Annotated in this window: 103 protein-coding genes and 2 pseudogenes (2 of these 105 cut by a window edge); 50 read left to right on the forward strand and 55 right to left on the reverse strand. The window is 65.0% G+C overall.

Going from position 1 to position 113788, the window contains the following annotated elements; translation table 11 throughout:
- Both NLM15_RS42105 and NLM15_RS42110 read right to left on the reverse strand, forming a co-directional pair.
- Positions 1-303: the beginning of an SGNH/GDSL hydrolase family protein gene (locus tag NLM15_RS42105; RefSeq protein WP_254123873.1), read on the reverse strand. 477 nt of this gene lie to the left of the window's left edge; 303 of the gene's 780 nt are visible here — the first part of the coding sequence; it begins with the start codon at positions 301-303; its stop codon lies off the left edge, out of view.
- On the reverse strand, positions 303-1568 hold the full coding sequence (locus NLM15_RS42110) for an OpgC domain-containing protein (protein WP_254123874.1): 1266 nt from the start codon (positions 1566-1568) through the stop codon (positions 303-305). The genes NLM15_RS42105 and NLM15_RS42110 overlap by 1 nt, the downstream gene beginning before the upstream one ends.
- Before the next feature lie 180 nt (positions 1569-1748).
- Here NLM15_RS42110 and apaG point away from each other — a divergent pair, with 180 nt between their 5' ends.
- Positions 1749-2141 (forward strand): Co2+/Mg2+ efflux protein ApaG, encoded by a 393-nt coding sequence (gene apaG / locus NLM15_RS42115; protein WP_254124716.1) that lies wholly within the window; start codon positions 1749-1751, stop codon positions 2139-2141.
- A gap of 274 nt (positions 2142-2415) precedes the next feature.
- On the opposite strand, the gene NLM15_RS42120 is transcribed toward apaG, so the two are convergent.
- The 3 genes from NLM15_RS42120 to NLM15_RS42130 all read right to left on the reverse strand — a co-directional run bounded on the left by NLM15_RS42120 (position 2416) and on the right by NLM15_RS42130 (position 5827).
- Positions 2416-3423 carry an Hsp33 family molecular chaperone gene (locus NLM15_RS42120; RefSeq protein WP_254123875.1) on the reverse strand — a complete coding sequence of 336 codons (1008 nt, stop codon included), beginning with the start codon at positions 3421-3423 and terminating at the stop codon, positions 2416-2418.
- Positions 3424-3701: 278 nt separating this feature from the next.
- Positions 3702-4625 carry an ornithine carbamoyltransferase gene (gene argF / locus NLM15_RS42125; RefSeq protein ID WP_254123876.1) on the reverse strand — a complete coding sequence of 308 codons (924 nt, stop codon included), beginning with the start codon at positions 4623-4625 and terminating at the stop codon, positions 3702-3704.
- The gene (locus tag NLM15_RS42130) at positions 4625-5827 is read right to left on the reverse strand and encodes an aspartate aminotransferase family protein (protein WP_254123877.1); all 1203 of its coding nucleotides are present in this window, start codon (positions 5825-5827) and stop codon (positions 4625-4627) included. The genes argF and NLM15_RS42130 overlap by 1 nt, the downstream gene beginning before the upstream one ends.
- 455 nt (positions 5828-6282) lie before the next feature.
- Here NLM15_RS42130 and NLM15_RS42135 point away from each other — a divergent pair, with 455 nt between their 5' ends.
- A complete protein-coding gene (locus NLM15_RS42135; RefSeq protein ID WP_014491301.1) occupies positions 6283-6795 on the forward strand; it encodes a GcrA family cell cycle regulator in 513 nt (170 codons plus the stop codon).
- Positions 6796-7025: 230 nt separating this feature from the next.
- On the opposite strand, the gene phoB is transcribed toward NLM15_RS42135, so the two are convergent.
- From phoB to NLM15_RS42185, 10 genes are all read right to left on the reverse strand, one after another.
- On the reverse strand, positions 7026-7733 hold the full coding sequence (phoB, locus tag NLM15_RS42140; RefSeq protein WP_014491300.1) for a phosphate regulon transcriptional regulator PhoB: 708 nt from the start codon (positions 7731-7733) through the stop codon (positions 7026-7028).
- Positions 7734-7747: 14 nt separating this feature from the next.
- Positions 7748-8464, reverse strand: a complete 717-nt coding sequence (phoU, locus tag NLM15_RS42145) for a phosphate signaling complex protein PhoU (RefSeq protein ID WP_254123878.1) — start codon at positions 8462-8464, stop codon at positions 7748-7750.
- A gap of 11 nt (positions 8465-8475) precedes the next feature.
- Positions 8476-9297, reverse strand: a complete 822-nt coding sequence (gene pstB / locus NLM15_RS42150) for a phosphate ABC transporter ATP-binding protein PstB (protein WP_254123879.1) — start codon at positions 9295-9297, stop codon at positions 8476-8478.
- Positions 9294-10139: a phosphate ABC transporter permease PstA gene (gene pstA, locus NLM15_RS42155; RefSeq protein ID WP_254123880.1), complete on the reverse strand. Its 846-nt coding sequence runs from the start codon at positions 10137-10139 to the stop codon at positions 9294-9296. The genes pstB and pstA overlap by 4 nt, the downstream gene beginning before the upstream one ends.
- Position 10140: 1 nt before the next feature.
- A complete protein-coding gene (gene pstC, locus NLM15_RS42160) occupies positions 10141-11130 on the reverse strand; it encodes a phosphate ABC transporter permease subunit PstC (RefSeq protein WP_254124718.1) in 990 nt (329 codons plus the stop codon).
- A gap of 142 nt (positions 11131-11272) precedes the next feature.
- Entirely contained in the window at positions 11273-12286 is a 1014-nt protein-coding gene (gene pstS / locus NLM15_RS42165; protein ID WP_254123881.1) for a phosphate ABC transporter substrate-binding protein PstS, read from the reverse strand.
- A gap of 144 nt (positions 12287-12430) precedes the next feature.
- Positions 12431-13729 (reverse strand): ATP-binding protein, encoded by a 1299-nt coding sequence (locus tag NLM15_RS42170; RefSeq protein ID WP_254123882.1) that lies wholly within the window; start codon positions 13727-13729, stop codon positions 12431-12433.
- Positions 13730-13761: 32 nt separating this feature from the next.
- Positions 13762-14817 (reverse strand): UPF0104 family protein, encoded by a 1056-nt coding sequence (locus tag NLM15_RS42175; protein WP_254123883.1) that lies wholly within the window; start codon positions 14815-14817, stop codon positions 13762-13764.
- A 451-nt stretch (positions 14818-15268) separates the two neighbouring features.
- On the reverse strand, positions 15269-15571 hold the full coding sequence (locus tag NLM15_RS42180) for a hypothetical protein (protein ID WP_254123884.1): 303 nt from the start codon (positions 15569-15571) through the stop codon (positions 15269-15271).
- A 2-nt stretch (positions 15572-15573) separates the two neighbouring features.
- On the reverse strand, positions 15574-16968 hold the full coding sequence (locus NLM15_RS42185) for an OmpA family protein (RefSeq protein ID WP_254123885.1): 1395 nt from the start codon (positions 16966-16968) through the stop codon (positions 15574-15576).
- Positions 16969-17132: 164 nt separating this feature from the next.
- Here NLM15_RS42185 and NLM15_RS42190 point away from each other — a divergent pair, with 164 nt between their 5' ends.
- Together NLM15_RS42190 and NLM15_RS42195 are read left to right on the forward strand one after the other, a co-directional pair.
- The gene (locus tag NLM15_RS42190) at positions 17133-18191 is read left to right on the forward strand and encodes a polysaccharide deacetylase family protein (RefSeq protein ID WP_254123886.1); all 1059 of its coding nucleotides are present in this window, start codon (positions 17133-17135) and stop codon (positions 18189-18191) included.
- Between the two features lie 183 nt (positions 18192-18374).
- Positions 18375-19187, forward strand: a complete 813-nt coding sequence (locus NLM15_RS42195) for an SDR family oxidoreductase (protein ID WP_254123887.1) — start codon at positions 18375-18377, stop codon at positions 19185-19187.
- 68 nt (positions 19188-19255) lie between these two features.
- On the opposite strand, the gene boxB is transcribed toward NLM15_RS42195, so the two are convergent.
- From boxB to NLM15_RS42220, 5 genes are all read right to left on the reverse strand, one after another.
- On the reverse strand, positions 19256-20707 hold the full coding sequence (boxB, locus tag NLM15_RS42200; protein ID WP_212488995.1) for a benzoyl-CoA 2,3-epoxidase subunit BoxB: 1452 nt from the start codon (positions 20705-20707) through the stop codon (positions 19256-19258).
- A gap of 101 nt (positions 20708-20808) precedes the next feature.
- Positions 20809-22497 carry a 2,3-epoxybenzoyl-CoA dihydrolase gene (gene boxC / locus NLM15_RS42205; RefSeq protein WP_254123888.1) on the reverse strand — a complete coding sequence of 563 codons (1689 nt, stop codon included), beginning with the start codon at positions 22495-22497 and terminating at the stop codon, positions 20809-20811.
- Positions 22498-22616: 119 nt separating this feature from the next.
- Entirely contained in the window at positions 22617-23141 is a 525-nt protein-coding gene (locus NLM15_RS42210) for a DUF309 domain-containing protein (RefSeq protein WP_254123889.1), read from the reverse strand.
- A gap of 18 nt (positions 23142-23159) precedes the next feature.
- Entirely contained in the window at positions 23160-23978 is an 819-nt protein-coding gene (locus NLM15_RS42215; protein WP_254123890.1) for an alpha/beta fold hydrolase, read from the reverse strand.
- Between the two features lie 127 nt (positions 23979-24105).
- Entirely contained in the window at positions 24106-25647 is a 1542-nt protein-coding gene (locus NLM15_RS42220; RefSeq protein WP_254123891.1) for a benzoate-CoA ligase family protein, read from the reverse strand.
- A 138-nt stretch (positions 25648-25785) separates the two neighbouring features.
- Here NLM15_RS42220 and NLM15_RS42225 point away from each other — a divergent pair, with 138 nt between their 5' ends.
- Positions 25786-26694 carry a helix-turn-helix transcriptional regulator gene (locus tag NLM15_RS42225; RefSeq protein WP_254123892.1) on the forward strand — a complete coding sequence of 303 codons (909 nt, stop codon included), beginning with the start codon at positions 25786-25788 and terminating at the stop codon, positions 26692-26694.
- A gap of 2 nt (positions 26695-26696) precedes the next feature.
- Positions 26697-27092 carry a group II truncated hemoglobin gene (locus NLM15_RS42230; RefSeq protein WP_254123893.1) on the forward strand — a complete coding sequence of 132 codons (396 nt, stop codon included), beginning with the start codon at positions 26697-26699 and terminating at the stop codon, positions 27090-27092.
- Here NLM15_RS42230 and NLM15_RS42235 read toward each other — a convergent pair.
- The gene (locus NLM15_RS42235) at positions 27089-27868 is read right to left on the reverse strand and encodes a B12-binding domain-containing protein (RefSeq protein ID WP_254123894.1); all 780 of its coding nucleotides are present in this window, start codon (positions 27866-27868) and stop codon (positions 27089-27091) included. The genes NLM15_RS42230 and NLM15_RS42235 overlap by 4 nt on opposite strands.
- A gap of 163 nt (positions 27869-28031) precedes the next feature.
- Here NLM15_RS42235 and NLM15_RS42240 point away from each other — a divergent pair, with 163 nt between their 5' ends.
- Both NLM15_RS42240 and NLM15_RS42245 read left to right on the forward strand, forming a co-directional pair.
- Positions 28032-28712 (forward strand): transglutaminase family protein, encoded by a 681-nt coding sequence (locus NLM15_RS42240; protein ID WP_254123895.1) that lies wholly within the window; start codon positions 28032-28034, stop codon positions 28710-28712.
- A gap of 133 nt (positions 28713-28845) precedes the next feature.
- Positions 28846-29058, forward strand: a pseudogene (locus NLM15_RS42245) (globin); the annotation flags it as partial.
- Between the two features lie 52 nt (positions 29059-29110).
- Here the strand turns inward: NLM15_RS42245 and NLM15_RS42250 are convergent.
- The 4 genes from NLM15_RS42250 to NLM15_RS42265 form a co-directional block, all read right to left on the reverse strand.
- Positions 29111-29443 (reverse strand): PRC-barrel domain-containing protein, encoded by a 333-nt coding sequence (locus NLM15_RS42250; protein ID WP_254123896.1) that lies wholly within the window; start codon positions 29441-29443, stop codon positions 29111-29113.
- 128 nt (positions 29444-29571) lie between these two features.
- Complete coding sequence (locus NLM15_RS42255) at positions 29572-29832, reverse strand: hypothetical protein (RefSeq protein WP_254123897.1); 261 nt, start codon at positions 29830-29832, stop codon at positions 29572-29574.
- Entirely contained in the window at positions 29783-31519 is a 1737-nt protein-coding gene (gene ybaL / locus NLM15_RS42260; protein ID WP_254123898.1) for a YbaL family putative K(+) efflux transporter, read from the reverse strand. The genes NLM15_RS42255 and ybaL overlap by 50 nt, the downstream gene beginning before the upstream one ends.
- Positions 31520-31580: 61 nt before the next feature.
- Positions 31581-32366, reverse strand: coding sequence for an IclR family transcriptional regulator C-terminal domain-containing protein (locus NLM15_RS42265; protein ID WP_254123899.1), 786 nt, complete (start codon positions 32364-32366; stop codon positions 31581-31583).
- Positions 32367-32688: 322 nt separating this feature from the next.
- Between NLM15_RS42265 and NLM15_RS42270 the strand changes: the two genes are divergently transcribed.
- Together NLM15_RS42270 and NLM15_RS42275 are read left to right on the forward strand one after the other, a co-directional pair.
- Positions 32689-34047, forward strand: a complete 1359-nt coding sequence (locus tag NLM15_RS42270; protein WP_254124720.1) for an aromatic ring-hydroxylating dioxygenase subunit alpha — start codon at positions 32689-32691, stop codon at positions 34045-34047.
- Positions 34048-34175: 128 nt separating this feature from the next.
- The gene (locus NLM15_RS42275; protein WP_254123900.1) at positions 34176-35612 is read left to right on the forward strand and encodes a glutamine synthetase family protein; all 1437 of its coding nucleotides are present in this window, start codon (positions 34176-34178) and stop codon (positions 35610-35612) included.
- 311 nt (positions 35613-35923) lie between these two features.
- Here the strand turns inward: NLM15_RS42275 and NLM15_RS42280 are convergent, their stop codons facing one another.
- The 9 genes from NLM15_RS42280 to NLM15_RS42320 form a co-directional block, all read right to left on the reverse strand.
- The gene (locus NLM15_RS42280) at positions 35924-38236 is read right to left on the reverse strand and encodes a TonB-dependent siderophore receptor (RefSeq protein ID WP_254123901.1); all 2313 of its coding nucleotides are present in this window, start codon (positions 38234-38236) and stop codon (positions 35924-35926) included.
- A 182-nt stretch (positions 38237-38418) separates the two neighbouring features.
- Entirely contained in the window at positions 38419-39303 is an 885-nt protein-coding gene (locus NLM15_RS42285) for an AraC family transcriptional regulator (protein WP_254123902.1), read from the reverse strand.
- A 154-nt stretch (positions 39304-39457) separates the two neighbouring features.
- Positions 39458-40171 carry an ABC transporter ATP-binding protein gene (locus tag NLM15_RS42290; RefSeq protein WP_254123903.1) on the reverse strand — a complete coding sequence of 238 codons (714 nt, stop codon included), beginning with the start codon at positions 40169-40171 and terminating at the stop codon, positions 39458-39460.
- Positions 40164-40931, reverse strand: coding sequence for an ABC transporter ATP-binding protein (locus NLM15_RS42295; protein WP_254123904.1), 768 nt, complete (start codon positions 40929-40931; stop codon positions 40164-40166). The genes NLM15_RS42290 and NLM15_RS42295 overlap by 8 nt, the downstream gene beginning before the upstream one ends.
- A complete protein-coding gene (locus tag NLM15_RS42300) occupies positions 40924-41868 on the reverse strand; it encodes a branched-chain amino acid ABC transporter permease (RefSeq protein WP_254123905.1) in 945 nt (314 codons plus the stop codon). Before NLM15_RS42300 ends, NLM15_RS42295 begins: the two co-directional genes overlap by 8 nt.
- Entirely contained in the window at positions 41865-42782 is a 918-nt protein-coding gene (locus NLM15_RS42305; protein ID WP_254123906.1) for a branched-chain amino acid ABC transporter permease, read from the reverse strand. The genes NLM15_RS42300 and NLM15_RS42305 overlap by 4 nt, the downstream gene beginning before the upstream one ends.
- Positions 42783-43081: 299 nt before the next feature.
- Entirely contained in the window at positions 43082-43300 is a 219-nt protein-coding gene (locus tag NLM15_RS42310; protein WP_254123907.1) for a hypothetical protein, read from the reverse strand.
- Between the two features lies 1 nt (position 43301).
- Complete coding sequence (locus NLM15_RS42315) at positions 43302-43958, reverse strand: acyl-homoserine-lactone synthase (RefSeq protein WP_254123908.1); 657 nt, start codon at positions 43956-43958, stop codon at positions 43302-43304.
- Positions 43959-44041: 83 nt separating this feature from the next.
- Positions 44042-44770, reverse strand: a complete 729-nt coding sequence (locus NLM15_RS42320; protein WP_254123909.1) for a LuxR family transcriptional regulator — start codon at positions 44768-44770, stop codon at positions 44042-44044.
- Between the two features lie 167 nt (positions 44771-44937).
- On the opposite strand from NLM15_RS42320, the gene NLM15_RS42325 reads away from it, so the two are divergent.
- The 10 genes from NLM15_RS42325 to NLM15_RS42370 all read left to right on the forward strand — a co-directional run bounded on the left by NLM15_RS42325 (position 44938) and on the right by NLM15_RS42370 (position 54971).
- Complete coding sequence (locus NLM15_RS42325) at positions 44938-45114, forward strand: hypothetical protein (protein WP_254123910.1); 177 nt, start codon at positions 44938-44940, stop codon at positions 45112-45114.
- 244 nt (positions 45115-45358) lie between these two features.
- Positions 45359-46297: a LysR family transcriptional regulator gene (locus NLM15_RS42330; RefSeq protein ID WP_254123911.1), complete on the forward strand. Its 939-nt coding sequence runs from the start codon at positions 45359-45361 to the stop codon at positions 46295-46297.
- A 144-nt stretch (positions 46298-46441) separates the two neighbouring features.
- Positions 46442-47320, forward strand: a complete 879-nt coding sequence (locus NLM15_RS42335; RefSeq protein ID WP_254123912.1) for a shikimate dehydrogenase — start codon at positions 46442-46444, stop codon at positions 47318-47320.
- 57 nt (positions 47321-47377) lie between these two features.
- Positions 47378-48508 (forward strand): ABC transporter substrate-binding protein, encoded by a 1131-nt coding sequence (locus NLM15_RS42340; RefSeq protein ID WP_254123913.1) that lies wholly within the window; start codon positions 47378-47380, stop codon positions 48506-48508.
- 181 nt (positions 48509-48689) lie between these two features.
- Positions 48690-49565 (forward strand): branched-chain amino acid ABC transporter permease, encoded by an 876-nt coding sequence (locus NLM15_RS42345; RefSeq protein WP_254123914.1) that lies wholly within the window; start codon positions 48690-48692, stop codon positions 49563-49565.
- Complete coding sequence (locus NLM15_RS42350; protein WP_254123915.1) at positions 49562-50560, forward strand: branched-chain amino acid ABC transporter permease; 999 nt, start codon at positions 49562-49564, stop codon at positions 50558-50560. Before NLM15_RS42345 ends, NLM15_RS42350 begins: the two co-directional genes overlap by 4 nt.
- The gene (locus NLM15_RS42355) at positions 50557-51300 is read left to right on the forward strand and encodes an ABC transporter ATP-binding protein (RefSeq protein WP_254123916.1); all 744 of its coding nucleotides are present in this window, start codon (positions 50557-50559) and stop codon (positions 51298-51300) included. Before NLM15_RS42350 ends, NLM15_RS42355 begins: the two co-directional genes overlap by 4 nt.
- A 10-nt stretch (positions 51301-51310) precedes the next feature.
- Positions 51311-52048, forward strand: a complete 738-nt coding sequence (locus NLM15_RS42360) for an ABC transporter ATP-binding protein (protein WP_254123917.1) — start codon at positions 51311-51313, stop codon at positions 52046-52048.
- The gene (locus NLM15_RS42365) at positions 52045-53103 is read left to right on the forward strand and encodes a Gfo/Idh/MocA family protein (protein ID WP_254123918.1); all 1059 of its coding nucleotides are present in this window, start codon (positions 52045-52047) and stop codon (positions 53101-53103) included. Before NLM15_RS42360 ends, NLM15_RS42365 begins: the two co-directional genes overlap by 4 nt.
- Positions 53100-54971, forward strand: a complete 1872-nt coding sequence (locus NLM15_RS42370; RefSeq protein ID WP_254123919.1) for a bifunctional sugar phosphate isomerase/epimerase/4-hydroxyphenylpyruvate dioxygenase family protein — start codon at positions 53100-53102, stop codon at positions 54969-54971. Before NLM15_RS42365 ends, NLM15_RS42370 begins: the two co-directional genes overlap by 4 nt.
- Positions 54972-55165: 194 nt before the next feature.
- Here NLM15_RS42370 and NLM15_RS42375 read toward each other — a convergent pair whose 3' ends face one another.
- The gene (locus NLM15_RS42375; RefSeq protein WP_254123920.1) at positions 55166-56338 is read right to left on the reverse strand and encodes an ABC transporter substrate-binding protein; all 1173 of its coding nucleotides are present in this window, start codon (positions 56336-56338) and stop codon (positions 55166-55168) included.
- A 311-nt stretch (positions 56339-56649) separates the two neighbouring features.
- Between NLM15_RS42375 and NLM15_RS42380 the strand changes: the two genes are divergently transcribed.
- Complete coding sequence (locus NLM15_RS42380; protein WP_254123921.1) at positions 56650-57912, forward strand: NAD(P)/FAD-dependent oxidoreductase; 1263 nt, start codon at positions 56650-56652, stop codon at positions 57910-57912.
- Between the two features lie 202 nt (positions 57913-58114).
- On the opposite strand, the gene NLM15_RS42385 is transcribed toward NLM15_RS42380, so the two are convergent.
- The 3 genes from NLM15_RS42385 to NLM15_RS42395 are packed head-to-tail and all read right to left on the reverse strand — an operon-like array spanning position 58115 to position 60940.
- Positions 58115-59326, reverse strand: coding sequence for an ABC transporter substrate-binding protein (locus tag NLM15_RS42385; protein WP_254123922.1), 1212 nt, complete (start codon positions 59324-59326; stop codon positions 58115-58117).
- 58 nt (positions 59327-59384) lie between these two features.
- Complete coding sequence (locus tag NLM15_RS42390; protein ID WP_254123923.1) at positions 59385-59708, reverse strand: 2Fe-2S iron-sulfur cluster-binding protein; 324 nt, start codon at positions 59706-59708, stop codon at positions 59385-59387.
- An 11-nt stretch (positions 59709-59719) separates the two neighbouring features.
- The gene (locus NLM15_RS42395) at positions 59720-60940 is read right to left on the reverse strand and encodes a cytochrome P450 (RefSeq protein ID WP_254123924.1); all 1221 of its coding nucleotides are present in this window, start codon (positions 60938-60940) and stop codon (positions 59720-59722) included.
- Positions 60941-61023: 83 nt separating this feature from the next.
- On the opposite strand from NLM15_RS42395, the gene NLM15_RS42400 reads away from it, so the two are divergent.
- Positions 61024-61527, forward strand: coding sequence for a MarR family winged helix-turn-helix transcriptional regulator (locus NLM15_RS42400; RefSeq protein ID WP_254123925.1), 504 nt, complete (start codon positions 61024-61026; stop codon positions 61525-61527).
- Positions 61528-61863: 336 nt separating this feature from the next.
- Here the strand turns inward: NLM15_RS42400 and NLM15_RS42405 are convergent, their stop codons facing one another.
- Positions 61864-63714 carry a feruloyl-CoA synthase gene (locus tag NLM15_RS42405; protein WP_254123926.1) on the reverse strand — a complete coding sequence of 617 codons (1851 nt, stop codon included), beginning with the start codon at positions 63712-63714 and terminating at the stop codon, positions 61864-61866.
- Positions 63715-63862: 148 nt separating this feature from the next.
- On the opposite strand from NLM15_RS42405, the gene NLM15_RS42410 reads away from it, so the two are divergent.
- Both NLM15_RS42410 and atzF read left to right on the forward strand, forming a co-directional pair.
- Positions 63863-64369, forward strand: coding sequence for a MarR family transcriptional regulator (locus NLM15_RS42410; RefSeq protein WP_254123927.1), 507 nt, complete (start codon positions 63863-63865; stop codon positions 64367-64369).
- A 193-nt stretch (positions 64370-64562) separates the two neighbouring features.
- Positions 64563-66371 (forward strand): allophanate hydrolase, encoded by a 1809-nt coding sequence (gene atzF, locus NLM15_RS42415; protein WP_254123928.1) that lies wholly within the window; start codon positions 64563-64565, stop codon positions 66369-66371.
- Between the two features lie 111 nt (positions 66372-66482).
- On the opposite strand, the gene NLM15_RS42420 is transcribed toward atzF, so the two are convergent.
- The 10 genes from NLM15_RS42420 to ugpB all read right to left on the reverse strand — a co-directional run bounded on the left by NLM15_RS42420 (position 66483) and on the right by ugpB (position 77624).
- Positions 66483-67205 (reverse strand): GntR family transcriptional regulator, encoded by a 723-nt coding sequence (locus NLM15_RS42420; RefSeq protein ID WP_254123929.1) that lies wholly within the window; start codon positions 67203-67205, stop codon positions 66483-66485.
- A gap of 4 nt (positions 67206-67209) precedes the next feature.
- Positions 67210-67602, reverse strand: coding sequence for an oxalurate catabolism protein HpxZ (gene hpxZ / locus NLM15_RS42425; RefSeq protein ID WP_254123930.1), 393 nt, complete (start codon positions 67600-67602; stop codon positions 67210-67212).
- 1 nt (position 67603) lies between these two features.
- Positions 67604-68998 carry an AtzE family amidohydrolase gene (locus NLM15_RS42430; protein ID WP_254123931.1) on the reverse strand — a complete coding sequence of 465 codons (1395 nt, stop codon included), beginning with the start codon at positions 68996-68998 and terminating at the stop codon, positions 67604-67606.
- Positions 68999-69005: 7 nt separating this feature from the next.
- Positions 69006-69185: a DUF4089 domain-containing protein gene (locus tag NLM15_RS42435; RefSeq protein ID WP_254123932.1), complete on the reverse strand. Its 180-nt coding sequence runs from the start codon at positions 69183-69185 to the stop codon at positions 69006-69008.
- An 18-nt stretch (positions 69186-69203) separates the two neighbouring features.
- Positions 69204-70952 (reverse strand): ABC transporter ATP-binding protein, encoded by a 1749-nt coding sequence (locus tag NLM15_RS42440; protein ID WP_254123933.1) that lies wholly within the window; start codon positions 70950-70952, stop codon positions 69204-69206.
- A 170-nt stretch (positions 70953-71122) separates the two neighbouring features.
- On the reverse strand, positions 71123-72022 hold the full coding sequence (locus tag NLM15_RS42445; protein WP_254123934.1) for an ABC transporter permease: 900 nt from the start codon (positions 72020-72022) through the stop codon (positions 71123-71125).
- 9 nt (positions 72023-72031) lie between these two features.
- A complete protein-coding gene (locus tag NLM15_RS42450; RefSeq protein ID WP_254123935.1) occupies positions 72032-73045 on the reverse strand; it encodes an ABC transporter permease in 1014 nt (337 codons plus the stop codon).
- A gap of 248 nt (positions 73046-73293) precedes the next feature.
- The gene (locus tag NLM15_RS42455; protein WP_254123936.1) at positions 73294-74916 is read right to left on the reverse strand and encodes an ABC transporter substrate-binding protein; all 1623 of its coding nucleotides are present in this window, start codon (positions 74914-74916) and stop codon (positions 73294-73296) included.
- A 248-nt stretch (positions 74917-75164) separates the two neighbouring features.
- Positions 75165-76112 carry an aminoglycoside phosphotransferase family protein gene (locus NLM15_RS42460; protein WP_375166921.1) on the reverse strand — a complete coding sequence of 316 codons (948 nt, stop codon included), beginning with the start codon at positions 76110-76112 and terminating at the stop codon, positions 75165-75167.
- Between the two features lie 186 nt (positions 76113-76298).
- Positions 76299-77624, reverse strand: coding sequence for a sn-glycerol-3-phosphate ABC transporter substrate-binding protein UgpB (gene ugpB / locus NLM15_RS42465; protein ID WP_254123937.1), 1326 nt, complete (start codon positions 77622-77624; stop codon positions 76299-76301).
- 201 nt (positions 77625-77825) lie between these two features.
- Here ugpB and NLM15_RS42470 point away from each other — a divergent pair, with 201 nt between their 5' ends.
- The 10 genes from NLM15_RS42470 (at position 77826) to NLM15_RS42515 (ending at position 89231) form a co-directional block, all read left to right on the forward strand.
- Positions 77826-78821 carry a TRAP transporter substrate-binding protein gene (locus NLM15_RS42470; protein ID WP_254123938.1) on the forward strand — a complete coding sequence of 332 codons (996 nt, stop codon included), beginning with the start codon at positions 77826-77828 and terminating at the stop codon, positions 78819-78821.
- An 83-nt stretch (positions 78822-78904) separates the two neighbouring features.
- Positions 78905-80905, forward strand: coding sequence for an ATP-binding protein (locus NLM15_RS42475; protein WP_254124724.1), 2001 nt, complete (start codon positions 78905-78907; stop codon positions 80903-80905).
- Complete coding sequence (locus NLM15_RS42480) at positions 80875-82620, forward strand: DUF3369 domain-containing protein (RefSeq protein ID WP_254123939.1); 1746 nt, start codon at positions 80875-80877, stop codon at positions 82618-82620. Before NLM15_RS42475 ends, NLM15_RS42480 begins: the two co-directional genes overlap by 31 nt.
- Positions 82621-82643: 23 nt before the next feature.
- Entirely contained in the window at positions 82644-83378 is a 735-nt protein-coding gene (locus tag NLM15_RS42485; RefSeq protein ID WP_254123940.1) for a response regulator, read from the forward strand.
- 329 nt (positions 83379-83707) lie between these two features.
- Positions 83708-84319 carry a sigma-70 family RNA polymerase sigma factor gene (locus tag NLM15_RS42490; protein WP_212487708.1) on the forward strand — a complete coding sequence of 204 codons (612 nt, stop codon included), beginning with the start codon at positions 83708-83710 and terminating at the stop codon, positions 84317-84319.
- A gap of 501 nt (positions 84320-84820) precedes the next feature.
- The gene (locus NLM15_RS42495; protein WP_254123941.1) at positions 84821-85519 is read left to right on the forward strand and encodes a cytochrome c biogenesis CcdA family protein; all 699 of its coding nucleotides are present in this window, start codon (positions 84821-84823) and stop codon (positions 85517-85519) included.
- A gap of 32 nt (positions 85520-85551) precedes the next feature.
- Complete coding sequence (locus NLM15_RS42500; protein WP_254123942.1) at positions 85552-86115, forward strand: thioredoxin family protein; 564 nt, start codon at positions 85552-85554, stop codon at positions 86113-86115.
- 78 nt (positions 86116-86193) lie between these two features.
- Positions 86194-87168 (forward strand): hypothetical protein, encoded by a 975-nt coding sequence (locus NLM15_RS42505; RefSeq protein WP_254123943.1) that lies wholly within the window; start codon positions 86194-86196, stop codon positions 87166-87168.
- Between the two features lie 345 nt (positions 87169-87513).
- Entirely contained in the window at positions 87514-88107 is a 594-nt protein-coding gene (locus NLM15_RS42510) for a L,D-transpeptidase (protein WP_254123944.1), read from the forward strand.
- A gap of 86 nt (positions 88108-88193) precedes the next feature.
- Entirely contained in the window at positions 88194-89231 is a 1038-nt protein-coding gene (locus tag NLM15_RS42515) for an amino acid ABC transporter substrate-binding protein (protein WP_254124726.1), read from the forward strand.
- A gap of 240 nt (positions 89232-89471) precedes the next feature.
- Here the strand turns inward: NLM15_RS42515 and NLM15_RS42520 are convergent, their stop codons facing one another.
- The gene (locus NLM15_RS42520) at positions 89472-90611 is read right to left on the reverse strand and encodes an acyl-CoA dehydrogenase family protein (protein WP_254123945.1); all 1140 of its coding nucleotides are present in this window, start codon (positions 90609-90611) and stop codon (positions 89472-89474) included.
- Positions 90612-90755: 144 nt separating this feature from the next.
- The gene (locus tag NLM15_RS42525; protein ID WP_254123946.1) at positions 90756-91955 is read right to left on the reverse strand and encodes an acyl-CoA dehydrogenase family protein; all 1200 of its coding nucleotides are present in this window, start codon (positions 91953-91955) and stop codon (positions 90756-90758) included.
- Positions 91956-92093: 138 nt separating this feature from the next.
- Here NLM15_RS42525 and NLM15_RS42530 point away from each other — a divergent pair, with 138 nt between their 5' ends.
- A complete protein-coding gene (locus NLM15_RS42530; protein ID WP_254123947.1) occupies positions 92094-92639 on the forward strand; it encodes a carboxymuconolactone decarboxylase family protein in 546 nt (181 codons plus the stop codon).
- Positions 92640-92729: 90 nt separating this feature from the next.
- Positions 92730-93224: a VOC family protein gene (locus tag NLM15_RS42535; protein WP_254123948.1), complete on the forward strand. Its 495-nt coding sequence runs from the start codon at positions 92730-92732 to the stop codon at positions 93222-93224.
- Positions 93225-93315: 91 nt separating this feature from the next.
- Here the strand turns inward: NLM15_RS42535 and NLM15_RS42540 are convergent, their stop codons facing one another.
- Both NLM15_RS42540 and NLM15_RS42545 read right to left on the reverse strand, forming a co-directional pair.
- Positions 93316-94554 carry an MFS transporter gene (locus NLM15_RS42540; protein WP_254123949.1) on the reverse strand — a complete coding sequence of 413 codons (1239 nt, stop codon included), beginning with the start codon at positions 94552-94554 and terminating at the stop codon, positions 93316-93318.
- A 195-nt stretch (positions 94555-94749) separates the two neighbouring features.
- A complete protein-coding gene (locus NLM15_RS42545; RefSeq protein ID WP_254123950.1) occupies positions 94750-95997 on the reverse strand; it encodes an MFS transporter in 1248 nt (415 codons plus the stop codon).
- Between the two features lie 196 nt (positions 95998-96193).
- Between NLM15_RS42545 and NLM15_RS42550 the strand changes: the two are divergent.
- Positions 96194-98274, forward strand: a pseudogene (locus tag NLM15_RS42550) (prolyl oligopeptidase family protein).
- 175 nt (positions 98275-98449) lie between these two features.
- On the opposite strand, the gene NLM15_RS42555 reads toward NLM15_RS42550, so the two are convergent.
- Positions 98450-99124 carry a DUF938 domain-containing protein gene (locus NLM15_RS42555; protein WP_254123951.1) on the reverse strand — a complete coding sequence of 225 codons (675 nt, stop codon included), beginning with the start codon at positions 99122-99124 and terminating at the stop codon, positions 98450-98452.
- 259 nt (positions 99125-99383) lie between these two features.
- Between NLM15_RS42555 and soxX the strand changes: the two genes are divergently transcribed.
- From soxX to NLM15_RS42610, 11 genes are all read left to right on the forward strand, one after another.
- The gene (soxX, locus tag NLM15_RS42560; protein WP_254123952.1) at positions 99384-99740 is read left to right on the forward strand and encodes a sulfur oxidation c-type cytochrome SoxX; all 357 of its coding nucleotides are present in this window, start codon (positions 99384-99386) and stop codon (positions 99738-99740) included.
- Between the two features lie 37 nt (positions 99741-99777).
- The gene (soxY, locus tag NLM15_RS42565) at positions 99778-100269 is read left to right on the forward strand and encodes a thiosulfate oxidation carrier protein SoxY (protein ID WP_254123953.1); all 492 of its coding nucleotides are present in this window, start codon (positions 99778-99780) and stop codon (positions 100267-100269) included.
- A gap of 13 nt (positions 100270-100282) precedes the next feature.
- Complete coding sequence (gene soxZ / locus NLM15_RS42570) at positions 100283-100594, forward strand: thiosulfate oxidation carrier complex protein SoxZ (RefSeq protein WP_254123954.1); 312 nt, start codon at positions 100283-100285, stop codon at positions 100592-100594.
- A complete protein-coding gene (soxA, locus tag NLM15_RS42575; RefSeq protein ID WP_254123955.1) occupies positions 100594-101457 on the forward strand; it encodes a sulfur oxidation c-type cytochrome SoxA in 864 nt (287 codons plus the stop codon). Before soxZ ends, soxA begins: the two co-directional genes overlap by 1 nt.
- Complete coding sequence (locus NLM15_RS42580; RefSeq protein ID WP_254123956.1) at positions 101454-101759, forward strand: hypothetical protein; 306 nt, start codon at positions 101454-101456, stop codon at positions 101757-101759. Before soxA ends, NLM15_RS42580 begins: the two co-directional genes overlap by 4 nt.
- A 55-nt stretch (positions 101760-101814) precedes the next feature.
- On the forward strand, positions 101815-103566 hold the full coding sequence (soxB, locus tag NLM15_RS42585) for a thiosulfohydrolase SoxB (RefSeq protein WP_254123957.1): 1752 nt from the start codon (positions 101815-101817) through the stop codon (positions 103564-103566).
- Complete coding sequence (locus tag NLM15_RS42590; protein WP_254123958.1) at positions 103563-104021, forward strand: hypothetical protein; 459 nt, start codon at positions 103563-103565, stop codon at positions 104019-104021. The genes soxB and NLM15_RS42590 overlap by 4 nt, the downstream gene beginning before the upstream one ends.
- Before the next feature lie 284 nt (positions 104022-104305).
- The gene (locus NLM15_RS42595; protein ID WP_254123959.1) at positions 104306-105343 is read left to right on the forward strand and encodes an MBL fold metallo-hydrolase; all 1038 of its coding nucleotides are present in this window, start codon (positions 104306-104308) and stop codon (positions 105341-105343) included.
- Between the two features lie 80 nt (positions 105344-105423).
- Positions 105424-105594, forward strand: coding sequence for a hypothetical protein (locus NLM15_RS42600; RefSeq protein WP_254123960.1), 171 nt, complete (start codon positions 105424-105426; stop codon positions 105592-105594).
- Between the two features lie 255 nt (positions 105595-105849).
- Positions 105850-107058, forward strand: a complete 1209-nt coding sequence (locus tag NLM15_RS42605) for an MFS transporter (RefSeq protein ID WP_254124728.1) — start codon at positions 105850-105852, stop codon at positions 107056-107058.
- A 195-nt stretch (positions 107059-107253) separates the two neighbouring features.
- A complete protein-coding gene (locus NLM15_RS42610) occupies positions 107254-108972 on the forward strand; it encodes an amidohydrolase family protein (protein ID WP_254123961.1) in 1719 nt (572 codons plus the stop codon).
- A gap of 230 nt (positions 108973-109202) precedes the next feature.
- Here the strand turns inward: NLM15_RS42610 and NLM15_RS42615 are convergent, their stop codons facing one another.
- The gene (locus tag NLM15_RS42615) at positions 109203-110540 is read right to left on the reverse strand and encodes an MFS transporter (RefSeq protein WP_254123962.1); all 1338 of its coding nucleotides are present in this window, start codon (positions 110538-110540) and stop codon (positions 109203-109205) included.
- 146 nt (positions 110541-110686) lie between these two features.
- On the opposite strand from NLM15_RS42615, the gene NLM15_RS42620 reads away from it, so the two are divergent.
- Together NLM15_RS42620 and NLM15_RS42625 are read left to right on the forward strand one after the other, a co-directional pair.
- A complete protein-coding gene (locus NLM15_RS42620; RefSeq protein ID WP_254123963.1) occupies positions 110687-111340 on the forward strand; it encodes an ABC transporter ATP-binding protein in 654 nt (217 codons plus the stop codon).
- On the forward strand, positions 111337-113788 hold the 5' portion of the coding sequence (locus NLM15_RS42625; protein WP_254123964.1) for an ABC transporter permease. 11 nt of this gene lie beyond the right edge of the window; only the first 2452 of its 2463 coding nucleotides appear in the window; the start codon lies at positions 111337-111339; its stop codon lies off the right edge, out of view. The genes NLM15_RS42620 and NLM15_RS42625 overlap by 4 nt, the downstream gene beginning before the upstream one ends.

Below are 113788 nucleotides of genomic sequence, written 5' to 3' on the forward strand. Positions count from 1 at the left end.
CACTGCCTCCGACGGCAACAGCCTGTCCTTCAAGATGGCCTGCATGCGCGCCGGATAGGAGCTGTCCTCGGAGGCCGGAATCGTGGTCGAGCGGCTGCCGATGACCAGGATTTCGAGCGGTTTGCCGGATTTGATGGCATCCGCGACCCTGGGAAGCTGGCTTTCCGTGGTGAGCAGATAGGACGGCAATTCGCAGGCCGGGGGCGCGGCCGGAGCAGTCGACGCAGCATCGCCCGCGCGCGCCAGGGGCGCGGCGAGGTTACCGCACAGCAGGACCAGGCTCAGGAGAACCTTCGCCTTCATCAGCCCCCTCCCGCCAGATCGGCGTTGCCGACGGCGTTTTTGGTTTTCGCACCGCTCTTGTCAGCCACGCGTTTGTACCATGAAATCACCCACGCCACGCCCCACATGATCAGGATTCCGGAGAGACTAATCAGCGCATGCACGCCTGCGCCGCCGGAGACCTCGGCCAGGATGAAATGGCCGGCGAAGGCCAGGAAGACGCCGAGACAAAAGATCTCCAGGGAATGCTGGCCGCAGAGGATCAGCGGCCGCAGCCAGGGCGATTTCAGGCCCGGCCAGTCCCGCGGCAGGAAGCGAACGGTGAGCGCGGCGAGCGCCAGGAAATGCGTGAAGCGCAGGACGTCGAGATCGGCCTTGTCGATCGGATACATCCACTGCTCGAGCCGCTTCGGCATGAAGTGGGAGAGCTGCGGCACATACCAGGTCAGCGTCACGTAAAACGCCGCGACCAGATAGGCGATCGCTATCCACATCGTTACGCGTGACACCAGGATGCGCGACATGCGTCGCGCACCTCCGAGCGCACACCATGCGCCGAACACGAAGAGCAATTGCCAGGCGAAGGGATTGAACGCCCAGAAGCCGTTCGGATAGGCCGACAGATAGAGGTCGTATTCCCAGGTCACCGCGTAGAGCACGACCGAGAGGCCGAGCGTCACGTCGGGCCGCCATTTCATCAGCCACAGGATCAAGGGCAGCGCCAGCATCAGCACGATATAGAGCGGCAGCACGTCCATGTTGACCGGACGAAAGCGCAGCAGCAGCGCCTGCACGATCGTGACGTCGGGCTGCTTGAGGAAATCCATGATGCCCATCTCTTCGGTGTAGAGCGGGTTCTCGAACCTGGTCGCGACGTAGGAGATTTCGGCGAGGAAGATCGTGAACAGGAAGACATGGGCGACATAGATCTGCCAGACCCGCCGCAGGATGCGCGCGGTGGCGACGACGAAGCCGTTTTCCAGCATGGCACGACCGTAGACGAACGCCGCGGTGTAGCCGGAGATGAAGATGAAGATCTCGGTGGCGTCGCTGAAGCCGTAATTGCGGATCGTGAACCAGGTCAAAAGGCTCGCCGGCAGATGGTCGACGAAGATCAGCCACAGCGCGAGCCCGCGGAACAGGTCGAGCCGGAGCTCGCGTTCGCCGATGGCGGGCAGCGTGATGGCCGGCGCGGTGGCGCGCGGCTTCGCCCCCGCAGACTTGGCGTCCACAGGTTGGGCGGTTCCCGCGATCGTCGATCCCGTCACTTGGTCGGCAATGGTCATCGGGGCCCGAAACCCTTCCGCAATTCGCGACGTGTCAAGGAGTGTACAGGTCCGGACGTTATCTCGCAAAGCGGCCGGATCACATTGGGTCTACTTCCTCGGCAATTCTGGCGGCACGATGTCGCCAAAACTGCTTGCGGGCGTTTGGTTCCCGGCCAGGTTTTCGTTATGATGGCGGCCATGTACCGCGCCGTGACCCGCCAGATCGAAGTGACCGTCGAGCCGAACTTTGTTCCGGAGCAGTCGTCGGCTGACCGCTCCCGCTATTTCTGGTCCTACACCATCGTCATCACCAATTCCGGCGACGAAACCGTGCAGCTGAAGACGCGGCACTGGATCATCACCGACGCCACCGGCCGCCAGCAGGAGGTCAGGGGCGAGGGCGTGGTCGGCGAGCAGCCGACCCTGGCTCCCGGGGAGCGCTTCGAATACACCTCCGGCGTGCCGCTCGCGACCGCCTCGGGCTTCATGACCGGCCGCTACCTGATGGTCAGCGAAAGCGGCGAACGCTTCGAGATCGACGTGCCGACGTTCTCGCTGGATAGCCCGGACAACAAGCGGGTGTTGAACTAGCGCGGGCTGGTGGGCACGCATCGCTTTGCCCACCCTACGATGTCCGAGTTCTTGGCGAGCAGCTTCCCCAACCTCGTCTTGCGAGCGCAGCGAAGCAATCCGGACTGCCACCGCGGAAAGACTCTGGATTGCTTCGCTGCGCTCGCAATGACGGAGGATGTGCTGCCCGTCAATGCACGGTCTCGTAGCCCGGATGAGCGTAGCGAAATCCGGGATCTTTGCGAGTGGGATCCCGGGTATCGCTGCGCTCACCCGGGCTACGGCACCGCGGCTGTTACGCGCCTTCCACGCCGGCTTCATCCGGCGTGAACTGGTACACCGACGAGCAGAACTCGCAGGTCACGACGACCTTGTCGTCCTTGACCATCGCGGCGCGGTCGTCGGGCGAAAAACTCTTCAGCATCGACGCGACCGCATCGCGCGAGCAGGAGCACTGCGCTTTCAGGACCAGCGGATTGAACACGCGCACGCCACGCTCGTGGAACAGACGGAACAGCAGTCGCTCGCCGGAGAGCTCGGGGTCGATCAGCTCGACGTCCTCGACGGTCTCGATCAGCGAACGCGCCTCGACCCAGGCGTCGTCCTCGGCGACAGCATGCGCCTCGACGCCTTCGGGCGCATCGCCGTGATGCAAATCGGCCTGCCGCGCGCGCTCAGGCGCCTTCGGCAGGAACTGCATCAGCATGCCGCCGGCGCGCCAGCGATGCTTGCCGCCGTCGCTCGAACGCCACTCCTCGCCGACAGCGAGACGCACGCGCGTCGGGATCTGCTCGGAGCGCAGGAAATATTCGTGGGCGGCATCTTCCAGGCTGCCGCCATCGAGCGCGACCAGACCCTGGTAGCGGCTCATGTCGGGACCCTGGTCGATGGTCATGGCGAGATGACCGTTACCGAGCAGCGTGCCGGAATCCTTTGTCTCGCCGAGGCGCTCGGCGTCGTAGCGCGCATAGGCGCGCAGACGATCCGGCGCCATGTAATCGACGACCAGGAACGACACCGGACCGTCGGTCTGGGCCTGGAGGATGAAGCGGCCCTCGAATTTCAGCGCCGAGCCGAGCAGCGTCGTCAGCACGATGGCCTCGCCGAGCAGCTTGCCGACCGGCGCAGGGTAATCGTGCTTGGTCAGGATCTCGTCGAGCGCGGGACCGAGCCGCACCAGGCGCCCGCGCACGTCCAGCGCGTCGACCTCGTAGGGCAGCACAGCGTCATCGATGGGAACCGCTGATGGTGCGCGAACCGGGCCTTCGAGCCCGGTATTCATGTCAGGGGATTGGGAAACCATGGCGCTCTATCTGGGGTCGGAGGGCGGGAAATGGAAGGGGCCGCTGGGTGGTGTGTTCCGATGCAGGTTGAACCGTACCAGGCCGCCTCAAATTCAGTGTCGTTCCGGACAAGCGTAGCGAAGCGGAGCGCCGATCCGGGATCCATAACCACAGGCTACAGTTTGGCGAAGACTGTTAGCCTCGGCCAGCCTGCCACAAGAGAGCTTCCGCGGTATGGGTCCCTGCGTTCGCAGGGACGACAGCTCTATGTGAGGTCGGCAGCCGGCCTCCGACGAACCTACTTCACCGCGTCGAAACACCAGGCCAGAATGCCCTTCTGTGCGTGCAGGCGGTTTTCGGCCTCGTCGAACACGACCGATTGCGGGCCGTCGATCACCTCGTCGGTGACCTCCTCACCGCGATGGGCGGGCAGGCAGTGCATGAACAGCGCATCGGGCTTGGCCAGCGACATCAGCTTGGCATTGACCTGATAGGGCTTGAGCACGTTGTGACGGTGCTCGCCTTCCTTGTCGCCCATCGACACCCAGGTGTCGGTGACGACGCAGTCGGCGCCATGCACGGCGGCCTCGGGATCGGTGCCGAGCACGATCGACGCCCCGGTCGCCTTGATGAAGTCGCGCATCACCTTCTTCGGTGCGAGCTCGGGCGGCGTTGCGACGTTGAGCTTGAACTTGAAGCGCTCGGCCGCATGGGCCCAGGACGCCAGCACATTGTTGTCGTCGCCGGTCCAGGCCACCGTCCGGCCCTCGATCGGGCCGCGATGTTCCTCATAGGTCATGAGGTCGGCCATCACCTGGCAAGGGTGCGAACGGCGCGTCAGGCCGTTGATGACCGGCACGGTGGCGTTTGCCGCAAGCTCCAGCAAGGCCTCGTGATTGAGGATGCGGATCATGATGGCGTCGACATAGCGCGACAGCACGCGCGCGGTGTCGGCAATGGTCTCGCCGCGGCCCAGCTGCATCTCGGCGCCGGTGAGCATGATGGGCTCGCCGCCGAGCTGGCGCATCGCGACGTCGAACGACACGCGCGTGCGGGTCGAGGGGCGCTCGAAGATCATCGCCAGCGTCTTGCCTTCGAGCGGCTTCACGGGCTGCTGCGCCTTCTGCTTCGCCTTCATCGCGGAGGATGCGGCGAGCATGCGCTTGAGCTCCGACAGCGGCAGCTCGTTGATATCGAGGAAGTGCTTGGGGGAGTTACTCATCAGCTTGCCGCCCGCTTGGTGCCCGCAAGCGCAGTGCAGGCGCGTTCGAGCCGCCCGACGCTGTCCTCGATCTCGGCTTCGCTGACGATCAGGGGCGGCAGGAAACGCACGACATTGTCGCCGGCACCGACCGTGAGCAGTTTCTGGTCGCGCAGCGCCGCGACGAGATCGCCGGAGGGCACCACGGCCTTGATGCCGATCAGGAGGCCTTCGCCGCGCACTTCGCTGACGACGTCGGGATGACGGTCGATCACGGAGGCGAGCTTCTGCTTGAGCAGCAGCGACATCTTCTGCACGTGATCGAAGAAGCCGGGCTTGAGCATGACGTCGAGCACGGCGTTCGCAGCCGAGATCGCCAGCGGGTTGCCGCCGAAGGTTGAGCCGTGCGAGCCGGGCCCCATGCCGGAAGCCGCATCCGCAGTCGCCAGCACCGCGCCGATCGGGAAGCCGCCGCCGAGCGCCTTCGCCAGCGACATGACGTCAGGCGTGACGCCGGTGCGCCTGTGCGCAAAGAGATCGCCGGTGCGGCCCATGCCGGTCTGCACCTCGTCGAACGCGAGCAGCAGGCCCTTCTCGTCGCAGAGCTGGCGCAGCGCCTTGAGGAAGGAGGGGGTCGCCGAACGCACGCCGCCCTCGCCCTGGATCGGCTCGATCAGGATGCCGGCGGTCTGCGGACCAATCGCCTTCTTCACGGCCTCGATGTCACCGTGCGGGATCTGGTCGAAACCGTCCATCGGCGGACCAAAACCTTCGAGATATTTTGCAGACCCCGTCGCAGCCAGCGTTGCCAGCGTGCGGCCGTGGAAGGCGCCCTCGAAGGTGATGATGCGATAACGTTCCGGATGCCCCTTGGAGAAGTGATGATGGCGGACCAGCTTGATCACACCCTCCAGCGCTTCAGCGCCGGAATTGCAGAAGAACACGAAGTCCGCGAAGCTTTCGTTGCACAGACGCGCCGCAAGCTTCTCGCCATCCGGGCTCTGGAACAGGTTCGACATGTGCCAGAGCTTGGCGGCCTGCTCCTGCAACGCCTTGACCAACGCAGGATGCGCGTGGCCGAGCGCATTCACCGCCACGCCCGAGGTGAAATCGAGATAACGCTCGCCGTTGGTCGCGATCAGCCAGCAGCCTTCGCCGCGCTCGAAACCGAGGTCGGACCTGGCGAAAACGGGGAGCAAATGCGGCGCTGCGCTGTTAGTCATGACGATCACTTGATTGTTGCGGACGGTGTGAGCGTGCATTGCGCAACGCACCATTGACCGGCCCGGAAAACGAAACGTGCCGCCTTTTAAGGGCGGCACGCAGGACCATCTTATGCCTGGTGAAACGGGTGTCAATGCCGCCTGGAAAGCCTCGCGAAATGCTGAATCCGTAGTCTTGCGGTGGTGATTTTGCGTATTTTCGCGACGGAACATGTGGAAGCGAGTCGGCGGACTCTTGCGCGTGAGTCACGCCATATTGTAGCGTTTGGCTTGTCAGATACGACATCTCGTGCAGCAGTTCTGATCCTCTAAGTCCTCATGTACCGGCGTAAGCGTTCGGGCGCATCTGGCGCGCCCGGCGAGCCTTAAGGGATTCTGACGGCACGGGTTTTTCGAAGCTTAGGCATTCGCTGTGCGGCCCCAGGATGGCAGGCGCCGGCGGAGGAAAGGGTGCAATGACGGTTTTGACCTGGTCAGATGATCGCGTCGAGCAGCTGAAAAAGCTCTGGGAGGCCGGACTTTCGGCCAGCCAGATCGCCGCTGAGCTCGGCAACGTGACCCGCAACGCGGTGATCGGCAAGGTGCACCGGCTCGGCCTGTCCGGCCGCGCAAAGAGCCCCTCGTCCGCAGCGCCCCGGCCGCGCAAGGCGCGTCCCGCGCAGCACATGATGCGGGTGACCCGGCCGATCGCGCGCGGCAACACCGCGCTGGCGCAGGCCTTCGAGGTCGAGGTCGAGGCCGAACCGGTCACCTACGACAACGTGGTGCCGATGAGCCAGCGGCTGTCGCTGCTGGAGCTGAACGAGGCGACCTGCCACTGGCCGGTCGGCGATCCCTCGAGCCCGGATTTCTTCTTCTGCGGCGGCAAGGCGCTCTCCGGCCTGCCCTACTGCGCCCAGCACTCGCGCGTGGCGTATCAGCCCGCAGCGGATCGCCGGCGCGCGCCGGCGAAGCCGGGTCCACGCTGAGGTCATCAGCGCGCGGCCAGTGGTCGCGCTAAGACGGTTCAACAAATCGGATGTCGTCCCTGCGAAAGCAGGGACCCATAATCCCAAGGCGCACTTATCCCGCGGGATGGTCACTCCGAGTCTTCGCCAAACCACTCTTTGTGGTTATGGGTCCCTGCTTTCGCAGGGACGACACCGGAGAATGCGGCGGCAGCCCGCTGGATCAGTCTGCCAACGTCACGCCGCAAACCCTACGCCTGCTCTGCCTTCGCAAAGCGATCATCGAGCGCGTAGCCGGCGCCGCGGACGGTGCGGATCGGGTCCTGCTCGCGGCCGAGATTGAGCAGCTTGCGCAAGCGGCCGATATGTACGTCCACGGTACGCTCGTCGATATAGATGTCGCGGCCCCAGACGCTGTCGAGCAGTTGCTCGCGCGAGAACACCCGGCCCGGATGCTCCAGGAAGAACTCCAGCAGGCGATATTCGGTCGGACCAAGATCGATCGGCCGGCCCGAGCGCGCCACGCGGCGCTTGTCGCGGTCGAGTTCGATGTCGCCATAGGCGAGCACGGTTGCGAGCCGCTCCGGGCTTGCGCGCCGCAGCAGGCCCTTCACGCGCGCCAGCAGCTCGGGCACCGAGAACGGCTTGACGATGTAGTCGTCGGCGCCGGTCGCAAGTCCGCGCACCCGCTCGCTCTCCTCGCCGCGCGCGGTGAGCATGATGATCGGGAGCTGCTTGGTCTCCGGGCGGGTACGAAGCCGCCGGCACAGCTCGATGCCGGACAGTCCCGGCAGCATCCAGTCGAGCACGATCAAATCGGGGATGTGCTCCTTGAGACGGGTGTCGGCGTCGTCGCCGCGCATCACCGTCTCGACGTCATAGCCGTCGCCTTCGAGATTGTAGCGAAGCAGCTCGGTGAGAGCTTCCTCGTCCTCAACCACCATAATGCGTGCGCCCATCGGGTCGTCGCTCCTTAAGTATTCGGAACCGTCGTGGCGAAGGTCGTCATGTCGCCCTTCGGCCGCTTGTCGGTGATCGCCTGTCCCTCGATCATGTAGAACACGGTCTCGGCGATGTTGGTGGCGTGGTCGCCGATGCGCTCGATGTTCTTGGCGCAGAACATCAAATGGATGCAGAACGAGATGTTGCGCGGATCCTCCATCATGTAGGTGAGGAGTTCGCGGAACAGCGATGTGCAGATGGCGTCGACTTCCTCGTCGCCCTTCCACACCGCCATCGCCGCCGGCAGGTCGTGCGCGGCATAGGCGTCCAGCACCGACTTGACCTGCTGCTGCACGAGGTCGGTCATGTGCTCGAGGCCGCGGAACAGCTTGAGCGGATGGAAATCGGTCTCCAGCGCCGCGACGCGCTTGCCCATGTTCTTGGCGAGGTCGCCGATGCGCTCGAGATCGGTCGCGACGCGCATGGCACCGACGATCTCGCGCAAATCGACAGCCATCGGCTGGCGGCGCGCGATGGTGAGCACGGCGCGCTCCTCGATCTTCTTCTGGAGTGCGTCGAGATCGGCATCGATGGCGACGACGCGTTGACCGAGCGCGACGTCGCGGCGGATCAGCGCGTCGACGGAATCGACGATCATGCGCTCGGCGATCCCGCCCATCTCCGCGACCAGGCGGGTGAGTTCCTGGAGGTCGGTATCGAAGGCCTTTGCGGTATGTTCAGAACCCATGTCCCGTCTCCTCAGCCGAACCGGCCGGTGATGTAATCCTGCGTGCGCCGGTCGGTCGGCGACGTGAAGATCTTGCTGGTGTCGTCGAACTCGATCAGCTCGCCGAGATACATGAAGGCGGTCTTGTCGGAGACGCGCGCCGCCTGCTGCATGTTGTGGGTGACGATCGCGATCGTGTAGTTCTCGGACAGCTCCTGGATCAGCTCCTCGACCTTGGCGGTCGAGATCGGGTCGAGCGCCGAGCAGGGCTCGTCGAACAGGATGACCTCGGGCCGCACCGCGACCGTGCGGGCGATGCAGAGGCGCTGCTGCTGGCCGCCGGAGAGCGACAGGCCGGAGGCGTTGAGCTTGTCCTTGACCTCGTTCCACAGCGCGCCGCCACGCAGCGCCTTCTCGACGCGGTCGTCCATCTCGGACTTCGAGATCTTCTCGTAGAGACGGATGCCGAACGCGATGTTCTCGTAGATCGTCATCGGGAACGGCGTCGGCTTCTGGAACACCATGCCGACGCGGGCGCGCAGCAGGTTGAGGTCGAGCTTGGGGTCGAGGATGTTGGTCTGGTCGAGCATGAGCTGGCCGGTGACGCGCTGGCCCGGATAGAGGTCGTACATCCGGTTGAAGATGCGCAGCAGGGTCGACTTGCCGCAACCCGACGGGCCGATGAACGCCGTGACGCGGTTGGTGCCGAGCGCCAGGTTAATGTTCTTCAGCGCGTGGTGCTCACCATAGTAGAAGTTGAGGTTGCGAACCGTCACCTTGGCGGGCGCCTCGGGCAGCGGCTGCGAGCCGTGCTGAACGGCGGGCGTACTGACGGAAACAGACATTTCGCTCATTTTGCAGTCCTCTCGGCGCTAAGGAGGCGCGCGCCAATGTTCAGGGCAAGCACGGTCAACGTGATCAGCAAGGCGCCGCTCCAGGCGAGCTGCTTCCAGTAGGCGTAGGGGCTCTGCACGAAGTTGTTGATGGTAACCGGCAGGTTCGCCATCGTCTTGTTCAGGCCGAGGCTGAAGAACTGGTTCGACAGCGCGGTGAAGAGCAGCGGCGCGGTCTCGCCGGCGACGCGGGCGGTAGCCAGCATCACGCCGGTGATGAGGCCGGAGCGGGCGGCACGATAAGCGATGCGCTTGATCACCAGCGAGCGCGGCAGGCCGAGCGCGGACGCCGCCTCGCGCAGCGCGTTCGGCACCAGCAGCAGCATGTCCTCGGTCGTGCGCAGCACCACCGGAATGACGATGACGGCGAGCGCAAGGCTGCCGGCGATCGCCGAGAAGCCGCGCATCGGCACCACCACCGCACCGTAGATGAACAGGCCGATGATGATCGAGGGCGCCGAAAGCAGGATGTCGTTGATGAAACGGATCACCGAGGTCAGCTTGTCGTTGCGGCCGTACTCGGCGAGATAGGTACCGGCGAACAAGCCGAGCGGCGCACCGATGCCGACACCGAGCACGGTCATGATCAGCGAGCCGACGATCGCGTTGCGCAAGCCGCCTTCAGTCGAACCCGGAGGCGGAGTGTCCGCAACGAAGATCTCGAGGTTCAAACCCGCAAGGCCGTTGTAGAGCAGCGTGACCAGGATCAGCGCGAGCCAGGTGACGCCAAAGGCGGCGGCGCCGAAGCAGAGCCCGCGGATCACGATGTCCTTGCGGCGGCGGCGTGAATAGATCGGGTTCATGTTACTTCCCCGCTTTCTGGTCCAGCCGCATCAGCATCAGCCGGGCAGCCGCGAGTACGAAGAACGTCAGCACGAACAGCAGGAGACCGAGCAGGATCAGGCCGGACTGGTGCAGGCCGTCGCTTTCGGCGAATTCGGACGCGATCGCCGCCGAGATCGTGGTGCCCGGCGCGAAGATCGACGACGAGATGCGGAACGAGTTGCCGATGATGAAGGTCACCGCCATCGTCTCGCCGAGCGCGCGACCCAGGGCCAGCATGACGCCGCCGATGACGCCGACGCGGGTGTAGGGGATCACCACGCTGCGGACGACTTCCCAGGTGGTGCAGCCGACGCCATAGGCGGCCTCCTTGAGGACCGGAGGCACCGTCTTGAACACGTCGACCGAGATCGAGGTGATGAAGGGCAGCACCATGATGGCGAGGATCAGCGAGGCGTTGAACAGGCTGAGATAGGACGGCGGACCTGCGAAGATCGCCCCCAGCACGGGGACGCCGTCGAAGATCCTGATCATGAAGGGTTGGAACGTGTTGGCCAGGAACGGGCCCAGCACGAAGAAGCCCCACATGCCGTAGATGATCGAAGGAATGCCGGCGAGCAGTTCGATCGCCATGCCGATCGGGCGGCGCGCCCATTGCGGGCAGAGCTCGGTGAGGAAGATGGCGATGCCAAGACCCACGGGAATGGCAATCAGCATCGCGATGAAGGAGGTCACGAGCGTGCCGTAGATCGGTCCGAGCGCGCCGAGAACCGGTGGATCGGCCGACGGCGCCCAGCGCTGCGTCCACAGGAAGGAGATGCCGAATTCCTTCATCGCCGGGAAGGCGCCGACGATCAGCGAAAGGATGATGCCGCCGAGGATCAGGAGCACCGAGATCGCGGAGAGCCGCGTGATCCAGTAGAAGGTGACGTCGCCGAGCTTGAACGCGCTCAAGGCCTTGGCGCGGTCATACGGTCCGGCGTCGTCGATTACATCGCTCTGAACGGCCATCTCTGCCACGCCGATCCCCTGTGCCCGTTTATATACGCTTGTTGTTGGTCTCGTTGTTGGTCTTGCGCTCCGGATGCGGCGCGATGCCGATCCGGAGCGGACGTCTTTTGAGATCCCGGCGCCGTGTCCGGGACAAGGGCGCTTAGCTCTTGATCTCGGCAGCCCAGGTCTTCTCGATCAGGGTCACGACGCCCTCGGGCATCGGGATGTAGTCGAGCTCTTCAGCCGCCTTGCCGCCGTTCTTGAAGGCCCAGCGGAAGAACTTGATGGCTTCCTGCGAGGCCGCCTTGTCGGTGGCTGCCTTGTGCATGAGGATGAACGTCGCCGCGGTGATCGGCCAGGACTTCTCGCCGGGCTGGTCGGTCAGGATGACATAGTAGCCCGGAGCCTTGGCCCAATCGGCGTTGGAAGCGGCCGCCTGGAAGGCTTCGACCGTCGGCTGCACCGGCTTGCCGGCCTTGTTGACGAGGCCGGTGTAGGTCAGCTTGTTCTGCTTGGCATAGGCGTACTCGACGTAGCCGATCGAGTTCTTGGTCTGGCTGATGTTGCCCGACACGCCTTCGTTGCCCTTGGCGCCGACGCCGACCGGCCACTCGACCGCCGTACCCTCACCGACCTTGCTCTTCCAGTCCGCGCTGGCCTTGGCGAGGTAGTTGGTGAAGTTGAAGGTGGTGCCCGAGCCGTCCGAGCGGCGGACCACGGTGATCGCTTCCGACGGCAGCTTCACGTTCGGGTTGAGCTTCTTGATCGCGGCGTCGTCCCACTTGGTGATCTTGCCCAGATAGATGCTGGCGAGGGTCTCGCCGTCGAACACCATCTCACCGGGCTTCACGCCCTCGATGTTGACGACGGGAACGATGGCGCCCATCACCATCGGCCACTGGACGAGACCGTCCTTCTCGAGCTGCTCGGCCTTGAGCGGAGCGTCGCTGGCGCCGAAGGTCACGGTCTTGGCCTGGATCTGCTTGATGCCGCCGCCCGAACCGATCGACTGGTAGTTCAGACCGTTGCCGGTCTCCTTCTTGTAGGCGTCAGCCCATTTCGAATAGATCGGGAACGGGAACGTCGCGCCTGCACCCGTGATGTCGGCAGCAAAGGCCGCCGTCGTCGATGCGGCGACCAAGCCAGCAGCGACGATGGTTTTGATGAAATTCATGCTGGTCTCCATACAGGGGAGCGAAGCGCCATCCGCGCCCGATCGCGCTCCCCGTGCCGCCCCTTTAGGATCGGTCGGCTGTGCTTTTACGAAGGTTTCGTGACAGCTGGATGACACATCCAAGCGATTGAAATCGCTTGAGTATTAGCTCGAAGCCGGGGCCTTCGCCTGGGGAAAACAGGCGGTAAAAGTGGCGCCCTGCCTGGGCACGCTTTCGATTAAAAGCCGGCCGCGATGGCGGTTAAGAATATGTTTCACCAGCGATAATCCGAGTCCGGTTCCGCCTTGCGAGCGGCTGTCGCCGACGTCCACCCGGTAGAACCGCTCGGTCAGGCGCGGCAGGTGCTCGGGCGCGATGCCGGGCCCGAAATCGCGGACCATGACCCGGATTTCTTGAGTTCCGTCAGAGGCCGCCGGGTTTGTCAGCGACACGATGACACGTCCGCCCGAGGCCCCGTATTTGAGCGCGTTCTCGATCAGGTTCTCGAACAGTCGAAGCAGCTCCTCGCGGTCACCCGCGATCATGACCGGCGCGTCCGGCAGATTGGTCTCGACCTCGACCTGGCGCTCCCGCGCCAGCGGCTCGAGCCCGTCGGCGACCTGGAAGATGATCGGCAGCAGGTCGACCAGGGTGTCGGGCCGGACATGGGCCGACAGTTCGACCCGCGACAGCGAGAGCAGATCGTCGATCAGGCGCGCCATCCGGGTCGCCTGGTTGTGCATGATGCCCAGGAAGCGCTCGCGGGCCTTGGGATCGTCCTTGGCCTGGCCCTGGAGCGTGTCGATGAAGCCCGACAGCGCGGCGAGCGGCGTGCGCAGCTCGTGGCTGGCATTGGCGACGAAGTCGGCGCGCATCTCCTCGACCCGGCGCAGCGGCGTCTGGTCGTGGAAGGTCATCAGCATGCATTTGTCGGCGCCGCCGAAGGTTGTCGGCACCGGCACCGGCGTGATGATCAGTTCCATCCAGCGATCGACCGGGACATGGTCGAGATAGGTCGCGCGCCGCGGTTCGGTGGTCGCGATCGATTCACGCAGCGCGGTGATGATCTCCGGCGAGCGCAGCGCGAACTGGGCGAGCTCGTTCTTGCGCAGCGCCGGCGCCAGCTGGGCGGCGGCGGCATTGAGATGGATGACACGCCCGGCGCGGTCGAGCAGCACCGCCGGATCCGGCATGCCGGCGACGACCGCGGCCACCGCCGCGCTCTCGACCGGATTGACGCGGCGGGTATCGTCGCGCGAGGCGGCGTTGTCGTGCAGCCGCCAGGGGATCAGCGCCGCGGCCGCGATGCAGAGGAACACCGCCGCCGCCCGCATCACCGACAATTCGCCGAGCGAGACCACCACCGACAGCGCCAGCGCCGCCGCGATCAGGATGACGGTCGAGTGCCGCAGCCGGTCGGACCAGGGCTGCGCGGAGGGAGAAGATGGGGCGTCGATCGCCATCGGGGCGTGCTTCTCCTAAGGGGGTGCGCCGGTCAGGCGCCGCTGTCGCTGCGCTCTCTCACATAGGCGGCTTCACGCGCCGGGCCGGGGTCGAGCTTGAGCGCCGCCTGCTGCAAGCGCTTCGATCGAGCGCCGATTATAACCTCGCGAAACGTCAGCAAGATTACAGATATGACGAAGGGGGAGAGATAATAGAGGACGCGGAACAGGAGCATGCCGCCCAGCAGTTCCTCGCGGTCCATCTGCCAGAGGCCGACCAGCATGGCGGCGTCGAACACGCCGAGCCCGCCCGGCGAGTGGCTGGCGAAGCCGAGCAGCGTCGCCGAGACGAAGATCACCGCCACCACGACGAAGCCGAGATTGGGCTCGTCCGGGACCAGCACGTACATCGCGAGCGCACAGAAGCCGAGATCGATGATGCCGATGGCGATCTGGAGCAGCGTCAGCGGGCCGCCCGGCAGCACCACGGTCCAGGGCCCGCGGCCGACCACCCGCGGCTGGGTCCAGACCCAGACCACATAGGCGACCAGCCCCACGATGATCATCATCGCCAGCATCCGGTTCAGCCAGGCCGGAAGCAGGTCGATCGAGGCAGCGGCTTCCGGATGATAGGAGATGCCGAGGCCGAGCACCGCGGCATTGCCGAGCCAGAAGGTCAGGCCGGCGAGGAAGCAGATCTTTGCGACGTCGATCGCGTTGAGCCCATAGGCCGAATAGATGCGGTAGCGCACCGCTCCGCCAGTGAAGACGCTGGCGCCGACATTGTGGCCGATCGAATAGCTGGTGAAGGCGGCGAGCGCGTTGATGCGGTAGGGCACATGGGCATGGCCGATCGCGCGCACGGCAAACAGATCGTAGAAGGTCAGGGTGAAATAGCCCGCGGCCACGAACAGCGCCGCCATCGCAATCTGGCTCGGCTCGGTGCTCTTGATCGCTTCGAGGACCTCGTTGACGTCGATGCCGCGCAGCATGTGGTAGAGCACATAGCAAGCGATGCCGATGACCGCGACGCTGATCACAACTCCAAGCTTATGCAGGATTTGCTTCTGGCGCAGCAACGTCATCGCCCTGCGTATGGCTTCCAGCATCTAGACCTCGAACAACGCTTCGGCGGCCAGGGTGGCCGGCGGGCAGGCGGACGTCACACAGGCAATCGACGACCCCTCGCCGCCAGCTCCGGCATCGCGCAAGCCCACTGCTCCTCCACTAGCGCGTTTTGGGGCGGAGTGGAATTCAGCAATTCGAACAAAAACTCGTGCCTTCAATATTTTAGGCAGGGTTGCGGGCTCCTGATGCACGGTTTGGCGCTTTCGGCGGCAGGCCTGACGCGAATCTCCATGGCAATCCTGCGCAGTCGCCATGAAGTTTTGATGATTTCGACCGCACAATGTTCCGTCACGGCTTAAGCCGACGTCAATCTATGGGCCTCTCCCGCCTGACGAAAGAGGGGGTCATCGGCGCTGTGGTTCACGGTTGTCCGACCAGCCGAAAGGCCGCGCAGCCGGGCCTTGGCCCCGGCGGCCAGGGTGCAGAGCAACATCACAGAGCGGCTGGCGGCGCGGCGCGCGAGACCACCCGGTCGCGCAGCCAGGCCCCGATGGTGCAGCCGACGAGGTAGCAAGCGAACATGATCAGCCCGAGATCGAGCCAATAGCCGAAGCGGCCGGGCACCACATGCGCGAGGGAGGCCGCGACCAGGGCCGCGGCAAGCACGGCGAGCCAGCGCGCCGTCACCTTCGAGGTGCCGTTGCCGCGCTGGACCACCGAGATCCAGCCCATGCAAAAGCCCAGCAGCAGCGAACCGATCAGCCAGCCCAGATGGAACGAGACGAGATAGGGCATCTTCACCTCACCAGAAATTCGATGCGGCGGTTCTGCGCCTTGCCTTCGTCGGTGTCATTGCCTGCGAGCGGCTGCGTGGCGCCATGGCCGACCGCGGTGAAACGCGTAGCCGGCAGCCCGGCCTTGACCAAGTAGTCGATCACCGCCTGCGCGCGCTTCTCCGAGAGAGCCTGGTTGAAGGAGTCCTCACCATCGGCATCGGTGTGCCCGGCAACCTCGATATTGGTGGTGGGGCAGCGCAGCGCCGTCTCGATGAGATGGTCGAGAATGCCGGCGGAATCCGGGTCGATGTCGGCGCGTTTCGTTGCGAAGCGGATCTTGCCCTTGTTCAGGAGCTCCGTGAACAATTGCTGGCAGACCGTGCCGTCGACCGGGCCCGCGGCAGGCTTCACTGTGATCTCCGGCTTGTACTGCCAGTTCTTTGGAAAGTCCTTGCCGAGCCCGGCGCGGATGTCGTTGGCGGCCCCCTCGTAGAGGGCATCGCCCGACAGCTTCACCTCGCGATCAGACACCACGAGCGTGCCGGTCGACAGCCGCGACAGCGCGCCGAGGGCTGCGACCACGGCAGTATTGAAGGAGCCGGGCGCGCCGACGCTGGCCTTGAGATTGTCGACGACCTTTTCGGTGAAGAACTTGCGCGACGCGCTGGTCGCGATCGCCGCATGCACGGTGTTGTCGGGCACGTAGCCGGTCAGCGTCACCGTCGCGGCAACCGGATCCTTGTAGGCCTGGAAGATGTAGGGTGGCGCCTTGACCTCGTTGGCGGCGATCGAAAAACCTTCGGGCAGGTTCTTGAGCGCGGCCGCAATCGCCTCGCGGCCGCCGAGGTCGCGCGCCATGCCCGACAGATTGACCTTGGTGTCCGTGATCGTGATCTTGCCGTCCTTGAGCTTGCCGATCTGGTCGAGCAGCAGCATCGCGGCCGCCTCGAACCGCGGCGGCGCGCCGCGCGCCAGGCTCATCTGATCGGCGACCTCGACCCCGTTGACCTCCTTGCGCGCGGCCTCGGTCAGGCGCGCCTTCATCGACGGCAGGGGAGCCGAACCCGACAGCGTCACCCGCACCACGTCGCGCTCGGCATTCCAGACGAAGGGCTTTGCTTCGGGAACAAGGCGGGTCCGGTCGTCGACCAGGCGCACGCCGGGGACGAGCTCGACCGCCATCACGGCGTCGCGGCGCCCCTCCTCGGAAAAGGCGTCCGCGGCCAGCGCAACGTCGCGGCCGTCCACCGCGATCCGGGTCTTGTCCAGAACGGTATCCTTGAGCGCCGCCGAGCTGCGGGCGGAAAGGTCCGCCTCGACCGGCAAGGTATTATTCCAGGCCGCAAATCCCCACATGACGGCCAAGGGAATTAGCCCTGGCCACCATTTGCTGGCCCACTTGAAAAGCTTCTGCATTCGACGACCCGAACTCTGGAACCGGAGACAAAACAAACCCTTGGCGGGCTGTCAAACCGGAAATGGTGCCCTTCCGAAGGCCATGCGTGGACAATTGGAATAACTTTTTCTTCAAGGGTTCTTCCGTAAGTTGAAGCCGGAATGCCAGAGTCCGCCGGCCGGTCATGAAACAACTCCGTAACAACGTCATCCGCGCCGGGCTGGGAGCACTCTATTTCAGCGGGGCGCACCACCTGTTGCGCCCGCTGTTGTCGGGCGTCGGCGCCATTTTCATGCTGCACCACGTGCGGCCGGCCCGCGAGGCGACGTTCCAGCCCAACCGGCATCTCGAAGTCACCCCCGATTTCCTGCGCGCGACCCTGAGCCATTTGCGCTCGCGCGAGATCGACATCGTCAGCATGGACGAGCTGCATGAGCGGCTGGTGCAGGGCCGGTTCACCCGCCGCTTCGCCGCCTTCACCCTCGACGACGGCTACCGCGACAATCTCGACTATGCGTTGCCGGTTCTGCGCGAATTTGACGCGCCCCTGGCCGTCTATGTCGCGAGCGATTTTGCCGAAGGCACCGGACGTCTCTGGTGGACCGCGCTGGAGGCGGTGATCGCCAAGGCTGACCAGATCGACGTCCGGATCGGCCATTCCGCGCTGCGGCTGGATGCAACGACACCTGCCGCAAAACAGGTGGCGTTCGACCGCCTGCACGACTGGCTGCGCGCGCTGCCGGGCGAGCATGACCTCAAGCGCGAGATCGAGGCGCTCTGCGCCAGCTACGACGTCGACATGGCCGCGCTGTGCCGCAGCCTGTGCCTGTCCTGGCATGAGGTGAAGCGGTTTGCCGCCGATCCGCTGGTCACGATCGGCGCGCACACCATCAGCCATTGCAATCTCGCCAAGCAGAGCGAGGACATCGCCGCGCAGGAGATGGCGGTGAGCCGCGCGCGGATCGAGCAGGCGCTCGGCCACAAGGTGCAGCATTTTGCATATCCCTATGGCGACCGCGAGGCCGCGGGCGAACGCGAATTCGCACTCGCTGCATCGGCCGGCTTCAAGACCGCGGTGACGACGCGGCCGGGCATGCTGTTCGCCGAGAACGCCGGCCACATGACGGCGCTGCCGCGCGTCTCGCTCAACGGCAATTACCAGGACACGCGTATCCTGCCGGTGCTGACCTCGGGTGCCGCCACGGCGATGTGGAACGGCTTCCGCAGGATCGCGGCGGCCTGATCTATCCGCATACCCAGACCTCATCCTGAGGAGCGCTCCGAAGGAGCGCGTCTCGAAGGATGGCCGCCCGCATCCTTCGAGACGCGCTGACGCGCTCCTCAGGATGAGGGCGGAGCGGCCAACGGCGGAGATTGACTCCCCTCTCCACCCCGCTCACAACCAGCGCCAACCAAGGGAGGCACCATGTTCAACGATCTGTTCTCGCTCAAAGGCCGCGTCGCGCTCGTGACCGGCGGCTCGCGCGGCATCGGCAAGATGATCGCGGCGGGGTTTCTCAGCGCCGGCGCTGCGAAGGTCTACATCACCGCGCGCAAGGCCGGACCATGCGAGGCCACCGCGAACGAGCTCACCGCGCAATATGGCGGCGAGTGCATCGCGCTGCCGATCGACATCTCGACCGTTGCCGGCGCCGAGCTGCTGGCGAGTGAATACAACAAGCGCGAGCAAAAGCTCGACATCCTCGTCAACAATGCCGGCGCGGCCTGGGGCGCGGAGTTCGACGAATTTCCGGAAAGCGGCTGGGACAAGGTGATGAACCTCAACGTCAAGGCGCCGTTCTTCCTGACCAAGGCGCTGGCGCCGACGCTACGCGCGTCCGCGAGCGCCGAGCGGCCGGCCAAGGTGATCAACATCGCCTCGATCGACGGCATCTTCGTGAATCCGGGCGAGACCTATTCCTACGCGGCGAGCAAGGCCGGCCTGATCCATCTGACGCGCCGCATGGCCGTCAAGCTCACCCCTGATAACATCGTGGTCACCGCGATCGCGCCCGGCCCGTTCAAGTCGGACATGAACCGCGCCGCGCGCGATCACGCCGACGAGGTCGCAACCCGCGTGCCCGTGGGCCGCATCGGTACCGACGAGGACATGGCGGGCGCGGCGATCTATCTCGCCTCTCGCGCGGGCGATTACGTGGTGGGCGCGACCATCGCGGTGGATGGCGGCATCGTTTATGCCAATGCGGGGATCAAGGGGAGCGGGTGGGATAGCGATTAGGGGCGAATGGCGAGTAGCGAATGGCCAGTGGTTTCCCACTCGCCATTCGCCACTCCCAATTCGCTACTTCACGACTCGATCTTCACGTACTCGAAATCACCCGGCTTGTTGTCGATGCCGACCTTCGGCGGCGAGATCCAGGAGGCGAACTTGCCGGTCTCGGTGACGGGCTGCATCAAGGAGGTGATGAAGTCGCCGTCGGCGGTCGAGGGCAGCCATTCGTCCTTGCGCTTGGCCCAGGTGGCGTCGTCGATCAAAATGCCGTCGGGCGTCGCGTGGACGTCCTTGAACTCGCCGATGTGGCGGTGGAAGGCGACGTTGGGCAGCGTCAGCTTGAAGTCGTAGCCCGCGGTCGAAATCACCTTGTTCCAGCGCAGCATGCCCTTGACGCAGTCCTGGCTGTAATCGTCGCGCAGACGCATGTTGAGCGCGGTCAGCGCCGGCTCGTCGACCAGCTTGATCTCGCCGTTGATGAACTTGAGCACCGGATAGGTGGCGTTCTTGAGCTGGTGATCGTCGTCGATCTGGGTCTCGTGATAGCGGCCCTTGATGCCGGTGTTGAAGGCGTTGGCCGCGTTGGTCGAGACTTCCGAGCCGAACAGGTCGAGCGACAGCGTATAGTGCAGGTTCAGCTTCTTCTGGATCGTCGGCAGGTCGATCACGCCGAGCGCGCGGACCTTCGCGATATCGGTCGGATCGGTGATGCCGGCCTCGCGCATCGCATCGCAGGTGCGCTGCACGACGCGGGTGATGCCGGTTTCGCCGACGAACATGTGGTGCGCTTCCTCGGTCAGCATGAAGCGGCAGGTGCGCGACAAGGGATCGAAGCCCGACTGCGCCAGCGAGTGCAGCTGCATCTTGCCGTCGCGGTCGGTGAAGTAGGTGAACATGAAGAAGGAGAGCCAGTCCGGCGTCGCCTCGTTGAAGGCGCCGAGCATGCGCGGCGCATCGGCATCGCCGGAGCGGCGGCGCAACAAATCATCCGCTTCCTCGCGGCCGTCGCGGCCGAAATATTTCTGAAGCAGGTAGACCATCGCCCAGAGGTGGCGGCCTTCCTCGACGTTGACCTGGAACAGGTTGCGCATGTCGTAGAGCGAGGGCGCGGTCTTGCCGAGATGGCGCTGCTGCTCGACCGAGGCCGGCTCGGTGTCGCCCTGGATCACGATCAGGCGGCGCAGCATGGCACGATATTCGCCCGGGACTTCCTGCCAGGCCGGCTCGCCAAAATGCTCGCCGAACGGCACGACGCGATTCTCTTCCTGCGGCGCAAGCAGGATGCCCCAGCGATAGTCGGGCATGCGGACATAGTCGAACTTGGCCCAGCCGCGCGGATCGACCGAGTAAGCCGTGCGCAAATACACCAGCGACTCCTGAAAGCCTTCCGGCCCCATGTCGCTCCACCAGTCCATGTAGCCGGGATGCCAGCCTTCCAGCGCCTTCAGCACCTGGCGGTCTTCGGCGAGATTCACGTTGTTCGGAATCTTGGTCGAATAGTCGACGTTCATGATGTTCATATTCATGGTGGACCTCCCGTGGGGGACTGACTCGTTTGAAGGGGCGAATAGCGAATGGCGAGTAGCGAATGGAATTGCCCCATTCGCTATTCGCCACTCCCAACTCGCTAGACTCGCGTCATATCGAATTTCGGCTTTTGCCCGCTGCCATAGCGGCGCAGTGCGCCTTCCTCGCCGACCGCGTTCGGGCGCTGGAAGATCCAGTTCTGCCACGCGGTCAGGCGCGAGAAGATCTTTGATTCCATCGTCTCGGGGCCGACGAAGCGCAGGCTGGCTTCCATGCCGGTGAGGCTGTCGGGCGAGAAGCTGGCGCGCTCCTCCAGGAACACGCGGACCTCGTCGTCCCAGTCGATGTCGTCGAGCGCGAAGGTGACGAGGCCGAGCTCCTCGGCCTGCTCGGCATCGAGCGCGGTGCCCATGGTGGCTTCCGCGCGCTCCACATCGGCCGGATCGGCCTGGAAGCGCGACTCCAGCCGGGTCAGGCCGTGGCTCATCGGATACGGACCGAAATTCATGGCCGACAGTTCGATCGACGGCGGCGGACGATTGTCGCCCTGGCGCGTCCCGATCAGCATGTAGGAGCGGTCGGCGGCGAAGACGAGCTCGGCGAGCGTGCCGGCAAAGCAGGAGCCCGGCTCGACCAGCGTCACCAGCGTGCGCGAGGTGACGTCGATGCGCTTGAGCACGCGCTTCCAGTAGTGCCTGATCTCGTTGACCAGCCAGTGCGCCTTGTTGGCTTCGAGGAAGGCGTCGCCGGCGAGCACATGGGCGCGGTCGCCATGGCTCTTGAACACCAGCATCGCGATCTCGAGCTCGTTGATGCGCAGATGCAGGATGGCGTCGTCGATCTCACGCGCGACCTGGAGCGGCCAGAACGAGGCGCCCTGCGCCATCATGCCGTCGATATCGGCGGGTGCTGCCGCCTCCGGCGCCTTGATCGAGATGGTGGCAATGCGCGCGGCGCGGTCGATGTCGACCGTGACAAAACCATAGCGCATGCTGGTCTCGTCGATCACGCGCTTGAGCGGCGTCAGCGCGATGCCCTTGCCGCTGCCCTTGCGCTTCGAGCCATCGGCGAATTCCCTGGCGCGCTCCGCGATCCTGGCCTCGAGCTTCGAGTTCGGCGCGATCTCGTCGACGAGGCGCCACTGCACGGCGCGCTTGCCCTTCACGCCTTCCTCGATGGTGCAGAAGAAATCGGCGTGGTCGCGGCGCACCTTGCGCTTATCGACGACACGGGTGAGGCCGCCGGTGCCCGGCAGCACCGCCAGCAGCGGCACTTCGGGCAGCGCCACGGCGGACGAGCCGTCATCGGCGAGGATGATGTGGTCGGTCGCAAGCGCCAGCTCATAGCCGCCGCCGGCGGCCGAGCCGTTCACGACGGTGATGAAGCGCTGGCCGGAATTCTCCGAAGAGTCTTCCATGCCGTTGCGGGTCTCGTTGGTGAATTTGCAGAAGTTCACCTTGTGAGCATGCGTCGAGCCGGCGAGCATGCGGATGTTGGCGCCGGCGCAGAACACGCGGTTCTTGGCCGAGCGCATCAAGACGACCTTCACCTCCGGATGCTCGAAGCGCAGCCGCTGGACCGCGTCGGCAAGCTCGATGTCGACGCCGAGGTCGTAGGAATTGAGCTTGAGCAGATAGCCCTCGAACAGGCCGCCATTCTCGTCGACGTCCATGGTCAGCGTGGCGACGTCGCCGTCGACCGCGAGCTTCCAGTGCCGGTAGCGGGACGGCTCGGTCTGGAAATCAATGAATGTCGCGCCGCCTGCGAGGCGCCGTTCTTCCCCGGCCATGGGTCACCCCTAAGCTTGATTATGCATTTTCGCCGTAGCGTTAGATGCACAATAGTGCATCTTTTGGAGCGCGTCTAGCCCTTAGCCGCCAATGCATGCACTTTGTTTCATGAAACTGACTACGACCGCACGATAGCGCCGAGGGCGATCCAGTCCGCCTTGGAAAGCTGGGGCCGGCCGAGCTTGGCCTGGAGCAGTGCGGCGAGCGCCGGGATCGGAAAGCTTTCGACAAAGCCGTCGCCGCCCGGGGCCGCCTTGCGCGAGCTCAGCGCCCGCAACTCCGTTTGCGCGTCGCCGAACAGGCGCACGGCGGAATGCAGTCGCTGCATCCGCAGCCGCAAATTCGCATTGGCCACATGGATGCAGGCGCGCAGCAGGATGCGCTCGCGGCCGCCTTGCGGCGCGGCGGCCCAGACCGCCTCCAGCACCTCCTGCGATTCCCAGAAATAGCCGCGGTCGTTGAGCGCGAGCCCATAGCGCAGCGCCGGATGGCGCGCCGGCACATAGCCGCGGAAGGCCGGGGGTACCAGCGCCTTGGCCAAACGAAGCGTCTCGTAATCCGCGTCGGCCCTGCCGGCCTCGCCCGGCACATAGGCCCATCGCGGCCACGGCAGCGGGCCGCTCGCATGTGAAGGCACATTCATGGATGTGCCTCCGCAGGATCATGCGGCGCGTCCCTGAAGGCCCTGATCGTCGCGCAGGGCCGCGCTTGCAAATTGCTCAATCGCGTCAAGCGTCGCCCCCGGCGCTTCACGATGCGGGGAATGGCCCGCCTCTGAAATAATTTTCAAATCTACTGGACAGTAACACTCTTCCTGCGCGATTTCGACCTGTCGCAATGTCCCATATTGGTCGTCGACCCCTTGCAGGATCATCAGGGGAACGCGGATGTAGGCGAGATATTCGGAAATGTCCCAGTCGCGGAATTTCGGGTCGAGCCAGGCGCCGTTCCAGCCTCGGAAGGCGTTGTCGACGTCCTTGTGCCAGCGCGCGAGCTTTGGCTTCAGGTCCGTGGTCTCGAAGGCGGTCTTGATCGCGGCGATCGATGTCACCGAGATGTCCTCGACGATGAAGTGCGGCGCGATCAGCACCAGGCCCTGCAGCCGGTGATCCTGATGCGCACCGGCATAGATCGTCGCGATCGAGGCACCGTCGGAATGGCCGAGCAGCAGGCCGCGCTTGAACGGAATTGCATCGAGGATCTTGGGCAGCACGTCCAGCGCCTCGCGCTGCATGTAATCGAGCGGCCGCGGCAGCGTCACCGGGCTCGACTGGCCGTAGCCGGCACGCGAATAGACGAAGATGCCGGCACCGGTCGCCTCTTGAAGCTTTTCCGGAAAATCCCCCCAGAGGCCGACGGAGCCGAGGCCTTCGTGCAGCATGACGATGGTGGGCGCATCGGCGGATTGCGGCGCGAGCCATTTGTATTCGAGGCTGGCACTGCCGATGCTGAGGAAGCCGGTGGGGGTGAGGTTGGTCATGTGATCGTTCCCGTTCATTCCGTCATTCCGGACAGCTCGCAACGCGAGCTGATCCGGAATCTCGAGATTGCTTTGCGGCTCGAGATTCCGGGTTCGACGCTTCGCATCGCCCCGGAATGACGAGGAATTAGTTCGCCCCTTCCCGCAGCTTGAAGCGCTGGATCTTCCCGGTCGCCGTCTTCGGCAAGGAGTCGACCACGTCGATCCAGCGCGGATATTTCCACGGGCCGATCTTCTGCTTGACGTGCTCCTTGAGCATTTCTTGCAAGTCCGCCGTCTTCGCGCCCGGGCGCAGCACGACAAAGGCCTTCGGCTTCAAGAGACCTTCCGGATCGGCTTCGGGCACGACGGCGGCTTCCAGCACCGCCGGATGCGTGATCAGCGCGCTCTCGACCTCGAACGGCGAGACCCAGATGCCGGAGACCTTGAACATATCGTCGGCACGGCCGCAGAAGGTGTAACGGCCATCGGTATCGCGGACATATTTGTCGCCAGTGCGGGTCCACGGGCCCTCGAACGTGCGGCGGCTCTTGTGGCGCTGGTTCCAGTAGCCCTCGCCGGCCGAGGGCGCGTCGACCAGGAGCTCACCGACCTCACCGTCGGCAACATCCTGGCCGGCCTCGTTGACCAGCCGCACCGCATAGCCCGGCACCGGCTTGCCGGACGAGCCGTATTTGATGTCGCCGGGCGCATTCGACAGGAAGATGTGCAGCAGCTCGGTCGAGCCGACGCCGTCGAGGATGTCGACGCCGAAGCGTGATTTCCAGCTGTTGCCGACGGATTCCGGCAACGCCTCGCCGGCCGAGGTGCAGATGCGCAGCGACTTGCCGCCGCGCTCGGCCTTCATCGTCTCGTCGTTGAGCATCGCGGCGAACAGCGTCGGCACGCCGTAGAAGATCGAGGGATTGTACCTGTTCATCAGGTCGAACATGCGCGCCGGCGTCGGACGCTCGCTGTTCAGCACCACGGTGGCGCCGACCGACATCGGGAAGGTCAGCGCATTGCCGAGGCCATAAGCGAAGAACAGCTTTGCCGCGGAGAGGCAGACGTCGTTCTCGCGGATGCCGAGCACTTGGCTCGCATAGGTGTCGGCGGTCGCCTGAAGGTTCGAATGGATGTGGCGCACGCCCTTGGGCATGCCGGTCGAGCCGGACGAATAGAGCCAGAAGGCCGGCTCGTCGGGATGGGTCGCGGCGGTCGCGAACTGATCGCTCTCGCCTGCGATCTCCTCGGCGAGCTGCTTGTGGCCGTTCTGCTTGGCGCGGGACACCACGACATGCTCGAGATCCGGCATGCGGCCGACGACGTCCTTGATGACGGGATAGAGCGCCTCGGAGACGAACAGCACGCGCGCGCGGCAGTCGGCGAGGATGTAGGCGTATTGATCTGATGTCAGCAGCGTGTTCAGCGGCACCGGCACGATGCCGGCGCGGATCGCGCCCAGGAACACGACCGGGAAATCGACCGTGTCCAGCATGATCATCGCCACGCGCTCCTCGCGGCGGACGCCGAGCCGGCGCAGCATGTTGGCGGCACGGCGGCTCTCGCGCTGGAGCTCGCCATAGGTGAACCGCGAGACGGTGTCGTCGAAGGCGAGCTTGGTGCCGCGGCCCTCCTCGACGTTTCGGTCGAGCAGCCAGGTCACCGCGTTATAGGATCCCTCGCTCACGGACTTCTCCCCCGAATTTAGAATTATAATTCATAGAAAGACACTGTGGCGGCTTGCTGTCAATGCCGGCAGGCACTATGTTTCATTAAAACGCGCCGCAGGGCCTCCTTCAAGGAAGGCATCCGCTAAAGAAGGCTCATGAACGACAGTCCCGACGCCGAATCCCGATTTCTCGAACAGCTCGGCCAGCGTGTGCGCACCATGCGCGCGCTGCGCGGCATGTCGCGAAAGGTACTCGCCAAGGTATCGGGAATCTCGGAGCGCTACATCGCGCAGCTCGAGAGCGGCAAGGGCAATGTCTCCATCGTGCTGCTGCGCCGCGTCTCGGACGCTATGGGCGCGCATCTGGAAGACCTGCTTCCCAGCGCCGATCCGACGCCGGACTGGCAGATGTTTCGCGATCTCCTGCGCAAGGCGACGCCAGCGCAGATCGCGCAGGCCAAGGATCTGCTCGCCGGCGGCAGCGCGTCCGCGCCACGGCGCGCGCCATTCTGCGGCATCGCGCTGATCGGCCTGCGCGGCGCGGGAAAATCCACGCTCGGCAGGATGCTGGCAAAGAAGGTCGGCTGGAGCTTCGTCGAACTCAACAAGGAGGTCGAGCAGCAGAACGGGCTCTCGGTCGCCGAGATCATCGCGCTCTACGGCCAGGAAGGCTTTCGCCGCATGGAGCAGGCGGCGCTGCAGCAGCTGCTCGCCCGCAACGAGCTGATGGTGCTCGCGACCGGCGGCGGCATCGTCTCGGAGCCTTTGACCTTCGACCAGATCCTGTCGTCGTTCTACACGATCTGGCTGAAGGCCGAGCCCGAGGAGCACATGGCGCGCGTGCGGCGTCAGGGCGACCTCCGTCCGATGGCCGATGATCGTTCCGCGATGGCGGAGCTGCGCAACATCCTGCTGAGCCGCGAGCCGCTGTATTCACGTGCGACGGCCGTGGTGGATACCGCCGGCCTCAGTGTCGACGCCGCCGCCGCGCGCCTGATCGATGCGGTGCGGCCGGTGCTGCAGAACGAGGCGCGGAGCTTCGGGCTGCGCAGCGTGGCGCTGTAGAGATGACCGACAGCGACGTCGCAATCTCCATGTTCGAGCGGATCGGCGGCCGTGCCGCAATCGACCGGCTGGTCGATCGCTTTTACGACCGCATGGACACGCTGCCGGAGGCGAAGGTGATCCGCGACATGCATGCGGACGATCTCGGGCTGATCAGGGACGTGCTGAAGCGCTATCTGACCGAGTGGACCGGTGGCCCAAAACTCTATTCGCCCGAGAAGGGGCATCCGCGGCTTCGGCAGCGGCATATCGGCTTTGCCATCGGCGATGCCGAGCGCGATGCGTGGCTGCTCTGCATGCGCGGTGCGATGGCGGAGACGGTCACTGACGCCGATGCGCGGCAGGATCTCGACAAGGCCATATCGGGGCTTGCCGACTGGATGCGCAATCGCAGCTAGTCGAGACCAAGCGCGCTGATGTCGGGGGCGAGTTTCACGCCCGGGGTCCGCGGCACCAGACCGGTCTTGACCGCGTAGCCACCGAGCACGATGCCCGGACGGCTTGGCGCCGGCAACGCCTGCACGCGTTCGACGAGGGCTGCAACGGCGTCGTACTGCTCCGGCAGCGCGATCGAGACCAGTAGCGTCTTGGGCTCACCCGCGAGCGAAGGCTCGGACAGTGCATCGAGCACCGAATTGTCGTCGACGTGCCGGGTTCGCCATCCCTGGTTCTGGAGCCAGAGGCCGAGAATGCGAATGCCCACCACATGGATGTTGCCCGGCGCATTCATCAGAAAATAGCAGCCGTCGCCGCCGGGTCGCGCCGGTTGCGACCAGGCCAGCCGCATCCTGGCCTCGACGAGATCGATCACCCGCTCGGCATAGGCGGTGAATTCGTGCTCGCCTTCAACGGTGAGCGTGCCGTGCTCCCAGGCAGTGCCGATCTCGTAGAGCATCGGCGCGATCATGCCGACGAGGATGTCGACCGGCCGGCAATGGGCGGCGATGGCGTTATCGACGAGCGGCCCGGCCGCATCGAAATCGTTCCTGCGGCCGGCCGAGAACAACGACTGAAAGATGTCCCGCAGCGCGACCGCATGGGCGTATTCATCGCCGCTGAGCAGGTCCGGCTGCTCGCCGGCGCATGTCCGGCACAGCCCGTGGGTGATGCCGAGATCCGCATGCGGCGGCATCTCGCCGATGAACTGCTGACAATGGGCACACCATTTCAGCACGCTGCCACTCCCCCTCCCGGGTTCCATTCAGCCTGGCGCAGCATCGCCGCTTGCAACAGCGATAGCGGCTCGACGCAAGCGGAGATCGGGTAGTGCAGCGAGCATGGGCGGCCTGCAACGAACGGAATTGAGCCAGATCAAAGCCGGCTGCTAATCTTTCGCCATGATCGACCTCCTCCCCGACACCATCCGCCGCCTCTACACCGATCCCGGCGAATACATCGACAGCGATCACCCCGCCGTGCAGCAGTTCGCCGAGACCGCCGTGCGCGAGGATGCGAGCGCGCGGGAGAAGGCGAGCCTGCTCTACAAGGCGGTGCGCGACGGTATCCGCTACAATCCCTATGTCAGCATGCGCGTCGCCGAGACCTTTCGCGCCTCGAGCGTGCTTGCCGCGGGGCAAGGCTATTGCGTCGGCAAGGCCGCGCTCTACGCGGCCACCTGCCGCGTGCACGGCATCCCCTCCCGCGTCGGCTTTGCCGACGTGAGGAACCATCTCACCACCGAGAAGCTACGCCAGAGCATGGGCACCGACATCTTCACCTGGCACGGCTTTACCGAAGTCTATGTCGACGGCGCCTGGCGCAAGGCGACACCGACCTTCAACGATACGCTCTGCACCAAAGTCGGCGTGGCTCCCCTCGATTTCGACGGCCACACCGACGCGCTGCTGCACCCCTTCGACGGCGAGGGCCGCGCCTACATGCAATATGTCAACGACCGCGGCACCTATCACGACGTGCCGGCGAAGTTCCTGATGCGCGAGATGGCGCGCGACTACGCCAACATGCAGGGCGAGGATCTTTCCGGCCGCGATATGGAGCGCGAGGCGGAGGAGCGGTAGACGCGGTGCTGTAGGGTGGGTTAGCCGAAGGCGTAACCCACCACTGTTCGTCTCTGCGGATGCACAAGAGGTGGGTTACGCCGAGCAGATGCGCTGCGCGCATCTGCAGGGCTAACCCACCCTACGCGCCGCTGAATGGACCGGCGGCCCAAAGCTCTATTCGGTCGAGAAGGGCCATCCGCGGCTGCGCCAGCGGCACATCGGCTTTGCGATCGGCGATGCCGAACGGGACGCGTGGATGCTTTGCATGCGCGGCGCGCTGGAGGAGACGGTTGCCGATGCTGCCGCGCGCCAAGACCTCGACCGCGCGCTGTCCGGCCTCGCCGACTGGATGCGCAACAGGTAGCGATGCCGCAGCCCGGATGGAGCCAACGGGGCTACAAAGGCTGCCGCACCGGTCAGATCGACCAGTAATTCGGATGCTGGTACGGCCGCGAGCGGTCGCCCCAGTCGAATTCGTCGCCATCAACCTCGCAGGGGCCGCTGCTCAATTGCTCCGGCGTCAGTTCGACCTGGAAGGCCTGACGTCCCGGATCATATTTCAGCGCGCTCCACTGCACGGGATAATGGTGATGCGTACCGAGCAGCCTGCCGGTCTTGATCACGGCGTAAGCGACCGTTCCACTGACCTTGTCGAGCATCAATCGTTCGATCGTGCCGAGCTTGCTGCCGTCGCACCCATAGACGGCGACGTGCTCGACCCGATCACTGGGAACCATGGTGTGTTGCATGGCGTGCTCCCTGATCTTGTGTGGAGCGGATTATAGGCCCGCAGCCCGGATCAGCGAAGCGGCATCCGGGGTCTTCCGACACTTTGTCGCTGCGCCCACCCGGGCTACCGGCTGCGCAGCAACGGCAACTAACCCACCCTGCGCTCCGCAATCCGATCGTTGCACGCATCGAGCGCGGACCGATCGAGCGCTTCTGCAGCAAAGCCAGCCACATAAATCAGCGCCAGGATGGCTGCGGAGATCGCAATCGTCTCCGCATGCGTGAACGCCAGCCGCAACACGCGCTGCAAGAACGGCGGCGGCGGAAAGCGGTAGGTCCGGCCGGCCGGCGTGATCAGGTCAAACGACCGAACCGACCGCGAGCGTGCGGGGATCTTGCTCGGCAGCATCCGGATATCTCCTCTCCAGCTCCTCGATCATGCCGCGCGCGATTTCCCGCTCGCCCATGATGACGACATCCGCCCCCAGACCCTTCAAATGATCGACCTCGGCATCCGCATGCGCGCGCGCGATGATGCGGATATCCGGGTTGGCGGCGCGGGCCTGCTGCACGATCTGTCCCGCCTCGAAGGCTTCAGGAATGGCGATCACGAGATGCCGCGCCCGCGACGGATTGGTGGCGCCGAGAATGGCGGGCTGCGCAGCATTGCCCATGACGGTCTCGATGCCGCCCTCCCTGAGCTTCGCGAGTGCGCTCTCTCCGACCTCTGCGACGAGAAACGGCAGTTGCCGCTGCTTCAGGGCGTCGCCGACGAGCATGCCGACCCTGCCATAGCCGATCACGATCGTATGGTCCGTCAGGTCGGTGGTGCGGATCGGCTCGGGCACCGCAGCCGTGGCCTGCGGCGAATCCCGCCGCGGATCGAGGCGCGGCGCGAGCCAGGTGGCGGCTGCGAACATCAGCGGGTTGAGCATGATCGAGAGGATCGCACCGGCCATGATCAGGTCGCGCCCCTCGCTCGGCAGCATCTGCGAGGCGACGCCGAGCTCGGCGAGGATGAAGGAGAACTCGCCGATCTGCGACAGGCTCGCCGAGATCGTCAGCGCGGTGGCGAGGGGATGGCGGAACAGAACCACGATCAGGAACGCGGCCAAGGATTTGCCAAGCATGATGATCGCCAGCGTGGCAAGCAGCGGCCACGGCTCGCGGATGACGCTCGCCGGATCGAACATCATGCCGACCGAGACGAAGAACAGCACGGCGAAGGCATCGCGCAGCGGCAGGGATTCCTGCGCGGCGCGCGCGCTGAGCGGCGACTCCCGCAGCATCATGCCGGCGAAGAACGCACCCAGCGCCAGGGATACGTCGAAAAGTTTGGTCGCCCCGAATGCAATGCACAGCGCGATCGCAAGCACGCCAAGACGGAACAGTTCGCGCGAGCCCGTATGCGCGATGTAGTGCAGGATCCAGGGGATCACGCGGCGTCCCACCACCAGCATCAGGCCGATGAACACGATAATCTTGACGAGGGTCAACATCACGATGCCGGCGAGTCCGAAGCCCGCCTGCGCGGCCAACGGCTCGAAGACCACCGGGTTGCCGGCACCGCCCTGAAGGCTCGCGATCGCTGGAAACAAGACCAGCACGAGCACCATCGCGAGGTCCTCGACGATCAGCCAACCGACGGCAATGCGGCCGCGATCCGTCTCCATCAGGCGCCGCTCCTGGAGCGCGCGCAGCAGCACGACCGTGCTCGCCACGGACAGCGCCAGTCCGAACACGAGTCCCGCAGCGACACTCCAGCCCATCAGCCACGCGAGGCCAAGACCCATCAATGTCGCAGCGGCGATCTGCACGACGGCGCCGGGCACGGCGATCTTGCGAACTGAAAGCAGATCCTGGAGCGAGAAATGCAGGCCGACGCCGAACATCAGAAGGATAATACCGAGCTCCGCGAGCTCAGTGGCAAGCGCCTGATCGGCGACGAAGCCCGGCGTGAACGGCCCCACGGCGACACCGGCCAGCAGATAGCCGACGAGCGGCGGCACGCGGAACCGCTGTGCTATAGTTCCCAGTACGAAAGCTAATCCAAGTCCAACGACGACGGTGGCGATCAGAGGTGTGTCATGCGGCATTTTTGCCTTTTGACACAGCGGGCGCAGCCGTGCACCGCGACCTGTGCGCGCGGGTCGCAGCTCACAGCAATTGCGAGCGCACCGATTCTGCACCCTCGCGCAGCAGTGGCAGAAAGCGCTCGATCAATTCCCGCGCCGGCACGCGATCGACATGCGCACCCATGTTGATCGCAGCGACGATCACATTGTCGTAACGACGCACCGGAACCGAGATCGAGCGGAAATGCGGTTCGGCCTCGCGGTCGACCAGCGAATAGCCCTGCGCGCGATCGGCGACGATGCGCGCGAGCAGCGCCTTCGGATCCGTCTCCGTCTGCGGCGTCAGAGCCTCGCGCTTCATCTGCTTCAGGCGCGCGGCGAGTTCCGCATCATCGAGCTGGCCAAGCATGGCGCGCCCGACCGAGGTGCAGAAGGCCGGCAGGCGGTAGCCGATCTCCAGTCCGCCGGAAAAGACCCGTGCCGGACCGCCGCGGGCAATGAACACAACGTCATCGCCATCGAGCACCGCGAGCGAGGAGATTTCCTGCGCGGCGGTGGCGACACGGTCGAGCACGGGCTGAAGCACCGCGACGAGCTGGCTCGAGCGCAAATAGGACGCCGCGAGCGTCAGCACATGCGGCGTCAGCGAAAACAGCTTGCCATCACCAGAGACGTAACCGCCGCGCTGGAGCGTGAACAGCATGCGCCGCGCGGTGGCGCGCGGCAGATCGGCGGCACGGGCGAGATCGCTCAGCGTCATCGGACCTGCGGTCATTCCGAAGCACTGCAGCAGACGCAGGCCGCGATCGAGGCTCTCGACGAAATCCGTCGCGCGCTCGTCAGTCTCGCTCCGCTTCAGCTTGGGCATGGCTCGGGACAATCCTGCAAAATAGTGCTTGCTGCCGCTCCAAGGCATGTCATAATTCGCCCATTCGTTCAATAGGCGAACAAACGCCTTGGATAGTTTCGGTTAGGTAGGCTCGGTCTTTCGCTCCCTCGCCCCGCTTGCGGGGAGAGGGTGGGGTGAGGGGGAGTCTCCACAGGGACGGTGATAGCTGCCCTCGCGGAGAGCCCCCCTCACCCGGAATTTGCTCTCGCAAATTCCGGCCTCTCCCCGCACGCGGGGAGAGGCGAAGAGAAATGTGCTCCGCCGATCGACAACGATCCTCATCAAGAAGGACGCGACCGCCATGATGAGCCAGGAGCAGAACGACCTGATCACCCGCACCGGTCCGAAAGACCCCTGCGGAAAGCTGATGCGGAGCTACTGGCAGCCGGCGGCGCTGGTCGACGAGCTCGAGGGCGAGCGTCCGATCTGCCCGGTCAGGTTGCTCGGCGAGAACCTGGTGCTGTTCCGCGACGAGACCGGACGCTACGGCCTCATCGACCGCCATTGCGCGCATCGCGGCGCCGACCTCGCCTTCGGGCGGCTCGAACATGGCGGGTTGCGCTGCGCCTTCCACGGCTGGCTGTTCGACGCCACCGGCCAGTGCATCGAGACGCCGGCCGAGCCGAAGGACTCAAAACTCTGCCAGAATATCCGCCAGCGCTCCTACCCCGTGGTGGAGAAGAGCGGCATCCTCTGGGCTTATCTCGGCGCGGGTGAGCCGCCGGCCTTTCCGGAGCTCGACTGTTTTGTTGCGCCCGGCACCCACACGTTTGCGTTCAAGGGCCACATGGCCTGCAACTGGCTCCAGGCGCTCGAGGTCGGCATCGATCCCGCGCACGCCTCCTATCTGCACCGCTTCTTCGAGGATGAGGACACGTCGACCGCCTACGGCAAGCAGTTCCGCGGCGCCTCCGCCGGAAGCGACCTGCCGATGACGAAGATCCTGCGCGAGTACGACCGCCCGATCATCAACGTCGAGCACACCGAGTACGGCCTGCGGCTGATCGCGCTGCGCGAGATCGACGAGGAGCGCACCCATGTGCGCGTCACCAACCAGCTCTTCCCGCATGGCTTCGTCATTCCCATGAGCACGGAGATGACGATCACACAGTGGCACGTCCCGATCGACGACGAAAACTGCTACTGGTACGCGATCTTCACCAGCTACACCAACCCGGTCGACAAGCAGAAGATGCGCGACCAGCGGCTCGAGCTCTATGAGCTGCCCGACTACAAATCGCGCAAGAACAAGACCAACGATTACGGCTTCGATCCGCACGAGCAGCAGACCGCGACCTATACCGGCATGGGCACCGACATCAACGTTCACGACCAGTGGGCGGTGGAATCCATGGGCGCGATCCAGGATCGCACCAAGGAGCATCTCGGCTCGAGCGACAAGGCGATCGTGCAGTACCGCCGCCTGCTGCGGGCCGAAATCGAGAAGGTCGGCGGCGGCGAGAAGCCGATGCTGTTCCTGGACGAAGCCAACGCACGCAGCATCCAGGGCCCGGCGACCATGGACGGCATCGGGCCGACGCGGGGCTGGGAGACCTACTGGATGGAAGTCGACGTCAAGCGCCGCCGCGGCGCGCCGTGGACGGCGCCGGTGCCGAAGGAGATCACCGACAACGTGCACCGGCTGACGGCGGCGGAGTGAAAGTCTTGGTCAGCTCTCGTAGGGTGGGCAAAGGCGCAGCGCGCCGTGCCCACCATTTCTCCGTAATGGATACAGATCGTGGGCACGCTTCGCTTTGCCCACCCTACGGCAGTTGAGGGAGTAGCAAAGTGACTTTCGTTGCGCGTCATGCGCTGTGGTCGGATGAGCAGAAGGACGCAGCCCAGCGCATGCGTCGCATCGTCGAGGAAAAGAACCTCGAGGTCATCCGCCTCGCCTTCCCGGACCAGCACGGCATCTTGCGCGGCAAGACCATCATCTCGGCCGAGGCGATCGCCTCGCTGGAAAGCGGCTGCTCCATCACCACCACCATGCTCGCCAAGGACACCTCGCACCGCACGGTGTTTCCGGTGTTCACATCAGGCGGCGGGTTCGGCATGAAGGAGATGGAGGGCGCGGCCGACGTGCTGATGGTCGCCGACCCAACCACGTTCCGCGTGTTGCCATGGGCGCCCGCGACGGGCTGGGTGCTGTGCGACCTCCATTTCAACGACGGCCGCCCGGTGCCGTTCGCAACGCGCGGGCTCTATCGCAAGGTGCTCGATGAACTCGGCGCGCGCGGCCACGATTTCGTCGCGGGCCTCGAAGTGGAATTCCACATCTTCAAGCTCGACGACGCGCATATGCGGCCCGAGGATGCCGGGCAGCCCGGCACGCCGCCCTCGGTGAGCCTGCTCAGCCACGGCTATCAATATCTCACCGAGCAGCGCTTCGATCAGATGGAGCCGGTGCTGGAGATCCTGCGGCGCGACATCGTCGCGCTCGGACTTCCCTTACGCTCCGTCGAGGTCGAGTTCGGGCCGAGCCAGTGCGAATTCACCTTCGCGCCAAGGAAGGGGCTGGAGCCTGCCGACAACATGGTGCTGTTCCGCTCTGCCGTGAAGCAGATCGCGCGGCGGCACGGCTATCACGCCACCTTCATGTGCCGGCCGAAGCTGCCGAACCTGTTCGCGAGCGGCTGGCACCTGCATCAGTCGGTCGTCTCGCGTGCGACGGGCGAGAACCTGTTCATGACGAAAGACGGCAGCGAACCGCTCAGCGCGCTCGGCCGGGCATACCTGGCCGGCCTGCTCGACCACGCCCGCGCCTCGACCGTGTTCACCACCCCGACCATCAACGGCTACAAGCGCTACCGCGCCTATTCGCTGGCGCCGGACCGCGCGATCTGGGGCCGCGACAATCGCGGCGTGATGATCCGCGTGCTCGGCGGCGCGGGTGATGCCGCCACACGCCTTGAGAACCGCATCGGCGAGCCCGCCGCCAATCCCTATCTCTACATGGCCTCGCAGATTCTCTCAGGCCTCGACGGCGTCGACCGCAAGCTCGATCCCGGCCCGTCGGCCGACACGCCCTACGAGACCAATGCGCCGCTTCTGCCGAAATCCTTGCGCGATGCGGTCGCCGCGCTGAAGGACGATCTGTTCTTCCGCGAGCAGCTCGGCGGAGAGTTCGTCGACTACTACACCCACATCAAGAACGCCGAGATCGACCGTTTCCTCTCCGAGGTGACCGACTGGGAGCACCGCGAATATTTCGAGGTGTTTTGATGGAGCTACGCCTCACGCCGGCGTGAGGCGACTTCGTCCGGTCTGTTCCGACGACATCACTCCGATCGCCCAAGAAGCAATTTCCCACCCCCCTCACAATTCGCCGGAAACACTCCGCCGCTAGGCTGCTAGCATGTGATCAACAGCGGAGTTGGATCATGTGGGGTCAATTGTTCAGCCTGATCTATCGCCTGTCCTGCCGGACCACCTTGATCGAAATCGGCACTTACCGGTTGGGCCGCTAGCGGCCGGTGGATGCGATTTAGGTAAGCCGGCTTGACCAGATAACGGGCGTCTCCATGTGGGAACGCTCACCAGCGATAGCCAAGCGTCGCAATGACGGTCAGCGGCGCACCGCGGTAGCAATATCCGACCTGGCACGTGGTGTAGTGCAGATTGAACAGGTTCTTGGCATTGACCTGAAACTGAAGGCCCTTTAGCTCCTTCGCCGCCTGGCCAAAATCATATTTCAGGGCCGCGTCGACCAGGGTCACCGAGCTGTTCCTGAACGTGTTGGCGTCGTCGCCATAGCTCCAGGACATGTAACGCACGCCACCGCCGACGCTCAGGCCTGCGAACGGGCCGGCCAGCGGCAGCGCATAATTGCCCCACAGCGTCGCGGTGTGCGGAGGATTGCCGGATGGAAACTTGCCAATCGTCGAGCTGTCCGCAGCCTGCTTGGTCACCATGTCGAGATAAGTGTACGACGAGGTGATGTCGAAACCGCCGCCGAGGCTCGCGAGCCCTTGCAATTCGAAGCCGCGGCTTTGAATTTCTCCGCGCTGGACCGTCACGCCCGTGCCCGTCGTGACGAGGCCGCCGTCCTGGGTCAAATCGAAGACCGCCGCGGTGATGAAGCTCCTCGTCCCCTGCGGCTGATACTTGACGCCGACCTCGGTCTGCTTGCCGGTGGTCGGCTTGAAGAAGGCCCCCGACGGATCGACGCCGAGATTGGGAAAGAACGACGTCGAATAGGCAACGTAGGGCGCAACGCCGGAATCGAACACATAGGTCAGCCCGGCCCGCCCGCTATAAGCCTGATCGGACTGCGTCTGCCGGGTCAGCGCGAACAGATCCTCGCCCGTGGTGCGGACCCAGTCGCTGCGGCCGCTCAGTGTCAGGATCCAGTGATCAAGCTTGGCCTGATCCTGAATATACACGCCGGACTGGGTTTGCCGCTGGGCCGTCGAGGACGAGATTGCCGGATCGGGAATGGATTCCGGCGCGTAGACCGGCGCGGCCAGGTTGAGATCGGAGACGCCGAAGCCAAAGCCCTGCCTGTCGTTGAACTTCGACGCGGTGTAGTCGGTACCGACCAGGAGCGTGTGCTGCACAGGCCCGGTCGAGAGCTTGGCCTCGACCTGGTTGTCCATGATGGCCGATTGCAGCGTGTCGTGGACAAGGCCGGTATAGCGCGAGACGACATTGCCGACGGGCGCGCCGAGAAAGCCGACATAGCGGGTGACCGCATCGACATCGACGTAACGGAATTTCTGGCGGACGGTCACGTCGTTGTTGAACGCGTGCTCGAACAGGTAGCCGACGCGTCCCTGCTCCTGGTCGAGCGAATTGTAGGACGGGCTGCCCGTGAAAATGTCCGTGGTGGTGCCGGTGCCCGTGGAATAGGTGAACATGGATCCGGGCGTCTTCGATTTCTGATAGGAACCGAGAATCGTGAGCGACGTCGATTGATCCGGTCTCCAGGTGAAGGCCGGAGCGATGTAGGTCCTGTTATCCTTGCCGCCGGGCACGAACACGTCCGCGTCGCGCACCACGCCGGTCAGCCGATACGAAAACTGACCGTTGGGATCGACCGGCCCTGAAAAATCAAAATTGCCCTGGACGCGCTCGCGGTCGCCGAACACCGTCTGCACCTCGTGAAACGGCTGGCTGGTCGGCAGCTTGCTCGACAGGTCGATCAGTCCGCCGGGGGAGCCGAGGCCGTAGAGTGCAGAGCTCGGCCCGCGGACCACGGTGATGCTGTCGACCCCATAGGGCTCGGTCTTGAACACGCTGAGACCGGCGCCGACGAGGCGCAAGCCGTCGAGATAGACGCCGTTATAGGTGATGTCGAAGCCCCGGATCGCGATGGCGTCGAAGCGCGGATCGTAGCCGGACGCATCGATGCGGACACCGGGCTCATAGCCAACCGCCTCCGTCAGCGACTGGACGGCGCGGTCGTTGAGCTCCTTGCGCGTCACGACCGAGATCGACTGCGGCGTCTCGAGCAAGGGCGTGTTGGTCTTCGTGCCCGCCGAGCTGCTGCTTGCAACATAGCTGTTCTCGCTCGACACGTTGCCGCGGCCGGCACCGGCCTCGCGCGTGTCGGTATTTCTGGTTTGCGCGGCTTCGGAATTGCGGCGCGACGCAACGCGGCCGCGCTGCGATTGTGAGGTACGCTGGGCAGACTGGGTACGCGGACGCGCCTGGCTCGGTGCCTCGACCGTGACGGGCGGCAATGTCGCCGCCGTCGAGCCCGAATTGGTCGTGGAGGTCTGTGCGGCCGACGGCGTCGCGTGCAGCACCACGCCAAGCCCGGCCACGCCAAGACCAGCGATGCCAAGTCCAGCCTTCACCACCCGTTCCCAGCCGAACTTCTGTCCGTCGTCGCGCCTCATCGTCATCCCCGAGTTCCGTCTTCAAAAGCAACTCGGGAGTAATCAGATCGAGAGGCGCACCGCCTTTGCGACTGTGCAAATCGCCTTTGATTCCACGTGGAGTCCTTCAAGACTGCGGACGGAGACTTCATCGCGAACGACGCAGACACATCGCGAAACATTTCGGCAGGCGCGCAATCCTCTCGCCGCTACTGACAGCGGCTGGGCGAATAGCCGAAGTGCCTGCGGAAGGCCGTCGCGAAATTGGCCGGATGGGCGTAGCCGACACGAAAGGCCGCCTCGGTGACCGACAACCGTTGATGAATCAGAAGGTCACGTGCGGCATCGAGCCGCCGGGCCCGCAAATAGTCGATCGCGCTCTCGCCATACGCCATCTGGAATTTCTGATTGAAGGACCGCCGGCTCAGCCCTGCGTTCCGCGCCAGCTCGTCGACGCTCCAGGGGTAAGCAAGATCGGCGTCCATCTGCTCCTTGACCGATTGCAAGCGCATCCGCTGAAGATCGGCTGCCGGATCGACCTCAATCCGCCCGCTCTCGCTGAACAGGGCGTGGACAACGAGTTCGGCGGCATGCGCCGACAGCAACAATTGCGCCGCGTTTCCGGCGACCGGCGGCGAGAACATTTCCGCCGCGACGGCCTGCACGCGCGGAGACGCAGAGAGAGAGACGACGGCCGCACCGGCCTCATCGTTCTTGAACAGCGCCCGAAACTCGTCGCCAAGCCCAAGCCGATCGATGGAAGTCTGGGGGAGTGCCAGGCCTATCGCAGGACGCTCGTCACACCGGGCCGAGCGTCTTGCAACGACGGCCTCACGCACAGCAATTGCCGTCATCTGCCTTTCGCTGCCGGGCGTGCGCGTCAGAATGCCGCGGCTCGCGCCGTCGCCAAACGCAACGGAGATGAACAGGCCCGGCGCTACGATCGCGGGCCCGCTGGGGTCGGCTCGAAACTCACCTCTGACAAACACGCAGCCCGGGAAATCCAGCCATTGCGCCGCTGTTGAAGCGCCCTGCTGTGCGGAACCGATCTCGTCTCCAGGCCGTCCGGCAATCTGATTGTAAAAGTCCTGCATCGAATCCGCTTACGCCGCGACCTTGGCGGCTGGCGGCGGCGCACTCAAGGCCTCTACGCTCAGTTTGGAGAGCTTCGAAACTGGACTTCCGGAAACAGGTTCTGCGCGCGGAGCGACCTGCGCCGGCGCTGCGGCGGGCAGCGCCGCAAGCGCGTCAGATTCCCAGATATTTGTGCTGGAGATCCGGCTCCGCCATCAGCTGGCCCGAGGTGCCGCTCCACACCGTCTTGCCGCGCTCGATGATGTAGTGGCGGTCGCAGATGCGGGCGAGATGGTCGACGTTCTTGTCGACGACCAGGATCGACTGTCCGCGGCTCTTCAGCAGCGACAGGCAATTCCAGATCTCTTCACGGATCAGTGGTGCGAGGCCTTCGGTCGCCTCGTCCAGGATCAGCAGCTTCGGGTTGGTCATCAGCGCGCGGCCGATCGCGAGCATCTGCTGCTCGCCGCCGGAGAGCTGATTGCCCATGTTGGACGCGCGCTCGGCAAGGCGCGGGAACATCACGTAGATCGCGGCCAGCGTCCACGGATTGCTGCTGCCGAAGCGATCGGCAGCGGCCGCGACGAGATTTTCGCGCACGGTGAGGTTCGGGAAGATCTGCCGTCCCTCGGGGACGAGGCCGACGCCGAGCTTTGCAATCTTGTAGGACGGCTGCGTCCGCACCTCCGCGCCCGCAAAGCGAATGCTTCCGGCGCGCGCCGGCGTCAGGCCCATGATGGAGCGGATGGTGGTGGTCTTGCCCATGCCGTTGCGGCCCATCAGCGAGACCATCTCGCCCGGCTTGATCGACAGCGACAGGCCGAACAGCACCTGGGACAGGCCGTAGCAGGTCTCGATGCCGTCGACGTCGAGCAGCGTGTCAGCCATGGTGCGTCACCACATGCTGATCGCCGAGATAGGCGCGCTTGACGTCCTCGTTCGCCCGGATCGCGGCCGGATCGCCGGAGGCGATAACGCGGCCATAGACCAGCACCGAGATGCGGTCGGCGAGCGCGAACACCGCCGGCATGTCGTGCTCGACCAGCACGATCGAGACCTCTTTGCGCAGCTCCTGAAGCAGCTTGACCATGCGCTGGGATTCGGTGACGCCGAGCCCCGCCATCGGCTCGTCGAGCAGCAGGATCTTTGGCTTGCTGGCGAGCGCGACCGCAAGCTCGAGCTCGCGGCGTTCGCCATGGCTGAGCCTGCTCACGACGACGTCGGCGCGATGCAGCAGGCCGACGCGGTCGAGCGCGGCATGCGCCGCATCGCGCAGGCCCTTTTCCTTGCGCGCATTGGCGAAGAAGCGGAACGAGGTGCCGGCATGCGCCTGCGCCGCCAGCGCGACATTGTCGGCAGCGGTAACGTCGAGCAGCAGCGAGGTGATCTGGAACGAGCGCGCAAGTCCCAGCGCGCAGCGGCGATAGGCCGGCAGATAGGTGATGTCGCGCCCCGCCAGCGAGACGCTGCCGGAATGCGGCTCGAGGTGCCCGGTCAATTGGCTGATCAGCGTGGTCTTGCCGGCGCCGTTCGGGCCGATGATGGCGTGCAGCTCGCCGGCCGCGACGTCGAGCGAGACGTTGTCCGTCGCGATGATGCCGCCGAAGCGGCGCACCAGCTTTTCGACGCGGAGCAAGGGTTCAGCCACGGCCAGCCCTCCCGAGCATGCCCATGATGCCGCCGCGCCCGAACAGCACGATCAGCAGCAGCAGCGGCCCCATGATCAGCGCCCAGTATTCCGTGATCTGCGACAGGAATTCCTCCAGCAGCAGGAACACCACCGCGCCCATGACAGGACCAAACAGCGTGCCCATGCCGCCCAAGATCACCATCACCATGAGATCGCCGGAGCGCGTCCAGTACATCACGGCCGGGCTGACGAAATCGGTGTTGTTGGCAAGCAGCGCGCCGGCAAGGCCGCACATGGTCCCTGATATGACGAAGCAGACCAGCTGGTAGCGTTTTGCCGGAAAGCCGATCGCCTGCATGCGCTGCTCGTTGGAGCGCAGGCCTTGCACCACGAGACCGAAACGCGAATTGACGATGCGCCAGATCAGGAAGATGACGGCGAACAGGCAGGCGAGGCAGAGATAATAGAACTGCGTGCGATTGCCGAGATTGATCAACCCGGAGAAGTCGCTGCGCTTGTAGACGGTGAGACCGTCATCGCCGCCGTAACGCGCGAGGCCCGAGGCGACGTAATAGGCCATCTGCGCGAAGGCCAGCGTGATCATGATGAAATAGACGCCGCGCGTGCGAAGCGAGAGCGCGCCGATCACGAGCGCATAGAGCGCGGAGGCCGCGAGCGCGACCGGGAACTGGATGAAGCCGCTTCCGACGCCTTCCTGCGCGAGCATGCCGACCGCGTAGCCGCCGATGCCGAGATAGGCGGCGTGGCCGAAGCTCATCATGCCGCCAAAGCCCATGATGAGGTTGAGGCTCGCGGCCGCCAGCGCCAGGATGACGATACGGGTGAACAGCGTCAGGATGAAGATATTACCCGACAGCGACGAATAGAGCGGCAGCAGCACGAGGCCTGCCAGCATCAGGGCCGTGACGGCCTTGCTCACCGTGAAAGTCTTCATCGACGGTTGGCCGGAAACAGCCCCTCCGGCCGCACCACCAGCACGATCGCCATCAACAGGTAGATCAGCATCGACGACAGCGCGGGCGCGGCGGTGGAGGCAGCGGCGCCGCTCAGCACCTGCCGCAACAGGTTCGGCAGGAAGGCGCGGCCGAGCGTGTCGATCATGCCGACGAAGATCGCGGCGAGGAACGCGCCGCGGATCGAGCCGATGCCGCCGATCACGATGATGACGAAGGCGAGGATCAGGATGTTCTCGCCCATGCCGATCTGCACGGTGAGGATCGGCGCCTGCATCAGGCCGGCGAGGCCCGCGAGCGCGGCGCCAAGGCCGAACACCAGCGTGTAGAGCAGCTTGATGTTGATGCCGAGCGCACCGATCATCTCCCGGTTGGAGGCGCCGGCGCGGATCAGCATGCCGATGCGGGTGCGCATCACGCCGAGATAGAGCAAGAGCGCGACCAGCAGCGCCACCACGATGATGGCGAGACGATAAGCGGGATAGTGGATGCCGGGCAGGATCGGCACCGGCACGGTGAGCCAGGCCGGCAGCGGCAGCGCGAGGCCCGCGGGACCCCAGATCAGCCGCACGGCTTCATTGAAGAACAGGATCAGGCCGAAGGTCCCGAGCACATGGTCGAGATGGTCGCGGCCATAGAGATGCCTCAGCGCCGACATTTCGAGCACGATGCCGAGCACAAGCGTGGCACCGAGCGCCATCAGCGCGCCGAGCAGGAAGCTGCCCGTCCAGGCCGCGAAGGTCGCGGCGAAATAGGCGCCCATCATGTAGAGCGAGCCGTGCGCGAGGTTGACGAGATCCATGATCCCGAACACCAGCGTCAGGCCGGCGGCGAGCAGGAACAACAGCAGGCCGAACTGCAATCCGTTCAAGAACTGTTCGACGACGAGCAGCATCAAAACTCTTTCAGGCGCACGCGGTGTCGCGCCGATGTTCGAACACGGTCGCCATCAGTGAAAGAGCTCCCCCTGCCTCTTCAAGGCGGAAAAATGGGTAATGGCAGTATCGTTCCGAGGCAAGAGCGATTCGACACCAAACATGCACTTTGTTGCATGCGGGTGCATGCGGTCGAAAGCGACCTTGCAAGAAGGCTGCCGCGGCGCAGATGGGGCAACCTGCCGCACCCAAACGATCACCCTCCCCCCGGCATGCCGGGGAGAGGGTGCGAATGTCGACGGAGTGTAGGGAAGGCGGTCTAGTGCGAGGTCATCTGCCGGGGAAAATCGTCCGGCTCTGCCAGCACGCTGTTGGCCGTCGAGGCTTCCAGCGCCGCCATCCGGAACAGGTAGGCGAGCGTCGCCAATCCGGTGTCTTCCGCCATCTGCGCCAGCTCGAGCGCCATGTCGGACATGTAGCCGAGATTCTCGTCCTTGGTCTGCGCCATGATCTGGCTGTCCCGCATCATGTTCGACATCTCAGGCGCTCTTTCGTTGCGCGGCAAGGCCGCAGAGGTTGGCACGGGCGACGGCGTCCAGACGCGGGCCGTCCTGTTGCACGACCGAGGTCACACCGATGCGATCGTGCAGCGCATCGAGCGTCTCCCGGCGAATGTCGATGGTCGCCGCCATGGTCCAGGCGTTCTCGACCAGCTCCGGCAGACCAAGCGGGGTCACGACGAAGCCGGCCTCATGGAAGCGCGGCAGCCACCAGGTCTCCATGATCGCGCTGACCTGCGCGATCCCCTGATTGAGGCAGAACTCCTGCACCGCCGCCATCAGTTGCAGGTTGAGAGCGCCATCGCGTCGATCGCGCACGACGAAATAGCGCGACCATTCCCAGACCAGCGGATCCGCAGGACAGCCGCGAACCGCGGCCAGATGCGGAAAGATCTCGCTCATCATCGAGGGCTTGGTCGTCGGGTAGAGCCGGTGACCGCCAATGACACGGCGCCCCTCCAGCGCGAGCAGATAGACCGTGTCCTCGTTGTCATAGGAATCGATCTCGCGGCAATCCGGCTTGCGTAGCGTCTCCCAGTGCCGCTCATCGACGAAAATGTCGTGACGCAACCGGAAATGCTGCTCGATCACGTCTTCATAAAGGTGACGATTTACCGCAGAAATTGCGTGAATCATGAAAGCCCCCATTCGTTCTCAAAGGCGGTCAGCCTCTGCGAAAAGGGGCGGGTTCGATATTGGGAAATTTCCCAGTATGTCGCTTAGGGATTGATGATCTTGTGGCGAATTGCGAGCGCAACCGCATGCGTCCGGTTGACGGCACCGAGCTTGCGCGCGGCAGTTGCAAGATGCTCTTCCGCGGTGCGCTGCGTGATGTGCAGGATCTCGCCGATTTCCCAGGCCGACTTCCCCTGCGAGGCCCAGGCGATCACCTCGCGCTCACGCGGGGTGAGACGCGTCGAGAGATGCGGCGCCGGATCGAGCAGGCGGCGAATATGGTCGAAGCCATACATTGCCATCAGGTGAAGTGCCGGCTTGCTTCGGGGATTGAGGTCGAGATGGACGCCGCCGAGCGACACCGCGGCCTCGTAGCCGGTGAGCCCGTGGATCGGCACGATGAAACCGCGCGACATGCGAAAATCGCCAGCGCGGTTCATCACCTCGGCCGCGGTCGGCTCGAGCTCGGCATCATAGGGCGCTTCCGACCACTCGAACGGATTGACCGACTGCCGGCACAGCCGCACCACGGGATCGAAGCGGTCGTAATTGTTCTGGGTGTAGAGACTGAACCATCCTGCCGGCCAGCGCTTGGCGAGCACCATCTGCGCGAACCGCTGGTCGGGATTCGGCAATCCCGTCACGATGATGGTTTCGAAGCCGAAGCGACCGAACGCCACCTCGAGCGCATTCATGGCGTCTGGGACCTTGCGATAGGTCCCCAAGCCTTCAATGAAGTCGAGCGCCTCCCGGCCATAGTCTACGGCGGACATCGGTGCGTTTCCTGACCCTCGCCGTCCGGTATAGCACGTCTTTGGAGACTGCCTCAATTCACCGCTTCCGTATTTTCCCGGTATCCCCTTGGCCCCGAAGATTTAATCTACTTGTGGAAGAAGTGACGTCAAGTTACACCTGAGGCGTCTGAAGCGGGAAAACCACGATGGAAGACGAGGACATCGCCCTCAACAGCGTGCTCGGCCTGGAACTCAACCGCGTGTTTTTCGCCGTCCACGAAACGGCAAACAAGCAGAAGATCATCGAGTTCGCGCGCGAGGTGTTGCAGCGCGAGCGCGCGGAGCGGCCCGGCAGCCGGTCGCCCGAGAGCCCGGCGAGCTAGAACGCAGTTGCAGTAAGGCGTACGTTCTGCGCGAGCGCCGCCGTTCCATTCGAACGTGCCGATTTTAGCCGCAACATTCCGACCGCGAAGTTACTCTTCCTTCTCCTTGTGGGAGAAGGGAAGCGAGTGCGCCACTCCGCCGTGCGTGCGGATCATGATACTTGCCGCTGGATGACATCGCATCTCTCGTGAGATGATCGCCGCCACGATCCCCTTTTGGGATGCCCGATCGGATGCCCACGACATGATGACGCTGCGCCAGGTTGAAGTGATCCGTGCCGTAATGGTGACGGGGACCATCGGCGGCGCCGCGAAGCTGCTCAACGTCTCGGCGCCGGGGATCAGCCGGCTGGTCAAATACACCGAGCGCACGCTCGGCATCCGCTTCTTCCAGCGCCAGAACGGACGCTATTTTCCGACGCCGGAAGCCGAGAACATCTTCGAGCAGATCAACGGCGTCTACAAGAAGGTCGACGACCTCACCGAGCTCATCTCCAAGATCGGCCGCGGCGGGTTGTCGGAATTGCGCATCGGCTCGGTGCCGAGCATCTCGCAGGTGATGGTGCCGCGCGCGATCGAGCGCATCCGGCGCCGCTATCCCGATCTCGGCATCGACATCAACATCCTCAAGATCGAGGAGGCCATCGACTATCTTCTGCTCGGCCGCGGCGAGTGTGTGGCGATGAGCTACCGGCTCGAGCATTCCGGGCTCGACTTCATGCCGCTGGCCTCGGGTGAACTCTATTGCATCGTCCCCCCCGGCCACGAGCTTGCCGGCCGCAAGCAGGTCTCGGCCGCCGAGATCACCCGCTATCCGCTGATCGGCATCGATCCCAATGATCCCTACGGCCGGATCATGGCCGAGATCTTCGCGCGCAACCGGCTCGACTACAACATCACCATCCGCGCGCGCTTCGGCACCACGGTCTGCGCGCTTGTGAAGGCGGGACTCGGCATCGCCATCATCGACCAGTTCACGGTGGCCCATGGCGGCTATCCCGGCATCGAGCTGCTCAAGATCACGGAGCCGACGCGGTTCGACACCTATATCGCGGTGAAGCGCGGCGCGCCGCTGTCGCTCCATGTCGAGTATTTCATCGAGTCCCTGCGCGCCGAAATGCGCGCGGTGGAGCCGTCCCGGAGCGACGGCAGGGCCGCCGCGGCACGCGGGCGCAAGAAATAACATTATGTTAGGTTTGCCCGATAAATGGGTAATTGTGTTAGGCGGGGGAAAGGCTATCGTCGGACCTGGAAGCCCCCTTGGAATTGCGCGGATTTCCACGCTAATGGCCAGGACCGAACGCTCCCAACGAGACGATAGCGAACCATGTCGAAGCGCGGATACGCCGCCAGCAAGAAGCTTCTCACCGGCCTGATCGGCGCGCCGATCGCGCATTCCGCCTCCCCAGCCATGCACGAGCGCGCCGCCGAGGCGCTTGGCCTGCGCGGTCACTATCAGCTCATCGAGGTCGCCGGCGCCGATGCGGCCGGGCTCCGCATGATGCTCGAGGGCGTGCGGCGGCTCGGCTTTGCCGGCGTCAACGTGACTTACCCTTACAAGGAAGCGGTGGTCCCGCTGCTCGACGAGCTGGCCCCGGCCGCCGCGGCGATGGCGGCGGTCAACACCGTCGTCGTCAGGGACGGCCGACTGATCGGCCACAACACCGACACGACCGGCTTTGCACGCGCCGTCGCGCCGCTGCTGGCGCCCGCGGGTAACGCGGTGGCCGTGATCGGCACCGGCGGCGTCGGCAAGGCGATCGCCTTTGCGCTGGCGAGCCTGGACGTCGCAGACCTCCGCATCTTCGACAGCGAGCCGGCGCGGGCCGAAAAACTCGCCGCACTGCTGGCCAGGCATGGTGGCGCGCGGGTGGCTACGAGCGTCGAGGACGCGCTCGACGGCGCCACCGGCCTCGTCAACGGCACGCCGGTCGGCATGCTGCCGAACCGCGACACGCCGGTCCCAGCCTCGCTGCTGCGCGAAAACCTGTGGGTCGCCGACGCCGTCTATTCGCCGCTGATCACGCCCTTGCTCGCTGCGGCGCGAGCCAAGGGCGCGCGGATCATGACCGGGCGCGAGCTTGCGATCTACCAGGCCGCCGACGCCTTCGAACTGTTCACGGGCCTTGCTCCATCGACCGAAGCCATGGGAGAGGCTTTCGACGAGGTGATGGCGGCACGAAGCTCGGCCTATCACGCAGCGTAACCGAAGCGGCCGGACACAAGGCCGCGGACAACATCAACGAAAATGGGAGGAGAGACCATGAAATCGACCCTACTGGCAGGCGCCTTGCTTGCCTTCGCGACTGCAACCAGCGTCCACGCGCAGGCGATCAAGCTTGCCGACGTCGCCGAACTCTCGGGCGGCGGCGCCACCGTCGGCACCAACTGGAAGAACGGCATCGACCTCGCGATCGAGGAGATCAACGCCAAGGGCGGCGTGCTCGGCCGCAAGCTCGAGGTCACCCATGCCGATTCGCAGTCCAACCCCGGCGTGGCCCGCGCGCAGGTGCAGAAGGCGCTCGACGCCGAGCCCTATGTGCTGCTCGGGCCCGGCTATTCCGGCTCGGTCAAGGTGACCGCGCCGCTCGCGGCCGAAGCCGGCATCGCGCAGATCATGGGCGGCGAAGCCGCCGAGCTGACGCAGGCCGGAAACAAATTCCTGTTCCGCACCTCGTTCGGCCAGCAGTCCTCGATGCCGAAGGTCGCAAAATACATCCACGACGAGATGAAGGCGAAGACGGTCGCGGTGGTCTGGGTCAACAACGACTTCGGCCGCGGCGGCCGCGACGTCGTGGTCAAGGAGCTCGACCGGCTCGGCTCCAAGGTGGTCGCCGACCTCTCGACCGAAGCAGGCCAGGCCGACTTCGCCGCCGACGTCGGCAAGATCAAGGCCGCCAATCCCGACGCCGTGTTCGTCTACCTCAACGAGGAAGAGAGCGCGCGCATCCTGAAGGAGCTGAAGCGCCAGGGCGTCACCGCGCCCCTGATGGGCGAGACCACGCTGATCGGCCAGAAGGTGATCGAGCTTGCCGGCGATGCCGCCAACGGCGCGCGCGGCCATGTCGGCCTCACCACGGACGCGCCGGTCGATCTGATCAAGGCCTTCCGCGACAAGTTCTCCAAGAAGTACAATTACGTGCCCGACCATAACGGCCTGAAGGGCTACCTCGCCGTCTACATGGTCAAGGCCACCACCGAGAAGATGGGCAAGGTCGACAGCAAGGCGTTCGCCGACACGCTGCACGGCCTGACCATCAAGGCCGCGGACGAGCCGGGCATTCTGATGGACGTCACCTTCAGCGAGACCGGTGACATCGACCGCCAGAGCTTCCTGGTCGAGGTGGTCGAAGGCAAGCAGGTCGTGAAGCAGGTGCTGCCGAAGGTGAAGTGACCGCTTCGCCTCTCCCCGCTCGCGGGGAGAGGCCGACGCGCGGAGCGCGGCGGGTGAGGGGCACTCTCCGCGAATCCAACTGTCACCGTCCTTGCGGAGGCTCCCCCTCACCCCGCCCCTCTCCCCGCAAGCGGGGCGAGGGAGAAGAACGAGCGGGGAGAGGGAGAGGAGAGAGGGGAAAATGTCCAATCTGTTCGATCTTCTGGTCGCGGGACTTGCCACCGGTGCGATCTATGCGCTGGTCGCGGTCGGCTTCACCCTGCTGTGGCAGACCTCGCAGACCATCAATTTCGCGCAAGGCGAGTTCGTGATGCTGCCGGCGTTCCTGATGCTGGCGGCGATGCATGCCGGCGCGCCGTTCTGGCTGGCGATCATCCTCGGCATCCTGCTCTCGATGCTCCTGCTCGGACTCGCCTTCAAGATGCTGCTGGTCGACCCGATGATGCGGCACGGCGTGCTGCCGCTGGCGATCGCCACCATGGCGCTCGCGATCGGCCTCAAGGAGGCCGTGAAACAATTCTTCAGCGCCGAAGCTTCGCCCTTCCCCTCGATCGTGCCGACCGGCGACATCTCCATCCTCGGCCACGCGGTGTCGCTGCAAAGCATCGGCGTCCTCGTTGTCGCCATTCTTGCCGTGTTCGGCCTGACCACGCTCTTGAACCGCACCTCGCTCGGTCACCAGATGCAGGCGGCGGCGCAGAATCCGACGGTGGCGCGCATCATCGGCGTGCCGGTCGAGCGCATGATCCTGCTGACCTTCCTGATCAACGCCTTCCTGGTCGCGCTCGCCTCGCTTTTGATCACGCCGATCTATCTGGCAAAATTCTCCTCCGGCGAGGTGCTGGGCCAGGCCGCCTTCATCGCCGCGATCGTCGGCGGCTTCAACCAAGTGCGCGGCGCGATCGCAGGCGGCCTCCTGATCGGCGTGCTCGACAACCTCGCGGCCGCCTATGTCTCGACGCAGTACCGCGCCGCCGTTCCGATGATCTTCCTGATCGCCGTCATCCTGTTCCGGCCGCAAGGACTACTCGGCCGCGCCGAGGAGCGCACCGTATGATCGGCTTCGCCAAACCGTTGAAGATCGCGCTCGGCCTTGCCGTCATCGCCGCGCTGATCATCGTCCCCATGAACTTCAACCGCTACGGCCTGTTCATCCTGAGCCAGTGGGCGGTGATGAGCATCGCCGCGATGGGGCTGAACCTCACGCTCGGCTATGCCGGCCAGGTCTCGCTGGCGCAAGGCGCGTTCGTCGGCATCGGCGCTTATGCGGCAGCGATCATGACCACCCATGGCTGGCCGCTGCCGGCGGCGATCGTGGTCGCGATCGTCCTGAGCTTCGCGGTCGGCTGGGTGCTCGGCTATCCCGCGCTGCGCGTGCAGCACCACTATCTCGCCTTCGTCACGCTCGCCTTCTCCACCCTCGCCTTCCTGGTGTTCCGCAACGAGAGCTGGCTCACCGGCGGCATCTACGGCATCTCCAACATTCCTCGCCCGCATTTTTTCGGCATTGCGACCAACAAGCCCCTGCCGTTCTACTATGTCTGCCTCGGCTCGCTGGCGATCGTGTCGCTCGCGGTGTGGTGGCTGATCCGCTCGCCCTGGGGCCGCGCCTTCATGGCGCTGCGTGAAAATCCGCTACGCGCGCAGTCGCTCGGCGTCGACACGCGGCGCTATACTCTGATGGCCTTCGCGATCGGCTCGGCGCTCGGCGGCGTCGCCGGCGCGCTCTATGCGCCGCTGACGCAATACATCGATCCCGTGCCGTTCAACCTGTCGCTCTCGCTCGACCTCCTGATGATGGTGATCGTCGGCGGCGCCGGTTTCTATTTCGGCCCCTTCCTCGGCGCGATGATCGCGGTGCTGCTGCCGGAATGGCTGCGCTTCACCGAAGGCTACTATCTGATGCTCTACGCGGTCGCGGTGATGCTGCTGCTGATCTGGTCGCCGACCGGCATTCTGGGAATCCTCGACCGTTATCTGGCCGAACGCCGCACCAAGGCCGCCTCCGCGCTGCGCGCCGTCGCAAAGTCGCGCCTGGAGACGGTGCAATGAGCGCGGTCCTCGAAGTCACCGACATCAAGAAGAATTTCGGCGGCATCAGCGCCGTCGACGGGGTCTCCTTCGATGTCCGCGAAGGCGAGATCCTCGGCCTGATCGGTCCGAACGGCTGCGGCAAGTCGACCTTGTTCAACTGCATCCTCGGCCAGCTCACGCCGTCAGGCGGCGAGGTCAGGCTCGACGGCAAGGTGGTCACCGGCCTGCGTCCTGCGGAGCTCAACAAGCTCGGCGTCAGCCGTACCTTCCAGCTCCTGCAGGTCTTTCCAAAGCTTTCGGTACGCGAGAATTTGATCCTCGCGGGACAGGAGCACCAGGGCAACATGGCCTCGCGCCTGGTCGGCCGCTCCGATGCCGGGCTGACGGACGCCGCCAACCAGATGATCGGCTTCTTCAAGCTCGACCATCTCGCGGACGAACCGGCCGGCGGTCTCTCCTATGGCCAGCAGAAGCTGCTCGACGCCGCCATGGCCTTCATGGGCGGGCCGCGCCTGGTGCTGCTCGACGAGCCCGCCGGCGGCGTCAACCCGTCGATGCTGTCGGACCTGAAGGACCGCCTGGTCGCGATCAACCGCGAGAAGAACGCGACCTTCGTCGTGATCGAGCACAACATGGAGTTCGTGATGTCGCTGTGCTCGCGCGTGATGGTGATGGCGGAGGGCAAGGTGCTGGCGATGGGACGGCCGGACGAAGTGCGGAAAAACCCTGCCGTGATCGAAGCCTATCTGGGACATTGAGGAGGTGACCATGAGCGACCCGATCCTCTCGGTTCACAATCTCGTCGGCGGCTACGGCAAGATGACGATTTTGAACGGCACCACCTTCGCCGTGCCGCAAGCAACCATCACCACCATCATCGGCCCGAACGGTGCGGGCAAGTCCACGGTGTTCAAGGCGATCTTCGGCCTGCTCAAGCTGCGCGAAGGCAAGATCAGCTTCGCCGGCCGCGACGTCACCAATCTAAGCCAGCGCGCGCTGCTCAATGCCGGCATCTGTTACGTGCCGCAGGGCCGCAACATCTTTCCGGAACTGTCCGTGCGCCACAATATCGAGCTCGGCGGCGTTTCCGCGGGCAAGGGCATCGACCTGCCCAGGCGGATCGAGGCCGCGCTCGACCTGTTCCCGGCGCTGCGACGGAAGTCAACGCAGCAGGCTTCGACGCTCTCGGGCGGCGAGCAGAAGCAGCTTGAGATCGCGCGCTCGCTGCTGCTCGAGCCAAAGCTCGTGCTGATCGACGAGCCCTCGATCGGCCTGTCGCCACTGATGGTGCAGCAGACCTTCGACATCCTCAAGAGCCTGCGCGATCGCGGCGTCACCATCCTGATGATCGAGCAGAACGCGCGCTCGGCGCTGGAGATTTCCGACATCGGCATCGTGCTCGAGCTCGGCCAGACCCGCATGGTCGACGGCGCGCCGCGCATTCTGAACGACCCGCGGATCGGCCAGCTGTTCCTCGGCGGCGCCATGGAGGAGACCGCAGCATGAGCGCGCAAATGCGCATCGGCGTTGCCGGCGCCGGCCTGATCGGCCGCCGCCACATTGAATTGATCGAGTCCTCCAGGGATTGCGTGCTGGCCGGCATCGCCGATCCATCGCCCGCGGCAAAGGATTATGCGCAGGCGCACAATGTGCCCTGCTATCCCGACCATCGCGCGCTGCTGGCGCAGGAGAAGCCCGACGGTCTCGTCATCGCCTCGCCCAACACGCTGCACCTGCCGATGGCGCTGGACTGCACCGAAGCCGGTGTGCCGGCACTGATCGAGAAGCCGGTGACCGAGACGGTGGCCGCCGCGCAGCGCCTCTGCGCCGCGGTGAGACGCAGCGGCGTGCCGATGCTGGTCGGCCACCACCGGCGGCATAACCCCATCATCAAATCGGCCCGCGAGAGCGTGGCCAGCGGAAAGCTCGGCCAGCTCACCGCCGTGGTCGGGCTCTGGCTGCTGAAGAAGCCCGACGACTATTTCGAGGTCGCCTGGCGGCGCGAGCAGGGCGGCGGGCCGCTGCTGATCAACCTCATCCACGACATCGACAATCTTCGTTTCGTCTGCGGCGAGATCGTCGAGGTGCAGGCCTTGACGTCGAACAAGGTGCGCGGCTTCGCGGTCGAGGACACCGCCGCACTGCTGCTGCGCTTCGCCAATGGCGCGCTGGGAACGGTGACCGTCTCCGATGCGACACCCGCGCCGTGGAGCTGGGAGCTCACCGCGGGCGAGAACGCGGTCTACCCCCGGCAGGACCAGCCCTGTTACGTCTTCGCCGGAACGAACGGCTCGCTCTCGGTGCCGACCATGGAGCTGTGGTCCTATCCGCAAAACCCGGGCTGGCATGCGCCACTATCCCGCAATCCCGTCGAACTCGCGGGATACGATCCGCTCGTCGAGCAGCTCCGGCATTTCCTCGCCGTGATCGCGGGGCGTGAGCAGCCGCTGATTTCGGTCGAGGACGCGATGGGCACGCTCGCAGTGGTCGAAGCCGTCAGCGAGGCCGCACGCACGGGCCAAAAAACATCGCCGGGGCGGATCATGGAGCAGGCAGCATGAACAAGCGCTCGATCGCGACCGTTTCCCTCTCCGGCAGCCTGGACGAAAAGCTCCGCGCCATCGCGTCAGCCGGGTTCGACGCGGTGGAGATTTTCGAGAATGATCTGCTGTCGTTCGGCGCAAGCCCGCGCGAGGTGGCGCAGCTCTGTAAGGATCTCAAGCTCGAGATCTGCGCGTTCCAGCCGTTCCGCGATTTCGAGGGCATGCCGGAGCCGCAGCGCACGCGCAACTTTGCCCGCGCCGAGCGCAAGTTCGACCTGATGCAGGAGCTCGGCACCGATCTGCTGCTGATCTGCTCCAACGTCTCCCCCAGCTCGCTCGGCGGCATCGACCGCGCCGCGGATGATTTTCGCGAGCTCGGCGAGCGCGCCGCCAAGCGGAACTTGCGCGTCGGCTACGAGGCGCTGGCCTGGGGACGCCACGTCAACGACTACCGCGACGCCTGGGAGATCGTGCGGCGCGCCGATCACCCCGCGATCGGCGTCATCCTCGACAGTTTCCATGCGCTGGCGCCGGGCTTTCCGGTTCGCGCGATGGCCTCGATCCCCGGCGACAAGATCTTCCTGGTGCAACTCGCCGACGCGCCGAAGCTCGAGCTCGACATCCTCTCGTGGAGCCGGCACTTCCGCTCCTTCCCCGGCCAGGGCGACCTGCCGGTCGGCGAATTCATGGCGGCGATCGCAGCGACCGGCTATGCCGGGCCGCTGTCGCTCGAAATCTTCAACGACCAGTTCCGCGCCGGCTCGGCCGCGCAGACCGCTGTCGACGGCCTGCGTTCGCTGATCCTGCTGGAGGACCAGCTCGCACCGGATTGGCCAAAGCTCGTCAGCGAGCCGCTGGCGCCGAAGGCCAAGAGCCACGGCACCGGCTTCATCGAGTTTGCCGTGAACGAGACCAAGGCGGCCGACCTCGCCCGCCTGTTCGCGCAGCTCGGCTTCCGCAGAAGCGGCAAGCATCGCAGCAAGGCCGTGGAACGCTGGTCGCAGGGCAAGGTCGAGCTCGTGATCAATTGCGAGACCGACGGCTTTGCGCATTCGCATTATGTCACGCACGGCCCCGGCGTCTGCGCGATTGCGCTCGACGTCGACAATGCCGGTCTTGCGATGCAGCGCGCCGAGACACTGAAGGCGCGCACCTTCTACCAGCCGGTCGGACCGGGCGAGCTGGAGATTCCCGCGATCCACGGCGTCGGCGGCAGTCTGCTCTATTTCCTCGATCAGGCCGGCAAGAACTGGGACACGGATTTCGAACCGGTTGCGAGCAACGCCAGCGCCGACGCGCTACTCGCCGTCGACCACATCGCGCAGTCGATGCCCTATGACGAGATGTTGTCCTGGCTGCTGTTCTACACCGGCATCCTCGACCTCAAGCGGCTGCCGCAGATGGAAATCGCCGACCCCCGTGGCCTCGTGCAGAGCCAGGCCATCGTCAACGCCGACCAGAGCCTGCGCTTCGTGCTCAACGGCTCCTCCGCCAACCGCACCCTGCCCGCGCGCTTCATCTCGGAGTTCTTCGGCTCCGGCGTGCAGCATGTCGCGTTTTCGTGCCGGGACATTTTTGCGACGGTGGCCGAGATGCGCAAGCGCGGCGCAGATTTCCTGGATATTCCCGACAATTACTACGACGACATCGAAGCCAAATACGACCTCGCGCCCGACCTGATGGCGCAGCTGCGCGCCAACCACATCCTCTACGACCGCGAAGGCGACGGCGAGTTCTTCCAGGTCTACACCCACATCTTCGACGAACGGTTCTTCTTCGAGATCGTCGAGCGCAGGGATTACCAGGGATTTGGCGCGGCCAATGCCGGCATCAGGCTGGCCGCGCAAGCCCGCGAAGTGCGCCCCGCGAGCATGCCAAGGGTGTAAGCTCTCTCGACGCCGTCATTGCGAGGAGCGAAGCGACGAAGCAATCCAGAATCCTTCCGCGGAAAGATTCTGGATTGCTTCGCTGCGCTCGCAATGACGGTGTGGTGGGCAGCTGCGAGTCCAACTTCTACCGTCCCCGCGGAGACTCCCCCTCACCCCAACCCTCTCCCCGCAAGCGGGGAGAGGGAGAGAGCTCACTTCATCGCGCACTTGTCGTGGAAACGATCCTGGTCGTTCTCCACGATGGTCGCGACCGTCTTCAGCGAGAGCTGACCTTCGGCATCCTTCACCACGTCCTGCAGATAGAAGCTCTGCACCGGGATGTGGTTCTTGCCGTATTTGAAGGGACCGCGCAGCGACTTGAAGTTGGCCTTCTCCATCTCGGCCTTCATCGCGTCCTTCTTGCTGGTGTCGCCCTTCACCGCGACCACCGCGCTGTTGATGAGCTGGGCCGCGTCATAGGCTTGCGCGCCGTAATAGGTCGGACGCAGGCCGGGATACTTCTTGCGGTAATCGGCGACGAAGCGCTTGTTCTGCTCGTTGGGGAGATCGTTGACCCATTCCTGCGCGCCGGGCACGCCGAGCGCGTTCTCCTTCTGGAGCGGCAGCGACAGCTCGTCGACGGTGAACGCCGTGTAGAGCGGCATCGTGCTCTTCAGGCCGGCCTGCGCATATTGATTGAGGAACTGCACGCCGGCGGCACCGGGATAGAACACGAAGATCGATTGTGCGCCCGAGGCGCGCGCCTTGGAGAGCTCGGCGGAGAAGTCGAGCTGGCTCGGCCACACCGTGTATTCCTCGCCCTTGACCTCGCCCTTGAACGTGCTCTTCACGCCCGCGAGCATATCCTTGCCGGCCGCGTAGTTCGGCCCGATCAGGAACACGCTCTTGACGCCCTTCTGGTTCATGTAGAGGCCCATGGCGGCCGGCGTCTGGTCGTTCTGCCAGGAGGTCGAGAACACGTAAGGGCTGCACAGCTCGCCCGCGAGCTGCGACGGGCCGGCATTGGCCGAGATCAGGAAGGTCTGCGAGTCCACCGCGGTCTTGAGCGAGGCCAGCAGCACGTTCGACCAGATGTAGCCGACGATGAAGTCGACCTTGTCGGACTGCACCAGCTTCTCGGTCTTCTGCTTGCCGACATCGGGCTTCTGCCCGTCGTCCTCGTAGATCACCTCGACCGGCTTGCCGTCCATCTTGCGGCCGATGTGATCCAGCGCGAGCTCGAAGGAGTTGCGCATGTCGTTGCCGATCACGGCGGTCGGGCCGCTGAAGGTCGAAACGAAGCCGATCTTGATGGTGTCGCCGGCGAATGCCGGATTTGCCAGCACCAGCGCTGCTGCGCCCGCCAGCCAGAATGCCGTCCTCATAACCACTCCCCTCCTTATTATCGAGCCCGGAAACGGGGTGATCGCCGCCCCGGGTCTGTCGCTATTGAACGCAAAATCTGTCGCGCCGCCAATGGCTCAGCGCCCGCCCCTGCACCATATTTCGCCCCAATCGAGGATGGCAAGAAATATAATTCTACTCACTTCGACCAAGGCCCCGTCCTGGGCTGCGGCGCTTTTTCGCGGCTCGTCGATACACGCCGCCTATCCGTCAATTGATGACGGCTATTGGACCACCGCACCCGATCCGCACTTAAATGAAGAGGGTGAGCAGCGAGATTCGAGGGTGCATCATGACCACCAAACCGCATCGCGTCGTCATCGTCGGAGCCGGCTTCGGCGGGCTCGAGACGACCTACCGGCTGGCAGGCGCGCCAGTCGAGATCACGCTGATCGACCGCCGCAACCATCACCTGTTCCAGCCGCTGCTCTACCAGGTCGCGACCGCCTCGCTCGCGACCAGCGAGATCGCCTGGCCGGTCCGGCACCTGATGCGCGACCGGCGCGAGGTGACGACGCTGTTCGCCACCGTGAGCGGCGTCGATGCCGACAGGCGCTGCGTGCTGATCGACGACGGCAGCGAGGTGCCGTACGACACGCTGGTGCTCGCCACCGGCGCGCGTCACGCCTATTTCGGCCACGATGAATGGGAGCAGTTCGCGCCGGGCCTAAAGACGCTGGAGGACGGGACCACGCTGCGCCGCCACATCCTGGTGGCGTTCGAGCGCGCCGAACGCGAGACCGATCCGGCCAGGCGCGCGGCGCGGCTGACCTTCGTCATCGTCGGCGCCGGGCCGACCGGCGTCGAGCTTGCCGGCACCATCGCCGAGATGGCGCACCACACCCTGCCCGGCGATTTCCGCAACATCGACACGACCAAGGCGCGCGTGGTGCTGATCGAGGCCGGGCCGCGCGTGCTCGCCGGCTTTGCCGACGACCTCTCGGCCTATGCGCAGGCCTCGCTGGAGAAGATCGGCGTCGAGGTCGTGCTGGGGCAGCCCGTCACCGAGATCAATCGTGAGGGCGTCGTGTTCGGCGGCAAGCTGCTCGAGGCCAAGACGCGAATCTGGGCCGCCGGCGTGCGCGCCTCGCCGGCCGCCGAATGGCTAGGCGCACCCGCCGACCGTGCCGGGCGCGTGCAGGTCGAAGACGATCTGAGCATTCCCGGTCACCCGGAAATCTTTGCGATCGGCGACACCGTCTTGATCAACGCCTGGGAGGGCAAGCCGGTGCCGGGCATCGCGCCGGCGGCGAAGCAGCAGGGCCGCCACGTAGCCGACACCATCAAGGCGCGGTTGCGCGGGGAGACAAAGGGCCCGTTCCGCTACAAGCATTCCGGTAGCCTCGCGCAGATCGGCAAGCGGCTCGCGGTGATCGATTTCGGCAAGGTCAAACTGCGCGGCACGATCGCGTGGTGGATCTGGGGCATCGCCCACATCTACTTCCTGATCGGCCTCCGCCACCGCCTCAGCGTCGCCTTGAGCTGGCTCTGGATCTACGCCCGCGACCAGCGCGCGGCACGGCTGATCACGCAGGGAAGCAGCAAGGTGGTGTAGGTGCCGCTTCTCTTACCCTCCCCTGGAGGGGGAGGGTCGCTACGCGTGCAGCAAAGCGAAACGCGTAGCGGGGTGGGGTGACAGTCTCTCCACATCCGACGGTGCCCGAGTGGAGAGATCACCCCACCCCGCTCGCGCTTCGCGCGATCGACCCTCCCCCTCCAGGGGAGGGTGAAGGAAGACCGCGCTCGCTGCTACATCGTCACTTCACCAACTCGCACCCGCCCTCCGCCAGCGGGCGGAACGCCTGGTCCGCGGGGATCGTCGAGACCAGCTTGTAATAGTCGTAGGGATATTTCGACTCCTCCGGCTTCTTCACCTCGAACAAGTACATCGGGTGCACGACGCGGCCGTCCTGGCGGATCGTCGTCTCGCCGAACAGCTTGTCGTTGCCCTTGAACTTCTTCATCTCCGGCACGACGGCCTTGGCGTTGTCGCTGCCGGTCGCCGCGACCGCGTTGAGATAGGCGAGCGTCGAGGCATAGACGCCGGCCTGGTTGCCGCTCGGCATCTTGCCGTTCATGCCGGGCCGCGCGGCGAAGCGCTTGGCGAACGCGCGGGTATCGTCGTTCATGTCCCAGTAGAAAGCTTCCATGAGCTGGAGGCCCTGCGCGACCTTGATGCCCATGCCGTGGACGTCGTTGATGAAGAGCAGGAACGCTACGAGCTTCTGTCCGCTCTGCTGCACGCCGAACTCGGCGGCCTGCTTCACCGCGTTGATGGTGTCGCCGCCGGCATTGGCGAGCCCGATCACCTGCGCTTTCGAGCCCTGCGCCTGCAACAGGAAGGAGGCGAAGTCGGAGGTGCCGAGCGGGTGCTTGCTGGAGCCCAGCACCTTGCCGCCGTGGCTCTCGATATATTTTTGAGCCTCCGCCTCGATTCCCTTGCCGAGCGCATAGTCGACCGTGAGGAAATACCAGTCCTTGCCGCCGCGCGACATCATCGCGGCCGCCGTGGTGTTGCCGGTCGCCCAGGCGTCGTTGACCCATTGGATGGTGTTGGGCGAGCAGGCCTTGCCGGTCAGATCGGAGCTCGCGGTCGAGGACGCCAGGAACGTCATGCGGCTGTCGCGCAGCAGCGTGTTGATGGAGAGGCCGACGGCCGAGTTCGGCACGTCGACGATGGCGTCGACACCCTCGACATCGAGCCATTTGCGCGCGATGGCGTTGCCGACGTCGGCCTTGTTCTGGTGGTCGGCATAGACGATCTCGACCTTGATGCCTTTGCTGCCGCCGTTGAAATCCTCGGCGGCCATGCGCGCGGCCTCGACCGAACCCATGCCGTTGGTGTCCTGGAAGATGCCGGAGATGTCGTTGAGCACGCCGACGCGCACCACATTGTCGGATATCTCGGCGTTTGCCGCACCGCTCACGAGACTCGCGGCCAGCGCCAGCGTCCACTTCAGGTACTTCATGATTCCCTCCCCTGTTCGATGTGATGCCGCGCCGGTCGTTGCCGGTGCGGTCGAGACTTCAGACCTGCCGTTCGGGCAACCTCACGACGAGGCCGTCGAGCGCGGGCGTGATGTGGATCTGGCAGGACAGCCGGCTGTTCGGCAGCCGCTCAGCCGCGGTGCCGTCGAGCAGCGCGTCCTCATCGTCCGCCATGCCGGGTAGACGCGCGAGCCAGCTCTCGTCGACATAGACGTGGCAGGTCGCGCACATGGCGTTGCCGCCGCATTCGGCCAGGATGCCGTCGAGGCCGTGGCGGGTCGCGGCCTGCATGGCGCTCTCGCCGTCGCTGGTCTCGACGCTCTCGGACTTGCCGTCAGGATGGATGAAGGTGATCGCTGGCATGAAGCTCCTCGTCAGGCCGGGGTGATGGTCACAGGCAGGCTATCGAACCCGCGCAGCGTGTTGTTGAAGCGGCGCTTCGGATCGCCGGCGATCTCGATTGTCGCGATCCGGCGCGCCAACGCGGTCAGCATCACCTCGCCTTCGAGGCGCGCGACGAGCTGGCCGACGCACATGTGAATGCCGGAGCCGAAGCCGACATGGCCGGAGGTGCGGCGCGTGATGTCGTAACTGTCGGGCTTGTCCCAGCGCCGCGGATCGCGATTGGCGGCGGCGAGGAACATCAACACCTTTTCGCCCTCGCCGATCCTCGCGCCTGAGAGTTCGACGTCGCGCGTGGTGGTGCGGAAGAACGTCTGCACCGGGCTCTCGAAGCGCACGGCCTCCTCGAAGGCGTTGCGCGCGAGCGTGAGATCGTTGCGCAGCCGCTGCCATTGGTCGGGGAAGCGCGCGAGGCAATAGACCGCGGCGCCAATGCCGTTGACGGTGGTATCGAGGCCGGCCGAGAGCAGCGAGCGCACCAGCAGCGGCGCCTCGGTCGCCGTGATCTCGCCGTCGTCGACGCGGGCATGGATGCAGGCGCCGAAGCCGCCGGGCGTCAGGTTCTCGCGCTGACATTGCTCGGCGACATAGGCCTGGTGCGGCGCCGAGCGCGCGATCGCGTCCTGCCGCAACTGGTTGGGCGGGCCGAACGCGTTGAACACGACGCTCGCATAGGGGATCAGATGCTCGCGCCCCTCCCGCTTCAGCCCGAGCGCATCCGGAAAGATCGACAGCGGATAGGCCTCGGCGAGGTCGGTGATCGCGTCGAAGCTGCGCTTGTCCAGCAGCGCATCGACCCGCTCCTCGGCCGCCGCGGCAAAGCGGTCGCGCACCTGCTTCATCACGGTCGGCGACAGCACTTTCGACAGCACGGCGCGGGTGCGGCTGTGCGCGGGCGGATCGGCCTCCAGGATCAGGCTCGGCGGCCGCCACGGCGTCTCCTTCTTGAAGTCGGACAGGCCGACGCCGCGGCTGGAGCAGAACGTCGCGGGATCGTTCAGCACGGCGTGGACCTCGGCATAGCGCGCCACGCCATACACGTTCCATTTGTCGAGATAGACGACCGGACCCGCCTCCCGCAGCAGATCATGCGTGGGATAGGGATCGGCAAAAAAATTCATCGCGAAGGGATCGACGTCGAGATGCGGGACAGCCGCCGAACCGTTGATTTCCGGGGAGCTGGAAGCGCTCATTGAAGTCCTCCCTCATTTTGATCTTGTGAAAGGGCAGCGCATGCCCTTAGGTCAGCGGGCCCGCCGCGAGTCAGAAGCCCGATATGCCGCCTTCGACAAGATCCCGACAGAAGCCTGCGCCCGCCGAGACGGGACCGACGCTCGATCTCGATCGCTACGTCCCGGCGTTCATCACTTTCATCGCCAACAAGCTCTCGAACAGCGCGACCGCGTTCTATCAGCGGCAGTTCGGCGTCAACGTCACCGAATGGCGGATCATGTCGTTGCTGGCGATCGAGCCCGGCATTCCCGCCTCGCGCATCTGCCACGTCATCGGCTTCGACAAGGGCCCGGTGAGCCGGACGCTGGCCGGCCTGGAGAAGCGCGGGCTGGTTTCCATTCGTACCGACCCGAACGACGGCCGCACCCATTCGATCTCGCTGACGGCGAAGGGCCGCGCCACCCATGACAAGGTGATTGTCGCGGCGTTCGAGCGCGAGCGGCGGCTGTTGTCCTGCCTGAGCACGGATGAGCGCGAGGTGCTGATCGAGCTGCTGCGCCGCCTGCACGAAAATCTCGGCGCGGTGACCGGCAGCACCGAGGCCTGACAGATCGCGCGGCGGGCGCGGTCTCCCGTCAATTCCAGGCATACGCAGGCGCTTGCCCGCGGCCCCCTCTCTGCCGAGCATTGTTTCCTCCAAAGTCCGACGCGGCGGTTCCCCCGCCGTCGTCGCTGTCTGGAACGGTTCGCACAAATTAGTTGCTTAGGCAACAAAAGAATCGTGCAGGATAATGCGACAGGTTAGCTGGCGTATCCCGCTCGCCATTCCGGGGCGCGCGCGGAATCCATCGTGCAACACCCTCTGCGATGAAATGGATTCCGGGTTCGCGCCAAGGGGCGCGCCCCGGAATGACAGCGGAGTGTGGCTTCGCTACCTCGCCCGTTACAGACCCACCCACTCCGCCGACGCCTCGTCATTCAACCGCGCCACCGCAACGGCGCGGCGCGTCAGCACGGCGCGCTGGTTGATGTAACCCTTGTCGGTGATCTCGCCGCCGTCCACTGATGGCGGCTCGGCGAGTAGCAGCGCGCGCGTCGCATGGCCGGAGGAGTTGGCGCCCTGCTGCTTCAGTTTTGCCAGGCCCTGCGAGATCGCGGTCCGGACCTTGTCATGCGCCAGCACCTCGTTCACGCCTGCCGTCTCGGGCAGACCTGATTGCGCGCGGCATGCTGCGATGTTCGGAAACACCAGAAAGCGCACCTCGTCGCCGCCATGGCCGGCGACGACGATGTCCTGCGCCAGCGGCGCCAGCGCGGCGATGCCGGCAACGCGCAGCGTGCCGACGCTGACCCAGGTGCCGGAATTGAGCTTGAAGTCTTCCGCAACGCGGCCGTCGAAGAACAGGCCGCGCTCCGGCCGCGCGCTATCGGCAAGCTTCACGGCATCGCCGATCAGATAGAAGCCCTCCTCGTCAAAGGCCTGGCTGGTCAGCTCCGGCGCCTTCCAATAGCCCGGCGTGACGTTGGGGCCGCGAACGCGCACCTCCAGCTTGTCGCCGGTGGTGACGAGCTTCAGCTCGGTGCCGGGAATGGGCACGCCGATATTGCCGGAGCGCTCCGCGAGGAAGTGGCAGTCGGCCGCCAGCGGCGAGGTCTCGGTCGAGCCCCAGGCCGAGACCATCGGCAGCGCGCGGCCAACCGTCTCCATCGACAGCTGTTCGAGCGCGTCCCAGAGATTCTGCGGCAGCGCGGCGCCGGCATAGAAGGCGAATTTCACCTCGCTGAAGAAACGGCGGCGCAGTTCCGCGTCGCCGCGCAACGCTGCGATCAGCATGTCGAAACCGCGCGGCACGTTGAAATAGATTGTCGGCATCACGCTTTTCAGATTGGCGAGTGACGTCGCGAAGAGACCGGGCGCCGGCTTGCCACCGTCGATATAGAGCGAGCCGCCGTTGCGCAGCACGAGATTGAAATTGTGGTTGGCGCCGAAGGTATGGCTCCAGGGCAGCCAATCGAGGATCACGAGCTCGCCGCCGCCCTGTTCGAGAAACGTCCAGGTCTGCGCCTTGGCCTGCTGACTCGAGGTCAGCATGCGCTGGGTGTTGATGACGGCTTTTGGCGTGCCGGTCGAGCCCGAGGTAAACAGGAACTTTGCGATCGTATCAGGCGTCACCGCGGCGACGGCTTCGGCGACGTCAGGCGTCTCAGGCGTTGCCGCGACGGTACGGAAAGCAAGCGCATCGGCATCGCCAGCATTACCGCTGATGATCTGCGCGCTGTGCAGCGGCTTGATCGCAGCCAGCGCGGCTGCAAACTGCTTTGTCGAGGAGACGTAGATCGCGCCAGGCTCAAGCAGCGCGATCATGCTCTTGAGCTTGTCGAAGTCCTTTGACATCAGCGAATAGGCCGGCGAGATCGCCGCCGAGGGCACACCGACATGCTGGGCAGCCAGCGCGAGCAGCGCGTGATCGATGCTGTTGTCGGAGAGAATGACAACGGGGCGCTCCGCGCTGAGGCTTTGCGTCAAGATCCAGGACGCCGCCGCGCGCACCCGCCGCAGGGCTCCCGCGTAGGTCACGGTGGCCCAGGGCATATCGGCGCTGTCACGCTCGGCGAGGAAGATCGTATCCGGCGTTTGCCGCGCCCATTGCTCCAGCCAGTCGCCGATGCAACGCGCGCTGTCGCGCAAGGGCTCGGGCGACCGCAGCACGATGCTGCCGTCGGCGCGATGCTCGGCAATGGTCTTCGGCGTTGCAAACAGGCTCGAAGCGTCACCGCTTGGGGCGGTTGTCATGGTTTCCTCCTCGCCGGACATCCGGACCGGCCGCGGCCTCGTTCCGGGCTGCTTTGGCCATAATGTTGGGCACGACAATTGTTGTCGTCAACAACAATCTTCCGGTTGGGCCGTCGAGGCGCTAAGGTTGCGCGGCAGGAGACACGATGTGACAGCCAGCGCAGCCCGAGCCGACACCCGCCCCTCCCCGCGCAAACGCGCCGGCAACGGCGCCGCGCGGCCGGACGATACGGACGAGATCGGCCTCGATGCGCTGGTCGGCCACGCCGGCTATGCGGTGCGGCGCTTCCAGATCTGGATCTTCCAGGACTTCATCAAGACGCTCGGCGAGGTCGACATCCGGCCGACGCAATATTCGGTGCTGACGGTGATTGGCACCAATCCCGGCCTGTCGCAGATGGCGGTGGCCAAGCGGCTCGGCATCGAGCGCGCCCGGCTGGTGCATCTGCTCGACAGCCTCGAACAGCGCAGGCTGGTGAAGCGGATCAAGTCGAAGGCGGACCGCCGCTCCCACGCACTGCACCTCACCGCACCCGGCGAGAGGGCCCTTGCCAAATTCAAGCTCCTCGCCGCCGAGCACGAGCGGCATGTCGAGGAAAAGATCGGCAAGGAGAACAGGGAGCGGCTGCTCCAGATCCTCGCCGGCTTCACCTGATCAAGGCTGCCCAATATTTACGCAGATGCCCGTATCGGGGCGCTGGCAGGACGGCTCAATCAATCGTCGAAATATCTTTCAAGCCACTGATCCTACGATAATATCTGAGGCATAGCGCCTGCCCGGATATTGTACACAATGGCACACCGCTTGCTTCAATCCGGGTGAGACCTGTTGCCGGAGTTTTGTTGCCATGGGGGCTGAGCAGCCTGAAACGATCACCGCGATTGTGGCCGCGCATCGCGCGGGCACGAGCACGCCTGCGCAGACGATTGCGCGCACCTATCAGCGCATCCGCGATCACAACGATCCCGCGATCTTCATCAGCCTGCGTGACGAGACGGACGCGATCGCGGAAGCCGAGAAGCTTGGCGCGCGCAAGGATGCCGCGAGCCTGCCGCTCTACGGCGTGCCGGTCGCGGTGAAGGACAATATCGACGCGCTGGGGTTTCCGACCACCGCGGCCTGCCCGGCGTTCTCGTATACGCCGGCGCATGACTCGACCGCGGTGGAGCGCCTGCGCGCGGCCGGTGCCATCATCGTCGGCAAGACCAATCTCGACCAGTTCGCAACCGGCCTCGTCGGCGTGCGCTCGCCTTACGGCATTCCCAAGAATTCGATTCGCGAGGATCTCGTTCCCGGAGGCTCGAGCTCGGGATCGGCGGTCGCCGTCGGCGCCGGGCTCGTGCCGCTGTCACTGGGCACCGACACCGCCGGCAGCGGGCGCGTGCCGGCGATGCTCAACAACATCGTCGGCCTGAAGCCGAGCCTTGGCATGATCTCGAATGCGGGCCTCGTGCCGGCCTGCCGCACGCTCGACTGCATCTCGGTATTCGCGTTGACGGTCGACGACACCGCGCTCGCGCTGTCGGTGATGGCTGGACCGGACCAGGCCGATCCGTTCTCGCGCGACCGGCCGCTCGGCGCGCTCACGCCGTTTCCGGCAAACTTGCGACTCGGCGTGCCGCGCAACGGACAGCTGATCTTCTTCGGCGACAAGAAGGCGGAAGTCGCTTACGCCGAGGCGCTGAAGCGCTGGACCGCGCTCGGCGCGACACTGGTGGAGTTCGACCTCGAGCCGTTCTACGAGACGGCACGGCTGCTTTATGAGGGACCGTGGGTCGCCGAGCGCTATCTCGTGATCAAGAACCTGCTGGCGTCCGCGCCTGACACCATCCACCCGGTGACGCGCGAGATCACGGCGGCCGGTGCGCGGCTCACCGCGGCGGAGACGTTCTCTGCACTCTACCGTTTGCAGGGCCTGCGCAAGATCGCCGAGCGGACATTTGCCAATATCGACGCGCTGGTGCTGCCGACCGCGCCGACCGCCTATACGACCGCGCAGGTGCTGGCCAATCCGATCGAGCTCAACAGCCGGCTCGGCACCTACACCAATTTCGTCAATCTGCTCGATCTCTGCGGCCTCGCCGTGCCAGCATCGATGCGCGCCGACGGCATTCCGTTCGGCATCACGCTGCTTGCGCCCGCGGGACGTGATGCGCTGCTTGCCAGCATCGGCCGCGTGTTTCATGCCGATACGAAACTGACCGTCGGCGCGAAGGGCGTGGCGCAAGCACCGCTTGCACCGCTGCCTTCAGTCACAAGTGATGAGATTCCGATCGCGGTGGTCGGCGCTCATCTCTCCGGCATGGCGCTGAACGGCGAATTGACGGCGCTGGACGGGCGATTGATCGAGGCGACCAGGACCGCGCCGGACTACAAGCTCTACGCGCTCAAGACCACGCCGCCGAAGCCGGGCATGCTGCGCGTCGAGGCGGGAACGGGCGCTGCGATCGCGCTGGAGATCTGGTCGCTGTCGTCATCCGCCTTCGGCAAGTTCGTCAATGCGATCCCCGCGCCGATGGCGATCGGCACGATCCGGCTGGCCGATGGCCGCAGCGTGAAGGGGTTTCTCGTCGAGCCGGAGGTGCTGGGCGAGGCGCGCGACATCACCGCGTACGGCGGCTGGCGCGCGTACATCAAGGAAGTCGCCACGACGTAGGTCTCGTAGGGTGGGCAAAGCAAAGCGTGCCCACCATCCCCATCAATTGGAAAAGATCGTGGGCACGGCGCGTCGCGCCTTTGCCCACCCTACGGCACCGCGCGTGCGGCGCTACACCGACACCGCGTAAATCTCGTACTCCCCGCGCACCAGTTCGATATGCGCGCGCATCGCGGCGGCGGCGCCCTGCTTGTCGCCGCGCATGATGGCGACGACGACGCGATCGTGCTCGGCCTGCGACTTCGCCAACCGGCCGAGATTGCGGAACTGGGCGCGGCGGAACGGCTGCACGCGGACACGCGTCGCCAGCGTGATCTCGGCGATGTAGCCGTTCTGCGAGCCCGCATAGATCGCGTTGTGGAAGCGCTCGTTGACCTCGTGGAAGCGATCGGGATTGCCGGCGTAGCTGAGAACGCGCAGCTCTTCGTGGATGGCCTCGAGGCCATGGCGCTCGGCAGCGGACATGCGCTCGGCGGCAAGGCCGGCGCACAGCGCTTCCAGCTCGGCCATCGCCTCGAACATGCTTGTGAGACGCTCGACCGAGGGCTGCGCCACCACCGCGCCACGATGGGCGCGCGATTCGACGAGACCGCTTGCCACGAGCTGGCGCAGCGCTTCGCGGACCGGGGTCCGCGAGACGCTGAAGCGCCGCGCGATGTCGGTCTCGTCCAGCGGCGCACCGGGCGCCAGGGTTCCGCGCACGATCTCGTCGGCGAGCTGAAGCCGCAATTCCTCGGCGCGCGTGATCTTGTGCACGCTGGGCTGTGCCCGGTCGACGCGCGGCACCACCGGCTCGGCCGGCAATACTCCCTGCGGAAGATCGTCAAGCGTCATACGATCAGGTCTCTTGCGACTCACCGATGATGCTGACATGGGCGGCAACGACGCGCCAGCCCTCCGGGAAGCGAATCCAGGTCTGCATCTGCCGGCCGACCTTGCCGGGAGCCGTATCGCGATAGAACAAAGTCGAGGCCACGGCCGTGTCGCGGCCGTAGCTGGAGATGACGGTTTTGGCGGTGCGGCGGTTCAGGCCGACCGGCGAGCGGCCGGCGCGAAAGCCGGAGATCGCCTCATAGCCATAGAGGTTCTCGCCGATGCCATAGCGCAGCGTGCGCGGATCGTTGCGGAACAGCTCGCCGAGCACGGCGACGTCGTTGGTGACGAGGGCCTGCTCATAGCGCTCGAACGCGGCCTTCACTTCCGCGATCACGTCGGGGAGATCGATCTCCATTTTAGATTCCTCTTGGGCTGGGCGCTGATACCACGCCCATCTGTTCCAATGCGTAGGCGACGCGCAGCGCGATGTCCTCGCGCCAGAGCGCGCAAATGATCTGCACGCCGATCGGCAGCGGCTCCAGCGGAACGGGAACCGCGACCACGGGCAATCCGATGAAGGAGATCGGCTGGGTGTGGATGCCGATATTGGCACGCACCGGCAGCTCGACGCCGTCGAGCGTGAAATTCACCTGACCGAGCTTCGGCGCCGTGCAGGGCGTGGCCGGCGCAATCAGCACGTCGGTGGATTTGAAGATCTCGGCGAGCTGGGCGCGATACCAGCGGCGGAATTTCTGCGCGCGGTCGACCAGCGGCGCCGGCACCATGGCGCCGGCGATCAGCCGGTCGCGCACGGCCGGATCGAAATCGTTCGGGCGCTTGCGCAGGCGATCGAGATGCAGCGAGGCGCCCTCGGTGGTGGTGATGACATAGGCCGCCGCGCGGGCACGCGCGGCTTCGGGCACATCGATCACCTTCGTCGTGCCCAGCGCCTTGGCGACGCGGCTGACCGCTTCGACGGCTTCGGGGAACACGTTCTTCTGGAAGTACCCGCCGGCGATCGCGATGCGCAGGTCCGAAACCGGATTGGCGAGCAGCGGCAGCGTCGGCTCCAGCCCACGCGTCGTGCAGGCGCCATCGTCGGCATCCGGCCCCTGCATCGCGTCATAGGCGAGCGCGAGATCGGTGACCGAGCGCGCGAACGGCCCGAGATGATCGAGGCTCGCCACGAACGGGAACGAGCGCGCCCGCGACAGCCGGCCATAGGTCGGCTTCAAGCCGAAGATGCCGCAGAAGGAGGACGGCACGCGGATCGAACCATTGGTGTCGGAGCCCAGCGCGATCGGCACCAGGGCGCCCCCGACGGCGCTGCCCGAACCGCCGGACGAGCCGCCGGTCATCCGCGTGGTGTCGTGCGGATTGCGCGAGGGGCCGTCATGGACGTTCTCGCCCGTAAAATCGTAGGCGTATTCACCCATGTTGAGCGCGCCGACCAGCACGGCGCCGGCGGCTTCCATGCGCTCGATCAGTGTCGCGTCACGCTTGGCGGGCGCGAGGTCGCGGTTGATCTTCGAGCCCGCCCGCGTCGGAAGCCCCGCAACGTCGAAGAGGTTCTTCACCGCGAAGGGTACGCCGGCGAGCGGGCCGACTTCCTTGCCGGCGGCGATGTCGGCATCGATCGCACGAGCCTTCGAGCGGGCGCGATCGGCGGTGACGTCGGTGAAGGAATTGAGGATGGTGTCGTGCTGCTTGATGCGCGCGAGGGCGGATTCGGTGGCATCGAGGGCGGACATCTTGCCGCCCGCAACCGCGCTCGCGATTTCGGCGGCCGTCATCTCTGGCTTGGTGGTCATGGCAGCATCAAGCCGTGAAGATCGGCGCGGGCTCGGTCTCGTCCGGCAGCGCGAATTCGTCGACCAAGCGGGCAAGCCGCAGCGAGACTTCGAGATTGGCACGCACCGCAGGCCTCCAGACCTCCTCGACCGGCAGCGCCAGCGCTTTCGATACGGCGTCGATATAGTCGTCCAGCGGCTCGGCCATGACGCTCCCAACAATGTCTCAGTGCACCGGTAACGGCGGATGCGGGATCGCCGTCAGCAGCTCCTTGGTGTAGTCGTCCTGCGGATCGCTCAGGACCTTCTCGGAAGTGCCTTCCTCGACGATCCGCCCCGTCCGCATCACAATGACACGATCGCACAACAAGCGCACTACATTCAAATCATGCGAGACGAACAGGTAGCTCATACCTAGCCGCGCCTTGAGGTCCTGGAGCAGGTTCAGCACGACCGCCTGCACCGAGACGTCGAGCGCCGCGGTCGGCTCGTCCAGGATGACGAGTTTCGGGTGCAGCGCGATGGCGCGGGCGATGCCGACGCGGGCCTTCTGGCCGCCGGAGAGCTGGTGCGGGAAACGATCCAGCAGGTTGTGCGGCAGCCCGACCATGGTCGCCAGCTCCTCGCAGCGGGCGCGTAGCGCGTCGCGTCCCCTGATGTCGCCGAGCTGCAGAAGCGGGTCGGCGATGGCGCGCGCGGCGGTGAAGCGCGGGTTGAGGCTGTCGGTCGGGTCCTGGAACACCATCTGGATGCGGCTGCGCTGCGGCAGCCGGGCAAAAGAGGCCGGTGTGATGCCGCCGATGTCCTCGCCGTCGAACCGGATCAGGCCGGAGGTCTGGTCGAGCAGCCGCATCACCATCATCGACGTGGTCGACTTGCCGCAGCCGGATTCGCCGACGAGGCCGACGCTCTCGCCGTGGCCGATCGAGAAGCTGATGCCGTCGACGGCGCGGAACACGTCGGGCTCCACGGGGGGCTTGCGGCCGAACAGCTTTCCGAGCGTGGCGGTGGCGCCCTGGCGCGGGTATTCCTTGACGAGCTTTTCGATGAGGAGGAGGGGCTTCTCGCTTTTCTTCACCTCGTCTTGCGAGGGCTGATGGATGGCCGGGTCAGGCCCGGCCATGACGGATGAGGATTGCGAAGCGCCCTCCTCCTCCGGCAACAAATCCCGCAACGACACGCCAAGGCGCGGCGTCGCGCGCATCAGCTTCTTCGTATATGGGTGCTGCGGGTTGGCGAAGATGTCCGCGGCCTTGGCGGTCTCGACGACGCGGCCCTTCTCCATCACCACGACGCGGTCGCAATAGGCGGCGGCCAAACCGAGATCATGCGTGATCAGGATGGTCGACATCGCGCGTCGCCTGGTCAGTTCGACGATTAGATCCATCACCGCCTTCTGCGTGGTGACGTCGAGACCCGTGGTCGGCTCGTCCGCGATCAGCAATTGTGGATTGCAGGCAAGCGCGAGCGCGATGACGACGCGCTGGCACATCCCGCCGGACAGCTCGAACGGATAGGCGTGGTAGCGCTCGCGCGGGCGGGCGATCTTGACCTGCTCCAGCGCCTCGATCGCCTTTTCGCCGTGGTCCGAGACCATCGCCTGCTGCACATGGGTGCGCAGCACGTCCTCGATCTGGTCGCCGACCTTGCGGATCGGGTTCAGCGCCGCGCGCGGGTTCTGGAAGATCATCGAGACTTCGCGGCCACGCAGGTCGCGCATCTGGTCTTCGGTCGCGGCCTTGACGTCGATGCCGGAGAACATCACCGAACCCTCGGCGATCCGACCGGCGCGATCGAGAATGCGCATCACCGCGTAGGACGTCACCGACTTGCCGGAGCCGGACTCGCCGACGATCGCGAGCGTCTCGCCCTTGGCGACGGAGATGTTGACGTGCTGCACGGCTTTCACGATGCCGCGGCGGGTGGTGAATTCGACGGTGAGGTCCTGGACGTCGAGCAGGGGCTGGGCGGTCATGAGGGGCTCCCGTCACTCAAACTGGCGAAAACAACCCCATGCACAGTAGAGATGTATTTGAAATTATTAGATAATTTATGGAAGAAGTTTAGCGGTGAGGGAGACACGACTCTCTCATTCCCTCCCCCGCAAGGGGGGAGGGAGCGCAGTGGAGTGCTTGGAGATCACCATCACGTCCTCCGCTGGGGGTCGACGATGTCGCGCAGGCCGTCGCCGAGGAGGTTGAAGCAGAACACGGCGATCATCAGCGCGAGGCCCGGAAACAGCGCGATCCACCATTCGCCCGAGACCATGAAGCCCGCGCCCTCGGCGACCATGATGCCCCATTCGGCGGTCGGTGGGCGGACGCCGAGGCCGATGAAGGACAGGCCTGCGGCATTGAGGATGGCGTAGCCCATGGTCAGCGACATCTGCACGATCATGATCGGCATGATGTTCGGCAGGATGTGCACCAGCAGGATGCGGAATTCGCCGTTGCCGGACAGGCGCGCGGCCTGCACGAAGCCGGCATTGCGGCGGACATTGGCTTCGGCGCGCGCGACGCGGGCATAGAGCGGGAAGTTCACGATCGCGGTGGCCAGGATGATGTTCTGCACGGTGTTGCCGAGAGCGGCGACGATACCCATCGCCAGCACGAACAGCGGGAACGCCATGATCGTGTCGGCGACGCGGCCGACGATGCGATCGGTCCAGCCGCCGAAATAGCCCGCCGCGATGCCGGCGAGGCCGCCCATCAAGAACACCAGCACGACGGAGGCGACCGCGATGAAGGTATCGAGCCTTGTTGCCACGATGACGCGGCTGAAGATGTCGCGGCCCAATTGGTCGGTGCCGAACCAGTGCGCAGCCGACGGCGGCTTCAGCGCCGCGGCCGTGTCGGACGCGAGCGGATCATACGGCACCACATAGGGGCCGAAGATCGCAGCGAGGAGGATCACGATCAGCAGCGCAAAGGCAAAGCCCGTGACCTTGTTCTCGCCGAGGACGTAGCGGGTCTGTTCGAGAATCGCGACCAGGCCCGAGGTGCGAGCGGGGCCGACAGGTTCAACAGCAGGCGCAACTGAGCTCATGTCTCACCCCTACCCTTCCAACCGCACGCGCGGATCGATCACGCCGTACAAAATGTCGATCACGAGATTGAGCAGCACGTACATCACCGCCATGGTCAGCACAAAACCTTGCACCGGTGCGAAGTCCGACGAGATCAGCGCTTCCACCGCATAGGAGCCGATGCCGGGCCAGGCGAACACTTTCTCCACCAGCACGTTGGCGCCCAGAAGGAACGAGAACACCATGCTGAGCGTGGTGATCACGGGCAGCATCGCATTGCGGAAGGCGTAGGTGACGATGACGGTCGACGGCGACAGCCCGCTGGCGCGCGCGGTGCGGACAAACTCGGAAGCCAGCACCGCCAGCATCGAGGCGCGCGTCATGCGCGCGATCGGCGCCAGCGAGAAGATCGCGAGCGTCGTTGCCGGCAGGATGAGCTGGCTCAGCGCCGAACGAAATGCCTCGACATCGCGCGCGATCAGCGTGTCGATCAGATAAAAGCCGGTCACTGTCGGCGGCGCGCTGTAGAACACGTCGAGACGGCCGAGCGGCGCGGGCGACCAGCCAAGCCGGAAGTAGAAGACATAGACCAGCACGAGGCCGGTGAAGAACACCGGCAGCGAGACGCCGGCTGTCGTCGTGACACGGCAGAGATGATCAACCCATGATCCTGGTCGCGTCGCCGCCAGCACGCCGAGCGGAATGGCGATGACGACGGAGACGATGAGGCCGAGCAGCGTCAGCTCGGCGGAGGCCGGCAGACGATTGCGGATCTCGGCCGCGACCGGCTGCCCCGTGGTCAGCGAATTGCCGAAATCGCCGTGCGCGAGATCGTTGGTGTAGCGGAAGAACTGCTCGATCAGCGGCTTGTCGAGACCGAGTTTTTTGCGGATCTGCTCGACAGCTTCCTTGGTCGCCGCCGGACCGGCGAAATACGCGGCGGGATCGCCCGGCAGCGCGCGCGTCAGCAGGAAGGTGACGATGACGACGCCGATCAGCGAGGGAATCGCGAACATCAGGCGCTTGCCGATCATGGTCAGCATGAAGTGGCACTCCTGATGTGGAAATGAGATGGCGCCGCGTACTCCGCTGCGCCCCCTCTCCCCTTGTGGGAGAGGGTTGGGGTGAGGGGTAGCCCCAAGCGAGGTCGGAGCTCGTGGCTACCCCTCACCCGTCTCGCCGCTACGCGGCGAGCCACCCTCTCCCACAAGGGGAGAGGGAATGCGAGGTCGGTGCTCACCTCACTCAAGACCTCCGACGTCGCGGCCTCGTCGCGCGCGATCGGCATTGCTCACCCCTTCGCCAGCACGCGATAATCCAGCCTCCGGTGGAACCAGTATTGGTAGCCGCTGATGTTCTTCTGCATCGCGACGTTGACGAAGGGCTGGTACAGCGGGATGCGCGGGATGTCGGTGAAGGCGAGATCGACAAACCCCTTCACGTCCTTGTCGTAAGTCGCGGTGTCACCGGTGGCGGCAGCCGTGCGCGCGCCGTCGATGAGCTTGTCCATCTCCGCCGACTTGTAGCTCATGGTGTTGAAGACGGAATTGTTGCCGTGATAGCACCAGTAGAAGAAGTACTCGGGATAATCGAGCCAGCCCGAGAACACGTTGGTGAAGAGCGGCATCTCCTTCTTGTTCAATTCGGTACGCCAGTTGGCGCCGGGCACCTTGTTGATGGTGGTCTTGATGCCGATCTGCGCCAAGCTCTCCTGCACCAGCACGCAGAGCGGCTCGTTGACGCCGGCGAAATTGAGGTCGAACGAGATCGTGGTCTCGAAACCGTTGGCGTAGCCGGCCTCAGCCAGCAGCGCTTTCGCCTTGTCCATGTCGGTATTGAACTTGTGCGGCTGCGGCCAGGCAACTTCGGTCGGCTTGTCCTTGGGCGCGCCGAACATCGGGTTGGCGAGGCCGAACATCACCGCGTCCATGATCTTCTGGTACGGCAACGCGTAGGCGACCGCCTGACGGACCTTCGGGTTGTCGAACGGCGGCTTGGTGACGTTCATGCCGATATACTGGATGCCGTTGGAGAACGGCAGCGACACCACGTTGAGCTTGCCGTTGGCCTTCATCTCCTGGAAGTCCTTGTTCGGCAGCTCGTAGGAGATGTCGGCATCGCCGCGCTCCAAGAGCGCACGGCGGTTGCCGGCCTGCGGCACCATGCGCCAGATCACACGCTTGATCTTCGGCAGCGGACCGCAGACCCAATCCTCGTTGCGCTCCATGATGACTTCGGTGCCGGCGGTCCACTTCGTCACCTTGTAGGCGCCGGAGCCCGCGGTCTGCTGCTTGGTGAATTCGAGACCCCAGGGGTCCTTCTCGCTGGCGTTCTTCTTCACCAGCTCGGAGTTGACGATGCAGGGCACGATGACGGCGAGATCGGGAATCGTCAGCTTGTCCTTTTTCAGGAAGTCGACGCGCACGGTGTAGTCGTCGATCACGACGAACTGCTCCGGCTTGGTGAGCGAGCCCGCGCTCATCTGGAAGGTGGGAAAGCCGCCGACGCTGACGGCGCGGTCGAGCGACCACTTCACGTCCTTGGCGGTGACAGGCGTGCCGTCGTGGAATTTGGCGTTCTTGCGCAGCTTGAAGGTGACCGACATGTCGTCGATCTTGAAGTCCTCGGCGAGCTCGCCCTTGAACTTGTCGCGGTCGTAATAGGGCACGCCGCCGGGGCCGGCCTTCATCTCGTGGCTGATCAGGCGGTCGTAGCAATTCCAGGAGACTTCATAGCCGGGCACGTTGGTGCCGACGCCGTGGATGTCGAGATTGTTGGGGCCGCCTTCCGAGACGATCAGCAGCGTCTCCGAGCGCGCGTCGGCATAGGCGGACGAAATCACCTGTGGCATCGCCGGAAGCGCCGCGCCTGCGGCCAATCCGGACACGGACTTGAGGAAATCGCGGCGCTTCATCGAAAATGCTCCAACGCAAAAGTTTCTGGTTGGAACAGGGATTCGCAAGGTTCGTGCCAAGGCTTAACGAGACGTTACTCCGCGCATAAGCCACTGATTTTGAATCAGTTTAGGTACCGTCGCCGGCCTGATCGTGTTTTGAGCAGCCCTCCTGATTGCATACAAAGATGCAAATTTGCCGAGAAATTAAGCTGAAAAATTGAGCGCTTCCGGTTTGAGCATGGGTGTCACGGAGTCCTTGCGGCAGGTCAGCCCGCCCAGATCAGGTCCTGAAGCTCGACCAGATCGTTCGCCCGCTCCTGCCAGCCTTCGATGCAGATATGGCTGTTGAGGTCGCTGGCCCGGTGCAGCAGCATCAGGGCCATCAGCCGCCGCTTGAGCGCGTAGTCGAGCTTCGCATGGCCAAAACCTTCGAGCAGGCTGCGCACCCTGCCCGGCCGGCCCGCGGCCATGAAGGCGCCGGGGCCAAGCAGATCGTACTCGCGCCATCCCGCCAGCACGTCGCCGAAGTCGAACAGGCCGGCGAGCGACCATTGATCGTCATGGCAGGCGAGCAAAAAGTTCTCCGGAATGTATTCGCCGATCAGGATTACCGGGGGCGCGTCCATCGGGATGAGCTTTTCTGCGTCGCGCAGGAGATCGTCGAGGCCGGCGAGGAATTTCGGCGCAAGGCCGAGGCGCGTGTGCCGCGCCTTGCAGCCCTGTATCTGGGCACGCATGAACGCGTCCCAGCGCGGCTCGATTTGCGCAAGCGGTCCGAGCGGGGCGCGCTGGACGCTAGCGATGGTCTCGCCGATCTGGCGCAGCAGGCGCTCCTTCTGATCTTCCGCCAGTTGCGGCCACGCCTCCGAGCCCAGCGTGCCTGATAGCCGCGTGATGATCAGATAGGGCCAGCCGTCGCGCATCCCCTCCGCGACGATCTCGGGGATCGGCAGATGCAGGCGGCCCTTGAGCTGCGTCAGCGAGCCGCGCTCGGAGACAAATTGTGCGCGGAGTAGCGGCGGGAAGATCTTCAGGATCAATTTTTCGCCGAGCCCGACGACGAGGTTGGTGCCGGTTGCAAATACATGCGGTGCGCTGGCGTCGAGACCATGATCGCGCGCGATGTCGAGCGCGATCGGCAGCCATTGCGAGGAATCGGAGCGCCAGGCGCGGAAGCTTTCCGCGTCGGTGAAGCGGGGCAGTGTCATCAACATTGCAAACTCAATCAGACCAAATTCCCTGCGGCCATCCTTCGCGACGCCCGCTTGCGCGGGCTCCTCGGGATGAGGGCGGAATGTGCGGCAACGATGTCGACGAGCCCCGATGTCGCTTAGCCTCATCCTGAGGAGCCCGCCAGAGGCGGGCGTCTCGAAGGACGAGGCGCGCGCTCAGGCCGCCCGCTACCTATCCGGGCTGGCGCGCTCGAACTGGCGGAGCAGCTTGTTGCCGCGCTCGACCGCGGCATCGAGCGCGGCTTGCGCGCCCTTCTGGCCGGTAAAGGCCTGCTCCAGCTCGTCCTCGATGGCGCCGCGGATCAGCACGAAGGAGCCGAGCCGGATGCCCTTCGAGTTCTCCGTCGGCGGATGCAGCGTGATCTCCTCGAATGAGATCGCCGAGCCCGGATTGCGCTCGTAAAAGCCCTGCGCGCGCGTCAGCTCGTAGGCGGCGCGGGTGATCGGCAGATAGCCGGTGTTCTGGTGCCAGGCCGCCTGCACGCCGGGCTGCGACAGATAGGCGAAGAACCGCGCGACGCCCTTGTATTCCTCGCGCGGGCGATCGCGCAGCACCCACAGCGTGGCACCGCCGATGATCGAGTTCTGCGGCGCGTTCTTCACGTCGGGCCAGTACGGCATCATGCCGTAGCCGATATCGAACTTCGAATTCGCCTTGATGTCGGCCCGCGTCGCCGAGGAGCCGATGAAGATGCCGCATTCGCCCTTCTGGAAGCGCGGCTCGGCCGACTGCCCGCGGCCGCTATAGTCGAACACCTTGTCCTTCTGCCACTCGGCAAGCCGGGCGATGTGCTGCACGACGACCGGGTTGTTGATGGTCAGCTCGGCATCCAGCCCCGCAAAGCCATTGGTCCGCGTCGCGAGCGGCAGATTGTGGAAGGCGGCGAAATTCTCGATATGGATCCAGGACGGCCAGGACGTGGTGAAGCCGCACACCGCGCCGCGCTCGCGCAGGCGTTTTGCAGCAAGCCCCAGCTCGGGCCATGTCTTCGGCGGCGCCTCCGGATCGAGGCCCGCATCGCGGAACATGGTCTTGTTGTAATAGAGGATCGGCGTCGAGGAATTGAACGGGAACGACAACAGATTGCCGGCCGCATCGGTGTAATAGCCGGAGACCGCGGGAAGGTAATCGTTGAGCGAGAACGGCTCGTTCATGTCCTTCATCATGCTGAACACGGGATAGATCGCACCCTTGGCCGCAGTCATGGTGGCGGTGGCGACCTCGTTGACCTGGACGATCGCGGGCTGGCTGCGCGAGCGGAAGGCGAAGATCGCAGCGGTCACCGTCTCGGTGTAATTGCCCTTGTAGCTCGGCACGATGCGGTAGTCGGACTGCGAGGCGTTGAAATCGGAGGCGAGCTTTTCCAGCTGCCGGCCGAGCTCGCCGGACATGGCGTGCCACCATGCGATCTCCGTGGCGGCACGCGCCTGGAGCGGCCAGGTGAGGATGATGAAGGCGGCGACGAGCCGCAAAAGACGCGATGCTGAAATCACGATGGCTCTTCCCGTGTCGCGCGGCAAAGGGCGACTATACCTGCTTAAGGCCCGGCATTTCCTGTTTCAACCGGGAATGAACGGCGGCTGCAACGCACAATCGCCCCGCGGGGTGCGGCAGGATGGCCTTCCCTTAACCATCTGCTAGATTGCGTTGAACCTTTTTGCTTCGCCATAGACTCCACCACTGAGGGGTTGAGTGTGCCAGTGCTGAACCGTGCCGAACTCTCGCGGGCCGGGTTGATCTTCGTTGCGATTCTGCTCGCGGTCTGCGCGACGAGCGCTGCTGCGCGCGAATTCCGCGCCGCCGACACCCAGACCCAGGACTACCCGACCGTCCAGGCGCTGCGCTACATGGGCGCCCTGATCGCCGAGCGCACCGGCGGCCGGCACGAGGTGAAGGTGTTCCACTCCCGCCAGCTCGGCGAGGAGAAGGAGACCATCGAGCAGACCCGGGTCGGCGCGATCGACCTCAACCGGACCAATGTGGCGCTGATCGGCAATTTCGTCCCGGCGATGAACGTGCTGGCCATGCCGTTCCTGTTCCGGTCCATCGAGCACATGCAGAAGGTCCTGGACGGGCCAATCGGCAGCGAGATCCTCGGCAGCTTCGAGCCCTACGGCTTCGTCGGGCTCGCCTTCTACGATTCCGGTGCGCGGTCGATCTACAACGGGGTCCGCCCTGTCCGGAGCGTCGCGGACCTCAGGGGATTGAGGATCCGGGTGCAGCAGTCGGAGTTGATGAGCCAGATGATCCGTTCGCTCGGCGCCGAGCCGGTCGAGATGCCCTATGGGCAGGTGCTCACCGGGCTTGCCAACCATCTGATCGACGGCGCCGAAAACAACTGGCCGTCGTTCGTGACGACGGACCATTACAAGCATGCCGGCCACCTTGCGCTCACCGAGCACACGATGAGCCCGGAAGTGCTGGTGATCTCGCTGAAGGCCTGGACAAGCCTGTCGGCGGAAGACCAGCAGATTTTCCGCGAGGCCGCGGCGCGCTCCAGCCGGTTCATGCGCGAGAAGTGGCGCGACCTCGAGGAGCAGTCGCAGCGCAAGGCGGAGGCCGCCGGCATCACGGTCGTCAAGGACATCGACCGCAAGCCGTTCGAGGACGCGATGGCTGCGATCTATGCCAAGGCGGGGCGTGATCCCGCCGCGGCCGCGCTGATCGAACGCATTCGCAAGGTGGAGTGAGCCGCTTGGCTGCACTTGGACACAGCGAGCACGGAGACAGGCCGCCCGGCCCGCTCGGGCGGCTGCGCGCCCGCCTGGTCGGCATGCTCCGGGCAGTGCCGATCCGCTGGCGCATCCTGTCGATCGCGGCGCTGAACTCCGCCGTGGTGGTGGTGCTGGTGGGCCTGATCTGGAACGGCTCGCAGGTGCTGGGGTCAGCCTGGGACGACGTCCGCCAGGTACGCGAGTCCGACCGCATTCTGGCGCTGCTCGAAAGCGAGACCGGGCGCCTGCACAATCTGATCCACCGCTACATCAACCAGCCGAGTCCGGACCTGTTCGCCGAGATCCTGCTGCTGCGCGAGGCGGTGCTGGGCACGCTGACCGACCGTGCCGCCAAGGACCCGATGCTGTCGGGCTCGGTCGAGGAGCTGGAGCGCACCACCGACCGCTTCCTCAACGGCTTCGGCGAGCTGCGCGTCGTGCAGGCGACCATCGCCAAGACCTATGAGGAGCAGGTGCAGGGCCCGGCCAGGGACATGGCCGGCCTCTATTCCATCATCGAGGGGGCCACCGGCCATCGCGACGCGCTGATCTGGCCCTCGCTCGGCAAGTCCCGCGAGGCCTTCACGGCGATGCTGGTCGCGGCGAATTCCTATTATCTGTCGCTGTCGCCCGGTGCTGCCGACGACGCGCGCCGCAACACCGAGACGATCGAGAAGACCATTCCGGTCATGATCGATCTCGCCGACAACGATCTGCAGCGCATGGCGCTGCAACGGCTCGGCGCCCGCACCATGGCGCTGCGCGAGGGTTTTGCCAAACTCTCCGAGCAGCTGATGAACCGCACCGAATTGCTGCGCAACACCATCGACGCCAGCCAGGCCGAGGCGATCGGCGCCATCGACGATCTCTCCACCAAGATGCGCCAGCGCGAGCAGAAGGCGCAGGAGACCTTCGACCGCACGCTGGCGGCCATTTCTCGCCGCGTCCTCACCATTGCGATGATCTTCCTCGGCGTCATCCTCGCCGCCGGCGTGCTGATCGCGCTGTCGATCCGACTGCCGCTGCAGCAGATCATGACCGCGATGCGCGCGATCACGCTCGGGGACCTCGACCGCGAGGTGCAAGGCACCAAGGCACGCGACGAGGTCGGCGCCATGGCGCGCGCGGTGGAGGTGTTCCGCGAGAACGCGATCGCGAAGCGCGAGACCGAGGACGAGCTGCGCGCGTCCAAGGAGAAGGCCGAGAGCGCGCTGCTCGAGCTCAACACCGCGCAGCAGAACCTGATCGACGCCGAACGACTGGCGGCCCTCGGCGGCCTCGTCGCCGGCGTCGCGCACGAGGTCAACAACCCCATCGGCATCAGCCTGACCGTTGCCTCGAGCTTCGCCCGGCGCACCGAGATCTTCGAGGCCCAGCTCAAGGGCGACGGCGGCCTGCGCCGCTCGCAGCTGGAGGAGTTCGTGCAATCCTCGCGCGACGCCTCGCAGCAGCTCGTCGCCAACCTCACCCGCGCCGGCGAGCTGATCCAGTCGTTCAAGCAGGTCGCGGTCGACCGGTCGCATGCCGAACGGCGGCAGTTCTCACTCAGCGAAGCCACCGACCAGATCATCGCCAGCCTGCGTCCGGTCCTGAAGCGCTCGCCGATCACGCTCCAGGTCGACGTGCCCGAGGGGCTGCTGCTGGACGGCTATCCCGGCTCCTACGGCCAGATCCTGACCAACCTCTTCCTCAACGCCGCCAACCACGCCTTTGCCGACGGCCGCGCCGGCACGATCACGATCTCGGCGCGGCCGCGCGGGTCCGACGACATCGAGATCATCTTCGCCGATGACGGGGCCGGCATGACCCCGGACGTGCAGCGCCAGGCCTTTGACCCATTCTTTACCACCCGGCGCAATGAAGGTGGTACGGGACTCGGGCTTCATATCGTCTATAACCTCGTCACCCAGCAGCTCGGCGGACGCATGATGCTGGAATCCAAGCTGGGACAAGGCACTACTTTTCGGATTATCATGCCGCGGATCGCCAAGGGCGGCACGCAAAGCACAGAGACTGACGGGACTTCTCAATGGCCGAACAGGACGATGTCCTCCACCTGATCGACGATACCGGTGCCGCACCGGAGGACCAGAACGCAAGGAAGTGGAAGATCGCCGTCATCGACGACGATCCGGCCGTGCATGACGGCACCCGCTTCGCGCTGTCCGATTACAGCCTCAATGGCCAGGGCCTGGAGATCCTCTCCGCCCATTCCGCGGCGGAAGGTCGCAAGCTGATGGCCGAACACGGCGATATCGCCGCCGTGCTGCTCGACGTCATCATGGAGACCGACGTCGCCGGCCTCGAGCTGGTCGAGTTCATCCGCAACGAGCTCAAGAACGAGACCGTGCGTATCATCCTGCGCACCGGACAGCCCGGCCAGGCGCCCGAACGGCGCGTGATCGTGCAGTACGACATCAACGACTACAAGGCCAAGACCGAGCTCACCGCCGACAAGCTGTTCACCTCGCTGACCGCGGCGCTGCGCTCCTATCAGCAGCTCGAGCGCATGGTGCAGACGCGGCGCGGGCTCGAGATCATCATCGACGCCGCCTCGACGCTGTACGACTTCAAGTCGATGCAGCGGCTCGCCGAGGGCGTGCTGACCCAGCTCGCCTCGCTGCTCAATGTCGACTGCGCCGGTATACTGGTCTTGCGCGACAATGGCGGCGTGGACCCCGAACTCTCCGTGCTCGCCGGCAGCGGCTGCTACAGCCGCTTCATCGGCACGACCTCGTCGAAGGCGCTCGACCCCGACCTGCGTACGATGGTGGAAGCCGCCTTCCAGGGCCGCAAGAACGAATTCGCCGACCACCGCAGCGTGATCTATCTGCGGACCGGAAGCGGCCGCGAGGTGGTGGTGCTGCTCCAGGCCGAGCGCGAGCTGTCCGAGACCGATCGCTCGCTGGTCGAGATCTTCTCCAGCCGGCTCTCGATCGCCTTCGACAACGTCATCCTCTATCAGCAGCTCCAGGACGCCAACACGCAGCTCGAGGATCGCGTGGCCCAGCGCACCCGCGCGCTGATGCAGGCCAACCGCCGCCTCTCGGCGCAATGGCTGCGGCTGCAGCGCGCCAACGGCTTCAAGAACGAGATCCTCGGCACCGTCGCGCATGATCTGAAGAACCCGCTCGGCGTCATCCTCGGCCGCACCGAGATGCTGAAGGAGCTGATCTCGACCGGCGCGTCGGCCGACGGCGTCGTCGCCCAGGTCGATCACATCCGCGATGCGACGAAGCGCCTGACCACGATGGTCGATCACCTGATCTCGGACGCGATGGCCGATGCCTTCGACATCACCATCCGCCGCGAGCCGGTCGACGTCGCGGCGCTGGTGAAAGAGGTGGCCGAGGCCAACCATCCGCTCGCGGTCAACAAGCAGCAGGCGATCAGCGTCACCGCGCCACCCAACATCGTCACCATGTGCGACACCGACCGCATCCGCGAGGCGATCGACAATCTCATCAGCAACGCCATCAAATACAGCCCAATCGGCGGCAAGATCATCGTCGCGGTCACCCATGAGGGAAGCGATACCATCGTCCGCGTCAGCGACCAGGGCGCCGGCCTGTCGCCGGAGGATCTGGGCCGCCTGTTCGGCCGGTTCCAGCGGCTATCGGCCAAACCGACCGCGGGCGAGAGCTCGACGGGGCTTGGGCTTTCCATCGTCAAGCGTATTATCGACATGCATGGCGGCGAGGTGACGGCCGAGAGCGACGGTCCCGGCCAGGGATCGACCTTCACCATCACCCTGCCCGCGACCGAGTTGCCGTGATTTGAGTACCGAGATCTGATGACATGACCCAAAGCCAGCACATCATGATCGTCGACGACGAGGCCCCGGCCCGGGAGATGGTCGGCGATTACCTCAAGATGCACGGCTTCACCGTGACGCTGTGCGACGGCGGCAAGAGCTTGCGCGCCGCGATCGACGGCGGCATGCCCGATCTCGTCGTGCTCGACCTCAACATGCCCGAGGAAGACGGCCTCTCGATCATCCGCGACCTCAAGAGCCGGATCAACGTGCCTGTCATCATGCTGACGGCGACCGCGAGCCCGATCGACCGCGTCGTCGGTCTCGAGCTCGGCGCCGACGATTACGTGGCAAAGCCCTGCGAGCTGCGCGAGCTGATGGCGCGCATCCGCTCGGTGCTGCGGCGGAGCACGCCGGTGAAGGCTGCCGCTGCCGAGGCGCCTGCGAAATCGGACAAGGACCAACTGGTGCGCTTCGGCACCAAATGGCTCGACCTCGAAGCGCAGGCCTTGCGCGACGACGAGGGCAACGAGCATCCGCTCACCGCGTCCGAGTTCGGGCTGCTCAAGGTGTTTGCGGCCAACCCGAAGCGCGTGCTGTCGCGCGAGCGCCTGCTGGAGCTCGCCAATGCGCGCGACGCCGAAGCCTTCGATCGCGCCGTCGACCTGCGCATCATGCGCATCCGCCGCAAGATCGAGCCCGACCCGACCAAGCCGGCCGTGATCCGTACCATCCGCGGCGGCGGCTATCTGTTCTCGCCCTCGGGCGAGAAGGCGTAGGGCGCGCCAGACCTACCGCTGTCGCCCCAGACAAGCGCGCGTCGAGCCGGGGCGGAAAGCTGATTTCTTGGCGCGACCGAACGCAAATCCTCGTGCTTCGTTCCAGCCGCCCTCCGGCGCCCCTCCAGACCCGACCCCCGTATTTTCCGTATATTGAAATTCCACGGTTTTTTGTCCCGAATGTTTCGTCGCGCCCTGTCCGACGAAACAATTTGGCGGCGCACGAAACCATTTTCCGCTTTTGGTGCAGACGTCCCGAAACGTTGGCTGATTAACACTTTGGTCCAAGGAAACGCCGCTCGGTTGCGGCGCTACGGGGAGCTAAGTCAATGCCGAACGTCATCGCCATCAACGCCCAAGCCAGCCAGAGCATCATTGCCGCTCAGGCGACCTCGGACGATATGCTTCTGGAGAGCATTGCCGACGGCAACCGGACAGCGATGCACATCCTCTATTGCCGGCACAATGTGCGGGTCTATCGCTTCATCCTGCGCATCGTGCGTGACGCGACCACGGCGGAAGATCTGGTCAGCCAGGTGTTCCTCGACGTGTGGCGCACCGCAGGCCAATTCCAGGGCCGCTCGCAGGTCTCGACCTGGCTGCTCTCGATCGCCCGCTTCAAGGCGCTGACCGCCATGCGCCAGCGCCGCTTCGAGGACATCGACCAGGACGACGTGCGCCAGATCCCTGACGATGCCGAGACGCCGGAGAGCTCGCTCGACCGCAACGACACCAGCGCCATCCTGCGCGCCTGCGTGCAGAAACTGTCGCCCGCGCATCGCGAGATCATCAACCTCGTCTACTACCACGAGAAGTCGGTGGAGGAGGTCGGTCAGATCATCGGCATCCCGCAGAGCACGGTGAAGACGCGGATGTTCTATGCCCGCAAGCAACTGGCCGATTTGCTTAAGGGCGCCGGCGTCGACCGTTTCGCCGCCTAAGGCCAAGGATTTCAATGGGATAGGACCGCGCTGCGGCCCTGTCCCCGGACACGGAAGTGTTACCGCCGACGAAACAATTGAAACAAAGCACAACATCAGGCGGAAAAACTCCCCTCCTATAAAGCTTACATACGGTTTCGTTAAACCTCCCAAGACCTCCAGCGACCCGGACGATGCCCCCGTCCGGGTCGTTTTGTATTTGGGTTTTGCGATGCCGCAGCCCCGATGTTCTTGGCCGCATCTGAGTGAGGCGGGCACCGCTCTCTCATTTCCTCCCCCCTTGCGGGGGAGGGGCAGGGAGAGGGGTAGCCACGAACTCAGACCGATCCCGGGGCTACCCCTCTCCCCCACCCTCCCCCGCAAGGGGGGAGGGAGCGCGCTGCCGCATTAGCCGGCACAATTGCCTCCCAAAACAATCGCCCGTCACGAACGTGTGACGCCGCGTAACGACCGCTGCATCCAGCACGAACTCCCCTCGTGACCCCCTTCACGAGTGGCTCGATGCTCGAACTTCTCTTTGCCGTGCTTGCCGGAATCCTCACCATCGCCGCGCCCTGCACCCTGCCGATGCTGCCGATCCTGCTCGGCGCCTCGATCGGGCGCGCGGGACATTTGCGGCCGGCGATGATCGCGCTTGGCTTTGTCGTCTCGTTCTCGGCGGCCGCGCTGCTGTTAGGTGCCATCACGCGGCTGTTCGATTTCGATCCGAACGTGCTGCGCGAGGCCGCCTCGATCCTGCTGCTCGGCTTCGGCTTGCTGATGCTGTGGCCGGCGCCGTTTGAATGGCTGTCGATCCGGCTCAACGGCTGGCTCGATCTCGGCAATGCCGGCGCCGTGCAGCGCGAGGGCGCGCTCGGCGGCCTCGTGCTCGGCACCACGCTGGGCCTGGTCTGGACGCCTTGCGCCGGTCCCGTGCTCGGCTCGATCCTGACGCTGGTCGCGACCTCGAAGAACGCCGGCTGGGCCGGCGTGCTGCTGATTGCCTATGCCATCGGCGCAGCGATCCCGATGCTTGCGATCGCCTATGGCGGACAGGCCGCGACCACGCGGGTGCGCAGCCTCGCGCGGATCTCGCCGCGGCTGCAGCAGGGTTTTGGCGTCGTCGTGATCGCCTTCGCCGTCGCCGCCTATTTCCAATACGACACGCTGATCGTGGCGTGGCTCACCGGCTTCTATCCCACCGGCCAGATCGGCCTGTGATCATCACGCATCTCAACCGGAGGACTTTTTCCATGACCTTCAAACTGCTCGCCGTCTCCGCTGCACTGATCGGCATGGCCGTAACGGGCGCCGTCATCCCCGGCATCTGCGACGAGGCCGCGCGCGCAGCGCCAATGGTGACCGCGGCCGCAAGCCGGCAGACCGCGCCCGACTTCGCCGGCATCAACAACTGGTTCAACTCGAAGCCGCTCAACATCGCCGACCTGCGCGGCAAGGTCGTGCTGGTCGACTTCTGGACCTATGGCTGCGTCAACTGCGTCAACACGCTGCCGCACGTCACCGACCTCTACGCCAAATACAAGGACAAGGGCCTCGTCGTGGTCGGCGTGCACACGCCGGAATTCCCGTTCGAGCGCTCGGCCTCCAACGTGCAGGCCGCACTGAAGCGCCACGGCATCACCTATCCGGTGGCGCAGGACAATGACTCCAAGACCTGGAACGCCTACAGCAACCGGTACTGGCCGGCGCAATACATCATCGACCAGAACGGCAAGATCGTGTTCCAGCACGAGGGCGAAGGCGCCTACGACCAGATCGACCGCACGGTGGCCGGGCTGCTGAACGCCAATAGTTGAAGCCGCAGGCGCGACGTTGTTGCTTGACTCCACGGACCCGTCCGTGGAGTTTCGCGGCATCGGAATCAGCCGCCCGCAATGGACGCCGCGACCATCAGCACCGACATTCGCCTTCGTGAGGGCTCCTCGATCGCGCAGCGGCTTGTCATGTCCGCCTTCGCGGCGGCCGTCGCGCTGTGCTTCACGCCGGGCCTGTTCACGCGCGATCCCCTGGAAATCATCATATCGGTGGTTGCGCTCCTCGTGGGAGCCGGGTTCGTCGGCGGCATCATGCTGGCGCCGGCGGTGGTGTGGATCATCACGCCGAACGAGATCCTGATCGGGCGACAAAGTCCGTTCGGAAAGCTCCGCACGCGGGTCGTCGCAAAAGACGACATCAGCGGATTGCAGGTTCCCGGCGGCAAGCGGGTGAAAGCCCGCTTTCAACTCGTCTTCACGCTCGCTTCGGGGGAACGCCTGACGTCCCCACCGATCGCCGACGTCACCCATGTTCGCGACACCGTGGCCCGGATCGCTGCGCAGTTCGAAGTTCCCAATGTCGAGGAGCCGGTCAATCCGCTCGATGCCAGCAATCCCGAGATGCATCTCGGCGAACCGCTCGAGGCATTTTCCGCGCGGGACATCCGCATCGTGTCGCTGATCGCGGTCGCGTTGTCCGCCGTGCCCTACGCGTACAAGCTCTGGCGCGGATGGCCGCCCACGCATGTCGACATCCTGTTGCTGCCGCTTGGCGTGATTGCGGCGTTCGCCGTGCACCGTTACGCCAACCTCGTGACCGGCGCGTTCTGGATCATCCGCGAGAGCGACATCCGCGTCGAACGCCTGTGGGGCGACGGCACGCCGCGCGCGGACCATATCGAGGGGCACGAGGTGAAGACGATCACCGTCGAGCGCCGCGGCCGCTCCGAGGACGAGCACTGTATCGTCACGATCCGATTGCGCTCGGGGCAACGGTTTCGCAGCCCCCGCATCGGGTCGCGGCCAGAGGCCCGCGCCGTGGGGACCGAAATCGTCCGCCGGCTCGGGATTTCGCCGGAAAGCAACAAGATCTAGCGCAGTGCCTGTTGGGTTGGACGATTTAGCCTCGAACTCGGTCTGAGCCTCTCCCGCTTGCGGGAGAGGTCGCGAAGGCGCGGGTGAGGGTTCTTTCCGCATCGGGAGTGCCCCATCGCGGAGACACCCTCTCCCCCCGCCCCCCGCACGCGAGGGAGGGAGCGCATCCAGCCCAGCGCTAGGCTTTTCGCGCCATCCCCTGTTTGTGGCATTGCGAGAGCCCGTCAAAAAACCAAAGCATTCTCGTGACATACCAGCCGGGTGTGCCATTAACTTGCCATGAACATGCCCCTGAGATTTGATGGTTCCGAATGATTTGCGCTGTGGCAGCGGGGAGAGCTTGAAATGACGGATTATCGTCGACTGACCGGGATGGTCGTGGCCGCGATCGGCTTGATCCTGTCCGCACCGCAAGCCATCGCCCAGCAGCCTGACCGCGGCGACGAGCCGGGTCTGGTCGCCGACGACGCCTACCAGCTCGAGCCGGAATGGCAGAAGCAGGTCGTGTACTTCCGCACCACCGAAACGCCGGGCACCATCATCATCTCGACCGCCGAGCGGCATCTCTATTTGGTGCAGCCCGGCGGGCGCGCGATCCGCTACGGCATCGGCGTCGGCCGCGACGGCTTCCAGTGGCAGGGGCTGGTGAACATCACCAACAAGAAGGAATGGCCGGACTGGACGCCGCCGCCGGAAATGATCCAGCGCCAGCCCTATCTGCCGCGCTTCATGGCCGGCGGCCCCGGCAATCCGCTCGGCGCCCGCGCCATGTATTTGGGCACCACGGTCTATCGCATCCACGGCACCAACCGCCCCGACACGATCGGCACCAAGGTGTCCTCGGGCTGCTTCCGTCTCGTCAACCATGACGTCGCCGATCTCTACGATCGCGTCCCTGTCGGCACCAAAGTGGTCATCCGGCAGAAGCCCGAACTCTAAGCTTATCGCTGGAGCATGATCCCCAGGGATCATGCTCTGCGCCCTCCCCCAATTCCTTTTTCCCGATTTTTCGAGAGAGCAACATGATGCGCACATTCCGAGGCGGCCTGCTGATCGGGCTCGCGGTCGCCGTGCTGGTCGCCGTTCTGGCCATCATCTATGAATTCTACGATACCCGCACGCTGAAGCGCACCGTGCGCCGCGGCGAGGTGCTGTGCGGCGTCAACAAGGGCCTGCCGGGCTTCTCGATCCCGGACGACAAGGGCAACTGGACCGGCTTCGACGTCGATTTCTGCCGCGCGGTGGCCTCCGCGATCTTCAACGATCCGGGCAAGGCGAAGTTCGTCCCGCTCGACGCCGGCGAGCGCTTCAAGGAATTGCAGAGCCGGAAAGTGGACATCCTCTCGCGCAACTCGACCTGGAGCATGGCGCGCGAGCTCGACTACGACCTCTATTTCCCCGCGGTCGCCTATTACGACGGCGCAGGCTTCATGCTGCCGCGCTCGCGCAACAAGGAGACCTCGCTGGACCTGACCGGCAGCAAGGTCTGCGTGCAGGCCGGCACCACGACGCTGCTCAACGTCGCCGATTACTTCAAAGCCAACAACATGAAGTATGAAGAGGTGAAGTTCGACAAGCTCGACGATGTGGTGAAGGCCTACGACACCGGCAAGTGCGACACGCTGTCGGCCGACGTCTCCCAGCTCTACGCGCTCAGGCTCAACCTCTCAAAGCCCGGCGACAACATGATCCTGCCGGACATGATCTCCAAGGAGCCGCTCGCTCCCGTCGTGCGCCAGCGCGACGACGACTGGATGATGATCGTGAAGTGGACGCTCTACGCGATGATCAACGCCGAAGAGCTCGGCGTGACCTCGGAGAACATCGACGAGGCCCTGAAGTCGAAGAAGCCGGAAGTGATGCGCCTGGTCGGCACCGAGGGCAATTACGGCGAGCAGCTCGGCCTCACCAAGGACTGGGTCGTCCGCATCATCCGCCACGTCGGCAATTACGGCGAGATGTACGAGCGCAACATCGGCGAGAAGTCGAAGCTGAAAATCCCGCGCGGCATGAACCAGCTGTGGAATGCAGGTGGTGTGCAGTATGCACCGCCGATGAGGTAGAGAGGTCTAACCGTCGTCATTGCGGTGACGGTGTTGATGAAGCGCGCGCTGCGTTCCCTCCCCCCTTGCGGGGGAGGGCTAGGGAGAGGGGTACCACACGGCACACTCTATCGCTCGCGCTCCACGTGAGGCGAGCTGTCCTCTCGCGACGGACAGACCCTTTCCTGGGCTACCCCTCTCCCCTGCCCTCCCCCGCAAGGGGGGAGGGAGCGCAGGGTGCCGTGTTGCACGAGTAGCGCCTCAATACCCCCGCGTGCGCGCCAGTTGCTCGGTGTGGTAGTTCGCATCGCCGAACAATTCCTCGCACACCCTTGCGCGCTTCATGAAGAAGCCGATGTCGAACTGGTCGGTCATGCCCATGCCGCCGTGCATCTGCACGCCTTCCTGCACCGCGCGGGTGGCGGTGGTGCCGGCGCGGGCCTTGGCCACGGCGACGCTTGATGCGGCCTTGGTGACGTCGGCGTCCAGCGCCTGGAGCGCCTTCATCGTGGCGGCACGGGTGATCTCGATGTCGACATAGAGTTCGGCGGCGCGGTGCTGGAGCGCCTGGAATTCGCCGATCAGCTTGCCGAACTGCTTTCTGTTCTTGAGGTACTCGACGGTGCGGTTGAACACCTCGTCGCTGAGGCCGACCATTTCAGCGGCGACCGCACCGCGGCCGATGTCGAGCACGCCCTCGAGCAGCGTGGCGCCCTGGTCGACCTCGCCGAGCACGCTGTCGGCGTTGACCTCGACATTGGCAAGCTCGATCCGCGCCGCATTATGCGCATCGACCATGATGGTGCGCTCGATCGATACGCCCTTGGCCTTGGGGTTGACCAGGAACAGCGTCAGGCCATCGCGCTCGCCGGCCGCTCCAGCGGTCCGCGCGGCGACGATGAAGAGATCGGCGACATGGCCGTCGACGACCAACGCCTTGGCGCCGGAGAGCTTGAAGCCGTTGCCGGCGCGCACCGCCTGGAGGCTGGTCTGGAGCGGGCGATGCTTTGCGCCTTCGTCGATCGCGAGCGTTGCGAGCAGCGAGCCGTTGGAAACCTTCGGCAGATATTCCGACTTCTGCGCGGCATTGCCGCCGCGGTTCAGCGCCGAGGCTGCCACCACGCTGGTGGCGAGGAACGGCGACGGCATCAAGGTGCGGCCGATCTCCTCCATCACGATCCCGGCCTCCATGAAGCCGAGACCGCTGCCGCCGTACTCTTCCGGCACGAGCAGGCCGGCAAAGCCCATCTCGGCGAAGGAGTGCCACAGCTCCTTGGAGAATCCGGTCGGATCCTTGGCGTCGCGCAAATGCCGCAGGTGCGACACCGGCGCCTTGTCGCTGATCAGCCCGCGCGCGGAGTCGCGGAGCATCGATTGTTCTTCGGTGAGGACGAGGGCCATGATGTTCAATCTCTAAGGTCTTGCAAATCTGTTGGTGTCATTCCGGGGCGATGCGCAGCATCGAACCCGGAATCTCGAGGTTCTCAGGTGCGCAACTGCGCACCATAGTTCGCGCTGTCGCGCGCCCCGGAACGACGGAGAACCTCACGCCCCCGGCAAATCCAGGATGCGCTTGGCGACGATGCCGAGCATCACCTCCGTCGTGCCGCCCTCGATCGAGTTGGCCTTGGTGCGCAGCCAGGCGCGCGGACGGGCGCCCTGCTTCGAGCGCTCGCTCTCCCATTCCAGCGCGTCGACGCCGCCGGCGGACATCAGGATCTCGTAGCGGCGCTTGTTGAGCTCGGTGCCGTAATATTTCATCGCCGACGAGAACGCCGGATGCGCCTGCCCCGCCTTGGCGAGATCGACCGCGCGCTCGGCGCAAGCCGCAAGCGCAGCTTCATCGACGTCGAACGTCGCGATCTTGCCGCGCAGCATGGAATCGTCGAGCCGCCCCAGCGCATCGGAGCCGACGGAATCGGCCGCGATCTGGCCGAGCGGACGACCGACGCCACGCTCGCCCATGCCCGAGATCATCGCACGCTCGTGCTGGAGCAGATATTTCGCGACGTCCCAGCCGCGGTTGACGGTGCCGACCACATGCGACTTCGGCACGCGGACGCCGTCGAAGAAAGTCTCGCAGAACGGCGAATAACCGGAGATGAGCAGGATCGGCTTGGTCGTCACACCCTTCGAGGTCATGTCGAACAGGATGAAGCTGATGCCGTCATGCTTCTTCGCGGCGGGATCGGTGCGGACGAGGCAGAAGATCCAGTCGGCGTAATTGGCGTAGGACGTCCAGATCTTCGAACCCGTGATGACGAAATCGTCGCCATCGCTCTCGGCGCGGGTCTGGAGCGAGGCGAGATCGGAGCCGGCGTTCGGCTCGGAATAGCCCTGGCACCAGCGGATCAGGCCCGCCGCGATCTTCGGCAGATGCTCCTTCTTCTGGGCCTCATTGCCATACTTGAGCAAAGCCGGTCCGAGCATCCAGATGCCGAAACTCGACAGCGGCGGACGCGCGCCCATCTTCGCCATCTCGGCGCGCAGCACCTTGTGCTCGGCAGCGCTGAGGCCTCCGCCGCCATACTCCTTCGGCCAATCCGGCACGGTCCAGCCCTTGTCGCGCATGCGCTCGAACCAGATGCGCTGCGGCTCGGACGCGAATTTCGTATTGCGTCCGCCCCAGAACACGTCGCCGTCGGAGGTCACGGGTTTACGCATCTCCGGCGGACAATTGGCTTCCAGCCAGGCGCGCGTTTGCTTGCGGAATTCTTCGAGATCGGCTGTCTCAGTGTCGCTCATGGTCGTTTCCATCAATCAAAAATCGACTTGTTGGGCGCGACTCTGGGCCATCGCACCGTGGAATTCAACCACTTCCGTGGCGCGCGTTCGGCTATAGTCGCCGCCACGACGGTGCTTGAAAACAAAGAGGAAACGAGAATGCGCCTGAAACTCCTTTCGCCTGGCGAAATGAACGAGAGCCAGCGGCAGACCTATGACGAGTCGATTGCCGGCAAGCGCGGCAAGCCGCCGGCGCCGATGATGGCATGGCTCAACAGCCCCGACATGGCCCGTCACGCCACGCGGCTCGGCGAGGTGCTGCGCTACGACACGATCTTCCCCGCCAAGCTCTCGGAGATCGCGATCCTGGTGACGGCGCGGCACTGGACTGCGCATTACGAATGGTATGCGCATAAGCGCCTCGCGCTTGCGGGCGGCATGGACCCGAAAATCATCGACGCGATCCGCGACCGTCGCACGCCTGAGTTCGACGATCCCAAGGGCAGGATGATCTACGACGTCGCGAAGTCGCTGCACGAGGGTCACGGCGTCGAGAAGGGGCTGTATGTTGAGGCGGTGAAAGTGCTCAGCGAGCGCGGCGTCGTCGAGGTGATCGGGCTGTGCGGCTACTACACCATGGTGTCGATGACACTGAACACGTTCGAGTTCGAGCTGCCCGAGGGCGAGGTGCCGGAGCTGTCATAGTTTCGTATCCGGAAACGCAGGGTTTCGGGATGGGGCCGTAGCGCTGTCCCGAAGCCCTGTTTATGTGGAGTTCAACAACGGAGCAGCCACATGCCGCAGAACCAAGCCGTCGCCGCCGGGACCCGGATCGGCCACGTCCATCTCAAGGTCGCCGATCTCGATCGCGCGCTCGGCTTCTATTGCGGCGTGCTCGGCTTCGAGCTGATGCAGCGCATGGGCTCGGGTGCGGCCTTCATCTCGGCCGGCGGCTATCATCACCACATCGGGCTCAACACCTGGGAAAGCAAGGGTGGCTCGCCGCCGCCGCCGGGCAGCACGGGGCTCTTCCACACCGCGATCCTTTATCCGACGCAGCCGGCGCTGGCGGATGCGTTGCATCGGGTGCTGACGGCCGGCATTGCGCTGGATGGCGCCAGCGACCACGGCGTCAGCGAGGCGCTGTATCTGCGCGACCCGGACCAGAACGGCGTAGAGCTGTATTGGGACAAGCCGCGGGAGCAATGGCCGTTCGGGCCGGATGGCAAGCTTGCCATGGTCACGAAGCGGCTGGATGTGGAAGCGTTGTTGCGAGTGCGCGAGGGGTGATGCCGTAGGGTGGGTTAGCCGAAGGCGTAACCCACCATGCCTCGGCGAATGCAGGACGAAGTTGGTGGATTACGCCTTCGGCTAATCCACCCTACGCAGTCTTCGTATGGGGCTTCCCCCGCACCATGATCAGCGCCGCAGCTGTCACCTCCAGCGCGATGCAGAGATAGAACGGCAGCGCGTAGCCACCGGACCAATCGCGCAGGAAACCGACGACACCGGGGCCGAAGGCATACGTCACCTGGTTGATCGCGGTATTCAAGCTGATCAGCACGCCGAACGAGGCGCTGTCGAACTCCCGCTGCACGATCAGCGACGGCAGCGTGATGAGGTTGCCGACCGAGAAGCCGAACACCGCGCACGCCGCGATCAGCACGTAGTCGTTGTGCAAATTGATGACGACGCACAGCGCTGCGGCCTGGCTCAGGAACGACAGCGCGGAGGCCAGCCGCTGGTTGAGCCGGTCGATCACCATCGAGAACAGCACCCGGCCGACCACCGCCATCGCGGTCAGCAGCGCAACGGCAACAGCGGCGCGTTCGCGGCCGATCACGGGATCGAGGAACGAGATCAGGTGCACGATGAAGCCGACCTGCGCGAACAGCACCAGCGCAAACGCAATCGTCACCGTGAGGAAGCCGACATCGCGCAACGCCCATGCGCGGATTTGCGTCGACGATTGCGGCTTCGCTTTCGCCGCCGCATGCCAGCCGTGAAGATCGGGCGGCCGTCCGACGAGAATGAGGATCACCGGCAGCAGCAGCACCAGCATGGCCCCGGCGGTGGCGTACATCGCACTGGCAAAGCCGACATGGCCGATCAACGTCACCAGCAGCGGCACGCCGACGATGCCGCCGAAGCTGGCGCCGTTCAGCGCCAGGCTGATCGCCATGCCGCGCTTCTGGTCAAACCACAGGCTGATCGTGTTGGTGATCATGGCAAGACTGGTGCCGGCCCAGCCGAAGGCGAGCACGGCGTCCGCAAGATAGAGCTGCCAGGGCTCGCGCACCGCACCGATCGCGACCGCGGCCGCCGCCATCGCCAGCGTGCCGGCGATGAGACAGAGCCTCGGGCCGTATTTCCTCACGGCCTCGCCGACGAAGACGACGAGCAGCGCGCCGAACAGGTAGAAGAACGTCGTGCCCGAGGAGACCAGCGAAGCCGGCCAGCCCCGCGCGCGCTGGAGCTCGGCAACATAGACGCTCTGCCCGTAGAAGCCGAGCCCCCAGCCGAAGGTCGCAAGCAGGAAGCAGACCGCGACGATGCGCCAGCCTTCGTAACGAAGCGAGGATTCGTCGATGGGCGCAGTGGGCCGGGGATTGTCGAGCATTTGCGCTGGTCCTTCGTTTCCCCCGCGAGCGCCGTGCTTCACGCCCGCCTGTCGATGACGAGCATCATGTAACAACCGGGCTCCCGAAAATCACTTCGACCTGGATCGAAGTATCAACGTTGCTGACAGCCTCCTGCCAACCTTGTTGAGTATGATCTTATCGGAAAACCGCTCCACACTTTTCCGGATCATACGTCAGATCGCATCCGGGAACTCGCCCATCGCAGCCTCGAGCCGCGCCTTGCGGCGGCGGGCCCAGGACGCCAGCGAGAGCACGGCGAGGCCGAGCAGCACCGGCGGGAACACCACCATGTTCACCGCGGACCAGCCGTAATTCGCAAGCAGCTGGCCGGAGGAGAACGAGCCGATCGCCATCATGCCGAACACGAGGAAATCGTTGAAGGCCTGCACCTTGTTGCGCTCCTGCGGCCGGTGCGTCTCCAGCACCAGCGCGGAGGCGCCGATGAAGGAGAAATTCCAGCCGACACCGAGCACGATCAGCGTGGCCCAGAAATGCATCGCAGTGAGGCCGGAGAGACCGATGCCGGCAGCAACGGCCTCCAGCAACAGGCCGGCGGCGACGATCCTGGGCGCACCGAAGCGCGCGATCAGTGCGCCCGTGAAGAAGCTCGGCCCGTACATGGCGACGATGTGCCATTGAATACCGAAATTGGAATCGGACACGGACAGGCCGCACATCTTCATGGCGAGCGGTGCCGAGGTCATGACGAGATTCATCATGGGATAGGAGATGACGCCGCACAGCGCCGCCGCGATGAAGCGCGGCCGGGTCACGATGGTGAGCAGCGGCCGGCCGCCGTGCAGATCGGCGGGCGCAGGCTTGGGCATGTCGACGCCGGCGACGATGCCCATCGCGACCAGTGCGACCGCGGCCTGCACCAGGAAGCTGAAGGCGAACAGATAGGGCGACCAGACGTCCATGGTCCATTGCACGAGCTGCGGACCAAGCACGCCGGCGAACACGCCCCCGGCCATCACCCAGGACACCGCTTTCGGCCGGTAGGCGGCGCTCGCGCCGTCGGCGGCGGCGAAGCGGTAGGATTGCGCCACCGCGCCGTAGAGGCCGCCGAGAAAGGTCGCGAGGCAGAACAGCGCGAACGAAGCATGCAGGATCGCAAAGCAGCCGCACAGACCGGTGAGCGTACCCAGACCCGTGCCGACGATGAAGGCCGCGCGGCGGCCGAAGCGGCGCGAGATCGCGCCGGTCGGCAGCGTGCCGGCCGCTAACCCCAGCACGTACATCGAGATCGGCACGGTCGCGAACGACATGTCGGGCGCGAGCGTCGCGCCGACGATCGAGCCGGTCGCGAAGATCACCGCCGAGTTGGCGCCGGTCAGCGCCTGCGCCGCGGCGAGGCGCACCACATTGGCACGCACGCGGACATCGTCGGCGATCTCGCTGGCTGTCGTCACGTCTAGCATCGGCATTTCCGCCCAGGGGGATCTTCAGGAGCTTGGTTGATTCCCGGCACTATGGAGGGGCGCGGGAGGGCGGGCAACCGGCGCAAACGGGCGCAGGCCATGCCTCTGACGCAATCGGCGGGATGATAGCGGGCCGCGCTCTTGACGGCTTGCGCTCGATCAAATCCTATCCGCCGCTACTTCCGGAGTTTCGATCATGACCGTCGACGACAGGCCCACGCTCAGCGCTCCCGACGACGATCCCTGGCTCTGGCTGGAGGAGATCGAAGGCAAGCAGGCGCTCGACTTCGTCGAACGGCAGAATCAACTGACGCTCACCGCGTTCGGCGGGAAGGCTTATGAGCGCGACCGCGACATCCTCGCCACGATCTACGATCGTCCCGACAACATTCCCTATGTCAGCCGGCGCGGAGATGATCTGCACAATCTCTGGAAGGACGCCACCAACCCGCGCGGCCTGTGGCGGCGGACCAATCTGGCGGAATTTCGCAAGGCCGATCCGGCGTGGGAGATCATGCTGGATGTCGACCAGCTTGCGGTAAGCGAAGGCGAGGACTGGCTGCTCAGCGGGATCGCGACGAGGCCGGGAAGCTCGCGGGCGATTCTGAGCCTGTCGCGCGGCGGCAGCGACGCCGTCACCTTGCGCGAGTTCGACCTCGCCACGAAGAGTTTTGTGCCGGACGGCTTTACGCTGCCGGAAGCGAAAGGCGGCGCGGACTGGCTCGATGCCGACACGCTGCTGCTATCGAGCGCGCATGGCGAGGGCATGGCAACGAGCTCCGGCTATGCACGAACCGTGCGGCTTTGGCGGCGTGGCCAGCCTGTCGATCAGGCCGAAATGATCGCCGAGACTACCGCCGATCACATGGTGATCTATGGTGGTGTCGACGACACCGGGGCGGCGCCGCGGGTCTGGATCGTCGACCAGATCGATTTTTTCAATCACGCGATCTGGCTGCGCGATGCGACTGGTGCGACGACAAAGCTCGATCTGCCGACCGGCATCTGGATGCAGGCGCATGGCGACTGGTTCGCGATGAAGCTGCGCAAGGACTGGACGGTCCAAGAGCAGACTCAAGAACGAACCTACGCCACCGACACGGTGCTCGGCATATCGCTCTCGGCGTTCCTCGCCGGCAGCCGCGATTTTGCGGTTCTGTTCGAGCCGGCTCCGCGACGCGCCCTGCAGGGCCTGTTCTGGCCGCGGGCAAGCTCGTCCTCTCGATCCTCGACGAGCTCAGGCCGCGCTTCGAGATCTGCACGCCGTCCACCACGAGCTGGAGCCGCGAGACACTTCCCGGCCTGCCGCAGATCGGCGTCGTCGACATCTGGCCGCTCGATCGCCATCCGTCCGAAAGCAATGGCGACCTGCTCGCCAATGTGCAGGACCCGCTGACGCCACCGTCGCTGCTGTTGCTCGCGCGCGGCGTCGCAAGCCCGACCGTGCTGAAGCAGGCGCCGAAGACGTTCACCCCTGACGGCCTCGTGGTGACGCAGCACGAGGCAATCTCTGTCGACGGCGAGCGCATTCCCTATGTGCAGACCGGACCGGCCGGCGAGACCGGCGACGCGCCGGTCTATATGAGCGCCTATGGCGGTTTCGCCCATGCGGTGAAGCCATACTACAACCCCTCGCTCGGCAAGCTGTGGCTGGAGCGCGGCGGCACCGTTGTGCAGGCGAATTTGCGCGGCGGCGGCGAGTTCGGCACGCGCTGGCACGACGCCGGCCGGCTCGCCGGCAAGAAACTCTCGCACGACGATTTCGCGGCCGTTGCCGCCGATCTCGTCCGCCGCGGCGTGACCAAAGCAAAGCGCATCGCCGCGCAGGGCGGATCGAATGGCGGCATCCTCATCACCAACATGCTGGTGCGTTATCCCGAGCGCTTCGGCGCGCTGTTCTGCACCATCCCGCTGATCGACATGCGCCGCTACACCAAGCTGCTCGCGGGCGCGAGCTGGATCGCGGAATATGGCGACCCCGACAAGCCCGAAGAGTGGGAGTGGCTGAAGACCTACTCCGCCTATCACAACGTCAGGGACGGCCAGACTTACCCGCCGATCCTGATCGCCACGACGCGGCGCGACGACCGCGTTCACCCCGGCCATGCGCGCAAGATGACCGCGAAGCTCCAGGCGATGGGCTACGAGGCCTGGTTCTACGAGCCGGCAGCGGGCGGTCACGGCTACGGCAAGGACAACAAGGAGCGCGCCGGCTTCGAGGTGCTCGGCTTCCGGTTCTTGAAGGAGAAGATCGGGTGGAGGGATGGCGAGGCCTGACGCGCTTCGGAAAACCAAGCTCGCGGCCATCCTTCGAGACGCCCGCCGATGGCGGGCTCCTCAGGATGAGGACTTGCCTCGCGGCAATAACACTTCAGACCCTCATGGTGAGGAGCGCCGCCTTGCGGCGCGTCTCGAACCATAAGGCCGAGATGCTACCAAAGCGCCTCGCGCCTCACCCTCGCGCAAATACCAGCGTTAGATTATTCGCCGGCATGTCGATCGTATCGACGAGACGCAGGCCCGCACCTCGTGCGAGCGTCTCGACATCGCTGATATCGCGCACGCCCCATTCGGGATTGCCTTCGCGCAAGGAGGTGTCGAACACGGCATTGCTGAGCGCGGTGTGCTTGCCGTCGCGCTTGAACGGCCCGTACAGGAACAGCTTGCCGTCGGCCCGCAGATAGCGGCCGGCGCCGGCGAACAGGCCCTCGGCCACGCTCCATGGCGCGATGTGGATGACGTTGGCGCAGAACAACGCGGCAAGGCTTGTCGGGCCCTGCCCGCTTCGCATCTCCGGACACCAGTCGGGATCGGTGAGATCGATCCGCAGCGGGCTGCGGATGTTTTGCAGGCCCGAATGAATGCGCCAGGCTTCGATGCTCTTGAGATGCCGCTGGTTGAGGTCGCTGGGCCACCAGGTCAGACCGGGCGTATGCCGGGCGAAATGGACCACATGCTGGCCGGTTCCGCTGCCGAGCTCGACCACGTTGCCGGTCAGGCCTGCGAGATGCTTTTCCAGCGCCGCCCAGAGCGGCTCGTGATTGCGATGAAATGCCGGGGCATCGAGCCGCCCATCGGACTCGACCCGTCCGCCGTCCCTGCCAAATTCGACGACATATTCAGCCAATTGAGGTCCCCTTGAAAAACGAGAACGCGTAAAAAACGGGATGAGCGCCCAAACGCCCCGAAAACAGCCAGCCAGCGCCCATTGCCTTTAGTCCTGGGCCCGAATCCGCCGAACAAATAATCTCTTTAGTTGCAATGCGGAAGATATTAGCTCCATTTTGCCGCGTGCATAGTCTTGATTGTCAGGCGATGCCCTTTGTGCTTTGGAACACTATATTTCCGTGAACGAGATCATCGACATAACGCCTCGGAACGACGCCTTGACCGCCCTTCCACGGACGCCTGTCCTTACCCTCCTGCTGGCCATCGCCGCCGGCCTTGGCGCAAGCCCCGTGCAGGCGCAATCCGCCGTGGCCGACGGCCAGAAGCTCGCCTTCGATCGCGGCAAGGGCAATTGCCTGACCTGCCATGTCATCAAGGGCGGCGACCTGCCCGGAACGATCGGCCCGGAGCTGAAGGACATCAAGTCAAAATACCCTGATCGCAACGAGCTGGTCGCGATCATCTTCGACGAGACCAAGCGCAATCCGCAGACCATGATGCCGCCGTTCGGCCGGAACCGGATTCTGAACGAACAGGAGATCAGCGCGATCGTTGATTTCCTCCAGACCCTGTGACTTCAGGCACGCCAAGAGACTGTCCAGGAGACCTCTGATGACGACACGCACCGGCCTTCATCCGACGCGGCGCCTGATCCTTCAGGGCACAGCCTCGGTCGCGCTGCTCGGCCTCGGCAACCTGCCGTTCTGCGCGACGTCCGCGCTTGCCGCAGCCAACGACAAATACCCCGAAGAGGCCTTCAAGCAGAAGAGCGAGGCCGACGCGATCAAGGCGCTCTATGGCAAGACCGCCGAGCCCTCCGACAAGGTCAAGCTCGATGCACCCGAGATCGCCGAGAACGGCGGCGTGGTGCCGATCGCAGTGACGACGACGCTCGACAAGGTGACCTCGATCTCGCTCTTCGTGGCCGAGAATCCGAACGCGCTCGCGGCGTCCTACAAGATTCCCGACGGCACGATGCCCAGTGTCGCCAACCGGCTGAAGATGGCCAAGACCAGCAACGTGGTCGCGATCGTGGAAGCCGACGGCAAGCTCTACAGCGCGACCAAGGAAGTGAAGGTCACCGTCGGCGGCTGCGGCGGCTAGGAGGATCGATCCGATGGCATCAAGCATTCGCGTACGCGCCACCGCCAACGGCGACATCACCGAGGTGCAGGCGCTGATCCAGCACCCCATGGATACCGGCCTGGTCAAGGATTCCAAGGGCGAGCTGATCCCGGCGCACTACATCCAGGTGCTGAAGTTCGAATGTAACGGCAAGGACGTCTTCGTCGCCAATTGGGGCACCGCGGTCTCCAAGGACCCCTACGTCAAGTTCAGCTTCAAGGGCGCCAAGAAGGGCGACGACCTCAAGATCTCCTGGACCGACAACAAGGGCGGGTCGGATACGACCACCGCGAAGATCGCGTGATGAAGTCCCGTTTTGCCCTCCTGCTTGGCTCGCTGAGTGCCGCGCTCGTCGCCTTCGCGCTCACCTCTCCGCGCGTGATCGCGGCCGACAAGGTCGATCCCGTTGCCGATGCGAAAGCGTTCCAGAATTTCTTCTTCCAGAAGTTTCCGACGGTGAAGCACGACGATTTCGTCAACGGTCCTTATTCGATGAACGAGGACATGAAGCGGCAGTGGCAGGAGAAGGAAGAATTCCCGCCCTACGAGTTCGCGCTCGATGCCGGCAAGGAGATGTTTTCGACGCCGTTCAAGAACGGCAAGACCTATGCCGACTGCTTCCCGAACGGCGGCATCGGCATCCGCCAGAACTATCCCTACTTCGACACTGGCGAAGGCAAGGTCGTCACGCTGGAGCTCGCGCTCAACCGCTGCCGCGAGGCCAATGGCGAAGCGCCCTATTCCTACGTCAAGGACGAGATGGCCTCGCTGACCGCCTACATGGCGTTCACCTCGCGCGGCAAGCCGATGGACATCAAGATCCCCGACGACCCCCGCGCGCTCGCGGCGTTCGAGAACGGCAAGCGCTATTTCTACACCCGCCGCGGCCAGATGAATTTCTCCTGTGCGAGCTGCCATGTGCAGAGCCCGGGCGAGCGCATTCGCGCCGAGATTTTGGCGCCCGCGCTCGGCATCCTGAACGCGATGCCGATCTACCGCTCCGAGTGGAGCGGCATGGGCACGACCAGCCGCCGCTTCGTCACCTGCAACAGTCAGACCCGCGCGGTTCCGCTGGAGCCGCAGGCGGATGAATATCGCGACGTCGAATATTTCCTCTCCTACGTCGCCAACGGCCTGCCGATATCAGGCCCGGGAGCGCGGCCATGAAGCTGTCACTTGCTCTCGCCATGCTGCTTGCCCTAGGCCTCGCGCCAGCGGCGCGCGCGGCAAATGAGGCGGACTACAAGGCGGCCTATGCCGCTGCGGAGGCCGCCTCCAAGGAGGCTGCAGGCATGCGCAACCAGTGGACCGTGACCGTATCTGCGCTGGCGGCAGCCAGGAAGGCGGCCGACGGCGGCGATTTCGACCGCGCGGTGACCGCAGCCAAGGAAGCCGAAGCGCTGGCGAAGGCGTCGGTTGTCCAGGCCACGTCCGAAAAAGAAGCCTGGAAGGCGATGGAAATCCGCTAGAATAAGATCTCGTGGAACCGTCGAGCTGCCGAGAACAGGCGCGGAGATTTTTTGGATGGCCATCCGCCGCCGCGACTTCCTGAAGGGCACAGCCGCTGCTGCCGCATCGATTGGCCTGCCGCGGCTCGCGCGCGGGGCCGACAATGCGAGCATTTACGACCTCGAACGGTTCGGCAATGCGCGGATCCTACACATCACCGACACGCATGCGCAGCTCAATCCGGTGTATTTCCGCGAGCCCAGCGTCAATATCGGCATCGGCGAGATGACGGGACAGCCGCCGCACCTGGTCGGCCGCGCGTTTCTCGAACGTTTCGGCATCCGGCCCGACAGCGCCGATGCTTATGCCTTCAGCTGCTTCGAGTTCGAGAAGTCGGCAGGCCGGTTCGGCAAGCTCGGGGGCTTCGCCCATCTGAAGACGCTGGTGGATCGTCTGCGCAACGATGCCGGCGATAAGCACGCCGTGCTGGTCGACGGCGGCGATCTCTGGCAGGGGACGGGGCTCGCCAACGTCACGCAGGGCCGCGACATGGTCGAGGTCGCCAACCTGCTCGGCATCGAGGCGATGACCGGGCATTGGGAATTCACCTATGGCGAGCAGGTGCTGCGTGAGAATCTCGAGCGCTTCAAAGGCGAGTTTCTGGCGCAGAACGTCTTCCTGACCGAGGAAGCCGCATTCAACGACGCCCGCGCCTTCGACAAGGCTACGGGACGCGTGTTCAAGCCCTCCGTGATCAAGGAGCTTGGCGGCCATCGCGTCGCGATCGTCGGCCAGGCCTTCCCTTACGTTCCAATCGCACATCCCAAACGCTTCACGCCGGACTGGACTTTTGGCATCCGCGAGGAAGAACTCCAGAAGCATGTCGATGCCTTGCGCAATGCCGACAAGGTCGATGCGGTCATCCTGCTGTCGCACAACGGCATGGATGTCGACCTCAAGCTCGCAAGCCGCGTCACCGGCATCGACGTCATCCTCGGCGGCCACACCCATGACGCCGTGCCGCAGCCGATCGCCGTGAAGAACGCTGGCGGCACGACGCTCGTCACCAATGCCGGCTCCAACGGAAAATTTCTCGCGGTGCTCGACCTCGCGCTCGACAAGGGCAAGGTCAATGACATCCACTATCATTTGCTGCCGGTCTATTCCGAGCTGCTGAAGCCCGACCCTGCGATGGCCGAACTGATCGGCCGGCTGCGCGCGCCGCATGTCACCGACTGGTCGGAGAAGATCGCAACGCCAGACCGCCTGCTGTATCGGCGCGACAATTTTGCCGGCCCCATGGACGAGCTGATCTGCGCCGCGCTGCGCACCGAGCTCGATACCGAGATCGCGCTGTCGCCGGGCTTCCGCTGGGGCGTTACCGCGCTGTCCGGCCAGCCGCTGACCATGGAGGATGTGCTCGCGGAAACCGCGATCACCTATCCCGAGACCTACGTGCAGGAGATGACCGGCGCAGAGATCAAGGACGTGCTGGAAGACATCTGCGACAACCTCTTCAACCCTGACCCCTATTACCAGCAGGGCGGCGACATGGTGCGGGCCGGCGGGCTCAGTTACACCTGCACGCCGACCGCGGCGATCGGCAGCCGCATCACCGAGCTGAAACTCCGGGGCGGCAAGGCGCTCAGCGCGAGCCACCGCTACAAGGTCGCGGGCTGGGCCTCGGTCAACGGCCAGCAGGGCGCACCGGTGTGGGATGTCGTCGGCAAATATCTGCGCTCGGGCCGGATGTTGCAGGAGCGGCTCGGCTCCGGCGTCACGCTGAAAGGCGTCGACGGCAATCCAGGCATTGCAGGACAGGGATGATGCGGCCGCAGATCTTTTCCGCGATGCTGCTGGCGTTGCTCGCATGGATGGCGCTGCCGCCGGCTTTCGCGCAGCATGCGCCGCTCCAGGACAAGCCGTTCGCCGAGCACAAGATCGTGCTTCAGCTCTCCGACGGCGATGGCAAGAAGCAGGCGCTGGTGCTGAGCGTCGCCAACAATCTCCTCAAGGCCTACGACCCCGACAAGGTCGCGATCGAGGTGGTCGCGTTCGGCCCCGGCATCGACCTGCTGTTGTCAGGCAGCGAGCGCCGCAAGCAGGTCGAAAGCCTGATCGCGCAGGGCGTGCGCTTCGATATCTGCCTCAACACGGTCGACACGATCGAGCGCGAGACCGGAAAACGGCCGGAGTTCATTCCGGCGGCGACACCGGTGCAGGTAGGCGTCGGGCAGATCCTGTTCCTGGCGGAGAACGGGTACACCGTGGTGAGGCCGTAAGGGCTTCTGCCGCGCCTCATTCACCGCTGTCATTCCCCGCGAAAGCGGGGAATCCAGTACGCCGCGACTTCTCCGTACCCCTCGCCCCCTCTGGAATCCTGGATCGCCCGCTCCAGTGCGCAATCGCGCACAAGGCGGGCGATGACAGCGAGCATGCGGCGGGCAGCAGCCTCATCACGCACAATAAAAATTTTCTAAATTTTCTTGTCCATGCAGTGGATTACTTCTCTTTATAGTCCCAAATGTAGTAGAATCCTCGAAGCCAACTCACGCCGGGTCCTGCCATGATCTTCCGCCAGCTCTTCGACAGCGTTTCGGGCACCTACAGCTACGTCCTCGCCAGCCGTCCCGGCGGCGAGGCACTGATCCTCGATCCCGTGCTGGAGAAGGTCGATCGCTACTGCCAGCTCTTGCGCGAGCTCGACCTCAAGCTGGTCAAGGCGGTCGACACCCATCTGCATGCCGACCACGTCACCGGGCTCGGCGAGCTGCGCGACCGCACCCATTGCATGACCGTGATGGGCGACCAGACCAAGGCCGACGTGGTAGCGATGCGGGTCGCCGACGGCGACAAGGTGACGATCGAGGGCCTGTCGCTCGACGTGATGTACACGCCCGGCCACACCGACGATTCCTATTCCTATTTGATGGGCGACCGCGTCTTCACCGGCGATACGCTGCTGATCCGCGGCACCGGCCGCACCGACTTCCAGAACGGGTCGTCGCGCGCGCAATACGAATCGATCTTCAACCGCCTGCTGAAGCTGCCGGACGAGACGATGGTGTTCCCGGCACACGACTACAAGGGCGACACCGTCTCCACCATCGGCGAGGAGAAACGCTACAATCCGCGGCTCCAGGTGCGCTCGGTCGACGAATATATCGAGCTGATGGCGAACCTGAAGCTGCCCAATCCGAAGATGATGGACGTCGCGGTGCCCGCCAACATGCATGTCGGCCTGCATCAGGAGGAGCTGGAGAAAGAGGGCCGCGCGCTCAGCGCGGTCGAGGCGATCAGCTCGCTCGGCCGGCCCGACATCCTGCTGGTCGACCTGCGGGAGACCAATGAGCGGATGAAGCACGGCATGCTCGAGGGCGCGCTGCATACGCCCTATCCGTCCGTTGAAGACAGCCTGAAGCCCGGCGGCATGCTGCGCGAGGTCGCGGCCTCAACCGGCCGCCGCGTCGTGTTCTTCTGCGCTTTCGGCGAACGCTCGGCGATGGCTGTCACCGCCGCCAAGGCAGCCGGGCTCACCAACACCGCGCACATCGCCGGCGGCATCGACGCCTGGAAGAAGGCGGGCGGGCCGGTGGTGCACTGACGGCGCAGGCTTGCGATAGGTCAGGAACTGCACATATCCTCCTGGTAAGACGGGTGCAGCATCACCATCCGGGACCAGCCATGGCCAAGATCGGCAAGCCGAGCAAGCCGCCCAAAATTGCGGACAACAAGCAAGCGGACGACAAGGCGAAAAAGCCTCCGCCTCCACGCGAGATCGACGACGATTACGAAGACGGCGATTTCGTTTCGCCGAAGCGCGATCGCTATGGGAATGATGATGAGCCGTTGTGAGGGGGGTCGCTGTCGTCCCTGCGAAAGCAGGGACCCATACCGCGTGATGTCTGGAGTGTGACAGGTCGCAATACCGAACCGCGATCCTCTGCCAAACTACTCCCAGGGGTTATGGGTCCCTGCGTTCGCAGGGACGACAGCTGGGATGGGGTTCTCGCCCCACCCCTGCTACCTGCCATGCGCCCGCGTTCATGGACAAATAACCGCTCTCCCCGATAGTTTGCGCGTCTCTCAAGGACGTGAAACGGAACTATGATGGTCGACGTTCTCGCCGCACCGCAACAAGGCAAGGCGGACAGCGCGCTACGCACGCTGACCGGGATTTCGATCGCGCATTGGGTCAGCCATTTCCATCTGCTGGTCCTGCCGATGCTGTTTCCGTTCCTGAAGAGCCAGCTCGGCGTCGGCTATATCGAGCTCGGCTTCGCGCTCACCGTGTCAGCGGTCGTATCGGGCCTGACGCAGGCGCCGACCGGCTATCTCGTCGACCATTTTGGTGCGCGCAGAATCCTGCTGGCCGGACTGACGCTCGGCGGCTTCGCGCTGATCCTGCTCGGCCTGCACCTCAGCTACGCCTCGCTGATTGCCTGCGCGGTGCTGCTGGGCCTTGCCAACAGCGTCTACCATCCCGCTGACTACGCCATCCTGGCCGAGCATATGGACGAGGCGCGGATGGGCCGCGCCTTCTCGATCCATACCTTTGCCGGCTATCTCGGCGGCGCGCTGGCACCGGCGATCGTTGCGGCCCTCATCGCCATCTCTGGCGGGACAGGCGCCATCATCGCTTCGGGCGCAATCGGCGTGCTGGTGGCGCTGCTGCTGGTCGTCATGAACATTCCCGATGCCGGCGCCCACAAGAAAAAGCCGGGCAGCGAGAACGCGCCGAAGCAGGCGGTGATCACGCCGGCGCTGATCACGCTCACCATGCTGTTCATGCTGCTCAGCCTCTCGGTCGCCGGCATCAACAATTTCGGCGTGGTCGCACTGATGAGCGGCTATGGCGCGACCTATTCCATCGCCAACGTCGCGCTGACGGCGTTCCTCGGCGCCAGCGCCGTGGGCGTGCTCGCGGGCGGCTTCCTCGCCGATTACACCGAGCGCCATGGCTATGTCGCAGCCGCCTGCTTTGCGGCGAATGCGGCGATCGTGCTGCTGATCGCGCTGGTGACGCTGCCGGGCTGGGCTTTGACCGTCACGATGGCGACCGCGGGCTTCCTCTCCGGCGTGATCGCGCCGTCGCGGGACATGCTGGTGCGCAACGCCGCGCCTCCCGGCGCAGCGGGGCGCGCCTTCGGGATCGTCTCCACCGGCTTCAATCTCGGCGGCATCGTCTCACCGCTGCTGTTCGGCTGGATCATGGACCAGAGCGCGCCGCACTGGGTGTTCGGGGCGTCGGTGATCTTCATGCTGGCCACGGTGGTGCTGTCGCCGTTCACGGAGCGGAAGCCGCAAGGCAAGGCTTGAGCTACAAATTCAACTGTCGTCCCTGCGAAAGCAGGGACCCATAACCCCAGGGAGAAATTGCGGCGCGAGACTGGTCACCAAGAGTCTTCGCCAAATAGCTCCCTGTGGTTATGGGTCCCGGATCTTCGCTTCGCTCGTCCGGGACGACGAGCCGTTAAAGCCAAAACACAACAAAACAAAACGGGAAGAAACACCATGAGCACCCCTGATCTCGTGATCCGCGGCGGCACTGTCGCGGACGGTCGCGGCGGCGAGCTGTTCGAGGCGGACGTCGCCATCACCGGCGGCAAGATCAGCGAGGTCGGCAAGGTCTCTGCCAAAGGCAACGAGGAGATCGACGCACGCGGGAAACTCGTGACGCCGGGCTTCGTCGACGTGCACACGCATTACGACGGCCAGGTCACCTGGAGCCAGGACATCACGCCGTCGTCGCAGAACGGCGTCACCACCGCGATCATGGGCAATTGCGGCGTCGGCTTCGCGCCGTGCAAGCCCGCCGACCACACCCGCCTGATCCAGCTCATGGAAGGCGTCGAGGACATTCCCGAGCCTGTCCTGAGCGCCGGCATCCCCTGGGCCTGGGAGAGCTTTCCGGATTACATGAACTGGCTGTCCCGGCGCGATTTCGACATCGACGTCGGCGCGCAGCTGCCGCACGCGGCGCTACGCGTCTATGTCATGGGCGAGCGCGGCGCGCGCCGCGATCCCTCCACAGCCGAAGACAACGCGGCGATGGCGAAGCTCGCGGGCGAAGCCGTACGTTCCGGCGCGCTCGGCTTCTCGACCTCGCGCACGCTCAACCATCGCACCTCGACAGGCGATTTCACGCCGACGCTGAAGGCGGGTGAGGACGAACTCACCGCCATTGCCGGCGCGATGCACAGCCAGGGCCGCAGCGTGCTGCAATTCGTGCTGGACTTGTCGACCCTCCACGAAGATCTGCCGATGATGCTGCGGGTGGCGGATGCCACAAAATGCCCGATCTCGTTCTCGATCACGCAGAACGACAAGGCGCCAAACCGCTGGCGCCAGACGCTGGACGAGATCAATGCAGCCGCGAAGCGCGGCCTCTCCATCACCGCGCAGATTGCGGCACGCCCGGTCGGGCTCTTGCTTGGTCTCGAGCTGTCGCGAAACCCGTTCCAGACCCATCCGAGCTACAAGGCGATCGCGCACCTGCCGCTGAAGGAGCGGCTGGCGGCGCTGCATCAGCCGGAGGTGCGCAAAGCCATCTTGAGCGAGACGGCGACCGCGACCGACGACCCGCTGTTCTTCCGGCCCAACTACGACAAGATGTTTTTGCTCGGCGATCCCCCGGATTACGAGCAGCCGCCGGAGAACGCGCTGGGCCCGCAGGCGCGCAAACAGGGCCGCCAGCCGGAGGAGCTCGCCTACGACGCGATGCTGTCGGACGAGGGCCGCGGCATGCTCTACGTACCGTTCCTCAACTATGCCGACGGCAATCTCGACGCGACGCGCGAGATGCTGATCGATCCGCAATCGGTGCCGGGCCTGTCCGACGGCGGCGCCCATTGCGGCATCATCTGCGATGCCAGCTTCCCGACCTATCTGCTGACGCACTGGACGCGCGACCGCAAGCGCGGCGAGAAGCTGACGATCCCCTTCGTGGTCGCCGCACAGTCGCGCAAGACCGCGCTGTCGGTCGGCCTCACCGATCGCGGGCTGATCGCGCCGGGCTACAAGGCGGATGTGAACGTGATCGACTACGACCGCCTGCATCTGCATCCGCCGAAGGTGCATTACGATCTGCCGGTCGGTGGTCGCAGGCTGTTGCAGGACGTCGACGGCTATGAGGCGACGATCGTGTCGGGTGTCGTGACGCGGCGGCAGGGTGAAGCGACGGGACGCCGGCCGGGCAAGCTGATTCGGGGCGCGCAGGGGATGGCGAGCTAGCAGACACTGCGCCTGAGGCGCGAAGCCCGCGCCTCAGTCTCGCTGTCGTCCCTGCGAACGCGGGGACCCATACCCACAGGGAGAGGTGTGGCGCGAACCCACCAACTCCGAGTCTTCGTCCAACCACGGCCTGTGGCTATCGTGACGAGCGCAGGCGCTCGCACGGCGGTCCCGGATCGGCGCTCCGCTTGTCCGGGACGACAGTGTTGGTGGGGTTAGCAGTTCGCCTCTTACGTCGGCGACACCGCGCCCTTCAGAGGAGCGGCCTGCGGAGCGGCACCGCGCGTCAGCCTGGCCTTTTCCGTGTTCGGCCAGAGCAGCAGCAGGCCGATGACACCGGAGCCGACCATGACCACCGCGTTGATGGTGAAGCCGGTCAGGTAGCCGTCGAGCATGGCGCCGGCGCGCTGGATCACGGTGCCCATCACCATCGGCGCGATGATGCCCGAGAGCGTATAGAGCGCACCGTAGATCGCGAGGACCGCGCCGCGCTGCGACGCCGGCGTGAACTCACCGAGCATCGGCGGGCAGACGACATAGATGGCGCCGCACAGGCCGGAGCCGACGACGAGCAGCGCGATCTGGAGACCAGCGCCGGTGACATGCGGCATCATCGCCAGGATCAGGCCGCCGATGATCAGCGGCACCGAGCCGAGCACGCCGCGCGAGATGCGCGTGGTGTAGCCGCGCGCGTTCATGACCTGCGAGATCCAGCCGGTGAGGATGACGACGGTTGCCCCGAACACCCAGGGCAGGATCGAGATGAAGCCGGCCTGACTTTGCGAGAAGCCAAGGCCCTTCACAATGAACGGCGTGAACCAGGTGAGGCCGAGCGACAGCGCCCAATAGGCGCCGAAGGTCGCGATCACGCAGCCGACGAAGGTGCGCGAGGTCAGAAGGTGCAAATAGGGAATTTTCGCTTCGGTCACGGCGAGGACCTGCGTGTCCTCCAGCGGGCCTTCCTTGCCGAAGGTGAGCCAGGCGCAGACCCACATCAGACCGACGACACCGAGCGCGCCGAAGGCATAATGCCAGGAATGATTGACGATGACCCAGTTCAGCGCCGGCACCGCGAGAATGACACCGAAGGCCGAGCCCTGCGACAGGATCGCGGTCGGCAGCGTGCGCTTCTCATCCGGGAACCATTTGTAGATCGCGTGCGCCGCGACCGAGAAGGCCGGGCCTTCGCCGGCGCCCAGCACGATGCGGCAGATCAGGAGCGTGGTGAACGAGACGGTGCCGACCATCGGAAACTGCGCCAGCGCCCAGATCACCGCCAGCGTCAGCAGCACCCAGCGCGTCGGCACCTTGTTGACGATGAAGCCGACCACGATGGCCGAGATCGAGAACAGGAAGAAGAACGAGGAGCCTAGCAGGCCGAACTGCTCGGCGCTGAGCTTCATGTCGGTCATGATCGGCACGCCGGCGAGTCCGACGACGATCTTGTCCGCGAAATTCACGACCATGAAGAGAAAGAGGAGAAAAGTGACGGTCCAGGCGCCCTTCGGCGTTGCCTTGGAATCCCCTGCCGTCTTACCCGCCGCGGACGGCGTTCCCTGAGCGCTCATCATTCTCCCCGTATGTCTTTATTGTCGGCACTTTTTGATTTGGCCGTTTTGGGAGCTAACAACGGCTTCAGGGCCAACGCAACCCCGGCATTTCCACGGCAAGTGTGCTACGCAGCATTGAGTTAATTCCGTCCGGCGCATTGACCTTGCTGAGCATCCGAAACCTCTCAAAGACCTTCTCCTCGGCCGGCGAGCCGGTCCATGTGCTGCGCGGCGTCGACCTTGACCTCAAGGCCGGCGAACGCGTCGCGCTGACAGGCGAATCCGGCAGCGGCAAGAGCACGCTGCTGCACCTGATCGCGGGGCTCGATGCCGCCGACGACGGCTCGATCCGGCTGGAGGACACCGAGGTCACCAAGCTCTCCGATGCGGGGCGCGCGGGGCTGCGGCGCGACCGGATCGGCCTCGTATTCCAGCAGTTCAACCTGATCCCGAGCCTGTCGGTGGCGGACAATCTCGTCTTCCAGGCGCGGATCGCCGGCCGGCATGATGCGGCCTGGACAAAAGAGCTGGTCGAGCGGCTCGGGCTCGACGGCCTGCTCAAGCGTTATCCAGAGCAATTATCAGGCGGCCAGCAGCAGCGGGTCGCGATCGGCCGGGCGCTGGCGACAAAGCCGTCGCTGCTGCTCGCCGACGAGCCGACCGGCAATCTGGATGAAGCGACCGCCGACGGCGTGCTGGCGCTGACGCGCGATCTCGTCAGGCGCACCGGCTGCGGCTTCCTGATGGTGACGCACAGCCTGCATCTGGCCGGCACGCTCGACCGCCACCTCACCTTGCATGCGGGGCGGATCGCATGAGGCGCGCGCTGTGGATCCTCGCGGTGCTCCTGAGCCACTGGCGGCGGCACAAGATGCAGTTCGCGACGCTGCTGATCGGCCTGATCGCGGCAACCGCATTGTGGAGCGGCGTGCAGGCCATCAACCAGCAGGCCCGCAATGCCTATGACCGCGCCGCGGCGACATTTGGCGGCGTGCGGACGGCGACGCTGGTCGCGCCCGACGCGGCGACCTTTTCGCAAGGCCTGTTCGTCAAGCTTCGCCGCGCGGGCTGGCCGGTCTCGCCGGTGCTGGAGGGCCGCGTCCAGGTCAACGGGCGTTCGGTGCGGCTGCTCGGCATCGAGCCGGTGACGATGCCGGCGGACGTCGGCAACGCCCCGCGCCTCGGTGCCTCGGACCTGAGCAGTTTTGTTGCGCCTCCGGGCCAGACGCTGGTGGCGCGCGAAACGCTCGCTGACATGCAGGAACAGGAGGGCGCGGCACCGCCGATCAGCAGCGGCGCGAAACTGCCGCCGCTGCGCGTGCTGCCGCAGCTCGTGCCCGACGTTCTGGTCGTGGACATCGGCGTGGCGCAGCGGCTGCTCAACAAGCCGGATCAGGTGTCGCGGCTGCTGATCGGCAAAGCGAAGGGCAGGCCGGCGCCGCTGGCCAGCATCGTCGGCGGGCAGTTGCAGCGGGTCGAGCCGAATGCGGAGACGGAGCTGGAGCGCCTCACCGATAGCTTCCATCTCAACCTCACGGCCTTCGGCCTGCTGTCGTTCTTCGTCGGCCTCTTCATCGTCAACTCGGCCGTCGGCCTCGCCTTCGAGCAGCGGCTGCCGATGCTGCGGACCTTGCGGGCCTGCGGTGCCTCGGCGCGGCTGGTCAACACGGTGCTGGTGATCGAGCTGGTGGCGCTGGCGCTGGCCGCAGGATTGATCGGGCTCGTCTGCGGCTATTTCATCGCGGCCGCGCTGCTACCCGACGTCGCGGCCTCGCTGCGCGGGCTCTATGGCGCGCAGATCCCCGGGCAGCTCACGCTGCGCTCGGAGTGGTGGCTCGCCGGCATCGGCATCAGCATCGCGGGCGCGCTGGTGGCGGCGGCGACCAGCCTGATCAAGGCCATCAGGATGCCGGTGCTGGCGACCGCGCAACCGCGCGCCTGGCAGCAGCGGCAGCGGCGCTGGCTGATCCTGCAAAGCCTTGCTGCCTGCGCCGTGTTCGCGGTCGCGCTGCTGTTGCTTCACTACGGACAATCGCTGATCGCCGGCTTCGGTGTGCTCGCGGCGCTGATGCTCGGTGCGGCACTGATCCTCCCCGCCTTCCTCGAGATCATCCTGCTCATCGGCCAGCGTTGGTCGCGCGGACCGCTCGCGCTGTGGTTCTGGGCGGACAGCCGGCAACAGCTCTCGGGACTGTCGCTCGCGCTGATGGCGCTGCTGCTCGCGCTCGCCGTCAATGTCGGGGTCTCCACCATGGTGGAAACCTTCAGCCGCACCTTCCTCGGCTGGCTCAACGGGCGGCTTGCAGCCGACGTCTACATCAGCGCCTCCGACAATTCGCAAGGCGTTGCGATCCGCAACTGGCTGAAGGAGCGCAGCGACGTGCAGGCGATCCTGTCGGGCGCGCGCGCCGAGGCGCAGGTCCAGGGCCAGCCGGTGGAATTGCTCGGCCTGCCCGATCACGTGCTCTATCGCGAGCGTTGGCCGCTGCTGGAGACCGCGCCGCGGGCGTGGACCCGGCTCGTGCCGGGCAATGCCGCCTTCATCAGCGAGCAGTTGAGCCGCCGCCTCAATGTCCGCGTCGGCGATGTCATCGAGGTGCCGGCGCCCGGCGGGACCTGGGAGCTCGATATCGTCGGCATCTATGCCGATTACGGCAATCCCAAGGGGCAGCTCGCGGTGAACGTCGCGGCGCTGATCCGGCACTTTCCGCAGACGCCGCAGACACGGATCGGGCTGATCGTCGCGAAGCAGGATATCCCAGGCTTGATCGCGGCCTTGCAGAAGCAGTTTGCGCTCGATGATCGCAGCGTTGCCGACCAGGCGACGGTGAAGGCGGAATCGATCCGCATCTTCAACCGCACCTTCGCGGTGACATCGGCGCTGAATGCGTTCACGCTCGGCGTCGCCGGCATCGCGCTTCTGACCAGTCTCCTGACGCTGGCGAATTCCCGCCTGCCGCAGCTTGCGCCGCTGTGGGCGATCGGCCTCACGCGCCCGCGCCTTGCCGCGATCGAATTGACCAAGACGCTCTCCGTTGCGCTGTTCACGTCCCTGCTGGCCGTGCCGCTTGGCCTGTTGGTAGCGTGGTGCCTGATCGCCATCGTCAACGTGAAGGCGTTCGGCTGGCGGCTGCCGTTCCACGTCTTTCCGCTGCAACTGGTGGAGCTGGTTGCGGTGGCGCTGATCGCGTCGCTGCTTGCCGCATTGCTGCCGATGGCGCGGCTGGCGCGGATGCAGCCGGCGAGCCTCGTCAAGGTGTTTGCCA

The sequence above is a fragment of the Bradyrhizobium sp. CCGB20 genome (assembly GCF_024199855.1).
Taxonomy (GTDB): domain Bacteria; phylum Pseudomonadota; class Alphaproteobacteria; order Rhizobiales; family Xanthobacteraceae; genus Bradyrhizobium.

Bases quoted from the DNA above. Each gene is read 5' to 3' on its own strand.
- NLM15_RS42110 (WP_254123874.1), bottom strand. From the start codon at position 1,568: ATGACCATTGCCGACCAAGTGACGGGATCGACGATCGCGGGAACCGCC.
- apaG (WP_254124716.1), top strand. From the start codon at position 1,749: ATGTACCGCGCCGTGACCCGCCAGATCGAAGTGACCGTCGAGCCGAAC.
- NLM15_RS42120 (WP_254123875.1), bottom strand. From the start codon at position 3,423: ATGGTTTCCCAATCCCCTGACATGAATACCGGGCTCGAAGGCCCGGTT.
- argF (WP_254123876.1), bottom strand. From the start codon at position 4,625: ATGAGTAACTCCCCCAAGCACTTCCTCGATATCAACGAGCTGCCGCTG.
- NLM15_RS42130 (WP_254123877.1), bottom strand. From the start codon at position 5,827: ATGACTAACAGCGCAGCGCCGCATTTGCTCCCCGTTTTCGCCAGGTCC.
- NLM15_RS42135 (WP_014491301.1), top strand. From the start codon at position 6,283: ATGACGGTTTTGACCTGGTCAGATGATCGCGTCGAGCAGCTGAAAAAG.
- phoB (WP_014491300.1), bottom strand. From the start codon at position 7,733: ATGGGCGCACGCATTATGGTGGTTGAGGACGAGGAAGCTCTCACCGAG.
- phoU (WP_254123878.1), bottom strand. From the start codon at position 8,464: ATGGGTTCTGAACATACCGCAAAGGCCTTCGATACCGACCTCCAGGAA.
- pstB (WP_254123879.1), bottom strand. From the start codon at position 9,297: ATGAGCGAAATGTCTGTTTCCGTCAGTACGCCCGCCGTTCAGCACGGC.
- pstA (WP_254123880.1), bottom strand. From the start codon at position 10,139: ATGAACCCGATCTATTCACGCCGCCGCCGCAAGGACATCGTGATCCGC.
- pstC (WP_254124718.1), bottom strand. From the start codon at position 11,130: ATGGCCGTTCAGAGCGATGTAATCGACGACGCCGGACCGTATGACCGC.
- pstS (WP_254123881.1), bottom strand. From the start codon at position 12,286: ATGAATTTCATCAAAACCATCGTCGCTGCTGGCTTGGTCGCCGCATCG.
- NLM15_RS42170 (WP_254123882.1), bottom strand. From the start codon at position 13,729: ATGGCGATCGACGCCCCATCTTCTCCCTCCGCGCAGCCCTGGTCCGAC.
- NLM15_RS42175 (WP_254123883.1), bottom strand. From the start codon at position 14,817: ATGCTGGAAGCCATACGCAGGGCGATGACGTTGCTGCGCCAGAAGCAA.
- NLM15_RS42180 (WP_254123884.1), bottom strand. From the start codon at position 15,571: ATGCCCTATCTCGTCTCGTTCCATCTGGGCTGGCTGATCGGTTCGCTG.
- NLM15_RS42185 (WP_254123885.1), bottom strand. From the start codon at position 16,968: ATGCAGAAGCTTTTCAAGTGGGCCAGCAAATGGTGGCCAGGGCTAATT.
- NLM15_RS42190 (WP_254123886.1), top strand. From the start codon at position 17,133: ATGAAACAACTCCGTAACAACGTCATCCGCGCCGGGCTGGGAGCACTC.
- NLM15_RS42195 (WP_254123887.1), top strand. From the start codon at position 18,375: ATGTTCAACGATCTGTTCTCGCTCAAAGGCCGCGTCGCGCTCGTGACC.
- boxB (WP_212488995.1), bottom strand. From the start codon at position 20,707: ATGAATATGAACATCATGAACGTCGACTATTCGACCAAGATTCCGAAC.
- boxC (WP_254123888.1), bottom strand. From the start codon at position 22,497: ATGGCCGGGGAAGAACGGCGCCTCGCAGGCGGCGCGACATTCATTGAT.
- NLM15_RS42210 (WP_254123889.1), bottom strand. From the start codon at position 23,141: ATGAATGTGCCTTCACATGCGAGCGGCCCGCTGCCGTGGCCGCGATGG.
- NLM15_RS42215 (WP_254123890.1), bottom strand. From the start codon at position 23,978: ATGACCAACCTCACCCCCACCGGCTTCCTCAGCATCGGCAGTGCCAGC.
- NLM15_RS42225 (WP_254123892.1), top strand. From the start codon at position 25,786: ATGAACGACAGTCCCGACGCCGAATCCCGATTTCTCGAACAGCTCGGC.
- NLM15_RS42230 (WP_254123893.1), top strand. From the start codon at position 26,697: ATGACCGACAGCGACGTCGCAATCTCCATGTTCGAGCGGATCGGCGGC.
- NLM15_RS42240 (WP_254123895.1), top strand. From the start codon at position 28,032: ATGATCGACCTCCTCCCCGACACCATCCGCCGCCTCTACACCGATCCC.
- NLM15_RS42250 (WP_254123896.1), bottom strand. From the start codon at position 29,443: ATGCAACACACCATGGTTCCCAGTGATCGGGTCGAGCACGTCGCCGTC.
- NLM15_RS42255 (WP_254123897.1), bottom strand. From the start codon at position 29,832: ATGCTGCCGAGCAAGATCCCCGCACGCTCGCGGTCGGTTCGGTCGTTT.
- ybaL (WP_254123898.1), bottom strand. From the start codon at position 31,519: ATGCCGCATGACACACCTCTGATCGCCACCGTCGTCGTTGGACTTGGA.
- NLM15_RS42265 (WP_254123899.1), bottom strand. From the start codon at position 32,366: ATGCCCAAGCTGAAGCGGAGCGAGACTGACGAGCGCGCGACGGATTTC.
- NLM15_RS42270 (WP_254124720.1), top strand. From the start codon at position 32,689: ATGATGAGCCAGGAGCAGAACGACCTGATCACCCGCACCGGTCCGAAA.
- NLM15_RS42280 (WP_254123901.1), bottom strand. From the start codon at position 38,236: ATGACGATGAGGCGCGACGACGGACAGAAGTTCGGCTGGGAACGGGTG.
- NLM15_RS42285 (WP_254123902.1), bottom strand. From the start codon at position 39,303: ATGCAGGACTTTTACAATCAGATTGCCGGACGGCCTGGAGACGAGATC.
- NLM15_RS42290 (WP_254123903.1), bottom strand. From the start codon at position 40,171: ATGGCTGACACGCTGCTCGACGTCGACGGCATCGAGACCTGCTACGGC.
- NLM15_RS42300 (WP_254123905.1), bottom strand. From the start codon at position 41,868: ATGAAGACTTTCACGGTGAGCAAGGCCGTCACGGCCCTGATGCTGGCA.
- NLM15_RS42305 (WP_254123906.1), bottom strand. From the start codon at position 42,782: ATGCTGCTCGTCGTCGAACAGTTCTTGAACGGATTGCAGTTCGGCCTG.
- NLM15_RS42310 (WP_254123907.1), bottom strand. From the start codon at position 43,300: ATGTCGAACATGATGCGGGACAGCCAGATCATGGCGCAGACCAAGGAC.
- NLM15_RS42315 (WP_254123908.1), bottom strand. From the start codon at position 43,958: ATGATTCACGCAATTTCTGCGGTAAATCGTCACCTTTATGAAGACGTG.
- NLM15_RS42320 (WP_254123909.1), bottom strand. From the start codon at position 44,770: ATGTCCGCCGTAGACTATGGCCGGGAGGCGCTCGACTTCATTGAAGGC.
- NLM15_RS42325 (WP_254123910.1), top strand. From the start codon at position 44,938: ATGGAAGACGAGGACATCGCCCTCAACAGCGTGCTCGGCCTGGAACTC.
- NLM15_RS42330 (WP_254123911.1), top strand. From the start codon at position 45,359: ATGATGACGCTGCGCCAGGTTGAAGTGATCCGTGCCGTAATGGTGACG.
- NLM15_RS42335 (WP_254123912.1), top strand. From the start codon at position 46,442: ATGTCGAAGCGCGGATACGCCGCCAGCAAGAAGCTTCTCACCGGCCTG.
- NLM15_RS42340 (WP_254123913.1), top strand. From the start codon at position 47,378: ATGAAATCGACCCTACTGGCAGGCGCCTTGCTTGCCTTCGCGACTGCA.
- NLM15_RS42345 (WP_254123914.1), top strand. From the start codon at position 48,690: ATGTCCAATCTGTTCGATCTTCTGGTCGCGGGACTTGCCACCGGTGCG.
- NLM15_RS42350 (WP_254123915.1), top strand. From the start codon at position 49,562: ATGATCGGCTTCGCCAAACCGTTGAAGATCGCGCTCGGCCTTGCCGTC.
- NLM15_RS42355 (WP_254123916.1), top strand. From the start codon at position 50,557: ATGAGCGCGGTCCTCGAAGTCACCGACATCAAGAAGAATTTCGGCGGC.
- NLM15_RS42360 (WP_254123917.1), top strand. From the start codon at position 51,311: ATGAGCGACCCGATCCTCTCGGTTCACAATCTCGTCGGCGGCTACGGC.
- NLM15_RS42365 (WP_254123918.1), top strand. From the start codon at position 52,045: ATGAGCGCGCAAATGCGCATCGGCGTTGCCGGCGCCGGCCTGATCGGC.
- NLM15_RS42370 (WP_254123919.1), top strand. From the start codon at position 53,100: ATGAACAAGCGCTCGATCGCGACCGTTTCCCTCTCCGGCAGCCTGGAC.
- NLM15_RS42375 (WP_254123920.1), bottom strand. From the start codon at position 56,338: ATGAGGACGGCATTCTGGCTGGCGGGCGCAGCAGCGCTGGTGCTGGCA.
- NLM15_RS42380 (WP_254123921.1), top strand. From the start codon at position 56,650: ATGACCACCAAACCGCATCGCGTCGTCATCGTCGGAGCCGGCTTCGGC.
- NLM15_RS42385 (WP_254123922.1), bottom strand. From the start codon at position 59,326: ATGAAGTACCTGAAGTGGACGCTGGCGCTGGCCGCGAGTCTCGTGAGC.
- NLM15_RS42390 (WP_254123923.1), bottom strand. From the start codon at position 59,708: ATGCCAGCGATCACCTTCATCCATCCTGACGGCAAGTCCGAGAGCGTC.
- NLM15_RS42395 (WP_254123924.1), bottom strand. From the start codon at position 60,940: ATGAGCGCTTCCAGCTCCCCGGAAATCAACGGTTCGGCGGCTGTCCCG.
- NLM15_RS42400 (WP_254123925.1), top strand. From the start codon at position 61,024: ATGCCGCCTTCGACAAGATCCCGACAGAAGCCTGCGCCCGCCGAGACG.
- NLM15_RS42405 (WP_254123926.1), bottom strand. From the start codon at position 63,714: ATGACAACCGCCCCAAGCGGTGACGCTTCGAGCCTGTTTGCAACGCCG.
- atzF (WP_254123928.1), top strand. From the start codon at position 64,563: ATGGGGGCTGAGCAGCCTGAAACGATCACCGCGATTGTGGCCGCGCAT.
- NLM15_RS42420 (WP_254123929.1), bottom strand. From the start codon at position 67,205: ATGACGCTTGACGATCTTCCGCAGGGAGTATTGCCGGCCGAGCCGGTG.
- hpxZ (WP_254123930.1), bottom strand. From the start codon at position 67,602: ATGGAGATCGATCTCCCCGACGTGATCGCGGAAGTGAAGGCCGCGTTC.
- NLM15_RS42430 (WP_254123931.1), bottom strand. From the start codon at position 68,998: ATGACCACCAAGCCAGAGATGACGGCCGCCGAAATCGCGAGCGCGGTT.
- NLM15_RS42435 (WP_254123932.1), bottom strand. From the start codon at position 69,185: ATGGCCGAGCCGCTGGACGACTATATCGACGCCGTATCGAAAGCGCTG.
- NLM15_RS42440 (WP_254123933.1), bottom strand. From the start codon at position 70,952: ATGACCGCCCAGCCCCTGCTCGACGTCCAGGACCTCACCGTCGAATTC.
- NLM15_RS42445 (WP_254123934.1), bottom strand. From the start codon at position 72,022: ATGAGCTCAGTTGCGCCTGCTGTTGAACCTGTCGGCCCCGCTCGCACC.
- NLM15_RS42450 (WP_254123935.1), bottom strand. From the start codon at position 73,045: ATGCTGACCATGATCGGCAAGCGCCTGATGTTCGCGATTCCCTCGCTG.
- NLM15_RS42455 (WP_254123936.1), bottom strand. From the start codon at position 74,916: ATGAAGCGCCGCGATTTCCTCAAGTCCGTGTCCGGATTGGCCGCAGGC.
- NLM15_RS42460 (WP_375166921.1), bottom strand. From the start codon at position 76,112: ATGTTGATGACACTGCCCCGCTTCACCGACGCGGAAAGCTTCCGCGCC.
- NLM15_RS42475 (WP_254124724.1), top strand. From the start codon at position 78,905: ATGCTCCGGGCAGTGCCGATCCGCTGGCGCATCCTGTCGATCGCGGCG.
- NLM15_RS42480 (WP_254123939.1), top strand. From the start codon at position 80,875: ATGGCCGAACAGGACGATGTCCTCCACCTGATCGACGATACCGGTGCC.
- NLM15_RS42485 (WP_254123940.1), top strand. From the start codon at position 82,644: ATGACCCAAAGCCAGCACATCATGATCGTCGACGACGAGGCCCCGGCC.
- NLM15_RS42490 (WP_212487708.1), top strand. From the start codon at position 83,708: ATGCCGAACGTCATCGCCATCAACGCCCAAGCCAGCCAGAGCATCATT.
- NLM15_RS42495 (WP_254123941.1), top strand. From the start codon at position 84,821: ATGCTCGAACTTCTCTTTGCCGTGCTTGCCGGAATCCTCACCATCGCC.
- NLM15_RS42500 (WP_254123942.1), top strand. From the start codon at position 85,552: ATGACCTTCAAACTGCTCGCCGTCTCCGCTGCACTGATCGGCATGGCC.
- NLM15_RS42505 (WP_254123943.1), top strand. From the start codon at position 86,194: ATGGACGCCGCGACCATCAGCACCGACATTCGCCTTCGTGAGGGCTCC.
- NLM15_RS42510 (WP_254123944.1), top strand. From the start codon at position 87,514: ATGACGGATTATCGTCGACTGACCGGGATGGTCGTGGCCGCGATCGGC.
- NLM15_RS42515 (WP_254124726.1), top strand. From the start codon at position 88,194: ATGCGCACATTCCGAGGCGGCCTGCTGATCGGGCTCGCGGTCGCCGTG.
- NLM15_RS42520 (WP_254123945.1), bottom strand. From the start codon at position 90,611: ATGGCCCTCGTCCTCACCGAAGAACAATCGATGCTCCGCGACTCCGCG.
- NLM15_RS42525 (WP_254123946.1), bottom strand. From the start codon at position 91,955: ATGAGCGACACTGAGACAGCCGATCTCGAAGAATTCCGCAAGCAAACG.
- NLM15_RS42530 (WP_254123947.1), top strand. From the start codon at position 92,094: ATGCGCCTGAAACTCCTTTCGCCTGGCGAAATGAACGAGAGCCAGCGG.
- NLM15_RS42535 (WP_254123948.1), top strand. From the start codon at position 92,730: ATGCCGCAGAACCAAGCCGTCGCCGCCGGGACCCGGATCGGCCACGTC.
- NLM15_RS42540 (WP_254123949.1), bottom strand. From the start codon at position 94,554: ATGCTCGACAATCCCCGGCCCACTGCGCCCATCGACGAATCCTCGCTT.
- NLM15_RS42545 (WP_254123950.1), bottom strand. From the start codon at position 95,997: ATGCTAGACGTGACGACAGCCAGCGAGATCGCCGACGATGTCCGCGTG.
- soxY (WP_254123953.1), top strand. From the start codon at position 99,778: ATGACGACACGCACCGGCCTTCATCCGACGCGGCGCCTGATCCTTCAG.
- soxZ (WP_254123954.1), top strand. From the start codon at position 100,283: ATGGCATCAAGCATTCGCGTACGCGCCACCGCCAACGGCGACATCACC.
- soxA (WP_254123955.1), top strand. From the start codon at position 100,594: ATGAAGTCCCGTTTTGCCCTCCTGCTTGGCTCGCTGAGTGCCGCGCTC.
- NLM15_RS42580 (WP_254123956.1), top strand. From the start codon at position 101,454: ATGAAGCTGTCACTTGCTCTCGCCATGCTGCTTGCCCTAGGCCTCGCG.
- soxB (WP_254123957.1), top strand. From the start codon at position 101,815: ATGGCCATCCGCCGCCGCGACTTCCTGAAGGGCACAGCCGCTGCTGCC.
- NLM15_RS42590 (WP_254123958.1), top strand. From the start codon at position 103,563: ATGATGCGGCCGCAGATCTTTTCCGCGATGCTGCTGGCGTTGCTCGCA.
- NLM15_RS42595 (WP_254123959.1), top strand. From the start codon at position 104,306: ATGATCTTCCGCCAGCTCTTCGACAGCGTTTCGGGCACCTACAGCTAC.
- NLM15_RS42600 (WP_254123960.1), top strand. From the start codon at position 105,424: ATGGCCAAGATCGGCAAGCCGAGCAAGCCGCCCAAAATTGCGGACAAC.
- NLM15_RS42605 (WP_254124728.1), top strand. From the start codon at position 105,850: ATGGTCGACGTTCTCGCCGCACCGCAACAAGGCAAGGCGGACAGCGCG.
- NLM15_RS42610 (WP_254123961.1), top strand. From the start codon at position 107,254: ATGAGCACCCCTGATCTCGTGATCCGCGGCGGCACTGTCGCGGACGGT.
- NLM15_RS42615 (WP_254123962.1), bottom strand. From the start codon at position 110,540: ATGAGCGCTCAGGGAACGCCGTCCGCGGCGGGTAAGACGGCAGGGGAT.